Here is a 115,343-nt window from a genome sequence, read left to right as displayed (position 1 = left end):
AGATTACCAAAGCAAGAAATAGTTCAAGCTGAAATAGATAACATTAAAAAACTAGGGGTAAAAATAGAACTTAATGTTATAGTAGGTAGAACAATAACTATAGATGAATTATTAAATGATGAGAAATTTGAAGCAGTATTTATAGGTTCAGGTGCAGGACTTCCTAAGTTTATGGGAATAAAAGGAGAAAATGCAAATGGAGTATTTTCTGCTAATGAATTCTTAACAAGAGTAAACTTAATGAAAGCATATAAAGATGATTATGCTACACCTATAAGACTTGGAAAAGCGGTTGCAGTAGTAGGTGGAGGAAATGTTGCAATGGATGCAGCAAGAACCGCACTTAGACTTGGAGCAGAAACTCATATAGTATACAGAAGAAGTGATGAAGAATTACCAGCAAGAGCTGAAGAAGTACATCACGCTAGAGAAGAAGGCGTAATATTTGATACTCTAACAAATCCAACTGAAATATTAGTAGATGAAAATGGAGATGTTAAAGGGATGATCTGTGTCAGAATGGAACTTGGAGAGCCTGATTCTTCAGGAAGAAGAAGACCTGTTGTAGTTGAAGGATCAGAATTTACAATAGAAGTAGATACGGTAATAATGTCTCTTGGTACTAGTCCTAATCCATTAATAACATCAACAACTAAAGGCTTAGATACTAATAAGTGGGAGTGTATAGTTGCAGATGATAATGGAGTTACTTCAAAAGCAGGAGTATTCGCTGGTGGAGATGCTGTAACAGGTGCTGCTACAGTTATTTCTGCAATGGGTGCTGGTAAAAATGCAGCTTATGCTATAGATGAATATATTAAGCAAAAATCTTTATCTTCTGAAAGTCAGTATGCATAATATTAAATTGCAAATAAAAAAGAAGGATTCTATCCTTCTTTTTTATTTGCAAAGAAATTAGTAATTGTATATGAATATAGGCATAAGATATTATTAAGTAAACAATTAATATAAAATTTTAGCAAAATAGTTGCAAACACAACCAATGTAAAGGAGGCATGTTATGGGGGAACAAATATTAGGAAGTGAGTCCATTAATAAATTATTATTTAAGTATTCAGTGCCAGCTATTATAGGAATGATGGTAAATGCATTTTATAATGTGGTGGATAGAATTTTTATCGGTAACATACCAGAAGTTGGAACCTTAGCTATAACAGGGTTAGGGATAACCATGCCAATAACTACAATAATACTTGCTTTTGGAATGTTGGTGGGTATAGGAACGACTGCCAATATATCTATTAAATTAGGGCAAGATAAAAGAGAAGAGGCAGAAAAACATATAGGAAATGCAGTTAGTTTAGCTGTAGGTATAGGTTTTATCTTAATGACAATAGGTATATTATTTAGTAAAAATATATTAAACTTATTTGGAGCAAGCGAAAATACATTACAATATGCGAAAGATTATATAAATATAATTTTGCTTGGAACACCAGTTAATATGCTAGCATTTTCATTAAATCATTCTATTAGAGCTGATGGTAGCCCTAAAGTATCTGCGGCAATCATGGTTATAGGGTGTATAACAAATATTATATTAGATTCTATATTTATTTTTAATTTTAATATGGGTATAAAAGGTGCAGCACTAGCCACAATAACATCTCAATGCTTAACGGCAATATTAACAATAATTTATTATAATAGTTCAAAATCAAATCTTAAATTAAAGAAAAATAATCTTAAACTTGATATTAAATTAGTTTATGGAGTTTTTGGAATAGGTTTTTCTGCTTTTGCTATGCAATTAGCATCAAGTATGGTTCAAGTTATTGCAAATAATTCGCTAAAAATATATGGAGGAGACTTGGCTATAGGAGCAATGGCTACAGTAAGCTCAGTGTCAATGATGTGCTTAATGCCTATTTTTGGCTTAAACCAAGGTTCTCAACCCATTGTAGGATTTAACTATGGGGCTAAAAAATATATGAGAGTAAAAAAAGCATATTTATCTACATTGATTTATGCAACTGTTATACTTTGTATAGGTGCACTTTTAGTTCAAGTATTTCCAAATGTAATTGTTGGTTTCTTCAACAATGATGAAAATCTTACATCAATGTCTTCTCAGGGATTGCGAGTATATTTATTAATGCTACCAATAGTCGGATTAACTATTACAGGTACATCATTTATACAATCAATAGGTAAAGCAAAAACTGCTATGTTTTTAAGTTTATTAAGACAGGTGTTATTATTAATACCAGCTATGATAATTTTACCAAATTTCTTTGGTCTAAAAGGTATATGGATGTCTCAGCCTTTAGCAGATATAGTCTCTACTATAATTACTGGAATAATAGTATTTAAAGAGCTAAGAAGTTACAATAAGTATATTATCAGCTGTGAAGATAATAAATTTGATAATAGGGTAAAATATGTTCATATTAATAATAATATAGAAGCTAGTTTGGAAAAAAGTGAAAAAATGTACTAAGGCTTTATCAATGGAAAGAATAATTCAAGGAAAATGGATACTTGCTCTTAGATGTACCTGTGACTAAATAATCAATTTAATATGACTATTTAATAATAAAGGAGGAGCGAAATTCGCTCCTCTTATTTTAACTAAGTAATCATTTAAATTATAGATAACTCATATATTGTATAAGTATCGATTAGGAGGAATAAAAAGATGAATTGTGTAACTTATTCTTTAAAATTAGATCAGAATAATTCTAATAATTATTATTCTAATGTTAAAGAAATTAGTAATAAAATAAAAGAGAAAATTTTATTTGGAGGGAAAGATTACTTAAATGAATTTATGCAATTTATCCTAAGTGAAAACATAGAAGAATTAAGAAATAAAGAAGAATATGGGTTAGAGTTACTCTTAATTGGAATATTACTTGAAGAATATATTGATAACGCAAGAAAATTTAATGTTTTAACTAAAGGTATTTTTGTAAGATTAAATAGTCTTCGCGGAAAGAATGATAATTATAAAATTGAAATAGATAATATTAGAGGAAAGCTTGCTACAATGATATTAATGAGAAAAAAACATATTTTTAAAGACACAACCCTAGATGATTTCACATTATTGTTGAAATGGATAGAAGCATGTGGAGACTTTAATGAAGAATTGTTAAGATTAAAAAACTGGGAGAAGTTTTTAAAATATAAAGGAATATACTATAGTAATGATTTATTTATTTTTTGTAAGAATTTAATAGTAAAGTTTTATGAATTAAATAAAGAATCATTAGGGTGCTATACTAGATATGTAAATGAGTATTTAAACAATTATAAAAAAGATCATTACAATAAAGATGACATTGTTTATTGTGGAAAAGGAGAAATTCAGTATTTTTTTAATATGATTAGCTCAGAAATAATTAATGAAGTATATAGAAAAGAATTCAAGGTATGTGAAGAAAAAATAGTTTTTTTGCCGGAATGTATGAGAGCCAAAAGTAAACTATGTTTAAGTACAAAGACTTCAAAAGGATATTTGTGTAGTAATTGCTCTAAAGATTGTAATGTTGGCCAGTTATCTTTTCTAGGAGAAAAATACGGCTTCAGTGTGTTTATTATGCCTCATCAATGTGATGAATTTGATTATAAGAATACACTAAAGGATAATATTGGAATTATATACATTTCTTGTGTTTTAAACTTATATTCAGAGCATTTAAAGACAATTCGTTTTGGATATAAACCTCAATGCGCAGTCCTTGACTATTGTGGATGTAGAGAACATTGGTGTTCAACGGATATAATGACTAATATTAATGTTGATGAGTTAAAAAATATTCTTGGTTTTACATGTGGGAATTAGCATAATCTTATTATTAATTTGAGATACTAATAAATAAAGAAGGAGTATGCTTTATGAAAAAATTATTATATATTAGTGTTAACTCAAAGCCTGAAGAATTATCGGCAAGTAAGACTGTCGCTAGAAAATTTATAAGTAAATTTATTGAAGATAATAAAGATTTTATAGTTGAAGAATTAGATTTATATAAAGAACATATACCAAGACTTGAATACCAATATTTTGAAAAAAGAAATTGTATAATAGATGAAAATGATGCAAAAAAGTTAGATGATAAAGATCAAAAAGAAGTTCAAAGAATAAGAGAACTATGTGATCAGTTTGTTAGTGCAAACGTATATGTTATATCTGCACCAATGTGGAGTTTATCATTTCCAGCTCCGCTTAAAGAGTATATTGATTGTATAATACAAGACCAAAAGACTATTTCCTTTGATAGTGGAAAGCCGGAAGGGCTTTTAAATGATAAAGATAGAACGCTAGTTTACATACAATCATCAGGAGGGAACATTCCTTGGATATTAAAGCCAGTGATGAACAAAGGTATTAATTATATCGAAAACATCATAAAATTTATGGGAATCAAAAAATTTGAGGAGTTGCTTGTTGATGGGACCGGATATACAAAAGAGGATTTAGATGAGGCAATAGATAAAGGAATTGAAAAAATAGATGATGTAATAAAAACAATGAAGTACTAATTTTAAGAATTGATAACTTAAAAATAGGCATAAAGTCAAAAAAGTGTAAGAGTTTTTAGCTTGCACTTTTTTTATTTTAATGAATAAAAAAAACTTTTTATAAAATTAATTATTAGGTGATAAAAGAAGAAAATTGACTAATAATAAGGAGAAGGAAGAAGAATATATAATAACTTTTTGTCGAAAGTAAGCGCCTAATATTGATAATTGGAAAAATATATCTAATGAATCAAAATATGGCACAATATGTAATCTTGACAAAATATTGGAGGGCGAGCTATGAATAAAAAGTTAATAAAGCTTATCAAAGGCAAATTTATAATCGTAATAGCTAGTAGTATATTAACTATTACTTCATTATATAATACTAGTTTTGCATATGAAAAAGGATCTAAGGATAGTTTGTATGCTAATAATATTATTGGAAAGACAATAAGTGAGGTAATTTATGATACTTCATTAGAAATTAAAAAAGGGCCGATGGAGAGTTTTGGAAAAACTGCTTATATAACTATTGATGATGGACCATCTAAATATACTGGAGAAATTATAAATATACTAAATAAATATAACGCAAAAGCTACTTTCTTTATGATTGATTCTAATATGAAAATGTATCCAGAAGAAGTAAAAAAGATAATTGAAAATGGCAATACATCTGGATTTCATAGTGTTAGCCATGATATTCATAAGCTTTATAAAACAACAACATCAGCTAAAGAAGAATTTGATATAAATAATGAAACATTTTTTGAAATAACTGGTACACACTCAAAATTAATAAGACTTCCATATGGAAGTAAGCCTTACACTCCTAAAGAATCTTACGAGTCATTAGTAGAGGCAGGATATAAAATGTGGGACTGGGATATTGATACACAAGACTGGAGAGCGAACTCAATGCAGATAGTTGATAATGTTACTACTTATTCTAAAAATCAAGATGAAATAGTTATTTTAATGCATGAAAAAGCTCAAAGTGTAGCAGCTTTAGATTCCATATTAAAATATTTAAGTGAAGATGGATACGTTATATTGCCTATAAAAGAAGATCAAGAACCACAAAACTTTTGGCAAGGAAATTTAAAATAAAATATTAGATGAGGTGTTTTATGTGAAAAAATCATTTTATATATCAGCTTTAAGTATATTTTCACTTACCTTAATGGGTTGTAGCAATAATATAGCAAAAGTTAATGGAGTTGAAATAACGAAAGAGGATTATCAAAAAACTATAGAAATAATTGCAGCAACAAGTGGATATGTTCAAGGAAAGTCTGTTGAAGAAATAATAGAAACATATAGAAATGAAAGCAATGAAAATATGAAAAATGAAATAGTATCTTTTATGGTAGACAATGAACTACTATATCAAGTGGCAAAAGATAAAGCTAGTCCACCGACTAAGGAAGAAGTTAATGAAAAACTTCAAGTCGTAGAAAAGTCCATTGATGGTAACCCATCATATAAGAAAAAACTTGAGGTAATAGGAGTAGAAAAAGATTATTTAGAAAAAGAAATATATAAAGACCTTACTATACAAAAGTATAGAAATGATTATGAGAGCAAAGTACGTGTATCAGAGGAGGATATAAAAAAATATTACAATGATAATATTGATAAATTTAAAGTAGAAGAAATAGATGCTTCGCATATTTTAATTTCTACACTAGATGAAAATAAAAAAGAAATTAGTAGTGATGAAAAAAAACAAAAATATCAGTTAGCTGTTGAAATATTAAATAAAGTAAAAAATGGAGAAGATTTTTCAGAATTAGCAAAAAAATATTCAGATGATAAATTAAGTGGCAAGTATGGTGGTAGATTAGGATATTTTTCAAAAAATGATATGAATGTAGAATTTAGTAATGAAGTATTTAGATTGTCTAAAGGAGAGACATCATCAGTTATTGAAACATCATATGGTTACCACATTATAAGAAATAATGATAAAAAAATTGTTACAAAAGAATTAGATCAATGTAGAGAAAATATTAAAGAAAATATATTGAATGAGAAATTCATAAAGCATATAGAGGAACTAAAAGAAAATGCTCAGATAAAAAGATAGAAGTTATATTATAAAGATTTTATATATTTATAAACACCTTAGTGACAAAATATCATTTAAAATGATAAAGTATCACTAGGGTGTTTTTTATTAAAAAGGGAACTAATATGTAATAAGGGGGAATATAAATGAGTGTACATAAAATAGCAGTAGATTTATTATCAAAAAATGAAGAATTTGCTTTTGCAACAATTATTGAAGATTCAGGATCCACACCAAGATCTAAAGGTGCCAAGATGATTGTAAAAAATGATGGGAGAATCTATGGAACTGTAGGTGGGGGTAGTATGGAAGCTGACTGTATAAGTAAATCTATAGAATGTATAAATAATAAAGAATCAATAGTTTATGATTTCAATTTAAGTAATAATGATGCAGCAAAGTCAGATATGATATGTGGTGGAAAAGGTAAAATATCCATAGATTACATAGACTATAAAGATAGTATAAATATAAAGTTTTTTGAGAATGAGTTAGAAAAAGAAAGTAATGCTAATGGCAAGGCCTATATATTTGGGGCAGGTCATGTTTCTAAGTATGTAGCAGAGGTATTAGATATGCTTGAGTTTGAGACGATAGTTATTGATGATAGAGAAGAATTTGCTAATAAAGAAAGATTTACAAAAACAAAAGTTGTAGTTCTAGATTCGCTAGAGGATTTATCAAGTATTGAAGTTTGTGAGAATAGTTATATTTTAATAATAACTCGTGGACATATGCATGATTCAAACGTATTAGAGTGGGCATTGCAAACTAATGCTTATTATATTGGTATGATTGGAAGTAAAAGAAAAGCAAAGTTAACATATGATAAGTTATTAGAAAAAGGATTAAGAAGTGAAGCGTTGGATAAAGTACATTGCCCAATTGGCATAAAGTTAAAGGCACAGACTCCTGCTGAAATAGCAATAAGTATAGGTGCAGAACTTATTAATTGTAGGGCGGAGAAAATAAACGCATAAAAATGAAGAATTTAATTTAAATAAGGATTATAAGTAAAAAGATATGTTTTATACTTATAATCCTTTTTATTATAAAATCTATAAAAAATTAGATATTTGAAAATATTCTCAATTTTAAAATTAATAATTACGAAATGAGAATTTATATTGTAAAATGACAAATTTGTGGGAAAATGTTTTTTAAGGTTAATGGAAATGTTAAGTTTTTATTTATTTATGCCTAAATTATACTTGAAAAAGTTATATACAAATATAAAAAATAATGGCACGTATTTTGCTTAATAAAAAATAAGGAGGTGAAGGGGGATAAAAAGTATTTAATAATCTCTAGAAAACATAAATAGAGAGATTTAAGAAAATTATATAGAAACGTACCTATTAAATATTTTAAATCATTACTAAAGCATTAGAATTATAACATTAGCTAAATATGTAAGGTTGGAGTATGTATAGGACGCTATGGTACTAGGTAGACATGTGATTAACTAGTATGTAGTAAGTTAAATTCATGGTCATAAAAAATTTATGGGAGGATTTATATTATGAAAGAGCGTAATACATCAAAATTCCATGTGGATGGTAAACCACCACTTAGAGAAGCTTTACCTTTAGGTTTACAACACTTAATGGCAATGATAGTTGGTAATATGGTTCCAGCTATATTAATATCAAGTATTGTGGGTCTAGATCAATCTATGTCAACAATGTTAATTCAAGGAGCTATGCTGGTAGCTGGATTAGCAACTTATTTACAGCTATATCCAATCCCTTTTATGAAAGGCTTAAAATTTGGTTCAAGGTTACCAGTAATTATGGGAACAAGCTATGTATTCTTAGGTGCGTGTCTTTCTGTTGCTGGTCAATATGGATTACCAGCACTGTTTGGGGCACAAATTGGAGGAGCCATAATAGTGTTCTTTGTTGGATTTGCTGTTAAGAAAATAAGAAAAATATTTACTCCAGTTATATCAGGTACAATAGTTTCTTGTATGGGATTAGGGTTATTTCCTGTGGCTATAAAGAATTTAGCAGGAGGTGTAGGTTCACCTGGATTCGGAGATCCTATTAACTTTTTAGTAGGTGCCATTGTTGCAGCAATAATAATACTACTAATGAAATTTGGAAAAGGTTTAATTAAAGATGCAGCTATACTAATTGGTATAGTGTTTGGATATTTAATAAGTCTAGGATTTGGTTTGGTAGATTTTTCAGCAGTAGCTGGAACATCATTAGTATCTCTTCCTACACCATTAGCATTTGGTTTAGAATTTAGATTAGATCTAATTATAATGTTTGCTGTGATATATATTATTGCAATAGCTGATATAATGGGAGCTGCATGTGTTGCTACATTTGGAGCAATGGATAGAGACGTAACAGATGAAGAATTAGCATCTGCTGTTATAGGAAATGCAGTAACTTCTATAATTGCATCAGTTTTTGGTTCTATACCTACTGGAATATTTAGCCAAAATACAGCAATAGTTGCAATGAACAAGGTTACAAGTAGATTTGTAATTTCAATAGCAGCATTTGTTTTAGTTTTAGTGGGTGTTTCACCTATGTTGGGTGCATTAATTACAACAATACCAGCATGTGTAGTTGGAGGGGCAACATTAGTAGTATTTTCTTCTATTACGATGGCTGGATTTGACATTATCAATATAGAAGGATTTACGCCTGAAAATAATCTTATTGCAGGAGTTGCGATAGCAACAAGTATCGGATTAACAACTGTACCTGAAGTATTAGTTAAATTCCCTGAAATAATTGTAACTATAGTTGGAGATTCAAGTATTGTATCAGGAGCTGTTATTGCGTTATTATTAAAGTGTATATTTAGCTTTAAATCTAGCAAAAAATCAACAAATCAGTAGTAGCTAAAAAATAGTAAGCTTGGAAATTCTATAGTTAATTAAATAACTAACACTAGTTGGTTTTTATATACTAAACAAATTTTATGGGGGAATAATTATGATAGACTTATTAATTAAAAATTCTATAATTGTAACTGTAAATAAGAAAAGGGATGTCTTATTTGATGGAGCAATAGCTATTGAAAATGACAGAATAGTAGACATAGGTGATAGTAAAGTTTTAGAAGCTAAGTATAATGATGCAGAAAAAATTATTGATGGATATGGTAAGGTTTTATTTCCAGGGTTTATTAATACACACAATCATTTATTCCAAGTTTTACTAAAAGGTTTAGGAGATGATATGGCCTTAGGGGATTGGTTAAATAATATGATGTTCCCTGCAGCAAAATTTTTAAATGAAGAAGATACTTATCATGCAGCGATGCTTGGGTGTATGGAAGGGTTAAGAAGTGGTGTAACGACTATGGTAGATTATATGCATACACATAATAGACCTGGCCTTACTGATGGGATAATCAAAGCTTATAAAGAATTAGGTATAAGAGGTGTTATAGGAAGAGGATGTATCAATCTTGGTATACATAAAGAGTTAATAGAAAGTGTAGAAGATGTTGAAGCTGATCTTAGAAGGTTATTTAATGAACACCATAATTCTGAAAATGGAAGAATAAAAATCTGCGTTGCGCCATCTTCAATGTGGGCAATAAGTGAAGATATGGGGAAAATGCTTTGGAAAATTGTTAAAGAGTATGATTCATATTTTACCGTTCATATATCTGAAACAGAGTTTGCTAGAGAGATGACTAAGAAAGTACACGGAGAGATAGATATAAAGCTTTTAGAAAAATGGGGTATAATAGGACCTGAAGTAATTGCTGTTCATTGTGTTCATGTAAATGATGAAGATATGGATATGATAAAAAAAAATAACATTAAAGTATCTCATAATGTAGCTAGTAATATGTATCTTGCATCTGGAGTTGCACCAGTGCCTGAAATGCTAGAAAAAGGTATATCAGTAAGTCTAGGTGTTGATGGTGCTGCTAGCAATAATTCTCAAGATATGGTAGAGCTAATGAAAATTACTGCTCTTCAACACAAGGTGAAAAACTGTGATCCTTTAGCAATATCTGCTGAAAAGGTATTAGAAATGGCAACAATAGAAGGTGCAAAAAGTTTAAGATTAGAGGATGAAATAGGTTCACTTGAAGTTGGTAAAAAAGCCGATTTAGTTATATTTAATCCTATGCTTTCTCCAAAATCAATACCTCTACACAATCCAGTATCAACTTTAGTTTACTCATCAAGTATGCATAACATAGAAAGTGTAGTTGTTGATGGTCAAATAATTATGGAGAATTCAAAAATAATTACTATTGAGGATGATAAGTCAGTATTAATTAATGCACAAAAAGCGGCTGAAGAATTATGTAAAAGAGCAGATGTAAAGAATAGAATGGAAGGCCATAAATGGAATAGAACAGTTTTATCAGAAATTTAATTATTATGGATAGAAGCTATAGCATATAAAGTGAAAATATATATGCTATAGCTTTTGTTAATTTTATTTTATAAAAATATAATTGATAATTAGTTGAATTTTTAACTAAAGTAGAATTTAAAGATATATAATTATTAGATTATAAGTAAAAAATTCTCAATTTTAAAAAAAAGAATTATAGATATGATAAAATAAGATATATAATTAACAAATATATACAATAAATTCAATTATAATTATCTGGAATTATAATGACTAATTGAGATTATGAGAGTTAATATAGATATAAACTCATTTCTGCAAAATTATTATACATTATTAGAAAATGGTATAAAAGTTGCTTTATTAAAATTTAAAGTAATAGGCAGTGTCATAATTATAACAAACTGTTAAAAGCCTATAAATCTAATAATTATAAGGAGTGAGTTAGATTTGGTGGAAGGAAAGCGAAGTACATCAGTTTTTAATATTGATGGAAGGCCATCGATATTAAAAACAATACCACTATCCATGCAACATATATTAGCTATGATAGTTGGTACGGTAACAGTTCCGATAATAATATCAGGTGCAGTAGGGGCTACGCCTGAGCAAAGAACATTACTTGTTCAATATGCACTAATAGCAGCTGGTATTTCGACGCTTATCCAACTATATCCAATAGGGAGTATTGGATCAAGACTACCGATCATCTTTGGTGTTGGATTTACATATGTTCCTACCATGCTTGCAGTTGGAGGTAAATATGGCCTTGTAAGTTTATTTGGTGCTCAGTTAATAGCTGGTATAGTTACTGTATTTATTGGGATATTTATAAAGAAAATTAGACGATTCTTTCCTAATATAGTTGCAGGAACTGTTGTTTTAACAATAGGGCTGTCTCTATACCCAATTGCGATTAAATATATGGCAGGTGGTGTGAATAGTCCAAATTTTGGAGATTTAAAAAATTGGGCAGTTGCATTCATGACTCTTGTTGTAGTAATAGGATTTAGCCAATTTGGAAAAGGATACGTTAAACTTGCAGCAATTTTTTTAGGTATAGTTGTGGGATATACGGTATCTGTGTTTTTAGGAATGGTTGATTTTTCACCAATTAAAGAAGCTGCTTGGTTTGCTATACCAAAGCCGTTAGAGTTCGGAATGGAGTTTCATATACCAGCTATAATATCCATGGTTGTTATAAGTATAGTAAATGCAATCCAATCTATAGGAGATTTATCTGCTACCACTATGGGTGGTATGAATAGGAATATTACTGATAAAGAACTTTCAAATGGTGTTGTAGGAAGCGGATTATGTACTATTGTAGGCTCAATATTTGGAGGTTTACCTACTTCTTCATATAGTCAAAATGTTGGAATAGTTGCAATGACAAAGGTAGTAAGTAGATTTGTGCTTGGAGTGGCTGCGATATTTATGTTGTTATCTGGTTTTATACCAAAGTTTGGAGCTTTAATGACTACTATACCATATTGTGTTCTAGGAGGAGCTACAATAACAGTTTTTAGCATGATTACTATGACAGGTATAAAACTAATTATTACTGATGAATTGTCATCAAGAAATATTACAATAGTTGGATTAGCAGTAGCTTTAGGTATGGGTATTACTTCTGTTCCTGAAGCATTAAGTGCATTTCCAGAATTTGTAAAAATGGTATTTGGTGAAACACCAATAGTAATAGCAACAATAGTTGCATTTACATTAAATATAATAATACCTAATAAAAGTTTAGCAGAAGAAGCAAAAGAAAGAGAAGAGATGGAAGAAAGCATATAGTTATGAATAAATTAAGTTGCTATAGAGGACTGAAATGATAAATTTAAATAATAGTTTAAGTTATTCAGAAACTAAATAGTTGAAAAGTAGGGGGAAACTATGTTTAAAGTTAAATTAGACATTAATGATTTTGTATATGAACTAGAAATAGAAAAAAATGAAACGCTTTTAAATGTATTAAGAGATAAGCTAGACTTAACAGGTGCTAAGCAAGGTTGTAATAGTGGAAGCTGTGGAGCTTGTAAAGTATTAATAGATGGTGAGGATGTTAAATCATGTAATACATTAGCTAAAAATTGTGAAGGCAAGAAGATTTATACAATAGAAAGTTTTTCAAATGGAGAAACTCTTCATCCTATTCAACAAGCCTTTGTAGATGCAGGAGCTGTGCAATGTGGTTATTGTATTCCAGGAATGGTAATAACGGCTAAAGCCTTATTAAATAGGAACTCTAATCCAGATGAATGTGAAATAAGAGAAGCGTTTAAAGAAAATCTATGTAGATGTACAGGATATGTAAAGATAGTTGAGGCAGTAAAGTTAGCTTCTCAAAAATCAGGGGTGATAGATAATGAGTAATGAAAAAATAATAGGAAATTCATATCCAATAAAAGATGCAGCTCTTAAAGTTACAGGGCAACTTAAATATGTAGGAGATATGAAACTACCAAATATGTTACATGCCAAGCTTTTATTAAGTGAAGTAGCCCATGGAAGAATCAAGAGGATTGATATTAGTGAAGCTGAAAAAGTACCTGGAGTAAGGGCAATTGCAACTTGTTTTAATACTCCACAAAGAAAATATAATAGTGCACTAAGATTTTATGAGCACAATATACCAGAAACAGAGTTAGTATTTTCAGATGTTGTTAGATTTGTTGGCGATAGAGTGGCAGCAGTGGCAGCAGAAACTGAAAAAGCAGCCAAAGAAGCTATTAAATTAATAAAAGTAGAGTACGAAGAGCTTCCATCAGTACTAACTATTAAGGATGCTATTAAAGAAAATGCTTATCCAATACATGGAGAAACTAACAAAGTAATAGAGATGAACTTAAGTGGTGGAGATGCTGAAAAGGGATTTAAGGAAAGCGATTTTGTTTTTGAAGATAGTTATGAAGTTCCCCCAATACACCATAGCGCAATAGAAACTCATTGTGCAATTGCACATTTTGATTATAATAATAAGCTTACATTATATACACCATCACAAAATACATTTGGATATAGGATAATATTGTCTCAAATACTGGATATGCCATTAAATAAAATAAGGGTAATAAGACCAGCTATAGGTGGTGCATTTGGTGGAAAGCTTGAGATGTCAATAGAGCCTGTTGTTGCAATATTATCTAAGATGACAAGACGACCAGTAAAGCTAGTTTTAACTAGAAAAGAATCTATAATAGCCACAAGAACTCGTCATGGAGCACTTATTAATATTAAGACTGGTGTAAAAAAAGATGGAGAAATAGTTGCCCAAGATATTGAGATATATACAAACACAGGTGCATATGCATCAAGTGCACTAAATGTTATGGGAGCACTTAGTCATAAGGTATACAAAGTATATAAAATACCTAACATGAGATTTAGGGGAATACCAGTATACACAAATACGCCTATTGCTGGGGCGATGAGAGGGTATGGTTCTCCTCAAGTATTTATGGCGCAACAAGCTCAATTAGGGAAAATAGCAAAATCTTTAAAAATAGATTTAATAGATTTACAAAATAAAAATGCGGTAGAACCAAATGGAGTAGATATTAGATTTAATTCTCCACTGGGTAATCCTAGGTTATTAGATTGTATTGAAAAAGGTAAAGAGTTATTTAACTGGGATGAAAAGAAAGCCATGCCAAATGAAGATGAAAAATACTATAGAGGAATAGGTATGGCAATAGGAGCTCATGGAAATGGAGTATTTGGAGCACATAGAGATGTTATAACACTTACTTTAAAACTAAATGAAGATGGAAGTTTAACATTAATAACAGGTGTTCACGATATGGGGAATGGATCAACAACGATGCAAACTATGATGGTTGCAGAAGTATTAGGTATAACGCCAGACAAAGTAGAAACATTAGAAGCGGATACGGATGCTTGTCCATTTAACTTAGGAGATTATGCAAGTAGAGGCGTTTTTGTTGAAGGTGGAGCAGCCAAAAACATTGCTGAAAAATTAAAGGAGTTAATATTAGAGGAAGGTTCAAGTATATTAGAAATAGATAAGGAAGATCTTTATTTAGAAGATGGATATGTAATTAGCAATTGTAATAAAGAAAAAAAGGTATCCTTAAGTGATGTAGCTGTTAGTAGTCAAAGTAAGAGTTATAAAGAGTTAATAGTTGTTGAAGACTTTGCATCTAAAGCTTGTATAACTTCTTATGGAGCTCATTTTGCTGAAGTCTTAGTTGATAAAAATACTAAAGAGATAAAGGTTGTTGATTATGTAGCAGTACATGATGTAGGCAAGGCTATAAATCCTATAAGCTTAGAAGGTCAACTAGAAGGTGGAGTTCAGATGGGTCTTGGATATGCTCTTAGTGAAGGGATAGAATTTAATGAAAGTGGTAAACCAACTACTACAGACTTTAAAAACTATAAGGTATTTAGGAGTAATGATATGCCAAACTTAAAAATTCACTTTGTAGAAGGTTTTGAAGAAGCAGGACCTTTCGGAGGGAAAAGTATTGGTGAATGTGCAGTTGTACCAGCTGCACCAGCAGTAGCCAATGCTGTTTTAGATGCTACGGGAATAGAGATTAATTCATTACCAATAAGAATATAATAATTATTTAATATTAGGGGGAAATTTTTTATGGCAAAGATATTAGGAATATGTGGAAGTCCACGTAAAGGAGCTACTGAATATGCAATACAACAAGCTTTAGAAGAAGCCACAAAAATACCAGGAGTTGAAATTGATTACTGGTCAGTAAGAGGTAAAAAAATATACCCATGTGTGCACTGTGATGCATGTATAAGAAAAGAAACAATGTGTATAATACAAGACGATATACAAGAATTAGAACAAAAAATATTAGAAGCTGATGGTTTTATAATAGGATCACCAGTATATGATATGAATATTACAGCTCAACTAACTGCAGTATTTAATAGATTAAGACCAATGTACTTAGTTCATCCAGGAAAACTTCAAAACAAGGTAGGAGCATGTATAACTACCGGTGGTACAAGATATGGAGGTCAAGAATTAGCAAAACTTCCTATAATTAATTTCTACTTAATGCATGAAATGTTAGTTTCTGGAGGTCTTGGAGGATGTTATATTGGTGGTACAATTTGGAGTAAAGATCAAAAGGTACAAGGTGCTATGGATGATTCAACAGGTATGGATACTATAAAAAGATTAGGTCAAGGTTTAGCTGAATCAGTAATGGTATCTAAGTATGGACTTGAAATATGGAATAAGAGAAAAGATGAAATAAGTTTTGTTCAAGATGAAAAATCACCTATAAGAGACCACTAAAGTAAAGGTAAAATTAATATAAACATATTGTAATTAGGTAGTTTGATGATTTATAAATATGAAATCTTAAGCTACCTTTTAATTGTTAAAAAAAAGTTATTCTCCATAAATTATGATATAATTAATTTAACAAACGGGTATTATTAACATTAAATGGGGTTGAGGGAGTATGAACAAAAATGATACAGCAATATATGATGGAATTGAAGTATATAATATTTGGGGGACAACAACAGTAGATTCTATTATTGGTAAGTCTGAAGTAATGATGAAATTAAAAAATAAGATAAAGAGAATAGGAAATAGTGATTCTACTGTTTTAATTACTGGTGAAAGTGGAACTGGAAAAGAATTAATTGCAAGGTCTATACATTTAGCAGGTCATAGGGGGAATAAAACTTTTGTTGCTATAAACTGTGCAGCGATACCAGAACAATTACTTGAAAGTGAACTTTTTGGATATGCAAAAGGAGCATTTAGTGGAGCTGATGCAAAGGGAAAAGTAGGGAAATTTGAACTTGCTAATGGTGGTGTTGTTTTTTTAGATGAAATAGGGGACATGCCATTACAACTTCAAGCTAAAATACTTAGAGTCCTTCAAGAAAAGAAATTCACAAGAATAGGATCAAATGAACTTTTAGACATTGATGTAAGAATTTTGTGTGCAACTAATAAAGATTTGTATAAGTTAGTTGAGTCAGGCAAATTTAGAGAAGACTTATACTATAGATTAAATGTTATACCTTTAGAAGTTCCTCCTCTTAGGGATAGAGGGGAGGATATATACTCACTAATAGATAACTTTATCGATAAATATTCTAGAAAACTAAAGAAAAATGTTAACTATATAGAGCCTGAGGTAGAAGATATTTTGATAAAATATCCGTGGCCAGGCAATATAAGGGAGCTAGAAAATTGCATTGAGCTAGCAATAAATTTATTAGAAGAAGATGGTGTTATTCATAGAGAACTTATTCATAAAAGAATATTAGATTATTTCAAACTTAGAAAGAGTAATATAAATGCTTTAAAGTCAGGAGAATATGAGATAAATTCTGAGGAAGATATTTTAACATTAGAAGAATTTGAAAAAATATATATTAATAAAGTATTAAGTTTCTATGGAAGTGATACTAAGTCAAAAAAATTAGTAGCTAAAAAACTAGGAATATCTTTAGCAACATTGTATAGAAAATTAGAATAGTAATTTAGAACACTCACACTAATATGTGGGTGTTTTTTATATTTATAAATTTATGAAACTATATTGTATAGGTTGATTATAAAAAACTATAAACATTCTCAATTCTAGAATTGAGAATGTAATTGTGAGAAGAATAATGAGAAAATTTATATATATGAAGAATTCATATAAGATAATTAATTCGAAAAGCTTATAACTGGCATTATATCAACATTTTATAATAGTGTAAAAAAAAATATAAAACAATAAATTTGGCATATAACTTGCATATATAAATGATGTATAAAAAATTAACAAAGTCACAGGGGGATAAAGTTATGTTAAAAGAGATAAAGTGGAAAGTGAATAACCTTCCAAAGGGAGATAAAGAAAAGTGTATTAATTTCTTAAATGAAGATGAAATAAAGAAAGTTAGAAATTTCCATAAAAGCTTTCCTCAGTACAAGGAAACTCCATTAGTAAATCTTGAAAAACTAGCAGAAAAATTAGGGGTAGCAGGGGTTTATGTAAAGGATGAATCTTACAGATTTGGTCTTAATGCATTCAAAGTTTTAGGAGGGTCTTATTCTATGGGTAAACACTTAGCTCAAAGATTAGATATGGATATTGATGAGCTAGGATATGAAAAAATAACATCGCCAGAGATAAAGGAAAAACTAGGAGAGATAACATTCTTTACAGCAACTGATGGAAATCATGGTAGAGGTGTTGCTTGGACCGCTAATAAATTAGGTCAAAAGTCTGTTGTTTATATGCCTAAGGGATCTTCTGAATATAGATTAAATAAGATAAAAGATGAAGGATCTGACGCTTCAATTACGGATTTAAACTATGATGATGCAGTAAGACTTGCCACTAAACATGCTGATGAGTGTGGTGGATTAATAGTTCAAGATACAGCTTGGGATGGATATGAAGAAATACCAGCATGGATAATGCAAGGATATGGAACTATGGCACAAGAAGCAGTTGAACAATTAAAAGAATATGGTGTTGAAAGACCAACACATGTATTTGTTCAAGCTGGAGTTGGGTCACTTGCAGGAGCTGTTCAAGGTTATGTAGCATCAATTTATGATGAGTGCCCAATAACGGTAGTAGTGGAAGCTGATGAAGCAGACTGTTTTTATAAATCAGCAGAGGCTGGAGATGGTAAACCAAGATTTGTTGGTGGTGATATGCCAACGATAATGGCTGGTCTTGCTTGTGGTGAACCAAACACAATAGGATTTGAAATACTTAAAAATCATGCTCATGCCTTTGTTTCTACACCTGACTGGGTATCTTCAAAAGGAATGAGAATACTTGGAAATCCATTATCAGGAGATGAAAAAGTAGTATCTGGAGAATCAGGAGCTGTTACTACTGGATTATTAGCCGCACTAATGGAAAAAGAAGATTTAAAAGAATTAAGAGAAGCATTAAAGTTAGATGAAAATTCTAGAGTTTTACTAATAAGCACAGAAGGAGATACAGATCCAGATAAATATAGAAGTATAGTATGGGATGGAGAACACTCAAGTATATAAGTTCTAAGTAGTAAAGTAAAATCAGATATTAATAATTTATAAAAACTATTAGGGGGAAGAAATGATGTTAGATGCAGTAAGTTCAAAAGCATTATGTGAAGATAGAAAACTAGAAGTTACAGAAATATGCCAAAAGTTAATACAAAATCCGAGCGCATCAGGAGAAGAAGAAAATGTTGTTATAGCAATAGAAGAATCTTTTGAAAGATTAGGTTTTGATAGTTGGTCAAGAGATAAGTACGGTAACATTATAGGATGCATAAAAGGAAATAGACCAGGAAAGAAAATATTATTTGATGGCCATATAGACACAGTACCAGTACCAGATCCTAGTAAGTGGAGTGTGGATCCATTTGGCGGAATAATTAAAGATGGAAAAATATATGGAAGAGGAACTTCTGATATGAAGGGGCAATTTACAGCAATGATGTCTGCCGTATCTTATTTTGCTAAAGATACTAATAAAGATTTTGCTGGAGAATTGTACGTAGCAGGAGTTGTACATGAAGAAATATTTGAAGGTGTATCAGCTAGAGAAATAAGTAAAGCTATAAATCCTGATTATGTTGTTATAGGGGAATCTTCAGAACTTAATCTAAAAATAGGCCAAAGAGGTAGAGGAGAAATAGTGGTTGAGACTTTTGGTAAGCCAGCTCACTCTGCTAATCCAGAAAAAGGTATAAATGCTGTGTATAAAATGTCTAATTTAATAAGTAGAATACAAGAATTAGAGCCACCAACTCAAGAAGAGTTAGGAAAAGGAATACTAGTATTAACTGATATAAAATCTTCTCCATATCCAGGTGCATCTGTAGTACCAGATTATTGTAGAGCTACATTTGATAGAAGATTATTAGTAGGTGAAACTAAAGAAGGTGTCTTAGCACCAATCCAAGATTTATTAGAAAAAATGATGAGAGAAGATGGAGAATTAAATGCTAAGGTTTCTTATGCTGTAGGATCTGAAATGTGTTATACAGGAAATAAAATAGAGAGTGAAAGATTCTTCCCAGGATGGGTTTATGATGAAAGTGATGAATTTGTACAAGCTGCATATAGAGGATTAAAAGAAGCTGGAGTAGACTGTGAAATAACTCAATATTCATTCTGTACAAATGGAAGTCATTATGCTGGAGAAGCCGGAATAAAAACAATCGGGTTTGGACCGTCTAAAGAAAACTTAGCTCATACAATAGATGAATATATAGAACAAGAACAGTTATTCATAGGAACAGAAGGATACTATGGAATATTAAAGTCAGTATATAATGATAAGTAAAAAATTATATTAAAGATAAAAAAGTGTTGAGGTACAAATTTAACTACCTCTGCAAAAATAGGAGAATGGTATGGGAGTAATTTTAAAAGGTGGGAACATAGTTACTTCCACCAAAACTTTTGAAAGTGATATAAGAATAGATAATGATATTATCGTTGAGATAAAGGAAAATATAGAAAACACTAATGACGATATTATAGAAGTCAAGGGATGTTATGTTATTCCAGGAGGAATAGACACTCATACACATTTTGATATGAATGCAGGTACTACATTTACTGCAGATAATTTTTCAACAGGAACGAAGGCTGCAATAATGGGTGGAAATACAACTATTCTTGACTTTGCAGAATGTGATGAAGGTGAGAACTTAAAGGAAGGATTATACTCTTATCATAAGAAGGCAAATAACAACTGTTATTGTGATTACGGATTTCATATGACAATTACTAACTTAGAAGAAAAAACACTTGAGGAAATGGAAGAGTTAGTAAAATGTGGTGTGACATCATTTAAGTTATATATGGCATATAAAGATGTATTGCAAGTGGATGATGGAGTGATTTATAAAGTCTTAGATAAAGCAAAGAATCTAGGTTGTATTGTAGGGTTTCATTGTGAAAATGGGGATTTACTAGATGCAATGATTAAAGAGATGAAGGAAAAAGGGAATCTAAAACCTAAGTATCATCCACTTACAAGACCAAATTTATTAGAAAAGGAAGCTGTATCAAGACTTATAGATATTACAAATCTTACAAATTCAAAATCATATATTGTTCATCTAAGCTGTAAGGAAGCTTTAGAATGTGTAAAAGAGGGAAGAAGGAATAATGTGAATTTAGTAGTAGAAACTTGTCCTCAATACTTACTTTTAGATGATAGCTTATACAATAAAGATGGGTTTGAAAGTGCAAAATATGTTATGAGTCCACCACTTAGAAAAAAAGAAGATATAAATTATCTTTGGGATGGCTTAAATAATGGAGACATACAAACAGTAGGAACGGATCATTGTTCCTTCAATTACAAGCTACAAAAAGAGATAGGTATAGAGGATTTTAGTAAAATACCAAATGGGGCCCCTGGAGTAGAACATAGAATACCACTATTATATACTTATGGTGTATTAGAAAATAAAATTAGTATAAATAAGCTAGTAGAAGTAACTTCAACTAACCCTGCTAAAATATTTGGAATGTATCCACAAAAAGGTGAGATTGAAATAGGAAGCTTAGCTGACTTAGTTGTTATAAATCCAAATAAGGAAGAAACTATCACATATAAGACACAATATCAAAATGTAGACTATACGCCTTATGAAGGATTTAAGGTAAGTTGCAGTATAGATCATGTGTTCTTAAGAGGAGAGCATGTTGTTATAGATAAAAAATTAAATGTAAACAAGCCGATGGGCAAATTTATAATAAGAAAAACTTATTAAATATTAGGGGGAATAGAAATGATAGATATATTAATAAAAAATGCAATTATAGTAACTGTGAACGAAGAAAGAGAAGTTTTATTTGATGGAGCTTTAGCTATAGAAGGAAATAGAATAGTAGATATTGGAAATAGTAATGATTTAGTAGGTAAGTATGATGATGCTAAAAAAGTAATAGATGCAAAAGGCAAAGTATTATTCCCAGGTTTTATAAATACACATAACCATTTATTCCAAACTTTATTAAAAGGTTTAGGAGACGATATGGTACTGAAGGATTGGTTAGAAACTATGACATTCCCAGCTGCAAATTATTTAGAACCAAAAGATACTTATCATGCAGCTATGCTTGGATGCGTTGAAGGACTAAAAAGTGGTATAACTACAATGCTTGATTATATGTATCCACACAGTAAGGCAGGATTATGTGATGGAATAATAGATGCATATAAAGAACTAGGAATTAGAGGTATTCTTGGTAGAGGATGTATGAATACAGGGGCTCAATTTGGAGTGCATCCTGGAATAATGCAAGATGTAGAAGAAGTAGAGAAAGATGTAAGAAGATTATTTGAAGCTCACCATAATAGTGAAAATGGAAGAATAAAAATAGGGGTAGCACCAGCTGCTATTTGGTCTAATACTCAAGAAATGCTTGAAATGTTATGGAGAGTAGCAAAAGAATATGATGCTCTGTTTACAGTTCATATATCAGAAACACCATTTGATAGAGAAGCAGCAAAAGAGTTACATGGTCAATATGATATAGATGTATTAGAAAAACTAGGAATACTTGGACCTAATGTATTAATGGTTCACTGTGTATATTTAACAGAAGAAGATATGGAATTAACTAAAAAATATGATATGAAAGTATCTCATAATACTGCAAGTAACATGTACTTATCTTCAGGGGTTGCACCAGTACCAGAAATGTTAGAAAAAGGAATTACAGTATCTCTAGGAGTAGATGGAGCTGCAAGTAATAACTCTCAAGATATGATAGAACTTATGAAATTAACAGCGCTTCAACATAAAGTAAATAAATGTGACCCACTAGCAATTTCAGCTGAAAAGGTATTAGAACTTGCAACAATAGATGGAGCAAGAGCTGTTGGATTAGAAAATGAAATAGGATCTTTAGAAGTAGGAAAGAAAGCGGATATAGTAATATTTAACCCTATGTTATCACCAAAATCAATACCAATGCACAACCCAGTATCTACATTAGTTTACTCTTCTTCTATGCATAATATTGAATCAGCAATAGTAGATGGAAGAATAATAATGGAAAATTCTAAGATATTAACTTGTGATGAAGAAAAGGTTTTACGTGATGCTCAAGATGCTGCAGAAAGATTATGTGAAAGAGGAAGTATAACTAATAGAATGGAAGGTCACAAGTGGAACAACAAGTACCAAATTAGTGAAGTAGGGGTGAATTAGTTGTTTATACAAGTTAACATAAATGGAAAAGAAAAAAAAATTGATGTAAGGCCAGATGAGTTTTTAGCAGATACACTAAGGGAAAATGGATATGTAAGTGTAAAAAAAGGTTGTGACACAGGATCTTGTGGACTATGTACTGTAATAGTAGATGATAAAGCATGCTTATCTTGTAACTATCTTAGTGTAAGAGCTGATGGAAAAAGTATACTAACACTTGAAGGTGTTACCGAAGAAGCTAAAGAGTTTGGGGAATTTTTAGCTATCCAAGGAGCAGACCAATGTGGATTTTGTGCTCCTGGATTTATAATGATGGTTTTAGCAATGAAGAGAGAACTTAAAAATCCGTCAGAAGAAGAAATAATAGATTACCTAAATGGAAATCTTTGCAGATGCACAGGATATAAAGGTCAGCTAAGAGCAATTCATGAATATTTAAATGCACAAAAACAATTTGATATGGGGAGATAGTATGATAACTATAAAAGAATATGTAGTTGCAAATGATTTAGATCATGCTTATGAATTACTGAGGTCGAAGAAAAATAATATTATTTTAGGTGGATGCGGATTTATAAAACTAGGGTCTAAAAATATTAATATGGCTATAGACTTAAAAAATATTGGCTTAGATTATATAAAAGAAAATAATGAAGAAATTTTAATAGGAGCGGATGTTTCTTTAAGAGATTTAGAGATAAGTCCTGTAATAAAAAAATTTTGTAATGGATTTATATCAAATGCTCTTTCAAATATTGTAGGTGTACAGTTTAGGAATAATGCGAGAGTTGGGGCTAGTGTTTTTTCAAAATATGGTTTTTCAGATTTAATACCAACATTACTTGTATCTAATGCAAAAGTTAAGCTTCATAATAAAGGGATACTTAGCTTAGAAGAATTTTTAAATAATGATTTAGAAAAGGATGTATTAGTAGAGATTATATTACCTAAGGTTGATGGCTGTGGAGTATTTGATTCAATAAGAAAGTGTACGGGAGATTTCTCAGTAATAAACGGAGCTATGTTAAAGGTTAATGATGAATATAAAATTTCAATAGGTGCTAGACCTCAAAGAGCAGCTATTGCTTATAAGGGCAGTGAAATATTAACAAAAGAAAAAAATATTAAAAAAGCAGTTGAGATGATTAGTGATGAACTTACATTTGGAAGTAATATGAGAGCTAGTAAGGAATATAGAGCTGATATGGCAAAATCTTTAGTTTGTAGAATGTATGAAAATCTAGGAGGTGAGTGTGGTGATAAGTAAGGGAGTAAGAAAAATAGATAGTGAAAGTATAGTAACTGGAAAACCAATATATACAGAAGATCTTATTTATCATAAAGACGTGCTAACAATAAAACTTCTTAGAAGCCCACATGCATTTGCTAGAATAAAAAATATTGATACTTCTAAGGCTTTGAAAGTACCTGGAGTAGTAGCAATATACACTTATAAAGATGTACCTAAAAATAGATATTCAATGGTTGGTGAAGCTTATCCAGAGGCATCTCCTCATGACCAATATATATTAGAAGAAGTAGTTAGATATGTAGGTGATGAAGTAGCAATAATAGCAGCAGAAGATGAGCGTGCAGCGATTAAGGCTATGAAACTTATAAAAGTAGAATATGAAAGATTAGAGCCTATACTTAATGCAAAAAAAGCAATAGGTCATAAATCAATAATACATCCTGAAGAAGATCTATTCTGTCCTTTTGATTTTGGATTAGATGCATCTAAAAACATAGCATCTCAGTTTGAAATGAATAAAGGTAATGTAGATAAAGAATTTGAAAACTGTGATGTAATAGTAGAACAATCTTATTCTACTCAAGCTCAATCACATTGTATGATGGAAACTCACAGAGCTTATTCTTACATTGATGAGCATGGAAGAATGGTTATTATATCAGCTAATCAATCAGCTTATCATATGAGAAGACAGGTAGTAAGAGCATTAGGATTACCAGAATCAAAGGTTAGAGTAATAAAGCCAAGAATTGGAGGAGGTTTTGGTGGTAAAAACATAGCAGTATGTGAAATATATGCTGGATTTGTAACTTGGATGACTAAAAGACCGTCTAAGCTTATATACACAAGAGAAGAAACATTTGGAATGACCAATAGTAGACATGAGATGTTCTTTGATGTAAAAGTAGGAGCGGATAAAGATGGAAATATAAAAGCTATAGATATGAAGGCTTTAAATAACACCGGTGCTTATGGAGATAATGGTCCTGCAGTAACAATGGAAGCCGGTCAAAATGTACTTCCTACATACAATGATATACCTGCATTAAGATTTGATGGAAAAACAGTATATACAAATGTGGTACCAGGTGGAGCACTTCGTGGATATGGAGCAACACAAGGAACTTTTGCACTAGATAGTGCTATAAATGAACTTGCTAATAAATTAAATATGGACCCTGTTGAACTTAAGTTAAAAAATATAATTAAAGGTAAAACTGAAGGCGGAGTAACACATCATCCAGTAAGAACTTGTAATTTAGATAAGTGTATTGAAAAAGGTAAAAAACTTATAGGATGGGATGAAAAGTTCCCTAGGAAAGAAATAGGAAACAACAAAGTAAGATCTGTTGGTGTAGGTATAGCTACTCATGGTTCGGGAATAGCAGGAATAGATATGGCTATAGTAACTATAAGTATGGAAGAAGATGGAACTTACAAATTATTATCTGGATCATCAGACTTAGGAACTGGCTCAGATACAATAATAGCTCAAATTGCGGCACAATCTTTAAATACATCAATAGATAGAATATCTGTACATACAGGGGATACGGATATGTGCCCATATGACTCTGGAGCATTTGCATCATCTACTACTTACGTTACTGGAGGTGCAACACTTAAGGCAGCGAATAAGCTTAAGGAAAAAATATTAGGTGTAGCGCAAAAAAGACTTAATGTTGATATTGAAGACTTAACGTTATACGAAGATAGAGTAACTCATAAAAAAGATGATAGTATCTTTGTATTATTAAAAGAGTTAGGTCAAAGCGCGGTAGGTGGTGGAGACCAAGAAGTATTAACGGTAACTGAAAATAATGGTATAAAAGAAAGTGCAAAGCCATTTATAGCTGGATTTGCTGAAATAGAATTAGATAAAACTACTGGAGAATTTAGTGTTATAAACTATGCATGTGTAGTTGATTGTGGTACAGTAATAAACCCAACACTTGCTAAAATACAAGTAGAAGGTGGGGTTACTCAAGGGATAGGTATGGCAATGTATGAAGATCCTAGGTTTGGCAAAGACGGAAAGCTTTATACATCTAACTTCTTACAATATAAAGTTCCTACTAAAAAAGATATAGGAAATATAATGGTAGATTTTGCAGAGACTAATGATCCAACTGGACCATATGGTGCAAAATCACTAGGAGAGGTAGTAATTCACACTCCACTTCCAGCAATAGCAAATGCAGTTTATAATGCTGTTGGTGTTAATATAAGAAATCTTCCTATAACAAGTGAAAAAGTATATATGGAAATGAAAAGAAACAATGAGGGGAGAGAAGAAGATTGTTTATCATTAAATGCAAATATTTAATTTCCTCAGTTGATAATATATTAGTGAATCATTCATTAGTAGTTAAAGATGAATGTATATTAGATATAATGCCTAATAATGAAGTTTGTGAAAAATATAAAGATATAAAAGTAATAGATAAGTCTGATGCTATAGTAATGGCAGGATTTATAAATGGTCATATGCATCAATATGGTGTTTTATCAAGAGGAATACCTACAAATGTCCATTTCAGTGATTTTGAAGGTTTTTTAAATGACTATTGGTGGCCATTTATAGAAAATAGAATAGGACTAAGTGAAGTAAAAGCAACTACAAAAGCTTCAGCAATAGAACTTATTGAATCTGGTGTTATAGGATTTATTGATACTCTTGAAGCGCCAAATGTTGAAGATGGAGCATTAATAGAACAAGCAAAGATTCTTCAGGATATAGGAATAAAGGCAGTAGTTTCACTAGAAAGTTGTGAAAGAATAAGCCTTGAAAATGGTATAAAATGTTTAAAGGAAAATTCAGATGCTATTAAGTGGTGTAGAGAAAATAGTAACTTAGTTAGTGGAATTATGTGCACACATACAAGTTTTACTTGTAGTAAAAATTTCTTAGAAAAAGCTAAAGAAGAAGCTGATAAGCTTGATGCACCATGGCAGTTTCATTTGTCAGAAAGTATATATGAACCTAATTATATAAAGAAGCATTTTAATAATAAGCCAGTTAATTATTACAGTGAGTTAGGATTGTTAAATAATAAAGTATTAGCATCACAATGTGTTAAGGTTGATGAAAGTGAAATTGAAATATTAAAAGAAAAAGATGTAAAAATTGTTCATATGCCACTATCTAACTGCGAGGTAGGTGGAGGATTTTCACCAGTTCCTAAGATGTTAGAAATGGGAATAAGGGTTGCTCTTGGTACTGATGGTTATATAAATGACTTTTTTGAAGTTATGAGAGGCGCATTTTTAATGCATAAATCATGCTTAGAAGATGCATCAGTAATGCCAGCTAAGCTAGTACTAAAAATGGCAACCGAACATGGAGCACATGTATTAGGTTATGAAGATAGCGGTAAGTTAATAGCTGGCAATAAAGCTGATATTATTGTTATTGAAGATGAATTTAAGACACCTATAACACTAGATAACATATTTGATCAAATAGTAGTTCAAGGTAGAAAAGAATTTGTTTCAAATGTATTTATAAATGGAAGACATGTGTTGAATGAAGGAAATGTAGTTGGGATTAATAAAAAAGAAGTAGTTAGAGAAATGAAAGAAGTTGCTACAGAATTTTGGAAGATGAAAAAAGAATCGTTAGCATAAAAATATAGAGATAATAAAGGGGATAAACAAAATGTATAACTTTTTAGGGAGAGATTTAAAATCACCATTCATAATTGGTTCAGGGCCATTAACATATAGTGCAGCTGGATGTAAAATACTTAGTGATGCAGGTGCAGGAGCTGTAGTTACAAAGACAATAAGAAAAGAAAGAGCAATAAATCCATCTCCACACATGGTAAGAAATACTACTAATGCATTAATAAACAACGAAAAGTGGACTGATTTTGATCCGGAACAATGGATAAACTATGAAATACCACAAATGAAAAAAGATGGGGTAGTTTGTATTGCTTCAGTAGGTCATACACTTGAAGAAAGTAGTGTACTTGTAAAGCAAGTAGAAGATGCAGGAGCTGATTTTATAGAGTTAGTATCATATGACCATAATGACTTAATACCAATGTTAGAAGATGCGAAGTCAAAGGTAAATATACCTGTAATAGTAAAGCTACCAGCTATGATTGAAGATATAGCTGGATTATGCAAAAAGCTTGAAGAAGCTGGGGCTGATGCAATAACAGCTTGTGACTCTATAGGACCAGCATTTAGGATAGACATAGAAACAGGAAAACCTCTATTGGGAGGAGATGGATTTGGGTGGTTAAGTGGTGAAACTATAAAGCCAATAACTCTTCATAAAATCTATGAAATAAGAAAGGAAGTTAACATCCCAATAATAGGATTAGGTGGATGTGTAAATGGAGATGATGCACTTGAAATGATAATGGCTGGTGCTAATTTTGTTGGAATATGTTCAGTTGTAATATTAAAGGGTGCACCAGTTATAGGAAAAATTCATAATGACTTAAACAAAAATCTAGAAAGGTTAGGATACTCTTCAATTAGTGATGCATGTGGAGTGGTTTATAAATACATGGGCGAAGTAAATGAAGGAGAAAGCTTTGAGTTTGTATATGACAAAGAAAAATGTACAAAGTGTAAAATGTGCGAAAAAGTATGTGCATACCAAGCTAGAAAGTTAACTGATGAAATGGAATTAGACGAAAAAGAATGTAGATACTGTGGTTTATGTGTTTCAGTTTGTAGACCAAAAGCATTACAAAATAAAGAAAGAATGGCAGTAGTTAATTGCTAATAATAATATAAAAATAAAGATAAATAATAAAAGTCTAAAAGAAAATATTATTATTGGAAAGATGCACTAGTGTTAATATAGTGTATCTTTTTTTATAATAATAGTAAATTATTGATCATACACCAATAGATAATATATTCAATAAGAATAGTATTTAAAAAAGTTATCATTTAAAGGGTTTCAATATGAAACTTTTTTATTATAATTAAAGATAGGGATATATGACAAGGGGTGATGTTATTTTACAAAAAATGATAGATATAAGTAAGGGAGATATAATAACAGTTGTTGGAGCAGGTGGTAAAACTTCTTTTATTAACTATTTTGCAAAGTATTACAGAAATAAATTAAAAGTCTTATTAACTACAACAACAAAAATTTATATTCCTGATATTAATAGCTATGACAACATATTAATGCTAGAAGAAAATGTTAATATAGCTTTTAATAAGGAATTAGGCGTAACTGTATGTGGAAAATATATTAACAAAGATAAAAAGATAGTAGGTCTTGATTTTAAAGACTTAGATGAAATAAAAAATAATTTCGATTTAATCTTGATAGAAGGCGATGGGTCTAAGTGTAAGAAGCTAAAAGGATGGAATAAAACTGAGCCAGTAATTTATAAGGATAGCAACAAAACTATAGGGATATTAGATATAACAGCTTACAATATGAAAATCAATGAAGAAAACGTTCATCGATTAGATGAATTTTTAAAATTGACAGATACAAAAGAAGATAGAATAAATTTAATACATTTTAAGGATATAGTATTAAGTGAAAATGGATTATTTAAAAATGCCATTGGTGAAAAATTATTATTTATTAATAAAGTAGAAAATGAAGAATATGAAAATATAGCTTTTGATTTAATAAATACAATAAATAACGTGAAACATGACATTAAGATATATTATGGAAGTATTAATCAAAACTTTTATAGATATATAGAAAATTTCTAAAAGAGGTTTTATATGATAACAGGTATAATAATGGCTTCTGGGTTTTCTAAAAGAATGGGCAAAAATAAGCTTTTAATGGAATTTAAAGGTAAAACATTAATAGAAAATGTTTTTGAAGAGTTAAAGAAAGTTCCTCTTAAGGAAGTAGTTGTAGTAAGTCAATACAATGAAGTATTAGAAATAGGAAAAAAATATGGTTTTACCTGTGTACTAAATGAAAAATCTCATTTGGGACAAAGTGAGTCAATAAAATTAGGGATTATAAATTCACTTGATAGCGATGGGTATATGTTCTTTGTTGGAGATCAGCCTTTAATAGATGAGAAATATATAAATATTCTAATAGAAGCTTTTTATGAAGATAAAGAACATATTATTATTCCAAGGCATAAAGAGAAAAATGGAAATCCAGTAATTTTCCCAAGAGAGAAAAAAGAAGAACTTTTAAGTTTAAGAGATGATGAAAGAGGGAAAAAAGTTATTAAAAATAGTAACAAAGTTAAATTTGTTCAAGTAAGTGAAAATATGCTTTTAGATGTTGATACAATTTATGACTTTGAAAGGATAAAAAAATTAATATAAAAATAGAGGTGTTGAGTATGAGACAAATAAATACAGTAGATGCAGTTGGACATGTTTTATGTCATGATATTACTAGAATAGTTCCTGGTGAGTTTAAAGGAAGAGCATTTAAAAAGGGGCATATAGTAAGAGAAGAGGATATACCAGTACTTCTATCACTTGGTAAAGACCATTTATATGTATGGGAAAATACTGAAGGCTTAGTACATGAAAATGATGGAGCAATATTTTTAAAAGAATTAACAGCAGGCGACAACTTGGATTTTAGTGAAATCAAAGAAGGAAAGATAGATTTTATTGCTAAGGTGGATGGTTTATTAAAGATAGATGTAGATAAATTATTAGAGTTAAATTGTATTGATGATATTATGTTATCAACACTTCACAATAATTATGTAGTACATAAAGGATTAAAAGTTGCTGGTACAAGAGTAATACCACTATTAGTAGAAGAAGAAAAATTAAATGAAGCAAAAGAAGTCGTTGGGGATAAAAAAATTGTTAATATTGTTGAAATAAAACCTAAAAAGGTAGGTATTGTTACAACTGGAAATGAAGTATTCCATAAAAGAATAGTAGACAAATTTGGACCAGTTATAGTTTCTAAAGTAGAAAAATTTGGATGTGAAGTAATTGGTCAAATAATATGTTCAGATGATAAAGAAATGATAAAAAAAGCAATATCAGATTTTATAGAAGAAGGTGCAGAGCTAATTTGTTGTACTGGTGGAATGAGTGTAGACCCTGATGATGTCACACCTACAGCTATTAAAGAAAGTGGCTCTGATATAGTTACTTATGGTTCTCCAATATTACCTGGGGCAATGTTCTTACTAGCATATCATAATGAAGTACCTATAATGGGGATACCAGGATGTGCAATGTACAATAGTACAACGGTATTTGATGTAATATTACCAAGAGTATTAGTAAATGAAAAATTAACCAAGAGGGATATAGCTGAATATGGACATGGTGGCTTATGTATGAATTGTAAAGTATGTACATATCCAGCTTGTAACTTTGCAAAATAATATAATTAAAGGACAATGGATATAAATCTTACTATTATATTAACAATAGTAAATGTAATTGCTAGAATGAGGGGATAAAATGAATAATATTATAGTAGTTAGAGGTGCTGGAGATTTAGCTACAGCAGTAATTTGTAAATTGCATAAGAGTGGATATAAAATAGTAGCTTTAGAAGTTGAAAAACCTTTAGCTATTAGAAGACAGGTAGCTTTTAGCGAGGCAGTTTATGAAAATGAGTGGACTGTAGAAGATGTAACTTGTAAACTATGTAAAGATAAAAATGATATATACCAAGTATTAAATGATAACAAAGTGGCATTAATTGTTGATCCTAGTGGGATAATAATTAATGAAATAAAACCTAGTGCAGTTGTTGATGCAATTCTTGCTAAAAAAAATCTAGGTACAAATAAAGAAATGGCTAATCTTACTATTGGATTGGGTCCAGGTTTCTGTGCTGGAGAAGATATACATGTAGTTATTGAAACTATGAGAGGACATAATTTAGGAAGAGTAATCTCAAAAGGCAAGGCAAAAGAAAATACTGGTATTCCAGGTGTTATAAATGGAGTATCTAAAGAAAGAGTAATATACTCTCCTTGTAATGGTACTGTTAAAAACGTAAAGGATATAGGCGAAATAGTTAAAAAGGGAGAAATTATTACCTATATAATTGATGAAGAAGGTAATAGTCATGAAGTTAAGGCAACGATCGATGGATTACTTAGAGGTATAATAAGAGATGGTGCAGATGTTAAAGGTAATCTTAAGATACTTGATATTGACCCAAGGATAGGTGAAATAAAAAATTCTTATACAATATCAGACAAAGGAAGATGTATAGCAGGTGGAGTATTAGAAGCCATTTTATCTCATGGTGTTTTACCAATTTATTAATTATTTTATTTAAAGACTCAATTGAAGGGACTGTGTTTTACGGTCCCTCTCTAATTTATTTTCAAAACCTTGCTAAAAAAAGTAAAAAAAAGTATAATGAAAATAATTTTGATAAATAACTTTAGAGTGTTAAATAACTGAAAAGAAAGGAATAAAAATGCATAGAATTATACATAAATCAAAGGATTTTATATATCCTATTATAACCTTCTCTTTAATACTGATTCTATGGCAGCTTATAGTTACCATCTATGATATACCTCAGTATATAATGCCATCTCCTCTAGAGATATTAAAAGTGTTTTATACAGATTATCAAAATTTGTATGTAAACACATTAGTAACTCTTTATGAAGCTACTTTTGGGTTTGTAGTCGCAATAGTATTGGCATTAGCAATTGGGATTCTTATGGATTTTATTCCTATGTTCAAAAAGTGTTTCTATCCAATTATGTTAGTGTCTCAAACAATTCCAACTATAACAATAGCGCCACTTTTAATAATATGGTTTGGGTTTGATAGTTTACCTAAAATAATAATGGTATCAATAACTTGTTTTTTCCCTGTTTTAGTAAGTTTTGTAGATGGTATAGAAAATATAAATAAAGACTATATAAACTTGTTTAAAACTATGGAAGCTAGCAAGATAAGTACATTTATACATTTGAAATTTCCCATGGCTATAGAAAATTTATTCTCAGGGCTTAAAATATCAGCAACATATGCATTTGTGGCTGCAACAGTAGCACAATGGCTAGGCGGTAGTATAGGGCTAGGAGTGTATATGGTAAGAGCTAAAAGTGCATATGCACTAGATAAAGTTTTTGCTTCAACAATTATAGTAGTAATATTTAGCTTATTATTTGTACTAACAATACAGATAATAAAAAGATTAATAATAAAGCATAAGTAATAAGGAGGTATTTATATGAGAATCAAAAGTAAATTAGTAATACCAATTATATTATCATTATCACTTGGTATTCTAAGTGGGTGTACAAGGGAAGAATCAATTAAAAGAGAAAATGAAAAAGTAACGGTAGTGCTAGATTGGACTCCAAATACAAATCATACAGGGTTATATGTAGCTCTTGAAAATGGATATTACAAAGAACAAGGTTTAGATGTAGAAATAGTGCAACCTTCTGATGGTGCTGCGGCTACATTAGTTGCAACAGGTAAAGCAGACTTTGGTATAAGCTACCAAGAAGATGTAACTTTCGCAAAAACTAGTGAAGACCCATTACCAATTAAAGCAATAGCAGCAGTAATACAACATAATACTTCTGGTTTTGCTTCACCTAAAGATAAGAATATTAACACTGTCAAAGATTTTGAAGGAAAAACTTATGGAGGATGGGGATCTCCATCGGAAAAAGCAACTCTTGATGCTGTTATGAGCAAGCAAAATGCTGATTTTAACAAAGTAAAGATTATTGATGTTGGAGAAGATGATTTCTTCACAGCAACTAAAAAAGAAATTGATATATTTAATATATTTGAAGGATGGACAGGAGTAGAAGCTAAGGTAAGAGGAGAAGAAATAAACTATATAGCTACAAAAGACTTAGATGAAAGGTTAGATTATTACACTCCAGTTATAATATCAAATGATAAGTTACTTAATGAAAATAAAGAATTAGCTAAGAAGTTTCTAAAGGCAACAAGCAAAGGTTATGAATACTGTGTAGAAAAGCCTGAAGAAGCAGCAAATATTTTATTAAAATATGCACCTGAAATAGACAAAGAACTGGCTATAGAAAGTCAAAAATTCTTAGCTGATAAGTATATAGATGATGCATCTAGATGGGGTGAAATGAAGGATAGTGTTTGGAATAATTATACAAGCTTTTTAATGGAATATAATTTAATAAATAAGGATATGAAAGCAGAGGAAGCATACACAAATGAGTTCTTGCCAGAGTAAATTAAAAATATCATTAAAAAATGTATCTAAGTATTATGATAATGTAAAAATCTTAGATAATATAAATATTAAAGTCTATGAGGGTGAAATTGTAACTATTATAGGGCCTAGTGGTTGTGGAAAAAGTACGATATTTAATATAATCACAAAATTAATAAATGAAGATAATGGAGAAATAAGGGTGAATGGCAAATATAGCTATATGCATCAAAAAGATCTATTACTACCATACAAAACTATAATTGACAATGTTTCAATGCCATTAATATTAAAAAAAGAAAAAAAGAGTAAGGCTCATGAATATACAAAACAGTTTTTTATTGTATTTGGTTTAGAAGGATACGAAAATAAATATCCAAGTGAACTATCTGGTGGAATGAGGCAAAGGGCAAGCTTTATGAGAACATTTATTAATTCAAATGACATAATGCTATTAGATGAACCATTTGGAGCTTTAGATTCAATCACTAAATCATCAATGCAAAACTGGTTATTAGACATAACAAGAAAGATTAATCCTACGATTTTAATGATAACTCATGATATTGATGAAGCTATAATATTAGCAGATAGGATATATGTTATGTCAAATAAGCCAGCTAATATAAATAAAGAATTTATATTAGATAAAAAGATTTACAATAATCAAAATCTAGAAAATGTGGCAAAATTAAAAAAAGAGATATTGCTTTACTTAAAGTAGGTGAATGAATATGTATATTGATTTTCATAACCATATGGACTTTTATAAAGATGACAAATTAAATAAAGCCATAAAGGAAATAGAAGCAAATAATATTAAAATAATATCTTGTGCTATGGATGAGGAAAGTTACAAAGATAATTTAGAAATAAGTAAAATGTCAGAAAATATAATATCTACTTTTGGTATTCATCCATCAAAAGTTGGCAGAGACAATTATGATTTTGATAAATTAGACGAGTATATTAATAAGAGTAAGCTAATAGGAGAAGTTGGACTGGATTTTTACTGGGTAGAAGACAAATCATATTATAATAAACAAATAGACATATTTAAATATTTCATAAAAAAAGCAAAAGAATGTAATAAGTATATAAATGTGCACACAAAAGGTGCAGAAGAGCTTGTATATAATCTTATTAGAGATTATGATGTATCAACACAATCTATTATTCATTGGTACAGTGGAGATATCCAAACTTTGAATAAATTAATTGATGCAAAATGTTATTTTACAGCAAGTGTAGACTTAAAGTACAATGAAGTATCTAGAAGTATTTTAAATAATATACCTTTTGAAAAATTACTGGCGGAAACAGATGGTCCTACAGCTCTAGAATGGGTAAATGGAAAATATGGAATGCCAATAGAAATAATAAATGTATATGAAAATATATGTAAGCTAAAGAATGTAGATATAAATGAATTTATAGAAAATACAAACATCATATATAATAAAATTATAAATGCATAGAGAATATTAAAAATAGTCATCTAAAGTAGAGGTTTTTTTACCTCTACTTTTTTTGAAATATTTTTAACAAACATAAAATAACATGTGAAATTATATATTATAAAAAATAAACTTTTTAGAGTTGTGGTATTTTTATATAATAGTTGTATAATTATATAAAATAATATTAATTATAGAGGTTGATAATATGAAAAATAATACTCAAAAATACGATGATGAGTTAATTGTAAAATACAAAGATAAAGAAATTAAAGCAAATTTAATATATAGAGCTAGAAAAAGTATAAGTATTCAAATAAAGCCATTAGATAATATAGTTGTAATAAGCCCTAAAAAAGTATCTAAGAAATTTTTAAAAGAAGTGTTAATAGAAAAGGGAGATTGGATATTAGAAAAGATAGAACAATACAAAGGAATAGAAGAATTTTACAAAGAAAAAGAATATGTGAGTGGTGAAAAATTTTACTATTTAGGTAAAGAGCATGCTTTAGAAGTGATAGAAGATTTATCATTAAGAAACAATAAAGAAAAAACTTTTATAGAAGCTAAAGACAATAAGATTAAAATAGTAAGTAGTAACCTAGAAAAGGAATATTTAAAAGATAGTTTAAAGAAATGGTACAAGAAAGAAAGTGAAAAAATAGTAATAGATAGAATATTATATTGTAGAGAAAAATCACAAATAATGATGAAGTTAATACCAAGTTCCGTAAAAGTTAAAGAGCAGAAGAAAAGATGGGGAAGTTGTACTTCAAAGAGGGATATTTATATTAATTCAAAAATATCTATGGCAAGACCGGAAGTAATTGATTATATATTAGTTCATGAATTTAGCCATCTCGTTCATATGAACCATTCTAAAGATTTTTATAACTTAGTAGAAAGTATAATGCCAAATTATAAAATTCATGAGAAATGGTTAAAAGATAATAGTTATAAATTAACTCTGTAAAATTTGTTTTTCTAAAACGATATATTTTGAATATAATCTTATAAGGTAATGAAATATTTGATTTGATTGGAGGTTTGTATATATGGATAAAAGTGATAATACAAAATTTCAAAATGAGAATCAAATAGATAACTCTAGTAAAAGTACAAGCCAAAGTAATAATGTATGTGCTAAAAGTAGCAAATCAAATCAAAATAAAAATTATAATTTTAAATGTGTAAAAAAGAGTAATAAATGTTCCTCAAAAAAAAAAACAACAGATTATAATACTACAAACAACAATAAACTGAATTTAGAACTATATAAGTATAGCTATGCTGATTTTGTACTACTATCATCAACCTTAGCTTACGGCATTAGTGAGGATTTAATTGATGCTGATATAGATATACTAATTACATTTTTGGGAATGTTAACTGCGGACCTAGCTCTCTTAAGGACAAAAAAAGGAATAATTGATGGTCTTGCTAAAGCAAAGCAAGCAGCAGGAAGCGCAGAAGAAGAAAGCGCTATTATTGGGGCAACAGAGGCAACACAAGGTGCAGAATCAGTAGCATCTGATTTAAGCAGGAAATTGAATAATAGTAAATTGAAAAGGGTTAAAAAGAAAAAAATTAAGAAAAAAAATAAAAATAATAAGAAAGTTAATGATAATAATAGTAAATACCAAAAAAAGAATTAAACTAACAGTATTATTTGTTTAAGATTATATTTAATAGTTTAAAAAAGCTTAATAAATAAGTATATTACATATATGTCTAATTAGATTATTTTACCTTAATAATATTTTATAGATTCCACACAATAATTAATAAGGACTAATTATAAAATATTTTTATGGAGGTAAGTAGTGGGATTAATATTATTTAGATGCTTATATTTTTTCTTATTCTTTGGATTATCAACCATTGCGGGGATGTTAATTCCATTTTTAAATTACAAAGGCTATGACCCAGTTCAAACGGGTCTTTTAATAAGTTTATATACAGTAAGTGGAATGATAGGTCAATTTATTGTAGGATTTATCTGCGATAAACTAAACACAATAAAAAGAATTTTTTTGCCATCTATCATAGTAATAATGATTAGTGGTACTATATCAATAATTTTTAATTCACATTTTTTATTTATACTAGGCCTTGTTATTATGGGGTGTTTCAATTATATATTAAACACACTTTGTGATAGCTGGGTCATGGAAAGGGAGGATGGAATAAAAAATAAATTTGGTCCACTAAGATCATATGGTTCAATTGGATGGGCATTTGGAGTTTTAATTGCAGGTTTTGTAATATCAAAATTTGGATATATTGCAATAAATATATTATTTATTGCAACTCTTTCAATAGCATTAATAATTACATCAAAAGTTCACGACACAAAAAAAGAGTGTAGTAAATCAGTTAATGCAAAGGAATTACTATACAATAAAGAATATATATTAACAATTTCTGTACTATTAATAATAGGAGTATCATATAGAGGATATTGTCAAGTTCTACCTTATGTAATAGTTGCCATAGGAGGTAATACTGTAAATTTAGGTATATACAGTTTTATATCTGCTATAAGTGAAATAATAATGCTTATGTTTTGTGCTAAGTTAATGCATAAGTATAGCCCAGATAAAATACTAATACTTGCGCCTATTGCTATAATACTACAGCTTTTAGTATTATTTTTTACACGAAATGTATTCATAATATATATTAGTGGAGTGTTTCAAATATTTACGTATCCTTTAATACTTATGGTAGGGAGAATTATGATAGATAGAGTATCTCCTTTTAATTTAAAAACATCATCACAATTAATAGGGTTTGCAATATTTAATAGTTTTGGGATAATTATTGCTTCAATTTCTGTTGGAATATTAGTTGAACATTTAAAAATAGGAAATGTAATTTTGATTTTAATAGGTTTTACAATATTTGGAGTAATAGGAGCAATTATTTATGATAAAAAAATTAAAGATAAAACATTATAATTTCAAATATATTAAAAAGGCAACCTAATGTAAAAGGTTGCCTTAATTATTATCTATTTTCTTTCCATTTAGAAACATAATTATCAAGTATTTTCTTAAGGGCTACGCCAATTTCTGAGTATGCACTATCATATAAATTTGCTAGAGAAATTCTAATTGACCACTCTGGTCCTGCAAAGCCACCTCCGCTTAATAATACTATTGATGATTCTTCTGCTAAAGCAAATAAAACATCAACTGGTTTGTAATTACTTGCTAAATATTTTGCAAAATCACTTCCATGATTAAGTTCTGCCCATTCAAGTAAATCAAATTGAGTATAATAGGCTGCATCATTTGGATTTTTAGGTAATTCTAGCCCTAAGCTATCAAATAATAGTTTTTGTCTGTGATGACAAATATCTATTGTCATATTTTTATAATTGTCTTCTTTATCAATCAGTGCAAAAGCAGAGAAAAAAGCCATTTGAACCTGTTGTGGAGTAGAAAGACCGGCTGTATGATTTAGAGCCACCTGCCTACTATCTGCAACAATTCTATCTATAAAAGGAACTTTATCTGGGTTTGTATTCATATCGGCATATCTTTTATTAGTTCTTTTTCTTATAGCATAAGGAAGCTCAGAAATTAGTTTGTCAAATACATTTTTTTCATGTAGTGCTAAAGTTCCAAGTCTCCAACCTGTAACGCCAAAGTACTTAGAGTATGAATAAGAGCCAATAGTATTATAAGGAAGCTCAGCCATAAGAGATTTAAATTCATGTACAAAAGTACCATATACATCATCTGAAATTATCATTAAGTTTGGGTTGTGATTATTAACAATATCTACAATTTTACTACTACATTTTGGAGATATTGCTACTGATGGTGGATTGCTTGGATTTACAACAAATAATGCCTTTATATCTTTATCACATAATTTTTCAAGTTCTTTATCAGAGCACTGCCAAGAATGCTTCCCATCTTTAGTTTTTTCATCAGCACTAATATAAACAACCTCAAATTCGTACCTAGGAAGATGTGGAATTTCTAAGTAAGGAGTAAATATAGGGACCATAATTGCTATTTTATCACCTTTAAGCAGAAGGTTATTTGCTATTAGTGAGTCGAAAACATAACACATAGCAGCTGTAGCACCTTCTACAGCAAATACGTTAAAGTTTCCACCAATTTCAACGTTGTATTTCATTTCCTTTTTTAAATATTCTTTAACTATCTTCTCGCAATGAATAAGCATCCTATCTGGAAATGGATAGTTATCGCCAAGTATTGCATCTGTTAATTCATACACATAACTATCGCAATCAAATCCTAAATCATTGACCCCATAGTTAATGATTTCTTTTATTAGTTCAGTACCTTTTAAATGAGGGTTTTCTTTTATATAAGTATATAATCTTTCGCAGATACCAGTCTTAATAGGCATACCAGTTAAATGACCTTTATCCCAAGAGCGTCTACTTTCTGTAAGTGCAAAGTGACCGAAAGTAAAAAATGCCTCACGAGGCGTGGAAGCTAACCAGTTTGGATTTCCGCGACCCGCATCAAATAAAGTTCTAGTACTTTTTATATTTGGTTTTGTAGCGAGTTTAATAAGCATATTTTTAAACTCAAAAGGGCTTATTTTACCATATACATTCTCTAATTCTTGCCTTTTTATATTAATAGGATCCATAAGTTTAATCTCCTTATAAAATTTAGAAAAAACATCATAATAATATTTATTATTGACTGAATCAAAATATATTATTATACTTAAAAACGCTTAGAATTTTTAATATAAAAATTTCTAGCAAACAAACTAGCGACTTAAAAAGTTTAGTTGATAGTATTAATATCAATAGTGGTATATACTATAAATAATAATTTGATTAGGAGTGTTGGTATGAATATAAAAAAGTATGATCCAGAAAATCCATCTTTAATAAACTCTTTTGTTTGCGCGATAGATATTCTAGGATTTTCCCAAATGATTGAAAAATCATCAAATGAGGGAGTGGGAGACAAATTATTAAAAGAAACTAATTATTTAATAAATAAGAATAAACAGTGTATTATCCCAAATAAATATTCTCAAGGTAAAATTAAGATATTTACAGACAATATGGTGGTTGCATATCCAATAACTGGAGATGGAGAAGAAGAACTAGATGAAATTCTTCAAAATGTATCTGAATATCAATTTAATTTAGCTCTAGAAGGTTTATTTGTTAGAGGTGGAATAAGTATAGGTGACTTTTATATTAATGAAGATATTGTATTTGGAAAAGCATTATTAGATGCTCATCATGTGGAAAGTCAAATAGCTTGTTATCCTAGAATTATATTAGATGAATCTAGTGTAAAAAGACTAAAAAAGTATATGAAGCATTACGAGGTTGCTCCACAAACTACTAAAGTACTTATTGATACAGATGGTCAATGGTTTATTAATTATTTAGATACTATATTTAAATTTTATACAAAGTGCAATAATGAATATGAGTTTGAAAGAGTTAAATTTGAACTTATGCTTAGACATAAAAAGAAAATTGAAGAAATGTTAGATAAATATAAAGAAAATATAAGAGTTTGGGACAAGTATGTTTGGACTGCAAACTATCATAATTATTTCTGTAATTTACATTTTAAAGGAGATAAGGATTTAAAAATATCAAGAAAATCACTTCTTTTATGGCCAAGAGAAATAGACGATGAGGATGCTTAGATTTTTGAATATTAATTATATGAAAACAGTAAGGCTAATATAATTAAAAAATCTAAAGTAATTGAAAATCTGAAAATGTAGAAAAAATAAGGGATTTGGGATAAAAAGAGAGTTTTAGTTTTTTGATAAAGTAAATTGTTAACTTATTAGCGCTAAGGAAGGTTTAGGGGGAAACTATGGGAAAGTGTAAAGATGAAATGATAAAGTTAATTAATGGCAATGTAAGTGAGGTATATATATTATCCGAATTTGAAGGCATTGATAATATTTCTATGGCAATACAACTTTGGAAATATGATAAGGAAAAAGACATAATATCATATTGTACTATGACTAAGAATAATTTAGATAAACCTTACTTTATAAAAATCAAAAATGGGGTAAGTTTTGTTGATAAAAAATACATAGGAGAAAATCCAACTGATGATGCAAAATTAACCTTAATAAATAAAGATATAGCATTCGAGTTATTAAAGTAGAAAAAATTAAAGGAAATCTATTGCCTTGGCAATAATAAAATTAATTTTATACTTAATATTATTAATTAAATATTATATTTGAATAAATTTTGTAAAGTTTCTAAAAGTCACTTTTGTTAATTTAAAAATAGCGAAAGTGGTTTTTTACTATATTTAAATTGTATTTTTGTAGATAATTTCTTATAAAAGAAAATAGAAACAAAAAAATACTAAAAAAAATAAGAAAACGTATTGACAGTAATCTGTTAATAATATATCATAATGTTTGTAAATAATACAAAAACTGACAGGAAATAGTTTATTTGCTACAAATTATTGCAAGGCGCCGGAGTAATAAAAATTTAGAAGTGAAAACGTATTTTTAAATATGTTTAATCTAAAAAGTAGTTTAAAATAAAAATGTGTTTTACTAGGGTTTATATGTATTTAGTTTGTTGTTAAACCACAAACTAAACATATTAAAAGTAATATTTCAAGGGAAATGTTATTTAGGGTTATTATAAAAATTATATTATCAATCAAAGGAGAGACAAAATGGGAGAAAGTTCATTCTTATCACAATTCCTGAAGGTTACAGATATAAAGACAATACTTTTTATAGCTGTGCTAATAGGAACATTCTTTATCGTAAAAAAAATGGAAAAGAAAAAGGTTGCGTTCTCAACTAGAACAATAATAGCAACTGTAATAGGTCTTATACTAGGAGTAATAATTCAATTAGTAGCTGGTTTACCAGAAGATCCATCGCAAGTTACATGGTTACAAGAAGTAACTACGTGGTATGGACTATTTGGATATGGATTCATGGATTTATTAAAAATGTTAGTTGTACCAATGGTATTTGTATCAATAATTAGAGTTATCATCAATATGGGTGAAGGTGAAGATTTAGGAAAGATTACATTTAGATCATTAGGTATGTTATTAGTTACAACAGCTTTAGCTGCTGTAGTTGGTATAATAGTTGGTAATGTTATGAAATTAGGTGTTGGTGCTGAGGTAGCAGTTGCTGCTGATACAGAACTAAGAGAAATAACACCTTTAGTTGATACTTTAAGAGGATTATTACCGTCTAATGTTATTAGTTCGATGGCTAATGGTAATATAGTGGCAATAATAATATTTGCTGCATTCTTAGGTCTTGCTTGCAAGAGATTAACTAAGAAATATGCTGATGTTATAAAGCCATTTGTGGATTTAGTTGAAGCATTCTACAAGATAATTGTTTCTGTTGCTATGACAGTAATTAAGTTTATGCCATATGCAGTAGTTGCATTACTTGCTAACACAATAACTGCTAGAGGATTATCTTCAATATTATCAGTTATGCAATTTATAGCTGCATTATATATCTCTGTTGCTATAATGTTTGTAATACACTTAGTAATAATAACTTTAAATGGATTAAATCCAATGACATATATAAAGAATGCTTCTAAGCCTTTAATATTAGCATTCACTTCTCGTTCAAGTTTAGGTACTTTACCTGTAACTATAGAGGCTTTAACTGACAACCAAGGTGTTGATGAAGGTATAGCAAGTTTCACTGCTTCATTAGGTGCTAACATGGGTATGAACGGATGTGCTGGTATATATCCTGCATTAATGGCTGTAACAATAGCTAATATGGCTGGTGTTGAGATGAACGCAAGTTTCTACGCAATGTTATTAGTTGTTATAACTATAAGTTCATTAGGTATAGCTGGTCTTCCAGGTACTGCTACAATGGCTGTATCGGTAGTTTTATCAGGTGTTGGATTAGGTGCTTACTTCCCACTAGCTGGTGGAATACTTGCAATAGATCCAATATTAGATATGGGACGTACTATGCTAAACGTAAATGGTGCAACAACAACTGCAGTTACTGTTGGTAGTTCTTTAGGAAAAGTAGATAAAGAAATATTCAACGGAAACAATGTTGTTGGTGACGACAAGAAAAGTGCATAATAAAAGATATAATATATAAACATATAACCTCGACTTAATGTTAAGTCGAGGTTTTTTATATGGAACTTATATTTAAAGATTGGAGTGCTTATTTTTTATGTAGGTATACTACTTTAGAAAATTTTTATAGATACATTAACAACTTTAACCAAAATATAAGTTTGTACTATCAAAAAAAAAGAAACAAAAAAGTAACAAAGATAAGATTGTTATAAGTATTGAAATAACTTGGTTTATGGAATATAAAAAAAAGTTTTTTGAAATGTGCAAAAAAGAAAGTTACAAAAAAGTTACATATCCTTAATGAAAATTTAATATAAATAGATTAACAAATGAAAAAGTTAAGTTAAAGAGTCTAATCCGTAAAGATAATCAAGAAAAAATAAATATTAAATTGGTTATAAAAAATGAGAGGAGATTTATTATGAATAAAAAAGAATTAAGGATAATTATATCGTCTATAGTTGCTACTGTTTTACTGGTAGTGACACTAGGAGCATATTGGATATTGAATAAAGAACAAATAAACTTAGTAGTTAAAGGTGAAGAGACAAAAGTATCAACTTTTAAAAAGACTGTAAAAGACTTATTAGAAGAACAACAAATTGAATATGATGAAGATGATAAAATAATGCCATCATTAGACAGCGAAGTAGTTGATTATATGAATATAGAACTTATCGATGTAGAAAAGCATGAAAAAGTAGAAGTAGAAGAAATACCATTTAATGTTAAAACAGTAGATGATAAAAACTTATTAAAAGGTAAGACTGAAGTGGAAAAAGAAGGTACTCCAGGTAAAAAAGAGCTTACTTACTTGTTAACATATGAAAATGGTGTTTTAGTTGAGAAAGCACTAACAGAAGAAGTAGTAAGTGTAGAGCCACAAGAAAAGGTAGTTAAAAATGGTATTAAAGAAGAGATAATAGTTGCCTCAAGAGGAACGAATACAAGATTTCCGTCTCAGTCAAATAACAATAATACAGCAGCATCTAGTGGATCGCATATGGTAGTTGAAGCTACTGCATATTCTGGTCATGGTATAACTTCAACAGGAACAAAGCCTAAGTGGGGAACAATAGCTGTAGACCCTAGAGTTATTCCATATGGAACAAGAGTATATATTCCCCAGTTTAATATGACCTTTACTGCTGAAGACTGTGGAGGAGCTATAAAAGGAAACAAAATCGATATATTTATGAATAGTGGATCTGAATGTTATAGCTGGGGTAGACGTAAAATTGACATATATGTAATAAGATAAAATGTAGAAATATGGTGTATACTTTGTATACAGAATTAACCAATAAACCTTTACTTTAAGCTCGAAAAAGTATAAAATAATAAAATATCATAATATTAAATTTCATTATAAATATAAATTAATTATACTAGTGAGATGAAAGGGAGAAATCGGTTTTATGGATTATATGAATGAGTATCAAAACTGGATAAGCCATCCTTATTTTGATAAAGAAACAAAGGAAGAATTATTAAAAATTAAAGATGATATAAAGGAAATAGAAGATAGATTCTATAAAGATTTAGAATTTGGTACTGCAGGACTTAGAGGAATAATAGCTCCAGGAAAAAACAGAATAAATATATATACTGTAAGAAGAGCTACTTTTGGTCTAGCAAATTATATATTAAAAAATACTTCTGAGGAAGAAAGAAATAGAGGTGTAGTAATAGCACATGATAATAGACATATGTCTAGAGAGTTTTGTATAGAAACTGCAAATACATTAGCTGCTTGTGGTATAAAAGCTTATATATTTGATAGCTTAAGAACTACTCCAGAATTATCATTTGCATTAAGAAACCTTAATGCAATAGCAGGTGTTGTTATTACAGCAAGTCATAATCCACCTGAATACAACGGTTATAAAGTATACTGGGAAGATGGAGCTCAAGTAATGCCTCACATTGCTAATGCAATAACTGAAGAAATAAATAGTATACATGATTATAGTACTATACCTACTTTAGATGACTCTAAAAAAGATTTAGTAATTATGTTAGATGAAAATGCTGATACTGCATTTATTGAGGCTGTTAAAACTCAAGTAATAAGAAAAGAGTTAGTTAAAAAAGTTGGAAAAGATTTTAAAATAGTTTATACACCACTTTCTGGAACAGGAAATGTTCCTATAAGAAGAGCTTTAAAGGAAGTTGGATTTGAAAATATAATGGTAGTTAAAGAAGAAGAAATGCCAGATCCAAACTTTGCTGGACTTGATTATCCAAATCCAGAAGAACAAAAAGCTTTAAATAGAGGTATAGAACTAGCTAAGAGTGAAGGTGCTGACCTTGTTATAGCAACTGATCCAGACTGTGATAGAGTAGGAGTAGCTGTTAAGACTACTACTGGAGAGTATGAACTACTTACAGGAAATCAAATAGGTGGATTATTAACTAACTATATAATAGAAGGTAAGAAAGAAAATAATGAATTAAAAGATAACTCTGTTCTTATAAAGACAATAGTTACATCAGAATTTGGAGCAGACATAGCTAAGGCTAATGGTGTTTCAGTTATGAATGTTCTTACAGGATTCAAATTTATAGGAGAGAAGATAAAGTCATTTGAAGAAACTAATTCTAATACTTATGTTTTTGGATATGAGGAAAGTTATGGATACTTAGTGGGAACTCATGCTAGAGATAAAGACGGTGTTGTATCTGCAGTATTAATATCTGAAATGGCAGCGTTCTACTATTCTAAAGGAATGAGTTTATATGAAGGCCTAATGGAGTTATACAAAAAATATGGATTCTTTAAAGAAGAAACTATATCATTAACTTTAAAAGGAATAGAGGGTATAGCAAAAATAAAAGAAATAATATCATATTTTAGAGAAAATGATATAAATACTATAAATGACACTAAAGTAGTTGATATTAAAGACTACAAAAACGGAATAGATGATTTACCAAAAGCAGACGTGTTAAAGTACTTCTTAGAAGACGGTTCATGGGTAGCAGTAAGACCTTCTGGAACAGAGCCTAAGCTTAAGTTCTATGTTGCTGTAAAAGGTAATGATGAAGATGATGCTAACAACAAATTAAAAGGAATAAAAATTGATATTGAAAAGACTATAGAAAAATTAATGCAAGAGCAATGTCAATAAAATAATATTATAATTAAAAGTATGAAAGCATAAAGTTTTCATACTTTTTTTTAGAATTAATATACTTATGATGTAATATTGAATATTATAGATTAGAAAATTTACAGGAAAAGGAGGGATACATTTGATAACGGTTGAAAAAGATTCTATTATAAATTTAATAAAAGATTCAAACCTTGGTGAAATAAATTCTAAAGCAGCAGAAATGTCTTTTTATCTATTGCTATCTCTATTTCCATTTTTAATGTTTTCTATAAGTAGTATTGTTTATATACCCATAATACATTTAAATAAATATATTATGGTTTTGGAAAATATAATGCCAGAAAGTGCATATGATCTTGTATCATCCTTAATATATTCAGCTATAGATAATAGGAGTATGAGTTTATTGATAACTAGTTTCTTTCTTACAGTTTGGGCTTCTTCAAGAGCTGTAAGATCACTAATTAAAGCTATGAATAAGTCATATAGAATAAAAGAAACAAGATCATATTTTAAAATAATATTTATATCATTGATTTTTACAATTGGACTTTTATTAATGATATTTTCATCAATGATATTTTTAGTTTATGGTGAAAAAATAGGATTTTTTATATTTGGGCTAATTGGTTTAGATAGCTTCTTTATTGATGTTTGGAATATTTGTAGGTATTCAGTAGGTATATCAACTGTAATTGTTATTTTAGTATGTTTATATAGATTTACTCCAAATAAAAAAGTTAAAATCAAAGAGGCTATGCCCGGTGCAATAGTTTCTACTTTTGGATGGCTTATTGTTTCTTTTTCATATTCTTTTTATACAAATTCATATGCTAGATATGAAATGATATATGGAAGTATTGGGGGGATTATCGTTTTAATTACATGGCTTTATTTAAGTAGTTGGACAATTTTACTTGGAAGTGAAGTAAATGCGAAACTGTATTATAGAAGAAATTGTAGATAGACAATTTATTAATACAAAATATTAAACTTGGGAATATTAAGATAAATACAAAATTTAAGGGGTGGGAAATTTTGAAAGTTAAAAAAATATCTACCATTAACGTAATTATACTATTATTTATCTTGATATTCTCAAATATTAATACTGTTTTTAGTAATGAAAATGATAATTTAGATAGTGAAGGTAAAGATGTTTACACATTACAAATAGAAGAAAAGTCTAAACTTTTAAGGGAAGCTCTTGATGAATTTGGAGCCACATCAAAAGAAGAGGCAATAAATATTTATGCAAAAGGTGTAATGAATAGAAGTGGACCTATGCAATACTCAGTATTATGTGATAAACTTAAAAATGAATTTGCAAAAGCGATGGAAGAAGATAAAAATTACGCTTGGGTAACTGGTGTATCAAGTCCTTGGGTAAAAGACTATAAAATACTAAAAATTAAAAAAGAAAGTAGTAACGAATATAAAGCTACTGTAGTATTTTTTTTAGAAACATCCTCGGGTCCTTTTGCAAATGATAAGACTATCCTTACTGTTAAACATAAAAATAACAAGTGGTGTATTACAAATATTAAAGATGAACTACAGTAAATAACAAGGAGGAATGTTATGAGAGCACATGAAATTGAATACATACTTCATGGAGATGACATGCAGTTTGTAGAAATTATTCTTGATCCAGATGAAAGTTGTATAGCAGAAGCTGGAGCAATGATGATGATGGACCAATGCATCAAAATGGAAACATTATTTGGTGATGGAGGTAGAAAAGGTGGTTTATTAGGAGTACTGGGAGGGGCAGCTAAGAGAGTTATAACAGGAGAAAGTCTATTTATAACTTCATTTACAAATGAAGGAAGAGGAAAACAACAAGTTTCTTTCGCTTCACCGTATCCAGGGAAAATTATTCCTATAGATTTATCACATTACAATGGTAAGATAGTATGTCAAAAAGATGCTTTTTTATGTGCAGCTAAAGGAGTTAGTATAGGTATAGACTTCACTAAAAAAGTAGGAGCAGGATTCTTCGGCGGAGAAGGATTTATCCTACAAAAACTTGAGGGCGATGGCCTTGCGTTTGTTCATGCAGGTGGAACTATAGTAAGAAAAAGCTTGAGTGCAGGTGAGGCATTAAGAGTAGATACTGGATGTCTAGTAGCAATGACAAGAGACATTAAATACAATATTGAATTTGTTGGTGGAATAAGAAATACTTTATTTGGTGGAGAAGGCCTTTTCTTAGCGACACTTACAGGACCTGGAGATGTATGGGTACAAAGTTTACCATTTAGTAGATTAGCTTCTAAGGTGTTTGCCTTAGCACCTCCAAATATAAATGTAAATACTAAGTAGTTAGATAATCTTAAGGTATAATAGTAGCTTTCATGATGATAAAAGTATCTTAAGATTTTTTTAGTATAAGAAATGTGAATCTGCGGATCAGATGCTATAATATAAAGTAATTTCTCAATGTAGTTAATTAAGAAAAATAATTTTTGCTTTGAATAAATAAATTACTAAGAATAGATTAGTTATATAAGTATAATAATTATTAAGTGAAATGGAAAATATCCTAAGATAGAATGTAATTAATACAATAATCTTAGGATATTTTTATGATTATATTATCTTGTAAACACTAATTCATTTTCGCTAGATAGATTTTGATTATATGTGTAACCAAAATCATTAAATTCTTTAAGTTTTTCAATGTTGTTTATTTTATTTTTTATTACATATCGAACCATATAACCACGTGCTTTTTTAGAATATAATCCTAGTACCTTATAGCTTTGTGATTTTTCATTGTAATCTTTAAAAGTAATGTCTAAAAATTTGAAATCATTTTTTATGGCTTTTAAATTTATAGCTTTAATATACTCAGAAGAAGCTAGATTTATTAATACAGGATTTTCATCAATATCCAATGACTCAACTAAATTAGCTGTAATTTTTTCTTTCCAAAACTTATATAAGTCATTTCCGGCGTTGTTGCTTAATTTTGATTTCATTTCTAACCTATAAGGTTCTATAATATCAGTAGGACTTAGCACACCATATAGACCAGATAATATTTTAAGATGATTGTTGGCAAAGTCAAAGTCTTCTCTATTAAAATCAGAAACATCCATACAACTAAAAACTTCACCGTTAAAAGCTAATATGCTCTGAGCCTTAGGATTATTAACGGTACCATAGTTTTTGTATCTAACCATATTTAAAGATGTTAGATCACTACTTAAGTTCATTAACTTACTTACTGATTCTGCATCTAATGCTTTTAGAATATCCATTAGGTAGTTTGCTTCTTCTATAAAATGGGGAGTAGTTTGATTTTCTAATATTATATCTTTATTAAACTCCATTGTTGTTGTTGGAGAAATTAACATTATCATTTCTGTCACCTCTTATAATTTTTTGTAGATATTAGTATTATACTAAAAATATAATTTTTTTAAAAATAAATTTTAATTTCTCTTATTTATTTGAAGAAATGCTAATTCAAAGAGTTATTCAATGTATTTTTTCTTGGATGTTAGATATTACCAGGAGTATCTGAAAGCTTATTGTGGCATTATGAATGGAGAATTATCATAGCATGGTCTATGCTTGGTTTAGTTTTTTATGCTCATAAAAATTGGAATTCAAGAAAAAATATAAGTATAATGAATAGTGAGCTTATAAATTATTAATATAAAAAAAGGAATAAAAGTTATATAATAGAGAATATATTTTTCATAAATAAAAAGAAGATATCTTAGAAAATCTAAGTATATCTTCTTTTTTTAGGAGAAATTCAATGCTATTAACCTTGATGCTTTTTATGTGAACTTATAGGTCTAGCCGTATTTTGACTAACTGATCCTGTCTTAGAAGGTCTTAGTCTTGGAGGTAAATTTAATTCCTCACCAAGTTCTAATTTAAAATCAGGGTTACTTTTCTCATTTCTGTTGTATCTTGTTTTACAATCTTCTCTTTTATGCTTATCTTTAGACATAATGCCCTCCTAAAATGAAAACTAAGATACTAATAATTTATCCAAATATAAATATATTATCCTAGCTAAGAGAAAATTTAAATAGTATTTATGATTTTGATAAATATAATATTATTGAAATAATACAGTTATTTTAATTTTATTGTTTATAGAATGTTAATAATAAAACTTCTACAAAAAAACTAATCGAAATATTGTAACAATATAAATAAAGTGCTAATATTATATTATTAATACCTTATTATATAAGGTATATTAAATTATAAATACCTTATATAATAAGGTATTAGAATGAAGTAGGTGAAGTAGTGGAGTTAAACAAAGAGTTATTAAAAGGCCATATTGATACTTTAATACTATCGATACTAAATAGAGAAGATTCGTATGGATATGAAATAGCAAAAATAGTAAAAGAAAAGACTAGTTTTGAATTAAAAGATAGCACAATGTATGTATCTCTTAAACGGCTAGAATCTAAAAATTTAATTGAATCATACTGGGGAAACAATCAAGATGCAGGTGGAAGGAGAAAATACTACAACTTAACAGATGAGGGAAGAGATAATTATAAGATAAAAGTTCAAGAATGGAATTTTATACAAGAAGTTATGAACAAATTTTTAAAAGAGGAGTGATGATTATGAAAATGATAGAAGAGTATCTAAATACGTTATATGATGGAGATGAAAGTAAAGAAGCTAAAGAAATAAAAGAGGAATTAAAAATTCACTTAACAGCTTTGGTAAATGATTTATTAAACGAAGGATATAATTTAGAAGAAGCTCAAAGTAAAGCTATAGAGCAATTTGATGGAGATAGTGATTTGTCAACTGAGCTAAGATCTATTTACAAACCTAAGACAGATGCAAGGTTTGAAAGAGTTAGAAAACTTTCAAGCGTAAGATGGAAGCTTATTAATGCAATAGGAATTTTTTCTGGAGCAGCTTTTCTATCAGCGGCAAGAACAATAGATAGTACAGTTCCATCTTGGCTAATAATATTAATAATTATATTGATAACATTACTAATAATATTAAGTATTGTTATATCTTACTTTAGAAAAAACATCGAAAAGAGTTAGAGTATATAAAAAAATATATTAAAAGAGAGGGATAGTATGGCAGATCAAAATATAATAAAAAAACCTTTAAGTAATAATGATTATCTTGAAGTAAATAAAAGATTAAAACTATTAAAGAATACAAAATGGGTGTCTTATGGAACTTATATAATGAATATTGAAGGTTTTGGATATGAAGAAGGAATAAAAGACTATCAACCTTTAATGGGAACTTTCGAATATAAATCGGCAAGTTTTATAGTAAATGCTAAATATGATAACGAAAGCTATTATATTGATAGCAAAGAATTATATAACAATGTATGTAAGGGAGATAAGATTGTAGTTACAATTAAATATTATTACGATGAGGATGAGAAACTTATCCACTCATCAATTCATAAATTTCATCCTTTTCCAATATCAAATCAATAAACATCTATATTTAACATAATAAAATTGCTATTAAACTTGTCTAATTTCATAAATTAGAGTTCTAATTCATAGATTTAATAATAGTATTACTTTAGTTTATGGTCCATATAATGTGGGGGGATAAGATGAAGCAATTATTTCATATAGGTATAGATGTAGGTTCTACAACAGTCAAAGGTGTGGTTATAAATAATAATGAAATTATTTATAAAGAATATAAGAGACATTTTTCAGATGTAAAAAAATCAGTTAAAGAAGTTTTACAAAATATATATAAAGAAATTAAAAGTGAAGATATAACCATTGTAATTACAGGATCTGGAGGAATAGATATTTCTCGAAAATTAGGAGTTAAATTTGTTCAAGAAGTTATATCAAGTACAAAGGCAATAGAGTTTTACAATCCTAACACAGATGTTGTAATAGAGCTCGGAGGAGAAGATGCAAAGATTACCTATCTAAGTGGAGGAATAGACCAAAGAATGAATGGTATATGTGCAGGAGGAACTGGGGCATTTATTGACCAGATGGCATCGCTTTTGAAAACGGATGCAATGGGTCTTAATGAAATGGCTAAATCTTATAAAGTAACATATCCAATAGCATCTAGATGTGGAGTTTTTGCGAAAACTGATATACAACCTCTTTTAAATGACGGAGCAAGAAAAGAAGATGTAGCAATGAGTATTTTCAATGCAGTAGTTGTTCAAACTGTAAGTGTTTTAGCTTGTGGGAGAAAAATAGAGGGAAATGTTGCTTTCTTAGGGGGGCCACTTTACTTTTTATCACAGCTTAGAGAAGCTTTTATTAGAAATTTAAAACTAAAAGAAGAAAACATAATATTTCCCCCAAATGCCCAACTATATATTGCTATAGGAGCAAGTCTGTTATCAAAAGAAGAAGAGCCAGTTAGTATTAAAGAACTTGTCAGCAAGATAGAAAATATTGAAGATGTTGGTGATAATAGCAATGTATTAGAACCACTATTTAATAATGAGGAAGAATATAATACTTTTACTAAAAGACATGAGAAAAATAAAATAGTAATTAAGGATATAAAAACTCACAGTGGAAATTGTTACCTAGGTATAGATGCAGGGTCAACTACTACAAAGGCTGTTTTAATAGATGACTATGGTGAAATTTTATATGAATTTTATAATAGTAACGAGGGGAGTCCCCTTGATACTACCATTCGAGTAATGCATGATATATATAATCTTTTGCCAAGTGATTGTAAAATAGTATCTTCAACAGTTACAGGTTATGGAGAAGGTCTTATTAAAAAAGCATTAAAAGTTGATTATGGTGAGATAGAAACAATAGCCCACTATAAAGGGGCTAAGTTTTTTAATAAAGACGTTAATTTTATACTAGACATAGGTGGGCAAGATATGAAGTGTCTAAAAATTAAAGATGGTGTAATAGACAGCATTATATTAAATGAAGCTTGTTCGTCAGGTTGTGGTTCTTTTTTAGAGACCTTTGCCAATTCATTATCTATGAATATTAGTGATTTTGCAAAGAGTGGTACTTATGCTAAGAGGCCTGTGGATTTAGGTTCTAGATGTACTGTATTTATGAATTCTAGGGTAAAGCAAGCACAGAAGGAAGGTGCAACTGTAGCTGATATATCAGCAGGATTATCATACTCTGTAATAAAAAATGCATTATTTAAAGTTATAAAAGTAAGAGATATAAATGAACTAGGTGAAAATATAGTAGTTCAAGGTGGTACTTTTTATAATGACTTAGTACTTAGGAGTTTTGAAAAGCTAATAGAAAAAGAAGTTATTAGACCAAGCATTTCAGGACTTATGGGGGCGTTTGGTGCAGCTATTATTGCAAAAGAAAACTATAAAGAAGATTATGAAACATCATTATTAAATAATGATGAGCTAAACAATATAAAACTTGCTTCTGATGTTAAAAGATGTATAGGATGTTCTAATAGTTGTTTATTAACGATTAATGAATTTTCTGATGAAGAGTTGTATATATCAGGAAATAGATGTGAAAAAGGAGAAAATATATATGATAAACATCATAAGCATGAAATTAAACATCCAATAAATCTATTCAAATATAAATATAAGAAGCTATTTAGCTATAAGTCTTTAAGTTCAGAAAAAGCGACTAGAGGGTGTATAGGTATACCAAGAGTATTGAACATTTATGAGGATTATCCTTTCTGGCATACATTTTTTACTGAATTAGGTATAAGAGTAGTATTATCAGACAGGTCATCAAAAGAATTATTTGAAAATGGAATAAACAGTATATCATCTGAAACAGTCTGCTACCCAGGTAAAATAGTTCACGGACATATACAAAATTTAATTGATAAAGATATTAAGACTATTTTTTATCCAAGTGTTACCAACGAAAAAATGGAAGATAGAAGTGCTGATAATAATTATAATTGTCCTGTTGTAATTTCCTATTCAGAAGTAATTAAAAATAACGTAGAAGAAATTAGGAAAAATAAAACTAACTATATAAATCCTTTTATTAGTTTTAATAATAAGAAGACACTGTGTAATATTTTATTGAAAGAATTAAGTAATTACTATAATGGAATTACTAAAAAGGAAGTTGAAGATGCAATAAATAAAGCATTTGAGGCACAAGAGTCTTTTAAAGAAGATATAAAAAGAGTTGGAGAAGAAGCTTTAAAAAAGATGGAAAAAGATAACGTAAAAGGGATAGTATTATGTGGAAGACCTTATCATCTTGACCCTGAAATTAATCATGGTATTCCAGAGGCAATAAATCAGCTAGACATGGCAGTTCTAACAGAAGATTCTATTTGTCATTTAGGAAATTTGCAAAGACCATTAAGAGTAGTTGATCAATGGGTATATCATTCACGTTTATATAAAGCTGCAAGTTTTGTCAAAGAAAGAAATGATATAGAACTTGTTCAGTTAAACTCATTTGGATGTGGATTAGATGCTGTTACAGTTGACCAAGTGCAAGAAATTCTAAATAAAAAATCTAAAATATACACAGTTATAAAAATCGATGAAGGTAATAATCTAGGTGCAGCTAAGATAAGATTAAGATCACTAAAAGCAGCTATGAAAGAAAGATGTAATAAAAATATTGATGTAGCTAATATTGATGATAAAAAAATTGATTATGAAAAAAATATAAAAATATCAAAAAATCATACAATACTTGCTCCACAAATGTCACCGATACATTTTCAGTTTATAGAAAAAGCAGTAAACTTAAGTGGTATAGATATTGTAGTACTTAATGATAATGATAAAAGTATTATTGATGAAGGGTTAAGATATGTAAATAACGATGCATGTTATCCAGCTATAATTGTTATTGGTCAAATAATTAAAGCCTTAAAATCAGGAAAGTATGATTTAAATAACACATCAGTAACTATAACACAAACAGGAGGAGGATGTAGAGCAACGAACTATATTGGATTTTTAAGGAAAGCTCTATATGACGCTGGTTTTAAAGATATTCCTGTTATATCATTAAGTGTAAATGGAATAGAAAATAACGGATTAATGGATAATATATCATTAAAATTAATAAATAGACTATTTATAGGTGCTATTTATGGAGATTTACTAATGAAAGTTCTTTATAGGGTAAGACCTTATGAGAAAATTAAAGGAAGTGCAAATGAACTTTATAATAATTGGGTAAATAGATGTGTTGACTCTCTTGAAAAACCAAAAATCCATACCTTTATTAAAAATATTAAAAATATAATTAGAGATTTTGATGATTTTGAAATAAATGATGTAAAGAAACCTAAAGTAGGATTAGTAGGAGAAATATTAGTGAAATTCCATCCAGTTGCAAATAACAACTTAGTAGATATTATTGAAAATGAAGGCGCTGAAGCTGTAGTTCCTGATTTAGTAAACTTCTTTTTAAGTTGTTCTGTAAATAGTATTTATAAGTATAAGTACTTAGATGGTAAATTCACAAGTAAAATTATTAGTGATGTTTTTATATTTTTAACAAGAGTATATCAAAGAAGTTATAAAAAGGAGCTTAAAAAAAGTAAAAGATTTTTTGCTCCGAAGGATATAAAAGAATTAGCTAAAAATACAGCGCCAGTTGTTTCAATAGGGAATCAAACAGGGGAAGGTTGGCTATTAACAGGTGAAATGATTGAGTTAATAGAAGATGGAGTAGAAAATATTGTATGTATGCAACCTTTTGGATGTTTACCAAATCACATTATTGGTAAAGGATCTATTAAAGAACTTAAAAGACTTTATAGTAAGGCAAATATAATACCAATAGATTATGATCCTTCTGCTAGTGAAGTTAACCAACTAAATAGAATAAAATTAATGTTATCTAAGGCATTTAAAAATATGTAAGGTATATTTTTACCCTTGATAATGGTAAAATAAGAAGAGCTATTATAATGAATAAAAAGCATTTTAATAGCTCTTAATAGCTTGATTTTATATAAGTCTAGTTTACAAATGTTAATTAATATTTAATTATTATGCTTGAAAATAATAGTTTTTTACTTTTAATATAATAAGGAGATAAAAATGAATTTATATTATGATATATTAAAATCATCAATAGGGGATTTATATATTATTGTCAATAATAATAAAGTTGTTAGTATAGACATAGGAAAAGAAAACTTTGATGAAAATTGTAAAGTTTATATAAAGAAATATGGTAGGGAATTAATGCAAGATGAAAAAAAATTAGAATCTATTATTACTCAATTAAAGGACTATTTTGAAGGTAAAACAAAAAAATTTAGTATAGATTTTGAGCTAAGTGGAACCGAATTTCAAAAAGCTGTTTACAATGCTATGTTAGAAATTCCTTATGGAGAAGTAAGAACATATAGTGATATAGCAAAAGCTATTAATAATGAAAAAGCAGTAAGGGCTATAGGACAAGCTTGTAAAAGTAATTCTATTCCAGTTATTGTTCCATGCCATAGAGTAGTTAGTAAGAATAATAAATTAGGTGGATATATGGGAAGTCATACTAATTTGAAAGAGATACTTATAAGCTTAGAAAAATCTGTAACAAATTAAAATAATATTATCTAAATTTTCTCATATATACATGCGTGTTATGATATAATGATATAGTATTATATAGAAAAGGTGGGCTAGTTATGAAGGTAGTTGAAAATGCTATATTCTCAGAGTATGTAGACTATAAAATGGACGAGAATATAAGTATTTATGAAGGTAAATTTATAATTTATTTAGATAAAAAGTATAAATGTAGTGGTAAATTAATTTATAAAATGACACCTCCAACATCTATAAATTTTAAAGCGGAGATATTATCAGCTGAAGAAATGGATCTAGCCTTAGATTATGATGATGCAATTTTGGAGGTATATGGTTATAAGCCCATGTCGATAACTATACATACAATAGGTGATGATAAAATATTGGGTTATGTTAATGATAGTTTTATAAAATCCAAAAACGCCTATGTTGATTATGTTGACTTCCAAATAATAAATTTAGACAAGTTTCCTGGAAAATTAATAAAACACCAGGATAAGTTGTTTGCTGGAAGAATCCAATTTGATATTAATGAATTTACTGTTACTATAGATAAAAGGTATGATTATAGAAAAGAATTAAAAGATGATTTAAGAGCTAATGCAGGTACTATTATCACACATGTTGGTAGGATAACAAAAAGAGATAATAGTTTATTTAAGACCAGGAGTATTAATAACTTATTAGATAGAATAGCTGCGTCACTTAGCTTTATGTGCGGAAGATATGTTGATATTTGTGTGGCTAAAGGCTATAACAATAGTGTAAATGTTTTTAGGCTTTGGAGAGAAAATATTATAACTCCATTTAAGTTTGTGCCTACTTGGACAGATACATTGGCAAACTATCATAATATTGAAAAGTATATGTCATTAATGTGTAAAAAGTTAGAAGATGGTTATTACGGACCAGCGATAAAAAATATTATTGATTGGTATATCGAAAGTTTAGGTCATTTAACATTGGAAAACAATATCATTTCTATTCAAGTTGCGCTTGAGGCTCTATCATATGTGGTCTTAGTAGAGCAATCAAAACTTATTACTGATGAAGAGTTTGATAGGAATCTAGCATCTAAAAATATTAGACTGCTACTTTCAATTTGTAAAATTCCTTATGGTAAAGACGAGTTAAATATATTTGACAATAATATAAAAAATAAATTTGATGATGGTATAGACTTAGTAATCTATTATAGAAATAAAATAGTTCATCCAAGTAGAAAGGGACACAGAGCACATCTTGAGGTTGAGGATATGTGGAACATTATTCAAATAGGTACAAGATATATTGAACTTGTTTTACTATCATTAATAGGATACAAAGGAGAGTACTCTAACAGACTAAAGGAAAGATGGTTTGGTGAAGTCGATGTAGTTCCCTGGAGTGTGATTTAAATTTAAATATAATTACTATTATTAGTTAGATAGATTATTTGGAACATGGTTAAAATACATATTAATGGGTATATACATTATATAAAGGATTGATGGAAAGGACATTATATATATGATAAAACTATACGGATATAATAAGTGATCAAGCGTTAGAAAGGCCAAGGCTTGGCTTAAAGACAATAATTTAGATTTTGAAGATATAGAAATAGTGAAGAATCCTCCTAGCAAAGAGGAACTTGAAAATATGTATAAAGTAAGTGGATTAGAGTTAAAGAAGTTCTTTAATACTAGTGGAGTAAGATATAAAGAGCTTGGACTTAAAGATGTTGTAAAAAATGAATCTGATGAGAAGCTTCTTGAGTTACTTGCAAGTGATGGTATGTTAATAAAGAGACCTATTGCTTTTGATGGTAAAAATGTAGTAATTGGATTTAAAGAAGATCAGTGGAAAGAAAATTTATTATAATAACATAGAGAAAAAGATATTTAGTATAAACCTAGATATCTTTTTTTATTTATAAACATATTATAAACTATTAGATTTAATATTAAATCTAAATATTGATAATGAATATCAATTCTGATAGTATTAAAACATGATGATAATGAATATCATTTACTGAAAGATGTGAGTAGTTAATTTGATCATGTAGCGGATTGACTATTTGAAGCAAGATGAATATAGTTTTATGAAAGGGGCAAAGTTATGAGTATTTTAATACTTGGTGGTCATGAGGGAATGGAGAAAGCTTATAAATTGATGGTGAAAGAAAGGGGGTATAAACCTAAAATTTATACTACAATGCCATCAGGATTAAAAAAGCGTATTGGTAATCCAGATGCAATAGTGTTGTTTATGTCAACAATATCCCATAGTATGGCAGAGACTGCAGTTAAAGATGCTAGAAGAAAGAGAATACCTCTTATTAAGGTACATAATAGTAGTATAAGTGCTTTTGAAGACTGTCTAAATAAATTAGGGGAGTGCTGTGGAGACTGTAGAAAGTGTAAGTATATAAATAAAATCAGTTAATATTAATATAATTATAGTTAGATAAGTTTTTTAATGCTACCATATAAAATATAGTTATTTCTATGGGGGTAAATTATGATATTTGAAACTGATAGACTTATTATTAGGAAGTTTAGTAATGATGATATAGATCTAATATATGATATTAATAATAATCCAGAATGTATAAAGTTTAATGGATGGGACTCTATGTCTTACGATGAATGTATAGAAGTACTCAGTAAGTGGATTAATCAATATACTAGATTAATTGATAGCGGAGCATTTTGTGTTGAACGAAAAGTTTATAAGGAAAAAATCGGGATGGCATTTATAGTTGAAACTGACAAAAAAGGTGAGTTTGAAATAGGTTTTAGACTGAGAAGAAAACACTGGAGCTATGGCTATGCTAAAGAGATATGTAAAGGATTTATAGATTATTCTAGAAAAATATTGGATGCTAAATATATAATAGGAGAAGTACATAAAGAAAATTTAAAATCTAGGAATGTATTTGAAAAAATGGGATTTGAAAAATTTAATCATCCATCAGGTGAAGAAGGGGTAATTTATAGATACTTAATTAAATAGTTTATGGATATTAGATTTATAATTAGGGGAGGAATTAATATGAAGGAGATAAAGCTAAAAAATGGGGAAGTAATAATAATTAGAAGTGCAAATAAAGAAGATGCAAAAGCGATGATAGATTATTTGAATATAATTGGTGGAGAAAGTGATTTTTTGACCTTTGGAAAAGGTGAATTTAAAATAAGTGTTGAATCAGAGGAAGATTATATTGAAAAGTCAAATAGTATGGGCAATAGTAAAATTATAGTAGCCACAGTTAATAATGAAATAATAAGCATTGCATCAATAAATTCTCTTTCTAAGGAAAGAATGAAACATAATGGAACATTAGGAATAAGCATAAGAGAAAAATACTGGGGTATGGGACTTGGTACAGAGCTAATGGATTATTTAATAGTGTGGGCAAAGTCTAATAAAATAACTAAAAAGATAAACCTTCTGGTAAGAGAAGATAATGAAAGAGGAATTAATTTGTACGAAAAATGTGGATTTAAGAAGGAAGGCTTACTTATGAAAGATATTTGTGTAAATGGGACATATTACAATACAGTACCAATGGGCTTATATATAGATTAGTCTTCACTTTAGCACATAACATTAAGAGTTACTTAAAAATACCAACAAAGTGGATAAATAAATCTGCATGTTGGTATTTTTTATGTAATATACTTGTTGAGGGAACAGAAAAAGGTATTTTAACAAAACTAAATAGAATGATTTTATTTAGTTAATAAATAGGAGGTTTTAGTCAAAAATTATAGAAATATATATATAATAGTAAGTTTAAAGGGGGGATAACTTATGATAAAAAAACTTAAGGATATAGGAGTAGTAGCTGCTATTACAACTAAAGATTCTGAAAAAGCAATTGATTATGTAAGTGCATGTGTAAGAGGTGGCATACATGGCGTAGAAATAAATTATGCTACACCTAAGATTTCATACGTGGTTAAAAAAGTTAAGGAGCTGTATCCAAATATTTTGATAGGGGTAGCAGAGATACCAGATACATTTATAGCTCAAGAGTTAATAGAAATTGGTGTGAATTACATTACTACTCCATATAGTGATGATTATATTGATATGGTATGTGAAAATATAGATGATTTAATTTATATACCAGGTTGTATGACTTTATCAGAAGTAAACGCAGCTAGAAAAAAAGGTAACAACACAATAAAACTATATCCTGCTGAGATGCTAAACCCTAAGTACATTTCAATTATTAACTCTACCATAAAATTTGTCAATATAATTCCTTCAGGTGGAATAGATATTGACAATATCAAAGATTGGTATAATCAGGGTGCAGAATGTGTAGTAGTAGGTAGGTATTTACTAGAAGTAGACGATTTAAAAGAAATCGAAAATAGAGCCAAAAAGTTAATGGATGTATTTAATGGAGGAAGATAATATTGAAAGATATTGTTGTAATATATGAATCAAAATACGGCTGTACAAAAAAATATGCTACATGGATTAGTGAAGATTTAAATGCTGATTTGTATGAAAAGAAAGAATTTAATGTAAATGATTTATATAATTATAAAACAGTTGTATATGGTGGGGGATTGTACGCTGGAGGAGTAAGTGGGGTATCATTAATTTCTAAGAACTTTGATAAGTTAGAAAACAAGAATATCATATTATTTACTTGTGGTCTTGCAGATCCTAATGATGAATCAAATGTAGAAGGGATATGTAGTGGACTTAGTAAAATATTTACATTTGAAATGAGGAAAAGTATGGAAATTTTTCATTTGAGAGGTGGAATAGATTATAGTAAGCTTAATTTCGTTCATAAAACAATGATGGCAATGTTAAAGAATATGTTAAGTAAAAAAGATTATAATAGCCTAAGAAATGAAGATAAGGAAATGCTAGCTACTTATGGTGGTGTTGTAGATTTTACTGATAAATCAACAATTATACCTTTAGTAGACTATGTAAGAAATATATAGATACAAATCGAGTAAGACAAAGTGGAATGTTAGTAACGTTAATAAAGATGTAAGGAGTTTGACAAAGTAATTAAATTTATAAGTTTTAATTAGGGCTAGTTTATTAAAGCCCTTTTTTTACATATAAGAAAAACAGATTAGAATATATAATGAAGGACTGATGAAATGAAAATAGTGGAAAACTATGCTAAAAATAATAATATAAATATACACTATATGGATAATTGTATTATCGATTCAAAGAAAGACACATTAGTAATTTGCCCTGGATTATCAGAGTGTTGCGAGGATTATATTAAAATTTTAGAAACTATAAATGATAGAAGAGTAATTTCTCTTTCTTTTAGAGGAAGAGGCAAAAGTGACAAACCATATAATGGCTATAGCTTAGAAAATCATATTGAAGATATTAGTGCAGTAGTAGGAGAGTTAGGACTAGAAAAGTTTTCTATGATGGGATATTCAAGAGGCGTATCTTATGTATTAGGATATGTTATTTTATTTCCTGATAAGGTTAGTAGCTTAATAATAGGAGAGTATCCTGCAATTCATAAAAAAATGCCTAATGGATGGGCAAAAGAAAGTATGGATTTTTACAATAAATTTTGTAGTGATATCTCTATAAATTATGAAGTTTTGAAAAGGATAGAGTTAGAATCTAAGGATGTTGATTTTAAAGAAGATTTAAAGCAAATTAAATGTAAATCTCTAATTATAAGGGGGGAATTAGAAGGTGCATTATTGAGTAAAGAAGAATTAATTAATTATGTGAATTACTTAGGAAGTAAGAGTATTAGAGTTGAATCACTAGAAAATGCTAGTCATGATATTTTTACATGCGACTTTGATAATGTTGTAAAGATTATTAGTGAGTTTTTATGTGAATAGAAAATAGGGGGTTAAAATGAAAAAAAGTAGGTTTATTTGGGTATTCTTATGCTTAGTGATATTTATCACAACAGGTTGTACTACAAGTAGTAATGTAGAAAATGAAGAAATAAAAGAAAATGAACAAATTGTTAAAAAATTTAATGAAATAAACATGATAGTAGATCCAAGAATAGAGCTTTTGTCAGTTATAATATACTTATGTCCAGAATATAATGAAGCTACAACCAGTATAGTGCCAGGTGAACTAACTTATAAGAAAGATGTAGAAGAATATTTTGGTGAATATAAAAATCATAAAGCAGTAAAGTTTTTTAAATCAATGTACAATAGGGGATTTGGTTATGATGCTCCTCCTACAAGTATGTTGTTTTTAACTAATACACCAAATCTAGTATTAAGAGATGATGTAGATAAAAGTGATTTAGTATACACTGTATGTATGCAAAGAGCTGGTGGCGAAAAAAATTTCTTGAAATTTGTAGAGGCATTAAATGATTTTTGTAAAGATACTAATTTTTATGATTTCTACAATGACCACTTAGATTATTATAATAATGTTATTGATAATACAATTAGTGGATTAGAAGATATAGATTATGTAAATCAAGTACAAGATTATTACGGTAAAAAACAAAATGGATTTAATATAGTATTAAATGGTATGCTTTACGCTAATAATTATGGACCCAAAATACAAAACCTAGATGGAAGTTATGATTTGTTTGCAATACTAGGTTCTAGTGGAATAGAAGGTGATTCACCAATATTTAATGACGAAGCTTACTTTAAGTATATTGTTAGACATGAATTTGGTCACTCATTTGTAAATTATTTAACTGATGAAAATATTGATGAAGTTAATAAATATGAAAAACTATTCGAGCCTATAAAAGAAGTTATGGATAAGCAAGCGTACAACACATGGGATAATTCTTTAAATGAACACATAGTAAGGTCGGTAGTTGTTAGAATTACAGAAATTTATGGAAGTGAAAAAGAAGCTGATGAGTATCTAAAAAAGGACCAATCTAATAGTTTTATATATGAAGAGGATATTATAGAGCTTCTTAAAAATGAGTACGAGCCAAATAGAGATAAGTATAAAACTTTTGAAGAATTTTATCCAGAAATACTAAAAATATTAAAAGAAAAAATATAGAAATATTAGGTATATATATTAATTAAACACCCATATGGGTGTTTTTTTGCATAGTAATGATAATGTTTAGTTGCTAAAAAAAATAACTAAAATAAATTTTATAATTATTAAAAAATTATTGATAAGTAGTAACTAAAGTGTTACTATGTGTATATAGATAATATATACAGTGTATATACAAATATACACAGTGAAAATGAAAGAGGTGACAAATTGAACATAATAATCAGTAATTCATCACCTGTGGCACTGTATGAACAAATAGAGAATCAAATTAAATCACAAATATTAAATGGTGATTTAAGCCCAGGAAGTCCATTGCCATCAATAAGAGCCTTAGCTAAAGAACTTAAGGTTAGTATAATAACAACAAAAAGAGCATATGAAGATCTTGAAAAAGAAGGTTATCTTCAAACAGTACCAGGAAGAGGAACTTTTGTAGGTCAGCACAATACAGAAAGATTAAAAGAAGCTGCGATGTATGAAATTGAAAGTAAATTAGAAGAAATTATAAAGCAAGCAAAATCAGTAGGGATAACTTTAGATGAGGGGCTAGAGATATTTAAAAGTATATATGAGGAGGTTTAATTATGAACGCGGTTGAAATTAAAAAGCTTAGTAAAACTATTGATAGTTTTAAATTAGATATAGATGAATTAAATATAAAAAAAGGCTATGTTACAGGGTTTATAGGACCGAATGGTTCAGGTAAAACTACGACTATAAGAATAATTATGGATATGTTGTCTAAAGATAGTGGGGCTATTAAGATATTTGGAAAGGACTATCATAGAGATGACTTATCGATAAAAGAGGTTATTGGATATGTTGGAGATGTGCCAGGATATTTACATGAGGCTAAATTAAAAGATATAAAAAATCAATATCGAGATTTTATAAAAATTGGGATGAAAAATTGTATATAAAATATATGAATCAATTTGGATTAAATGAAAGCAAAATATATAAAGAAATTTCTAAAGGACAGCAAAAGAAATTTGAACTTATAATGGCACTCTCTCATCATCCAAAACTAATAATTATGGATGAACCAACAGCAAACCTAGATCCATTAGTTAGGAATGAGTTTTTAGAAATAATTCAAGAAACTATTGAAAAAGATGAAGCAACAGTTTTTTATTCTACTCATATTACAACTGACTTGGAAAAAGTAGGAGATTATCTAGTATTTATATACAAAGGTAAAATTGTCTTGTCTGGAGAAAAAGACAGTATAATAGAAAAACACTGTATTGTTAAAGGTAAAAATGAATTACTAAGCAAGGACACTAAAAGTGTATTTATAAGCGTTTCAAAAAATTCATTTGGTTTCGAAGGATTAGTAGATAGTAAAAAGAAGGCTTATGACTTATTTGGAGAAGAAGTTATTTATGATAAGCCTAATTTAGAGGAAATATTAACTTTCTATACTAGGGGGAAAAGAAATGAGTAATATAATTAATTTAGTTAAAATGAGTTATAGTAATTTGAATTCAGTAAAAAAAATACTGTTATTAACAATATTAATTTTTACAGCAATATCAATGTATGATACAACATTTTTAAATATGTTAATAGGTATAGTTGTGTATTCTACAGTATATCAAGTTATGGCATATGAAGATATGTATGAGATAAATAAATTAATTGGTTATCTACCTGTTACGAGAAAAGAGTATGTAATATCAAGATATTTTTTAGGCATTTTAAACATATTGTTAGGTATTGTTGTATTTGCAATAACATTTAAACTTTCATCAGCATTAGGTATAACAAATACTGAAAATCTAAACTTTAAACTCATGTTATTAGTAGGTATAACATCTTCTGTATTATTGCTAAGCGTTTCAATACCAATGATATTAAAACTAGGAATAGTTAAAGGAAGATTTATTTCAACTTTTGTAATGTTTGGAATAATAATGATACCTGGATTTATAGTTAATGATATAGTTGAAGTAGAAGGTATGGCAAATATATTAAGATATATTAATAATTTAGGAATACCACTAATACTATCAGTATTAAATATAATAGTACTTTTAATCTCATACAATGTAGCTAAGAGCATTTATTTTAAAAAGAGCATATAAATAAAAAACACCTAATAAGGTGTTTTTTTAGTATAAAGTAAATTTAGTAATATATTATTCTATTACTAATAAGAAAGAAAAGAAATATTATGCTAAGCACGGTTGACCATTTTCAATATTTTCTTCTAGTTCTATACAATAATTAGTAAATACAATTTCTAAGTAAGGCATTACATAAGCAAATCCTATACCAAGGGTAATCACACCTAATAGAATCCAAGGAACAAATGTTATTACTAATAAAGCAGTTTTTATGAAATTTCCTTTTAAATATTTAAATACTAGTTTTAGAGATTCAAGAATTTTATAGTCTTTGCTATATATAAGATATGTAGCAAAAGAAACATAAGAAATAGCAAGAATATCAACAAATAATAAAGCTATCATCATTAATATAGCTACAATAGTAGAAACTACCATGATAATACCGCTTGATATAGTAGTTGATAGTAAATAGCCTAATCCTAATAAAGAAAGTATATTTATTATAAAGTAAAGAATAGCATATATTAATCCTAAACCAATAGTTCTAAGCATATGTCTTGCAGGAACTTTGATGCTACCATCTTTATTATCCATTGCAATGTTTATTGTTATTTTAGTAATATAGAAAGAAAGAACTAATGTACTTAAAGTTATTACTAAGCTACCGTTTGATAGTGAGTTATCAATTTTTGTCAGTAGCAGAAATATCAAACTAAATAGTACAGGCATTTTCCAACTATTTTTTAACTGATCTCTAGATGTTTTTCTTTATTTCCTTAAAACTTTTCATAATACCTCCTAATAAAAATATTACAAGTATTATATCATAAAATTATTTTACATACTAATTATTATAAAATATGTATTAAAGAGTAGTAAGTATTAGAAAGATCATGTTAAAAGGAAACATTTTTTTCTTAGTATAATTTATATATTTAGTACAATTATATAAATTATAAAGAAAATAAAGTATACTTTTTATTAGAATAAAGTAATAACTTGGATTTGAGGTGAATTATATTTATGGAGAATTTAAAAAAGATTTTGAAATCTTTAATAACCAATCCCTTATTAATGTTTGGATACTGGTTATTTTGCTATGAATTAGCTTCATTATGTAGGTATGGTAGGATTAATAATAATATTTATATTTTATTATTATCTTTTATATTTATTGTGTTTATTATTATTTATACTTATATTAAAAAATCAAGAAATAAAGAATTGGATTTTGAAAAAGCAAAAGACTCAAAGGTAAGGGTATTAATTTCTATAGTAATTATTATTACGATAACATCCATATATGGTATAAGTATATATAAGAGTGGAACAAACTATGGTGGAAAACTTGCTTGGGTGATTCAACGGTTGAAGAATGAGAGAAAAGTAGAGTTTATAAATAATAATATATATGAGAATGGGGTAGAAGGCATCTTTAATGATATAAATAAAAAATATACATTACCAGAAAACTTATATATGTCAGATAATTTTGAACTTGAATTTAATTCTGATGGCACCATTACATCTTTTGAAACATTTGTTTATGGAAAAGATAAAGATGGAAAAGATGAAAGTTGTTTAATTGTTTATGGTAAAAATAAGTCGAAAGACATAAGGTTGATATTTAACGGTTATATAAATGCTGATTATGATGAAAATAAGCTAGTAGAGCCATTAGTTCAGACAGTTGATGCGATTAAATTTAAGGACTTGGTTAATAAGTTGGGCCAAAGTAAATATGGATTAGCTTATTTTGGAAAGAGAAGCTTTGGATACAATTCTGATGGTATTGTTTATATTGATAGCTCTGGAGAAGAATATCCATTAGATGAAGTAATAAAAAATAACCCTACATTGACAATTAGTCATGAAATAATCGGATATACAGTATCTATATTTGCTCCAGGAAAAGAAGAAATAATACCAGCTAGATATAACTTAATGACTTATGGAATTTTTAATGATTCAGAAATCATTGAAGAGGAGGATGGCTTCCATAATAAAAAGGAAGATGGTACAAGGAAGAAAGAGTATTATTTATCTAAAGAGATTGGCTATAGATTAGATGACGTAGATTATGCATTAGGAAGTAGATTTTACTCTATGAGCAAGACGTTTGATGGTGGAAAAACGTGGGAAGTAATAAATGAAGATCCATTTGGGGGTGCAATAGGTGAGGCGTGTGGCATTACTTTCATAAATGAAAAGCTTGGATTTTTGGTAGCTTCTAGAAATGGTGGAGCTAATGGAGAACTATACCGAACAAACGATGGTGGTAAGACTTTTTATTATATAAATTATGCACCTTATGAAGTTAAACTAGATAATGGAGCATCATTTACACCTTTTGATTTTCCAGACTTACCATATGAAGAAAGTGGATTTCTCAATATGTTAGTTGGTCAAGGTAATGATGGGGATTACAATGGTGATAGTAAGGCACTTTATCAGTCTAATGACAAAGGGAAAACGTGGAAATATATAAAAGAAGTTAAAAATCCTAATTTAAATTAAATAAGTATACCAATGTCATAAAATATAAAAAATGAGTAATACTAAAAGAGGAAGTAAATTAGAATCTTGGAGGTATTACTTATGGGTATAGTAGGAAATGTAGGGAATGAAAATATGCAAAATTGTATTGATATTTGTGTGAAATGTACACAAGCTTGCGAAGAATGTCTTTCTTTATGTTTAAAAGAAGAAGATGTAGCATCAAGAATAAAGTGTATTCAAATTCTTCAAGACTGTATAGATATTTGCTGCTTAGCTACTAAATATATGGTTAGAAATAGTGAACACGCAAAGCATGTTTGTCAAGAGTGTGCAGAAATATGTGAAGCTTGTGCCCAAGAATGTGGAATGTTCAAAGATGAGCATTGTCAAAAATGTGCAGATATATGCCGTCAATGTGCACAAGAATGTAAAAATATGAGTAAGTAGCTATAATTAAGCATACGTTCTAAATAAGCAGAAAATATTAAAAGGTAGATAGTTAATTGACTATCTACCTTTTAATGTGTAAAAGATATTGTTTATTATTATGAATATGCTTATATAATTCATGTTAAAACATTATAATAACTTGAATAAATAAAGTATGATTTTATATTATTATCATTTATTTCTTAGTATATATCTTTGGTATGTACATTGTGATATTATCTAAGTTAATAATAGCATTATAGATAAGTTCGCTATTTTCTTCTATTATATTACTACTTAATTCAATAGTACTAATCACTTGACTGTTAATAATAATTTTCAAAGTATTTGTGCCTTCAGTAAATTTTAGCTTGATATTTTTATTACAGTCTAAGAACTTTTTTAATATTGAATAATCCATCATCATTGTCATCTCCCCACTTTTGATAGTAATATTTTATAACAAAAAATGGAAATTATCTATATTAATAAAAGTTGGCATAAATATAAGCATAAACCATTGTATTATCGCATATTGTAACTATTGTCATAAAAAGTAAAATAAGTTAAAATATAATAATGCATATTATTGAGAAATAACGTGATTAAACAAAATATTAATTATTAAAATAAAAATAATACATACTAAAATGTGGGGGAAAGCTATGAATATTAATGATAAGTTAGAAGCATTAAAAAGTAGACTTAGAGAACTTGAAAGTGTTGCTATTGCATATTCTGGAGGAGTTGATAGTAACTTTTTACTTAAAGTTGCAAGTGAAACCCTACAAGATAAAGCAATAGCTGTTACAATTCATGCTATGATGCATAGTAGTAGAGAGATAGAAGAAGCTCGTACATATGCTAATGAATTTTCAGTAAGACATATAGTATTAAATGTAGATAATTTTGAGGTTGATGAATTTACAAAAAATACACCACAGAGATGTTATCACTGTAAAAGGGAAGTATTTACAAAAATAAAAGAGATAGCAAAAGAAAATAATATAAAGTATGTAGTAGATGGTACTAATTTAGATGATTTAGGTGACTATAGACCTGGACTAAAGGCTCTTAGTGAATTAGAAATAGTAAGTCCTCTAAAAGATGCTGGGCTTACAAAAGCTGATATAAGAGCTTTATCAAAAGAAATGAACTTAGAAACTTTTAAAAAGCCTGCTTTTGCTTGTTTGGCAACAAGGATTCCTTACGGAACAGTAATAACAAATGATAGGCTTAGAATGATCGAAAAAAGTGAAGAATATTTAGTAGAGCTAGGATTTAATCAATTTAGAGTTAGAGCTCACGATAATATAGCAAGAATAGAAGTTGAAAAAGAAGAAATATATAAGTTCTTCGAAGAAAACTTATTAGAAAAAACAAATAATAAACTAAAGGAAATAGGCTTTAAGTTTGTAACCCTAGATATGGAAGGATACAAAATGGGAAGTATGAACGAAGGCTTAAAATAGTAGGAGGCAATTTATGAAGACATATACATTAATATCACCATGTTTCTTTGGCGTTGAAAAAATGTTAGCAAGAGAAATAAAGGATTTAGGATTCGAAATAATAAAAACAGAAGACGGTAGAGTTACATATAAAACAGATGAATACGGTATAGCTAAGGCTAATATGTGGCTAAGAACAGCAGAGAGAGTTCACTTAAAGGTTGCAGAATTTGAGGCAAGAAGCTTTGATGAGTTATTTGAAAACACTAAGAGAATCAATTGGGCAAAATACATTCCTTATGGTGCTCAATTTCCAATATCTAAAGCATCATCAATTAAATCTAAGTTATACTCAACTCCAGATATACAATCAATTGTAAAGAAAGCTGTAGTTGAAAGTTTAAAGAAAAGTTACTTAGAAGATGGATTATTAAAAGAAGATAAAGAAAAATACCCAATATATGTATTTATACACAAAGATAAGGTTACATTGTCAATAGATACAACAGGAGACGCTCTTCATAAAAGAGGATATAGAGAAAAAGCTAATAAAGCTCCAATAAGAGAAACACTAGCAGCTGCAATTTTATCTTTAACACCGTGGAGGCCAGGTAGACCTCTTGTTGATCCAATGTGTGGTTCGGGTACTATTCTTATAGAAGCAGCTATGAAAGGTATAAATATGGCACCGGGTCTTAATAGAGAGTTTATATCTGAAAAGTGGAGAACTATGGACAAGAAAATTTGGTGGGATGTAAGAAAAGATGCATTTGATAAAATAGATAATGATGCTGATTTTAAAATCTATGGGTTTGATATAGACGATGAAGCTTTAGAAATAGCTCGTGAAAATGCAGAAATTGCAGGAGTAGACGAATATATAGAATTTAGCTACGGAAATGCTGAGTTCTTCTCAAGCAAAGAAGAGTATGGATTTATAGTAACTAACCCGCCATATGGGGAAAGACTAGAAGACGTTGATACGGTAAAACAACTATACAAAGATTTAGGTTATACATTTAGAAAGTTAAAAACTTGGTCTTACTACTTAATAACTTCATATGAAGATTTTGAAGCAGAGTTTGGTAAAGATGCTGATAAGAGAAGAAAATTATATAACGGTATGCTAAAGACAAACTTATATCAATATATAGGACCAAGACCTCCAAGAAAAAATGATTAAAATATTAAGATTTTAAGATATTTTCCCTCTTAGATTAATATATATATTATAAAGATTATTTTAAGGGGGTGGCATGCTTGTTAAGAATGTCAAATAGAAATCGTAAGAAAAGCAGCAAGACTAACTCAAGTCATGTTGGTAAAAGCGTAGAGAAAAAATCTGAGTACGTAGAAGAAGTAAATGAAGTTATCTTAAATGATTTAGTACCAGAAGAAAGAAGAAATGAGTTTGGTATGGAAGAAGTACAGCAAAAAACTCCTAAGAAAAAAGGTGGTTTAAAGTTTAATCTTGGATTAAATAGTAAAAAGAAACCATCTAGTAATAGCTCCACTGAAAACAAAGGAAAAAGTAAAGGCGTTAAAAGTGAAGCTAGTAAAAATAAAAGTAATGACAGCCATGTAGATAAACACAAAGCAAGTGAATCTTCAAGTAATAGTGGCCATAGCAGTAAAGGAAAACATACAGAACAAGAATCAACTTCTTCTACTAAGGGAAAATCAAAAGGTAAATCTTCTAAGAAGGAAAGTACATCTTCTAAAAAGGAAAAAACTTCTAATAAAAAAGGAAAGAACTCTAGCAGTACTGAAAGTAACAAGAAAAGTCCAAAGAAAAAAGGAAGTAGCAAAAGTCAATCTGTATCTAAAGAGGATTATGTAGACGTCAATAAAGATGTTACTGAAAAAACTAATCATAAGGCATCAACTAAAAAAAGCACAGGTATTAAGAAGAAAAGAGTACATGAGCACGATGATGACTTAAATAATAATCAAATTCCAATTAGAGAAATAGAAGATTACGTGCCAATAGACTTTGATATAGAAGAAGAGGAAACAGGCAAAAGCTTCAGAAGTGAAGAACATGTTTATGAGGAACCTACTATATTAGAAGAACAAGATCCTGCAAATAAGTTTGAAGACTTAATTTGGTCTGAAGATAAGTTTCCTAAAAAATAAATATAGTTTATAACAGCATTTTCTTAGTAAAAACTTTATGTATGAATTTATTAAGAATATTAAATAAAAAAATAAATAAATGACATATATAGTGATAAAATATAAATAAGAGCTTAGTGTTAAAAACTAAGCTTTTATTTTACATAGTTATCTGAAAATTATAATGGTTTTAGTATAATTATGTAGAAAATACTTTAGAGAGAGTGAGAAACTATGACTTATAAAAATACTTTTGAAGAACTTAACGACATACTTTTAAATAGTGATAAACCATCACAAGATATAAGAAAATTAATTGAAGAAGGTAAATTTGATGAAGAACCTTTTGCAAAAATAAAGAAACTTGCTAATATTGATCAAAATGAAAAATATCATCCAGAAGGACATGTACTTAATCATGTATTTTTGGTAGTAGATGAAGCAAGTGTTAGAAAATCTGAATCTAAAGATAAAAGAGTTTTTATGTGGGCAGCTCTTCTTCATGATATAGGAAAATTAACAACTACAAGAATCAGAAAAAATAGAATTACTTCATATAATCATGATATAGAAGGGGAAAAGATTGCACTTGAATTTTTGGACAAGCTTACAGATGATATAGATTTCAAATTGAAGGTTACAAAGCTTGTAAAATATCATATGCAACCATTATTTTATGATAAAAATCTTCCGTTCTTTAATCCAAAAGAGATGTTTAGTGAAACGGATTGTGAGGAAGTTGCACTGCTTTCTGCATGCGATAGAATGGGAAGAGGAAATATTAGTGAAGAAACTATAAAAATAGAAAAAGAGAGAATAAGTAATTTTTATAATTACTGTAAAGATCAAAAAAGCTAAGGGGGAGTTGGATGAAATTATTTAGGTTATCAACATTAGCTTTATTATTGCTAATGCTTACAACAGGGTGTACTGAAAATACAGAATCTCCTGAAGAGCTTACTCAAATGCCAAATTATGACCAAGCAAAAAGTGAACTATATGAATATATAGACAAAAAACTAATGCTTAACACTTCGTTAGTATTACCTTCGAACTCAAAAGAAGTTGGTAAAATTAATGAAGTAGATTTAAATGGAGATTCAGTAAATGAAATAGTATTATTTGAAAAAAAAGATACTGTAAGTGAAGAAGAACAAAATGAAGTGGGATTCTTAGTATTAGAAGAAGAAAAAGACAGTAAGGGAAAGACGGTATTTAAAGATAAGGCTGATATACTACTAAGTGGAGAAACTATCGAGTATGCAAACTTTTACGATTTAAATGATGACGGTATAAAGGAAATAATACTTTGCATTAAAAATGGAGAGAAAACTAATTTACATGTTTTTAAATATGAAAATAATGAAATAGAAGAACTATATACCTTAGATCCATCATGGTTACCTGATAAAGAGAATCTTAATAATTTAAAAATAAAGATAGGGTATATAGATGAGGATCCAAAGCTAGATATTCTTATGATACATCAGGATTCTAAGACAAATACTGCTTATGTAAGTATAGCTAATTTTAATACGTATATAGTTTTAAAAGATTATGTTAAAATAGAAAATGTAAAAGATTTAAGTGGTTTATATATTACTTTGGGAAATATTGCAACTGCAAAGCGAGGAGTAATATTAGATATACCTATAGCGAGAGAGAGTAGTTATATGACTCAAATATTGTATATGAGTGATGGAAAATTAAAAAAGGCATTTAGAGATGATGACAAAAGTATAATTAAGTCTTATTATATACCTGTTGAAGATTTAAATAATGATAAGGTTATTGATATTCCAATAGTAAATGGAGTTAGAAATGCGTATTTATCAAAGTCATCTGCCAATGTAACTTGGTATAAGTGGAATGGTAAAGAGGATGAGTATTCAGGTTTAATATTTACTAGCCAAATTTACTATAACTATACATACAACTTTAAATTACAATTGCCTAATAATTTAGCTAATAAAGTAACTATAAAAAAAGAAGCTATAACAGAAAATGCATCATATAACTTTGAATATTTTGATGATAAAACTGTAAAACAAAAGACTTTATTTACTATATCAGTGATGGCAAAAGTAGTTGGGGACGACAGTAAAAATATGGGAAATAAAACTGGCATAGTATTATCAGAGACAGAAGAATACACTTATATGTTACACATTAAAGATGCAGAACAACTTAAAAAACTAGATATAACAACAGAATCACTAGTAGAGTATTTCTCATTTATTTACTAGTTAATATTGGGAGGTTTTTATGAAGGAAAAAATACTAATAATGGAAGATGAAATTGGAATAAGAAGTTTTGTAAGCATTAACTTAAAAAGAGAAGGTTATGAAATAATAGAAGCTGGAACTGGTCAAGAAGCAATAGAAAAGATGACTACTGAAAAAGATATATCTCTAGCTTTGCTTGATGTTATGCTACCAGACATGAATGGAACTGATGTATGTAAGTTTATTAGACAAAACTTTGATCATGTAGGAATAATAATGCTTACAGCTAAAGCTCAAGAAGAAGATAAAATAGAAGGTTTTATATCTGGAGCAGATGATTATATGATTAAGCCTTTTAGTATAAAAGAGTTATTAGTTAGAGTTTCAGCGCTTCTTAGAAGAATTAAGAAGGACGAAAATGTATCGAAGAGCAGTGAAATAATTTCACCTCCTTTTATTTTAGATTTAGATAAGAGGAAACTATTAAAAAATAATGTGGAAATAGAACTTACTCCGACTGAGTTTTCAATAGTCAAGTATTTAATGACGAATGCACAACAATCATTAAGTAGAGATCAAATATTAGATGAGGTTTGGGGAACAAACTATTTATATGATTTTAAAATAGTTGACGTTAATATAAGAAGGATTAGAAATAAAATAGAAGATGACCCATCTAAGCCGAAGTACATACAAACAATATGGGGTTATGGATACTGCTTTAGAAAGGAAGACTAATGAAGCTACATTTTGAAGGGTTAAGAAAGAAAATAATTAAAAACTATTTTACCATAATCATTATAACTGTAACTTTATTTGAAGGATTATTCTTATTTAACATACAAAACTACTATTATAACTACGTAAGACAACTACTAAAAGAACGTGTTATTAGTACACTAGATCAGTATCAATCTACTACAACTCAAACTCAAAGCTTTGAGAAAAGAGTAAATGAAATAATTGAAAAGCAGGATGGAACAGATAAGAAAAACTTTGGAATACAGGTTATAGACAAAGAAAAAAATGTAATAATTGATCAATATGGATTTAAGTCAAATAATAAAGTAAATTATGAAGATGTAGATAAAGCTCTAAAAGACAGTAAAAATATAGTACCTTACACTTATAGGATAAGTGGTACGAATGAACATGTAATGAGTATTTCGTTCCCCCTTAAGGTTAATAATGTTATAGAAGGTGTTATAAGATATACAGCATCTCTAGAGCAAATAGATAATGCAATCTTTAAAATGGCTTTAGGATTAATTTTGGCAGGCTTATTGATATTACTTATTGCAATATCAATAAGTTTAAAATTTGCAGAAACATTAATTCAACCACTTAGGGAGTTAAAGCAATTTGCTAATGAACTAGCACACGGTAATTTTAATATTAAACTTAAAAATACCAATATTGCAGATGATGAAATAGGTGAACTTGCTGAGACTTTTGTTCATATGGCATCTGAAATAGATAAAAGTGAGAAGCTTAAAGAAGAATTTATATCATCGATCTCACATGAACTGAGGACACCATTAACATCTATCAAAGGATGGAGCGAGACTTTAGGTTATGAAGGTATCACTCAAAATGAACTAGACTTAGGTCTTGGTATTATTCAAGATGAAACAGAGCGACTTATAAAATTGGTTGAAGAACTATTAGATTTCTCAAGATTGTCTTCTGATAGAATAAAACTTCAAATAGAGTTGGTTGATATAGAAGGTTTAGTTAGAGGTGTAGTTAACCAACTAAAGGTTAAGTCGATTGAAAAAAATATAAGTTTAATATCTGCTATAGGTAACGATATGACGGAACCCATACATGGTGATAAAAATAGGCTAAGACAGGTTTTAATAAATCTTGTTCAAAACTCAATAAAGTTTACGCCAGAAGGTGGAGACATAATAGTTAAAATGACACAAGATGAAGAATATACAACAATTAAAGTAGAAGATACAGGTGCTGGTATTAAAAAACAAAATTTAGATAAGGTCCTAGATAAATTCTTCCAGGAAGATTATAATAAAGCAGGAAGTGGATTAGGATTAGCTATAAGTAATGAAATAGTTAAGTTACATGGTGGTAACATGACTATTGAAAGTGAAAAAGGAATTGGAACAACTATTACTTTCACTCTTAAAAATAAACTTATAGAGTCAATGTAGAAAGGCGATAAGAATGAGAAATATTAAAATGACAATACAATATGATGGATCTAGATACAAAGGATTCCAAAGGCTACAAGATAATGATATGACTATACAAGGTAAGATTGAAAGTGTATTATGTAAAATGGCTAATGAGGATGTAGAAATTATAGGTTCTGGAAGAACTGATATGGGTGTTCATGCATATGGGCAAGTTGCTAACTTTAAGACTAATAGTGATTTAAGTTTAAAGAAGATGCAAAAGTATTTAACAGAATATCTACCAGAAGATATAGTTATTAAAGATGTTGAGGAAGTGGAAGATAGATTCCATTCAAGATACAATGCAAAAACTAAGACTTATTTATATAAGATAGATAATAATTCTTATCAAAGTCCTTTTTTAAGAAAATATGCTAATCATGTTGATAAGAAACTTAATTTAGATGCAATGAGGGATGCTAGTAAAGTACTTATTGGTGAACATGATTTTACAAGTTTCTGTTCATCTAAATCTAAGAAAAAGTCTAATGTGAGAAGAATAGATTCTATTAGTATTCAAGAAAAGGATGGAATTATATCTATATATGTAGAAGGTAATGGATTCTTATATAATATGGTTAGAATAATAGTAGGAGCTCTTATGGATGTTGGCCTTGGAAAGAAAACAACAGATGATATAAGAGTTATGCTTAATGAGAAAAATAGAGCTAAGGCATCAGATACAGCTCCATCAAAAGGATTATATTTATATAAAGTTATTTATTAATAATAATGCGGCTTTCAGCTATTTCGCTGGTCAAGCCGCGTTATTATTTTTAATTTAAGCAATTTATAATGACTCATAATACATATAATAAATAATTTATCTAGGTAATATATAATAAGGCTATAAGATTAAAGAGGAATTTGTAAATTTAAAGATAATAATATATATCAGATAATTAACATTAAATGCTTTATATTAAGATAATAAAGGGGGATTTTTATGTTAAATCATAAGGGTACTGATGTTATAAACACTGATAGACTAATATTAAGAAAATTTAAGTTAGATGATGCAAAAGATATGTATAAAAATTGGTCAAGTGATAGTGAAGTTACTAAGTTTTTATCTTGGTGTTGTCATCCAGATGTAGATTTTACTAAAGCACTAATTACAATATGGGTTAGTGAATATTTACATGAAGAAAAGTATCACTGGGCTATAGAGTTAAAAGAATGTGGTGAAGTGATAGGAGATATTGCAATTTTTAATTTAAAAAGAAACATGAATCTTGTGAAGTAGGATACTGTTTATCAAAAAACTATTGGAATAAAGGGATTATGGGCGAGGCTTTATCTTCAGTAATTGATTACTTATTTAGAAATATAGGATTTAATAGAATAGTTGCTATGCATAATGCTGATAATGTTGCTTCAGGAAAAGTAATGATAAAAAATAATATGAAGTATGAAGGTACTTTAAGAGAAGCAAATAAGTTGAAAGACAGTAATAGATTTTACGACTTAAATATTTATTCTATTTTAAAATCGGAATATATTAAATTGTAAATTCGAGGAATGTTATTGGTAGTAAAAAAGTAAGCTAACAAATGACGTATATATGGAGGAAATCTTATGGGGAAGATTAAAAAAAGTAAAAAGCTACTAAAAGGTATAGAAATATTTTTAGCAGTATTTTTAATAGTTTGCGTTAGTGGATATAAGCTTATGAACTCAAGAACTTATCAGATAGCGGGAGAATTAATATCTAAGGTTGAGAATGATGAGAAAGCGGTTTATCTTACATTTGATGATGGACCAACAGAAGAGACTAATAATATATTGAAGGTTTTAAATGAACTTGATGTTAAAGCTACCTTCTTTTTAATTGGTTCAAATATTGAAAACAATAAGGAGTACGCAAAGGCTATAGTAGATGCAGGCCATGGTATAGGCAATCACACATATTCTCATGAAAGGATGATTTTTAAGAGTCCATCTTTTGTTAAAGACGAAATCGACAAAACTAATGAGTTGATTAAGTCTTTAGGTTATGATAAAGAGATTTTATTTAGACCACCTTTTGGAAAGAAGATTATTACGCTTCCAATGTATTTAAATAAGATAAATCAAAGTACTATAATGTGGAATATTGAGCCTGAATCTTATCCTGAGGTAAGTAAAAGCTCAGAAAGTATAGCTAAACATGTTTTAGATAATATTGACAATGGCTCAATAATTTTACTACATCCTATGAATGATAAAAGTGGTGAAATTTTGGATTCAATAAAATTAATAGTGAAGGAACTAAAAGAAGAAGGTTATACATTTAAGGTATTTAATTAGTTAATGATGGTAGTTATAGTATAAATCAAAAGACTATTTATTGAGAGGAGATAATTATGTTTAAAGTTAATTATGCAAAACCTATTGATGCAATAATACTTGGAGACATACATTCTAAATCTTGGAAATATGCTTATAAAAATATAATACCAGATGAAACATTAAATAATATAACCAAAGAAAAAAGAGCTGAGCATTTTGAAAAAGCTATAAAATTAGGTTGGGAAGAAGATGCTATTCTGTATATCGATGACAATCCTGTAGGACTAATTGGTATGGGTCAAAGTAGAGATTGCGATTTAGATAGAACCTATGGAGAAATTAAAGGTATTTATATTTTGCCTGAATATTGGGAAATGGGAGTAGGGTCTGAGTTATTAAATTGGGCGATTAAGGAGTTAAAGTATAAAGGTTATTCTAATATTTCTTTATGGGTATTAGAAGATAATTTAAGGGCAATAAATTTTTATGAAAAATATGGATTTAATTGTGATAAATCGAGAAAGGAAATATTTATAGGTAAGAAGTTAATTGAGCGTAGATATATAAAAAAATTATAATAACTTAAAAAGAAGTAATAGGTTATAAAACTATTACTTCTTTTTATTAGAAGATGTGATTTGAATCACATTTCTCACCTTCTATTATGTTATCTAAATTAGACTTTATCATTTCTATTTTTTCTAAAGCTTTAGCTTTGTCTTCAAGCAAAATATTTTTGTCTAACATTTCTATTTGAAGACATATGCAATCAAAATAATCATGGTTAAGAAGTTTGTACCAACCAATTCTTTCTTCATGCCATACCTTATGATATTCATCAAGGCTACTTTTAGCACTTTTCCAATCATCATCTTCAATATAAGTACTAATTATCTCTATTTTATCTGTGTACTTATCTGTAAACTTTTCTATTTCAATATTTGAATATATACCGAAGGCTACAAATAGTACTGTCCATATCATTACATATATAAAAGTCCTCAAATGTTATCACCTCTGTAATATTAGTTAATCTTAGGCTGAATATATAATTTATCGTTTTCATCTAATATACAAATTAATACATCCTTTATATCCTCAATATCATTAGATTTTAGCATGCTATTTAGCCAGTTTATATCTTTGTTTGCCATTTGTAAGCCTTCCTTTAGTAATTTGCCATCAAGAACGAGAGAAATAGGAAGATGTTTATATGGTCTTGGTGGAGTGCTATTATATGTTGACGCTGGAACAACGCTTAAATTGCCATCTGTCTCAAGTATTGCATATTGTACATCTCTAAGATTAAAATATCCCTGTATTCTTAATTGTTCTAATATTTCATCAAGAGTTATTCTTTCTATTTTTAATTGTTTATAGTCTATTTCACCTTTTTTTATAAGTACCGTTGGCTTACCAGATAAAAAAGCACTAATTTTTCTACTTTTTAGAGCTAAAAAAGATACAATAGTTTGAACTAATACAAGTCCTGTAAGTGCTGCTATACCATAAATTATAGGTATATTATTATTTTCCATAGGAACTGCTGCAACTTCAGCAATTAATAAGGTAATAACTAAGTCAAAAGAGTTCATTTCTGCAATTTCTGCTTTACCCATGACTCTTATGGCGATTAATACTACTATGTAAAGTATTATACTTCTTATCAATACTACTAACATGATATTTCTCCTTAAAAACAATATATAAAAATATTATTTCCAATATATAAAAAAAAACACTTGGAATACCATGGAATAACAAAAGTTCTATGTAATATCTTTTAAAATCAAAATAAATTTGATATAATTATTTAATATTGGGTATTTTTAAAATGCGCATATAAACTATAAACTAATAAATATTTTATAATATTGAATATATATAGAACTGTTGAAAGTTTAATATGAAACAAATAAGGAGGAAATTACTGTGGGGAAAAGAAAACAAGTACATGTACCTATGGAAAAGATACAAGAACAAGATAGATTTATAGAAGCTGTTTATGAACAAAATCAAAGATATTACGCTATACACCAAGCTAAGCCTAGATACTTAATACAAACATTTGGATGTCAAATGAATGAGCATGACTCAGAAAAATTATGTGCAATGTTAGACCAAATGGGATATGAAAGAGGTCTTACAGCTAGTGAGTGTGATTTAATAATATACAATACTTGCGCAGTTAGAGAAAATGCTGAGCTTAAAGTTTACGGAAACTTAGGTCAGCTTAAGTTCCAAAAAAGAAAAAATCCAGATTTAAAGATTGCTGTTTGTGGATGTATGATGCAACAACCACATGTAGTTAAAGAATTAAAATCTAAATACAATCATGTAGATTTAGTATTTGGAACACATAACTTATACAAATTCCCTGAGCTATTAGTTAGCTCTATGGATTCTAGAAAAATGCTAGTAGACGTATGGGATGTTGACGGAGAAGTAGTTGAAGGCTTAAGAAGCACTAGAAAGTTTGAATTAAAAGCTTTTGTAAATATAATGTATGGATGCAATAACTTCTGTACTTATTGTATAGTTCCGTATACAAGAGGTAGAGAAAGAAGTAGAACACCAGAAGACATAATAGATGAAATAAAAGAGTTAGCATCTAATGGAACTAAAGAAGTTACATTACTTGGACAAAATGTTGACTCATACGGAAAAACTTTAGAAGAAGAGATAACTTTTGCAGAACTTCTTAGAATGGTAAATGATATAGAAGGAATAGAGAGAGTAAGATTTATGACTTCTCACCCAAAAGATATATCTGATGAAGTAATTTATGCTATGAGAGATTGTGATAAGGTATGTGAATTCTTACATTTACCAGTTCAATGCGGAAGTAGTAGACTTCTTAAAAAAATGAATAGGCACTACACTAAAGAATATTATTTAGAAATAATAGAAAAAGCTAAAAAGGAAGTACCAAATATAGCTTTCTCTACAGATTTAATGATAGGATTCCCTGGTGAAACTGAAGAAGATTTATTAGATACTATTGATGTAGTTGATAAAGTAAGATATGATAGTGCATTTACATTTATATATTCAAAAAGAAAAGGAACACCAGCTGCAGAAATGGAAGATCAAATACCTGAAGATGTTAAACATGAAAGATTTAACAGAGTATTAGATAGAGTTAATGCCATTGCTGTTGAATTAAACAAATCTTATGTTGGTAAAACTGTTGAGGTTTTAGTCGAAGGAACAAGTAAAACGGATGATGATAAATTTACAGGAAGAACTAGACAAAATAAACTTGTTAACTTCTCAAGTGAAGAAAAGGACTTAGTAGGAACGTTAGTTAATGTTCATATAACTAGTGCAAATACATTCTCTTTAGTTGGAGAAGTAGTAAAATAATAAATATGTAAGTTATAAAATCTCTTGAATAATATATTCAAGAGATTTTTTGCGTATTAATGAAACTAGAATATATTATAATTTAAATAAAACTTATGCAACTGAATTATTAGATTATTTAGTTAATTAATAAAATGAAATTTTTGTAAGGGACGAATATATAAATTTAATCTGAATTATGTAGAAATTATGTAGAATATATTGCGAAAAAAAATAAAAAGCGCTAAAATTTACATAAGTGTACACTTATGTATGAAATTATTTATTAGATATTAAATTAAATGTTATAATTCAAAATACTTTATTTATAAAAGATAGTATATTAAGTAAGTTCATAAATTAAAAAAATATAATACTATACAAGGAAATCGATTACAACTATTATAATCTTAGATTTATTTGGGGGGAATTATGGAAACACAAGTACTAAAAGCAATTATTGAAGATAGCCCTGTAGCATATATTAAGTTTAAGGGTATAAGTAGTAGCAATATATATAATAATATAGAAATTATTAATATGAATAAATCATGTAAAGAGTTAGTAAGATTTAATAATGGTGATACCAGTGAGGACATAATTAAATCAGTGTTAATAAGTAATAATGTTAATCTTAATAAAATACTAGTCAGTGCAAAAAAAAATAAAAGATATACTACTATAGAATTCATTAAAGAGCTAAATAAAAACTACAAAATTACTATTTTTTCTGGAGAAAATGACGAGTTTCATTGTAGGATAAATGAACTAAATCTAGACACATTCCATTTAAGTAATGCATTAAAAAATTCACCTTTTATAGCATGGATAAAAGATAGGCAAGGCAGATACTTAGATGTTAATAATAAGTATAAAGAATTTATTGATAAAGAATATAATGAAATAATAGGTAAGACTGATTATGATTTATGGTTAGAAGAAGCTGCAGATAAATTTAAAGAGCAAGATCAATCTATATTAAATAATAAAAAATTAGAGGAATATTATGAATATTATAAGGTCAATGAAAATTGTAAAAAATATTTTCATACCTCAAAATGGCCGTATGTAGACGAAGATAATCTTATTATTGGAACAATAGGTATAGCTACTGAGATTACAGATAAGGTCCAAATAGAGGAAAGTATTAGGAAAAACGAGGAAATATTTTCTGAATTGGCAGATAATATTGATGATATTATATTTACACGAGATGAAAATAAAATATTGTATATAAGTCCATCTTATGAAAAAATATATGGATTTAGTCCGGAACCATTATTAAGAGATATTAAAGAGTGGATTAACTTATGGGATAAGTTTGAATTTTTAGAAGGACCATCAGATTATTCTTATAAAGGAATAACTCATGATACATTTAAAGTAGTAAAAGGAAATGAAGAAAAATGGTTAACTACTAAAAGTATACCAATATATGATGCACACGGTAATATATCAAAAAGAATAGGTATAACAACAGATATAACAAAAGAAAAGAAAGTAAAGGACGAGTTAGCTCAACTTAGATTAGACTTTTTTGCAAACTTATCTCATGAATTAAGAACACCAATAAATTTAGTCTTGAGTAGCTTAGAAGTATTAAAACTCAAAATGGATAAACTAGGAAAAGAAGAGTATGAATACTTTGATAAATATTTAGGAATTATAAATCAAAATGGACTTAGATTATTAAAGTTGGTTAATAACTTAATTGATACTACAAAGATTGATTCGGGGCATTTCTCATATGATCCTAAACGCTATGATATCATAAATTTCGTAGAAAATATTTGCATGTCAGTAAGCGATTTCGTAGAGCAAAATAACATGAGCATAATATTTGATACCAATGTAGAAGAAAAGGTTTTAACTTTTGATTTGGACAATATGGAAAGAATAATTCTAAATCTACTATCTAATGCTATTAAATTTAATAAACCAGGTGGAAAAATAGAAGTTACTATAAATTGTCAGCAAAATATTACTATTAGCGTTAAAGATGAAGGTATTGGTATACCTAAAAATAAAATAGCAGATATTTTTGGTAGATTTGAGCAAGTTAAAAATAGAACTAAAAAAAGTGCTGAAGGTAGCGGTATCGGTTTATCTTTAGTTAAATCTTTAGTTGAAATGCATAGTGGAAGTATTGCTGTGAAAAGTGAGTTAGGTAAAGGGAGTAAATTTATAATAACCCTACCGGATGTTTTAAGAACATGTGAAAATAATGAAGAAATTATTCCTACTTATGATAACGTTAAGATGATGAAGGTAGAGTTTTCTGATATATATTAATGCATTAATAATAAGCTTGTATTAAGTGATTATAATTACGTGATACAAGCTTTTATAATACCATAAAATATAAGTTTAGATAAGGAATGTTTAGGTTGTTAGGTAATATTTTTCTTAAGGAGAATGATATTTTATTTTATTGATAATTGGATTACATATGTAATACTTATCTTAAGATTACAAATATGATTTAAGGAGGGGGATACTTGAATAAACTTTGGGAATTAGTTTTAATTACCTCCATTTAAGCTAGTATTGTTAGTCTTATTAAGATAAAAATACTAATTCCAGAAAATATGATAAATTTATCTAATAAGGAACTAGAGCATATACTTCTACACGAGTTATGTCATTTAAAGAGAAAAGATACTTTAGTAAATTGTTTACTATTAATATTTCAAAGTATCCACTTTTTTAATCCAATAATTTGGTATTTATTCAAAAAGCTTAGGGAAGATATGTAGCTTTCAACTGATGAAATGGTTTTAAATTTATTAAGTTCTGAAGAGCATAAAAGCTATGGTAAGACAATTCTTACTGTATTAGAAGGAATGCAGTACAAAAAATCTACACTTACATTAATAGGTATAATCGATGATAAAGATGGATTAAAATAGAGAATTAGTAATATAAAAAATATGCGATTTATAAAACTGAAAAAATTCCTTCAAAATATTTTAACATTGGTGTATACCCACAAAATTTATCACAACAAAAAGAGTTATTTTTGAGCATTGAAAATAATAGTGAATTATATGAAAAATATTTTGATATAGCTAAGCTAATAGAAGATGATACGAAGGTAAATATAAATGAGTTAAATAACTTAATGAATATAAACTTAAATAAAATGGACTATTCATATGAAGTTAATAGTGATACAAAAACTTACTTATATGAAAATAATAAATACAATATTTATGTAGGATATAATGAAAAAGAAAGTAAGCTAGTTAGCATTTATTTAGAGAATGAAGAAAAAGGCAGTTTAAGCTTAGGGTACGATAAAGAACCCGAATCTGGAATTCAAATAAAGTAATATATTAGATTGTGCTGAAAAGCTTTCAACGGTTAGGGGGTATTCTATAATATCTGAAACTCAAGAGGAAATAATGAATGGGGACTCAGTGTCATTTGATATTATGGTAGAGGCATGTGTTAAAGGTGGATATAAAAGAGAAGAACTAACTAAGGAAGATAGTTACATAAGAACTATTTCATTTGAACTAGTGGAAAAGTCAAAAAACAATAATAAAATATATTTATGTTTATTAGTAAATGAAAATAATGAAATGTTAGGTGCATTTTTGGATTACATTGGAGAAACTTCTAGCTTTAAATCAGTAGATGATATTGAAAATATGAGAATAGAATGAAGTAATTAGATTATTAAAATTAAGGAGTAATAATATCATGGACAATATTATTACTCCTTTTTATTATTCAGATATTAAGTTTAAGAAATTATAAAGTATCTTTGCAGTAATACCCCAGATTATATAATCATGATACTCATAAAATAGTACAGGATAATTTCCGCTTTCAAATTTATAATTATCTTTGTTGGGAATTTTATCATAAGGAAATTCTTTATTAGGTATAATTTGTACAGAATTATCATAATCCGAAGGCGAATTTTTAAGTAAATAACTTATAGGAACGTAAAAAATATGATCAACTTCGTCTTTGTTAATATTAAAGTTGTCAGTATTTTTAATATATCCTAAATAAGGATGTATAATCATATTCATAGGAGTAACAAGCAGATCTAGTTGGGAAATAATTTCTATATTTGGTGAAGTTGTTCCTATTTCTTCGCATGTTTCTCTTATAGCTGCATCATAAGGGCTTTCATCATTTTCTATTTTACCACCTGGAAAGGATATTTCACTTGGTTGAGTTCTAAGATTTTTAGATCTTACTTCAAATAATATATTATAAATACCATCTATTTTAACTATAGGTATAAGTACTGATGCTCTTCTCATATTTTCATAGCCATTTATATAAGGTTTAAAATCTTTAAATTTATCTTTTATATCATCTAGCATAATAACCTCCTAAGTCTAGTCTGTCAAAATATAACAAATCTATACTTATAATATAACATATTCAAAAAAAAAATAACTTGTTAATAATATTTGAATATGAGAGAATTTTATTATTTCATAAGTAAATTTGCAAGAAAAAAATTATTATAATCTAGTAAGTGCTGAAAAAATGGGAAGTTAAGCTGAAATTGAATAATAGAGCTAAATTTTATGAAAATAAATAAAAATTTATACTTAAAGAAGAATTATGAGAACTTAGGTTAGACTTTTTTAATAACTTATTATATGAGTTTAGAGCCCATATTTAGTAGGCTTTTACCTGTTTAGATATAATTAAAATAAGAGTCAATAAACTTAGTAATGATGATAAAGAATATCATAATATTATAATCATTAAAAAATTTTTATTTAGTTGTAGTTATTTTAATGCATTTATTTAAAAATAAGAAATATAAAAAGTTCGTTAAGTATGTTAAATGAAAGTAAAGCAAAACACTTTTTTTATAATCATTAGTATATTATATTAGGAATAATCTTTATCATATATTATAGAATAGTAGATTCCTAATAAAATATTTAAGGAGATGCTTATATGACTACAGCAGCATGGATCTTTATGAGTGTTGTTTGGACTATAGTTATAGTTGGATGTATTGTAACAATGAAGAAAATATTGAAAATAAAATAGCTTAAGTCAAATTATAAACATAAAAAGCAAATCAATAAAAAACTGAAGATAAATAATCTAAATTTAATTATAAATAAGTATCTATAATAAATTTAAACCCCATATTAAATTTTATACCAATGAAAAAATGAGCAATTAGCCGTATGGCAAATTGCCCATTTTTTTTACATATATAGCAGTGGTATGGTATAATATATGTTTAGAAACAAAGGAGGAATACATAATATGCAAATAGATAGAAATAGACTAACTCCAATGATGAAACAATACTTCGAAGTTAAAGATAGATACCCAGACTGTGTTTTATTCTTTAGATTAGGAGACTTCTATGAAATGTTCTTTGAAGATGCAATAATAGCTTCTAAGACTTTAGAAATAGCACTTACGGGTAAATCATGCGGACTTGAAGAAAGAGCACCGATGTGTGGTGTACCTTTCCATTCAGCTAATTCATATATATCAAAGCTAGTAGAAAATGGATATAAAGTAGCAATTGGAGAACAATTAGAAGATCCTGCTACAGTAAAAGGAATAGTAAAAAGAGATGTGATAAGAGTAGTAACTCCAGGTACGGTACTTGAAGGAAGTTTACTTGAAAATAAGAAAAATAACTACCTAATGTCGTTATTTAAAAATGAGCAAGATATAGGATTAACATATGTAGATATAAGTACAGGAGAAGTTAATGCAACATTTTTAAAAGCTGATAAGGTTGTAGAAGAAATAGCTAAAGTTCATCCAACAGAAATAATACTAAACGACTTAGATTTTATAAACGAATTAAATAACATAGCAACAGTATCAAACATTTATATAAACAAAAACTTTAATGAAAGTTATTTGAATACGGAAATATTAAGAGAATATTTTACAAAGGATTATTTAAATAACCAAAGATTTGATGAAAATGGACTTATAAAAAATAGTTTATCTATACTCTTAAACTATATATATAATACTCAAAAAACTGTAACTTCAAATATTAACTCGATAAATATATATAACTCAACAGAGTATATGGTACTTGATATGTTTACGAGAGTAAATTTAGAGCTTACACAAACGATAAGAGGAAATAAAAAGAAAGGTTCTCTGCTTCATGTATTAGATAAAACATCTACTGCAATGGGGGGAAGAATGCTTCGTAAATATGTAGAAGAGCCTCTTGTTAATAAAGCTAAAATAGAAGAAAGACTTAATGTTATAGAAGAAATAAAAGATGATTTTATGCTTCGTGAAGACTTAAGTGAAACTCTTAAAAATGTATATGACATAGAAAGAATTTGTGGAAAAATAGCATTTGAAAAAGTAACACCCAAGGAAATGATTCACTTAAAGAACTCTATAGAAAAATTACCTGATTTAAGAGAGACTATAAACTCATCTGGTGCAACAATACTTAAAAAATATATAGAGGAAATGGATGACTTAAATGATATATATGCTTTAATAGAAGAAGCTATTAAAGAAGAACCAGCAATAACTATTAAAGATGGTAACATAATAAAGTCAGACTTTAATGATGAACTAAAAGAACTTAGAAACATTTCAAAAAATGGTGCATTCATGATTAAAGAAATAGAGGCACGAGAAAAAGAAAAAACTGGAGTAACATCTCTTAAAATAAGCTTTAACAAAGTCTTTGGATATTATATAGAAATTACTAAAGCAAATCTTTCTAAAGCTAATATAGATGAAACTTATATTAGAAAACAGACTTTATCTAATGCAGAAAGATTTATAACACCAGAGTTAAAAGAAATAGAAGATAAAATACTTAATGCTGAAGAAAAAATAAAAAGCTTAGAGTATGAAATCTTTGTAACTATTAGAGATACTATATATAAAAATATAGATAGAATACAAAAAGTTGCAAAAGTTATTGCAAACATAGATGTATTTGTATCACTTGCAACTGTAGCTTACCTAAATAACTATGTAAAGCCAGTGATTAATGAAGATAATAAATTAGATATAAAAAATGGCCGTCATCCTGTTGTAGAAAATATAGTAGGTGAAGAAAACTTTGTTCCTAATGACACTTACTTAAATAATGGAGAAAACATAATAAATATAATTACGGGACCAAACATGGCAGGTAAGTCTACTTACATGAGACAAACTGCAGTTATAGCCCTTATGGCTCATATTGGTTCATTTGTTCCAGCCGATTATGCAAACATATCTGTAATGGATAGAATATTTACAAGAGTTGGAGCAAGTGATGATTTATCTCAAGGTCAATCTACATTTATGGTTGAGATGACTGAGGTTTCTCAAATACTAAAAAATGCAACAGATAAAAGTTTAGTTATACTTGATGAAATAGGACGTGGGACAAGCACATATGATGGTATAAGTTTAGCTTGGTCTATAGTTGAATATATACAAAAGAATTTAAAGTGCAAAACATTATTTGCAACACATTATCATGAACTAACAGATTTGGAAAATGAGTTTGAAGATGTTAAAAACTATTCTATAGCAGTTAAGGAAGATAATGATGGAATAATATTCTTAAGAAAGATAATTCCACAAGGAGCAGATAAAAGTTATGGAATATATGTTGCTCAGCTTGCAAAACTTCCAGATGAGGTAATAGGTAGAGCTAAGGATATATTAAAAGATTTAGAAAAGAATCATGTATATAATAGTGTAGCGATAAATGAAAATACAAATACTGATTCTTATAATTATACATTATTTGATACAAACCTATCTAATGGGGTAAATAAAGAAGAAATAAATGAAAAAAATAAGGTTATAGAAAAGTTACAAGCTGAACTTAATAATACTAAGAGAGAATTAAATAAAGCTAGCCAACAATTAGATAAAACAAATTATGAGCTTACTAAAGCTAATGAGCAATTAAGTGAATATACTAAGATTAATGAAGAATCTAGCGAATATATAGATTTAAGAATTAATAATGAAAAAGATGAGTTAAACAATAATAAGTTAGAGCTAGAGGCTTTAAAATTAGAAAATGATAAGTTAACTAAAAACTACAACATCATAAAGAAAAACTATGACAAATTAAATAAGCAATTAGAAGATGCTCAAAGCGAAGTAGCTCTTACACAAATATCTTTTGCAAATATTGAGGACAATAGTTTAATAGATGAAATATCTAACTTAGATATATTAAATATGACTCCACTTGATGCAATGAATGCTTTATATTCTCTACAAAAGAAGGCTAAAAATAAATAACCTCTTGGAGGTAGAAGATGAAAAACTTTATTAATATATTAGATGATTTAACAATAAATAAAATAGCTGCAGGAGAGGTGGTCGAAAGACCATCTTCTGTGGTTAAAGAACTAGTTGAAAACTGTGTAGATGCAGAGTCTACAAAGGTAATAGTAGATATACAAGATGGTGGTAAAAAACTAATTCGTATTACAGATAATGGAATAGGGATACCATCAAGTGAAGTAGAAAAATCTTTTTTAAGACATGCCACAAGTAAAATCAAGAGTATAGATGATTTATTCGATTTATATTCTTTGGGTTTTAGAGGTGAGGCACTTGCCTCAATCTCCTCTGTTTCAAAATTAGAGATGGTAACAAAAACTAATGATGAAGTAGTAGGAACTAAGGTTATAGTAGAAGGTGGAAAAATAATATCAAAAGAACCAGTAGGATGTACAAATGGGACTACTATAATAATTAAAGATATGTTTTTTAATACGCCAGCAAGACAGAAATTCTTAAAGTCAACTCATGCTGAAACAATAAACATAAGTGACTTAATAAATAAGCTTGCAATAGGTAATCCTGGGATTCAATTTAAGTATATTAACAACAATAAAGGGATGTTAAACACTCCTGGAGATGGAAAACTTCTTAGCGTTATAAGAAGTATATATGGTAAAGATATTACTGAAAACTTAATTGAAATAGAATATGAAGGCAAATACTTTAAGCTATATGGTTATATAGGGAATAACAACGTTTATAGATCTAATAAAAACCTACAACATATATATATAAACAATAGATTTGTAAAAAGTAAGGTAATATTAGATGCTATAAACGAAAGTTATAAAGGGTTAATCCCAATTAACAAGCATGCAGTATGCTTCTTAGATTTAGAGATAAATCCAGCTACTATTGATGTAAATATACATCCTACAAAGCTTGAAGTTAAGTTTGAAAATGAACAGCAAATATATATAGAATTAAGAGATTTTATAAGAAAGAAATTAATAGGCTCACAGTTAATAGGAAAATATGAGACTTATGATGATAATAAAAATAATAAGAACTCATTTATAAGTATACAAAACAATAAAATAACAGATAGACTATCACAGAATTATGTAAAAAACAACTTTGATAAAAAAGAAGAAGTGAATAATGATGAACCTATAAAAGTAGTAGAGTTAAAGGATGAAAAGCCAAGTGATAGCTTTATGACTATGGGTGAAGCACTCAATTTTGAAAATAGCAAAAAGCTTAAGGAAGAAAAAGATTTAGTAATTGATTATAAGATTAAAGATATCGATAACTATACAATAGATACTTATGAGCACAAAAGAGATAACAGTGATTTAGATTATATTAGTGACTTAGGGGAAAATATTGACTTTGCAGGTTCTATATCTTTTGAAGAACTTGAAACTTTAGACAATAAAAATAATAATTTGAATCTTGATACAAAAGCAAAAGTTTTAGATATGGTTGAAGAAAGTGAACAAGAAGCCTTTTTTAATGAAGATAAAAATAATGAAAATAAATTTAGTTTAAGTACTTATAGAGTAATTGGTACAATTTTTAATACTTATATAGTTCTTGAAAAAGGGAATTCAATGTATTTACTAGATCAACATGCAGCTCATGAGAGAGTTTTATACGAAAGATATATGGAGAAATTCTATAATCATAGTATTAATATGCAAATGCTGTTAGATCCAATAGTATTAGAACTTTCAAATGTAGACATGCTGCAAGTAGAAAACAATCTAGATTTATTTATGAAGTTTGGTTTTGAATTAGAGATATTTGGTAATAATCATATAATGATAAGATGTGTACCAACTACGTTCGGAGTCCCTGAATCAGAGAAATTTATACTACAAATAATAGATAACATTGAAGAAATAAAAAATAACTATGAACTAAAGGGAGAAAAGTTTGCATCTATGGCATGTAGAGCAGCTATTAAAGCAAATGATAAAATAGCAAATATTGAAATAAATAGTTTGCTTTTACAGATAGAAGAATGCAAAAATCCTTTTACATGTCCTCATGGTAGACCTATATTAGTAGAAATTTCTAAGAAAGAAATAGAAAAAATGTTTAAAAGAATCATGTAGCAAGGAAGGAAAGTTATGAAGAAAATACCACTGATAATACTTACAGGACCTACTGCTGTTGGGAAAACAGATTTATCAATAAAATTAGCAAAGGAGTTAAATGCTGAAATAATTTCGGCAGACTCAATGCAAATCTACAATTATATGGATGTAGGGAGTGCGAAAGTTACTAAGGAAGAAATGGATGGAGTAGTTCACTATATGATTGATGAAGTTGACCCTGACTTTTCTTTTTCAGTTTCAGAGTTTCAAGAAAGAGCAAATAAATATATTAAAAAAATAGATGACGAAGGTAAAAAAGCACTAGTAACAGGTGGTACTGGACTTTATCTGAATTCATTAATTTATAATATGGACTTTGCTAAATCTGATGCTAATAATGAAATTAGAGAAGCTTTAAGATTAGAGTTAGAAGAAAAAGGAATAGACTATATGCATGAAAAACTTAGAAGTCTAGATCATGATGCTGCAAATAGAATCCATAAAAATAATACTAAAAGAGTTATAAGAGCTATTGAGGTTTGTTTAAGTGGAGAAAAAATGAATGATTTCTCAAATGATTTAAGATATAACGATAAATATGATCCTATTATAATAGTTTTAAATAGAGAAAGGGAGCATCTATATAATAGAATTGACAAACGTGTTGATATAATGATAGAAAATGGTTTACTTGAAGAAGTAAAAAATCTTCTTAATATGGGGTATAGTAAAGACTTAATATCAATGCAAGGTATAGGGTACAAAGAAGTTATAAAATACCTAGATGGTGAGTATACTTACGAAGAAGCAATAGAAATAATAAAAAGAGACTCTAGAAGATATGCTAAGCGTCAGTTAACTTGGTTTAGAAGATATGAAGATTCAAAATGGTACAATTTGGACGAATATACTGACATAGACATATTAAAATGTGATATACTAGAACATATAAATAAAAAGCTAGAAGGAAAATAAGAAATCACTAAAGTTGTAATGTTGGAAATTTTAAATTTCCCCATAATATATATACAAATATAAACCTAATTAATTTTATTTCGGGAGGGTATTAATCAAATGAAAAATACAGTTTTAAACTTACAGGATTTATTCTTAAACAACGCTAGAAAGGAAAGAATACCTGTAACTATTTACTTAATGAATGGAGTTCAAGTTAAGGGACATGTTAAGGGGTTTGATAGCTACATAATATTAATAGAAGGTGAAAATAAACAACAAAATATGATTTATAAGCATGCTGTATCTACTATGATACCTGCTAAATATATAAACCTACAAAATAACAACCAACAAGATAGACAAGAAAGAAGTGAGTATCAACCAAGAAATCACTTCAACAAGTAATATTTAATTTAGAGATATAAGCCTATAGGAAACTATGGGCTTTTTTTAGTATAGGCAGAAAAGTTAATTAAACAGATTTCAGATAATGAATTTACTATATGTTGAATATACAAAATATTTTAATATTAAAATAAACGATAATAATTTATTGAAAAACAATAAAAATTTATTGTTTATTTGCTACTAATGTGATATTATAAATACAAGAATAAAACAAATGGAGGTCAATATGAAAAAAAACATTTTAAACATAATACCATTTTTACTTGCTGCTGCATGTATTATATCTTACAACATTATAGGTTCTGAGGTCTTAAGTGACGGAACACTAGTAGAACCATTTTATTTAATACCAATTGCTTGTTTATTTTTTGTTATTGGTTTAGGTGGATTATTAGGAAGACTTTTGCTAAAACTATTAAAATCAATGGATGCAAAAAGATAAAAGGAAGTATTACTTATGAAGAATAATTTAAGTTCAAAAATACTAAATAACATAGTATTATTTGGTATTATATTAAAAGATTATTCGATATGGCTACAGAAATAAAAGAAGAAAACAAAAAGAACTTAGATTTTTAAGATAAAATAAAGCATATAATAATCTGTGGAAGTAAAAGTACTACTATAACTAAATATTTAGTTTAGTAGTACTTTTGTTTATGATGGTATAATAAGGAAAAGATGGGATAGAAGTAGTAGGTGTTTGTGTTATCTATGAAATTTGATTGAGAAGTTTAAAAACAGAACTGTATAGTACTGTAAGAATAAAAAATGAAATGGTTACTAAAAAATAGTTAATATTATATTGGATTACTATATTAAAAAATTTATGCCTCAAAATAATGGATTTAAACTACAATAATCTATTACTTTGAGGCTTTTATTTAATCTAAAATATCTGCTACTTGTCTCATGGTTTCCTTAAGATTTAACATACCATAACCTTGAACTATATTTGGAAAATCATATAATAGTGGTTTGGTTGCACCTAACATAAGATAGGTTTTCATTACTTGTGTGTATAAAGACCTTCTACTATTAGGAGTTTGTTTTGTTATATATTCCATTAATAATGCTACTACACCACTTGTTATTGATGAAGCTATACCAGTGCCAACTCCTTTATTATAGCTTTGGTTATTATAAGGACCAATAATATCAACTGCAGGGGCTACAATATCAGGCTTTATTCTCCAACCACCTATAGGACCTTTAGAAGAACCAATCCACATACTATCAGTTTTATGATTATATCCCCCAACTGTTATTACATTTTCAATAACTGCATAAGAGGTAATAGTTTGAGTGGACCATGGATCTATAAAACGAGTTACGTCAGATATTATATTTTTATTAGGAAGATATACATCATATATTCCATTTACAATAAATTCTGGACTTACCCTTAATGTCCAAACACCAGGTTTTATATCATAAAGAAATATATATAATTTTTGTGATCCAGTCTCTATCCAAGGATATACAAATTGTATTTCATACGAAGTATTTTCCAAATTAAATTTACTTCTATATACATAAATATCTGGAGAATAAACTGCTGTAAAACTCATTTCACCTGATGGAGATATTAACTGAACTCTAATCTTATCTGGGCCATCCACATATGTATATATTTCTAAGTTACGTTGAATTCCTACTTGTATATTTATATCTTGGTACCTTTCTGTCGAAGAAATAGAACCATGGTAATGTATGTCGGTATTGCCTTCATTTCCGCCTCCTGAAACTATTATTACACCTGAGTCACGTAAAAAAGTAAATGTACTTAAAAAAGAAGCTTCTATGGCAGAAACAGAGCCTTTACCAACCGTTACATTTATTACAAGTTTTTTTAATCTGTTTTCTCTAAGATAAATGTCTTCAACATATTTTATAGCTGCTAGAAAGTCTGCTGATTCATAGTTGATTTTACCTTGGTAAAATCTATCTTTATATTCCTTTAACTTAACAACTACTAATTCGCTATCTATAGCGACTCCACTAAAACTAGGAATTAGATTTCCTCTACCAGCTGCTATACCAGCAGCCAGAGTACCTGTTCCTATTTCATCGACAGTTAGTGAGGAGTCATTATTTTTAATAGCATTATTTATTTCTTCTCTACTTATTTCTGTGCCAAATAAATAGCCTTCTGGATGTTTTCCACTATCATTATTTTGATCCCATATAGATAAAATCTTAGTAGTACCATCTGGGTTGATAAAGTCTGGATGTAAATAGTCTATACCAGAATCTATTATGGCGATTATTACATTTTTACCAGTAACATTTATATATGGATTCGTGTCAAGATAGTCCGAACCAGAAGCTGATTTAGCAGTGTCTCCACCTATAGTATCTTCATCTAGTTGAATTAGTGAACTCATAGCGTCAGACCTTTGCCACCATGAAACTTGTGGTATTGAAAATAATATTTCTTCTTTTATTATTAGTGGAAGATAAACACTTGCAATTTGCTGATTTAAAATAATAAATCTATTTATACCGGCAGCTTTTAAAGAATTTGCCAATTCTTCTTCAGTACTTTTATATACTATTAAATAAGCTCTCTCCACATCAAATCACCTCGCTATTTTAAATGGTCAAACATACCTCTAATATTTAATAAACCATAGCCTAAGTCATTATTAGGATAAATAATGTTTGAGTATCTTGTAGCACCTGCTTGTAGGTAAGTTCTGATCTGTTGAATAAACCCTCTATCAGGATATCTGTTCTCTGCTATAGTGTATTGTAAATATAGAGCTACGGCACCTGAAGTAAATGCTGCTGCTGGTGAGGTACCTGTAATAGTAGCATATTTATTGCCTGGGTAAGGAGCGATAATATCAACACCAGGAGATATAATAGATATTCCAGTGCCACCATTAATATTTGGGCCTCTAGAAGATCGGGGCCATAAATTATTATTTTTGCTATCAAAAGCGCCTACTGTGATTACATCTTCATATACTGCTGGATAATTAATTGTACTATTTGGATTTGGCTGTCTGAACTTTGTTCCTGGTTTTAAAAAAACTCTATTTGGCAAATAGATATCATAATTACCGCTTGTAATATATTGACCTATTAATTTGATTTTCCAAATTCCCTTCTTCACATTAAGTAAGGTTATTATAGTTAATTGTTGACCAGTATATAATGTAGGATAAATATATTGTATGAAATATTCGGTTCCTTCCATATCAAACATGCCAGAAACTTCAATATAATTTGAAACATCAAGTATTCTACTATCTTCATTTGAAGGAGTACTCACACCAACTCTAACTTTATCAGGTCTATTAATTACTACTCGTATTTGTAGCTCTTTTTCATCTTCAGCAACTTCGATTTCTACTTCATGTATATCTTCTTTGAATTTTATTACCCCAGAATTATGAGTTTGTGTATTACCTTCGTTGCCTACAGATGCAACTATACAAACACCACTTGTAAAGAAAGTTCGCTCTTCAAATATTCTTGAATTAAGCTGAGGTAAACTATTTGTTCCTGATGATAAATTTACAACAATAGGAGTATTAGTCTCAGAAGCTCTGTTGATAGCATATTCAATAGCTGTATATAAGGTAGCATTATTGTAATATCCATTTATTTTCTTTAATTTTACGACAATAAGTTCTGCATCTTCTGCAACACCAGCGTATTCTTTATTTATATTTCCAAGACCTGCACTGATACCACTTAACATTGTTCCGCTTCCTTCTTCATCGACAGATAAACTTGAATCGTTATTTTGTATAGCTTTGTTAATATCTTCTTTTGTGTATTCTGTGCCAAAGAGATATCCATCTGGAGGATTTCCATCTTTTGTTTGATCCCATAGATATGCAATCTTACTAGTTCTATCAGGATATATAAAATCTTCATGTAAATAGTCAATTCCTGAATCTAAAATAGCTATATAAACACCTTTACCAGTTATAGAAATATTTGGATTATTTTTAAAGTAATTTGCTCCAATTAGCTCAAGAGCAGTAGTTCCTTGAGAAATACCTTGATTTATTTCACCAAGCAGTGTCATTCTTGCAAAATATTCTGATCGTAAAACACTTGGAAGCGATAAAGCCTCATCAATAGTCCAAAAAAGAGAAGGGTGTGTAAAAACAACACCAAATCTATCGGATAGCTTAACATATTTATATCTATCACCAAAGCGATTTAACTCTTCCTCGAAATTAGGACCATTTACTATGGCATATCCTAAATCATATTTGCTTAGCTCCTTTAACAATTGTCTACTACACTTACCTCTATTGAAGTTTTTATCATATGTAAAATCATCTTTGTAAAAATCAATTATATCATTAGGATTTAAATTATTTAAGTCTAATAAACCGTAACCCATGGAATTATTGGGATAGGTAATATTTGAATCCCTTCTAGCATGCTTACAAAGAACAGCTTTAATTTTTTGTCCATATAAAGTTGAATCATTTTTTCGTGTTATCCCCCACTCTAGAAGTAGTGCTATGACACCTGTAGCATGTGCTGATGCAACACTTGTTCCGTGTAAAGTAGTACTTTTCTCTCCAGGTATAAATGATATTACATTTTCACCAGGACATAAAAAGTCCGGCTTATAAATATGATTAATTACATCACCATGACCAGAAAAAGGTGATACTAAATCAGTTTTCGGGTCAAAGCTACCAACAGTGACAGGATACATAGCAGTAGACGGTATAGTTAATGTTAGATTCTCGCTAGGAATTTGAAATTTTGTTTTATTAGAAAGATTATCTAACCCCCATAAGTATATTTCTATATCCCCATTTACAATAGCTTTCGGAACAAAAACTAATTTCCAAGTACCATCAATTATTTTAGATTCTGAACTTAAATGAATTTTAAGTACTTTTAAAAATTGACTTGAGCTTTTAGGATAATAAAATCCTTTGATTTTTGTATTTCCCATAATATTTTTAACAACACCAGATGATAAAGATATTTCTTGACTTTTGTGATTACTTGGGCTTATTAAGTAAACAGAAAAATCATCTCCCAAGCTTGAAGAAATACTTAGATTTACAAAATGCTCATTTTCATCAACATTAAATTCAATATCAATGTTTTTATTGTCCGAAGATAGGGAAATACTTTTATGCCTTCCTTTATCACCATTATTTCCAGCAGCAATTACAATATTATTTATAGAATAGTTACACATTATATCAATATATTGCTCAAATAAAGATAAACCCTTATATGTTCCGTCACTACTTCCATAGCTAATATTAATAACTACTGGCATTTTTAATTCCTTTGATTTATCTAAGATAAATTTAATAGCTCTCATGAAATCGCTACTTTTAGCCATATGAGTTTCTTTATCAATTCCAACGCGAACTGCTATAATATTTGCATTGTTGGCTATCTCTGCAGAAATACATGATACGTGAGTACCATGAAGGCAATTATGAACAGTAGGAATTATATTTATGCCCTGGATTGCATTATTAATATCATTATTAGTATATAAACTACCGTGAATAAATCCTCTAGGAGGGTCTCCTTCTAGGGATTGATCCCAATAATAAAGGATTTTTGATTTACCGTTATCATATCTAAATTGTGGCAATGTATAGTCGATTCCAGAGTCGATCATTCCAAGTATAACACCATTTCCAGAGAGAGAATTATTATGCTTAAACTTAAATATTCCTGAAGAAGTGAAGTTTTCAGCATCTTGAGGAGTCATAAGAAATGGCTCTTCTACATGTTCTATTTGAGGGTATTTTAGCAGCTTATCTATAACATCAGAAGAATCTGCTGTTATAATTGCGTAATTAAATCCCAAAAAATCTATGGATAGGCCTAGTTCTTTTTCTAAAATTTTTATATCTCCATTATATTTTACGATTAACTCTTGTTTTATCTCCATCATCCTCCTTAAATTAAAAATAATATGATTATATTTTAGTTTTATGATATTAAAATTAATTATATTAACGTTTTTTTAAATTTAGCTTGGACTTTAGGTTTTTTACAAAAGTTTTATTACATATATATGTAATAAAGGATAATTTGTTATTATTCATATGTTATGGGGTGGTAAGATGATATGTTCTAAATGTGAAAATATAAATGATAACCCAAGCAGTAATTTTTGTTCGAAATGTGGTGGATTATTAATTAGAGAAGATAAAAATATTGAAATTTATAAGAAATATTACGCTAACGAAAAAGCTATTGAAAATAAATCTAAGTTATTAAAGAGAATTGCAAGTTTTGTAGCTATTATATCTCTACTCGTGTGCATGAATGGATATAAGGTACAAAGGGATGTAGAAAAGTTTGTAACAATGGTTAAAGAAGGTACATTTGAAAGTCATCCTAATGTTACAATTGAAGAGGGTTTTGAGAAATTTTTTGATAATGCAAATTGGAAGTATGTAAACTCTGATATTGGTTATGACATTGTTGAATTTAGAGGTAGTTTTAATTATGAAAATCAAGATGTTTTAACTGTTATGCAGTTTTATATTTATGAAGATAATACATTTGAGCCTAATTACTTGGCTTTTGTAGATGTTAGTAAAGAAAAGAATATTTTAGATGATTTAATTAACATTGTAATGAGTAGTTATTAAATTTTATTTTCTATTGACAATCATGTTTTTTAGGGTTAAATTTTAGAGAAATACTAATAAATGGAAAATATTAATTAAGCATTATATAATAAGGAGAGTAAGTATGAAAAGTAATTTTAATAAATCAATAAATGAAATAATAAAAACCCGACATTCAGTAAGAACTTATGAGAATAAAGAATTAACAAGTGATGCAATAGAAAAAATAGAATATTATTTAAATGAAATAAATAATAAGCAAGGGATATTTGGTGAAAAGATAAGAGTTAATTTAGTTAAAAAAAGTGATGGAGATAAAGAAATAAAACTAGGAACTTACGGAGTTATAAAAGGGGCTAATTATTATTTAACAGCAGCTTACAGTAAAAGTGAAAATGGACTTTACGATTTAGGTTATTTATTTGAAAAAGTAGTTTTATATTGTACTTCTATAAATTTAGGAACAGTATGGCTGGGAGGAACATTTAACAAAGGCAGATTTGCAAAGGCTATAGATTTAAAGGAAGAAGAAGTATTACCAATAGTTTCTCCAGTTGGTACAGAAGCTGAAAAAAAATCTTTAATATCAAAGGTATTTGGAGGCAATACAAATAAGAGAAAAGAATTTAGTAGTATTTTCTATAAGAATAACTTTGATACACCGTTATATTTTGAAGATGCAGGAGAATATGGTCAGGTTTTAGAAAATGTAAGACTTGCACCTTCAGCTATGAATAAACAACCTTGGAGAATAGTTAAGGAAGAGAATAGTCTTCATATTTACAATGGAGGAAAAATTGAAATGAGCCAAATTGATATGGGAATAGCTTTATGTCATTTTGAGTTAAGCGCTAAAGAAAAAGGGTTAAGTGGTGAATTTAAGGTATTAAACAATAAAGAAAGCGATAAATATAAGTACATTATTTCTTGGATAGGATAATTTGTGACTTTTTATATAAATAGAAGGAAATAAACACTTATATAAAGAAATTTATATTACTAACATATTTAAATAAGGCAGGGGATAATATATGGGAATTGGAAAAGAGTATGATATTAATATAGGTAACATGAAAAAAGGAAAAAGGAATTTAATAACGGATGTTATTGGTGTAAGAGTAGGACATGCAACTTTAGATTCAAATAATATTAAAACTGGCGTTACAGCAATATTGCCTCATGAAGGAAATATATTTAAAGAAAAGTTACTAGCAGGAGCTTCAGTAATAAATGGCTTTGGGAAAAGCATAGGACTTGTGCAAGTAGAAGAGTTGGGGACATTAGAGACTCCAATTATCCTTACTAATACATTAAGTGTAGGAACTTGTGCTACAGGTCTAATTAAATATATGTTAGAAAATAATGATGACATTGGAGTTACTACAGGAACGATAAATCCTGTGGTTATGGAGTGTAATGATGGATACTTAAATGATATTAGAGGACTTCATGTTAAGGAGAGCCATGTTATTGATGCTATAAATAATGCTTCGAAAGATTTCAAAGAAGGTGCACTTGGAGCTGGAACAGGAATGAGTTGTTTTCAGTTTAAGGGTGGAATAGGGTCATCATCAAGGGTATTAGAACTTGATAATAAAGAGTACGTAGTTGGTAGTTTGGTACTTTCAAACTTTGGACTTAAGAAAAATTTTGTATTAGATGGAGAAAAGATTGGTGCTAAGGTTTGTGATTTAGAAAGTAATGATACTGAAAAAGGATCAATAATAATTGTTATTGCTACTGATATTCCTCTTAGCGAAAGACAGCTAAAAAGAATATCGAAAAGAGCCAGTGTTGCTTTAGCTAGAACCGGTTCTTACTTAGGAAATGGTAGTGGAGATATTGCTATTGCATTTACTACTGCCAATAAGATGCCTCACTATAACTGTGAGGATATAATGAATTTTAAGGCTATTCACGAAGATAAGATAGATTTAGTATTTAGATCTGTAGCTGATAGTATTGAAGAGTCTATATTAAGTTCTATGTTACATGCAGATACAACTTTTGGAAGAGATGAAAATAGTAGAAAAAGTCTAAAAGAATATTTATAAAGTTTTGAATAAAGCAGACGAGTGTCTGCTTTATTTTTATGATAGAGAAACATTGACAACTATAGTACCTTGCATTACAATATACACTATGAACTATATTGTAATGCAAGATAGAAAGAGGGTGGCAAAATGATTCCATCACAAATGTTAAAGGGGATGTTAGAAGGGTGTATTTTAGAGATTATTAACAAACAAGAAACCTATGCATATGAAATATCAGAAAAGCTTAGTAAATATGGATTTGGTGAAATATCAGAAGGCACAGTATATCCTATAATATTGAGGCTACAGAAAAATGATATGATAAGCGCTACATTAAGAGACTCTAATAGTGGACCAAAAAGAAAATATTATAAACTTACTTCAAATGGTATAGATGCATTAGTACAATTTAAAAGCAATTGGAAAGAACTGAATAATGCTGTAAATAAATTATTGGAAGGGGATAATGACAATGACTAAACAGTGTAAGGAATTACTTAGGTATAATAATAAAAGGGAAAAAAAAATTAACAAGATTAATGAAAGAATATATACAGATATGATAGTATATCTTCGAGGTTCAGATATGACAGAATATAATCAGGAATTGATTCGTGAGGACTTAATTGTAATGATTCTTGAAGGGCAAGAGCGTGGAGATGATATAGAAAAGGTTATAGGTAATAATTATAAGGAAGTATGTGATGAAATAATAGAAACAATGCCAAAGAAAACAAAACTTCAAAAATTAGGTAGCGTTTTAGAAACATCACTTGCGTCTATATGGATACTAGGAGCAATATCTATTATTAAAATACTAATAGGAAACTTTGTATTTAGTGAGGAAAGTTGGAGTTTTATTTTATCTATTGGCGATATGATAAATACGTTAATAATAATACTTTTGGCTAATTTTATCGTTAACTATGTTTGTAAAACAGCTTTTCAGTATAATGACAAGAATAAAGTACTTACTTTTATAAAAGTATGGATTGTATGTATAGCGATATCAGGAACTATGATTATGTGTTCATATTATTTGGATTATACAGTAGTGCATATTTCTTTAATTCTAGCAACTGCTATTGTAGGAATTATATTTGTTATAGACAAGATATTATGTAGATACACTGTATAAAAATTAGCAGCTACTTTAGATGAAATATCTAATATAGCTGCTATCTTATTTGTAAACCTATCCTAAAACTAGCTCTCTAACATAATCAGTTGTAGGATTTTCTATAATTTGTTTAGGTGAAGCATATTGATGGATTTTTCCATTATTCATAACTACAACCTTTGTTCCAAGCTTAAGGGCTTCTTTAATGTCATGAGTAATAAAAACTATAGTAACATTCATTGTTTTGTGAATTTCTAATATAGCTTCTTGTAGCAATTTTCTTGTGATTTCATCAACAGCACCAAAGGGTTCATCCATTAAAATAATCTCAGGCTTAGCAGCTAAAGCTCTAGCAATACCAACTCTTTGTTTTTGACCTCCAGATAATTCACTAGGATATCTTTTTAGTATATTTTCATCAAGACCTACCATATTTATAAGATTTATTACGTTTCCTTCTATTTTATTTTTATCTTTATTTCTATTTAAGTTTGGGACATATCCAATATTCTTTTCAACATTCATATTTGGAAATAGTCCTATTTCTTGTATTACATATCCTATTTTTCTTCTAAGTTTTATAATATCAATTTTTGATATATCACGTCCATTTACATATACATTACCAGAATCTGGTGATAATAGACCGTTAATAAGTTTGAGAACAGTAGTTTTTCCACAACCGGAACTTCCTATTATTGTTAAAAATTCACCCTTATCTACTTTAAGATTAAAATTATCTAAGACTATATTGTCTTTATATGATTTATATACATTTTCAAAAGATATAGCTATGTTATCAGCCATAGTTTTCACCATAATTTAATAATCCTTTCATTATTTTAAAACAATATTTTCTAGAAGTATTTACTATTTAATTAATCCTTTTTCTTCTAAAAATTCTTTTGCTATAACTTCTTCAGTTTGATTTTCATTTTCTAATTTATAGTTTAATTTTGCCATTTCACGGGAGCTAATTAAATTATCCATTTTCATTAATACATCTTTAAGTTCTGGGGATCTTTCAAGTACATCATTTCTAACTACAGTACCACAATAATATGTTTCGTATAGTTTTTTATCATCTTCAAGTAATACAACATCAGATGCGAATAATTGACCATCTGTAGTAAACACATTCATTACATCTATATTTTTAGAGTTTATTGATTGATACTTAAGTCCTATATCTATGTCAGCGGTCTTTTTAAAATTTAGATTGTAGGTTTCACATAAAGCATTATAACCATCATCTCTTTCAAAAAAATCATACTCAGCACCAAATACAAGTTCTTTAGAATACTTAGCTAAGTCTGAATAAGTTTTAATGTTGTATTTATCTGCGATATCTTTTCTTACTACTAATCCGAATGTATTGTTAAATCCGTACAGCCCACACCAAGTAAGGTTATATTGTTCACCATATTTATTTTGGAGCTCTTTGTATAAAATATCATCATTAGGTATTTCTGTTTCTTTAAGAACAAAAAGCCAACCTGTACCTGTATATTCAGGGTACATATCAAACTCGCCATTTATTAATGCTGGGTGGATGTTGCTAGTACCTCCACCAACTCCTTTAGTAATATCTACGTTTAATTCTGTATTTTCTTCTATTAATAACTTTAAAATTTCAGCTAATATGAATTGCTCTGACATTGGTTTAGTAGCAATTCTTATTGTATCTGAATTGTTTACTTCTTCTTTACTACATCCTGTTATTAGACTAAATGTTAAAATAATTGCGGAAGATAAAGATACAATCTTTTTAAAACATCTTTTTATTTTCATATAATCACCCCTATTATATTAATCTCCATTTCTTTTTAACAAGTTTTTCTATTTTACCAATTATCAAGTCTAAACTAGATGCTAACACTGCAATTAATAAGCTTCCAGCCACAGTTAAAACCGTATTGTTGGTAGTAATACCTCTATATATAGCTACACCAAGCCCACCAGCTCCGATAAAAGAAGCTATACCAGCTAGGGCGATAGTCATAACCACCATATTTCTAAGGCCTGACAATATTACAGTTGTAGCAAGAGGAATCTTAACTTTTAGCAATATCTGCATGGTACTACTCCCCATACCTTTTGCAGCTTCAATAATAGATGGGTCTATTGTTTCTATTCCAGTATATGTACTTCTAACCATTGGAAGCAGCCCATAAATACTTAATGCTATTATGGCACTAGTATTTCCTATGCCTGAAATCGGAATTAAAAAACCTAATAGTGATATTGATGGAATTGTGTAAATAAAATTTACTATAGACATTACTATTGGAGTTGATTTTTTATAATGACTTATAGAAATACCAATAAGGATTCCAAAAAATGAAGCAATTAATATTGAAATAGTAGAAATTTTTAAGTGCTCAAATGTTAAATTTATAAAAAAGTCACTTCTATCAAAATATATATTAATAATATCTTTAAACATAGTTACCTCCTTGTTTAACCTTATAAAATATTATGTCAAGTTAGGTTAGATTATAAGTTGTACCAAGAAATTTAAAGAATTTTAGCACGTATAAGCTAGGCTTTGTGTAATATACTAAAATTAAGAGCAGATTTATTATATATAGGAGAGAAATATAATGATTAGAAACAGTGCGTTATTTAGTAAGAAAGAATTAAGAAACTTTTGTATATATAGATTGGCATTTGGAGTTAGCTATAGTATATTAATTCCAATTATTCCTTTATATTTAAAAGATTTAGGACTAACTACTGTTATAATAGGAACAGTTTTGTCCTTTTATGGAATTAGTAAAACTCTAGCTCAGATACCATTTGGAGTTATTAGTGATAAAATAGGCGATAAATTAAATTTGAATTTGGCACTTATACTTATGAGCATTGTTATATTTTTATATACTTTGACCAAGAATCCTAATTATGCAAGCATACTGTATATAATTCAAGGTGGAGTACTCGGAATGGCTGCTCCAGCCACTTATTCAATACTTTCAAGATCTGTAGATGAAAAAAGAAGAGGCGAAAGTACGGGACTTGCATCGGCAGTATTTACTTTAGGTGGTGGGATAGGTTCTTTTATAGGTGGGTACTTGGTGGCAATTTTAGGAAATTACAGACTAGCATTTTATATATCATCTCTTGGAACATTATTAACTCTTATATATGTTATGTTAAAGTTAAAAAGTGCTCATAGTAATAAACTTGGAAAAGCTAAAGAAAAAAATTCTTTAAAAGATGTTTTTATAGAAATTAAAAAATATAAGCTGGCTTATAAAATAATAGTATTAGGTAGTATTGCTTTTTTAGGTGATTACATTTATGGATGTGTAGTAGCATTAATTCATTTTTATTCCACTGATGTTTTAAATTCAACTATTGCTTATTCTTCAGCTATTATATCGATTTATTTGGTTGTATTTGGAGTAGGAGCACCTATTGCAGGTTGGATAAGTGATAAAATAGGAAATAGAAAGCAGTTATTTTTATCTTTTGTTGTCATGAATCTTATTTTATTAGCACTAAGCTTTATAAGAGATGTTCCTTTATTTACAGCTGTTATTATAATATACTTCTTAGGTGCAACTTTCCTTAATGCATCACTACAAAGTGTTTTATCAGAGTTTGGAAGTAATAAAAAAGTTAAGGGAATTATATTTGGGTTTGTTGGAGCTAGTGAATCTTTGGGATTTGCTGTTGGGCCATTTGTTTCAGCTTATATTTATAATATAAATAAATCGTGGTTATTTTTAGGGCTTTTGGGAGTATCACTAATTGTATCAGCTATTTACTTGTCATTATATAAAAGAGCTAGAATATAGTTATATACTAATTTTTAATAGATTTGTAAATGGAAATGTATAGACAAATAATAATAATGTATAAAAAAATATAAAAATGTATAAACATTTGGAGGGAAAGTACGTATAATTATCCTAAGAATAAAATTCAATAGGCAAAATTAGAGAAATCTAATGACGCAAAGCTATAGGGGCTAAGGTTATAAACTATGCCAGCCAGTTGCCAAAGGGTAAATATACTTTTTGTTATCCATCTAACATATTTTATTACTAATATGTCTACTTGATGTTTAGAAAAGCTACTTCTTTGGAGTAGCTTTTTATTTTAAACAAAAGTGGTTTACCTAAATGGTATAAAAACATTTAGGAGGAAAAATATGCACATCAAAAAAACTAAGAAAGACAAAAAAGGCTGTTGCAATAGCAATAGTAGGTAGTATGCTAATAAGTGCAGGAGCGCCATTTATTGGGGTAGTAAGCGCAAATGCAATGGAGGTAAATGCCAAAAATGCACAAAGTCAAAAGCGTAATGTAATGTATTACGGTGATTGGTCTATTTGGGGAGGTCAAGGAAACTTCTATCCAAAAGATATACCAGCAGATCAATTAACGCATTTAAATTTTGCATTTATGGACTTTGATTCTAATGGAAATTTAGTATTTACTGACAAGGATGCAGCAGTAGGAGCGCCAGTTGGACAAGATGGAGTACAATGGGGAGCGCCAAATGCAGGTATTTTAATAGCACTTCAACAATTAAGATCAGAAAATCCAAACTTAAAATTAGGAATATCCCTAGGTGGATGGTCAAAATCTGCTGATTTCCCAACTATTGCAAAGGACCCTGTTAAGAGAGCAAACTTCATTCAAAATGTTGTACAGTTTGTAGAATACACTAATATGGATTTTGTAGATATAGACTGGGAATTTGCTGGTGAAGTAAGGCAACCAGATAAGGTAGATAATAAAAATGATGAAGGTAACCCTTATGCAAGTAAAGAGGATAAAGAAAATTATATTAAATTACTAGAAGAATTCAGAGTAGCTTTAGATAAAAAAGGTGCAGAATTAGGGAAGAAATATGAGTTAACTGTTGCACTTCCAGCACCTAAGAAGAAAGTAGATACAGGAATAGATGTAGATAGATTATTTAATATTGTAGATTTTGCAAACATAATGACTTATGACATGAGAGGTGCTTGGGATGAGTACAGTGGACATCAGACAGGATTATACCCAAATCCAAATGAACCATTAAAAGGAAATAATCTATCAATTGATGAAAGTGTTGATTATTTAATAGAAAATGGTGCAGAATCTGAAAAAATAGTAATGGGAGCAGCTTATTACACTAGAGGTTGGGACAAAGTTTCTAAAGGAACTGATTCTACTTTACCAGGATTATTTGGAGAAGCTTCTGTAACAACAAAAGATGCAGATCAAACACCATCAAGAGGTGCAATAAATGAAGCACCGTTAACATCAGGAGATGGAGGACGTATGTCAGGGGTATGGTCATATAGAAGTATAGATAAGTTAAAAGCAAGTTATCCAGGACTAAAAGAATACTGGGATGACACAGCAAAAGCACCATATCTTTACGATGAAAGTACTGGGAAGTTCTTTACATATGATAATGTAAGGTCTATAGAAGAAAAGGCTAATTATGTGCATGAAAATAATTTAGGTGGGATGATTGGATGGATGCAATCACAAGATGCACCAACTACATCAACTAAAAGAGATGAACTAACAAAAGCGACTAAGGAAGGACTATTTGGAGCTTCTGATTTACCAATTCATAACATTGTTTATTCAGAATTAGAAGTAGATGCAACTATAAATACATATGAAGTAGAGTGGGGAGTAGAAAGAAAAGGCTATGAAATAACTATAAAAAACAATGAAAACCCTCAAGAAACTAATACAGTATTAAAAGAAGTAGAAAGAGGTGCTGAAACAATAAAGTCACCTAAATTATACATAAAAACAGATAAGCCTCTAAACAGAGGAGATCATATGGCGGGTACTGTAACATATGAAGATGGATATACTGTTGTAGATTTAAAGTCTGTGTGGGAAGGTAAAAATATAGAGCAGGGACAGTCATATACTTTTAAATTATCAGGAGACTCAAAGATAGAAGGTATAGAATTAGTTCAGCGTATGTCAGAGAACTCTCCAGAAATGTATAAGCAAACTATATACGGTGAGTCAACAAGACCTGAAGTAAATAATGCTCCAACAATTTTAGGAGTAGAGGATAAGAGTATTAAAGTTGGAGATACATTTGATAAATTATTAGGAGTTAGTGCAACAGATAAGGAAGATGGTAATTTAACTTCTAGAATAAAAGTAGAAGGAAGTGTTGATACATCAAAAGAAGGAAGATATGAGTTAAAATATTCAGTATCTGATAGTAAAGGATTAGAAAGTGTAGCCAATAGAGTTATAACTGTTGAAGCAAAAGAGGTAACACCGCCACAAGAAGATTATAACTTTGGTGTAGGAGAAGGGACAGAGTGGCCATCGCAAGTAAATTCGCCATTTGCTGATATGACAGCATGGAATGATGGAGACTTTTCTAATAATGGAGCATTAAACTTAAAGAAAATATCTGAAGATACTGGTGTAAAATTCTTTAACTTAGGATTTATACAAGCAACAGGTGGAATATCTAATGGTAAAGTAAACTGGGGATGGGGAGGTTTTGATGTTTTAAATGAAAAAAATAATGACAACTCTCAATACCAAGGGTTAAAAAAATCTATAAAAGATATAAGAGAAATAGGTGGAGACGTAGCAATATCATTAGGTGGATTAAATGGAGTAGCGATATGGGAAGCAACTCAAGATGTGGATGTACTTTATAATACATATAAAGAAATAGTACAAGGCTATGGATTAACTAGACTTGACTTAGATATAGAAGGACCTTCAACAAATAAATCACATAACGTTGCAAATGCTAAAGCTATAAAAAAATTAAAAGATGAAACAGGTGTAGATATTGTATTGACGTTAGCAGTATTACCAAGTGGATTAACTTCAGTACAGTTAGATGTTTTAGAAGCTTATTTATCACAAGGTGTTGATATTGAAGTAGTAAATATAATGACTATGTGTTATGGACCTGCAACAATACTACCTGGAGAAAACTATGGAACAGCATCGTTAAGAGCTGTTGATAATACAAAAGATCAAGTAAAAGAATACTTTAAAAAGTTTGCAAATATCGAATTAAGTGATAGTGAATCTTATAGAAAAATAGGAACAACTCCATCAGTAGGCTTTGAAGGTGAAGCTCATCCAACCTTTACAAAAGATTGGACAAAGCTAGTTGTAGATCATGCTATTGAAAAAGGATTAGGTATGACTTCAATGTGGTCTATAAATAGGGACTCTATGGCCCAACCTAATAAAGGTATATATGCACCATATGAACATACTAATTTATTTAATAAGTTTATGGAAGAATCACCTGAAGTAGGAAACCAAGCTCCTGTTATAAATGGTGTAGAAGATAAAACTATATACTTAGGGGATAGCTTTGAGGCATTAGCTGGAGTAAGTGCTAATGATAAAGAAGATGGAGATTTAACAAATAATATAAAGGTAACAGGAGAAGTTAATATAAATAAAGTAGGTAAGTACCAATTAACTTACTCAGTAACTGATAGTAATGGTAAAACAACTACTAAATATAGAACAATAACAGTAAAAGATCCATCAGTAGTTGAAGATACTTATGATCCTAATATAATATACTATGGTGGAGAAATAGTAATATTTAAAGGTAATGAGTATAAAGCTAAATGGTGGGTAAAAGGAGAGGATCCAGACAAGTCACAAGCTTGGGAGAAAATAGTTAAGCCAAATGAAGATGGAAGTATAAATTACGAACCAGGAATGATATTTACAGGTGGTGAGATTGTCAAATATCAAGGTAAAATGTACAAAGCTAAATGGTGGACAAATACGGTGCCAGGTAGTGATTCTTCTTGGGAGTTAATAATATAAAATATTAGTACATAATTATAAAAATGATTTCTGTTGTTATTCAGAAATCATTTTTTACGTATAAGGCAATTATGATGACTCACAATCTGTGTATAACTCATGTAACAAGGTGATACCCCTGCACAAATAGTAAGTAAAATATAATCGCAGACGTAGTCGCTCAAGCGAAGCAAATTTTTTAATTTAGAAAAATAAGTTAAGGTAAAAATTTCTATTTTTAATGGTATAAAGTTGTCGTATTATGTAATCTGTTTTATAATTGATAGTAAGATTAACATGGGAGGGATTTTATGAATATATACAATGACCATAAAGTTTGCAACAAATGTAAACATATAAATCCTGTAGAAAGTAACTTTTGTATTCAATGTGGAGAAGATATTGAGCTGGCACCTATAAAAGTGGATACATATACAAGGGAGTTAGAATCTTTTATAGGAAGAAATAGCGAATTTTACCTAGAAAAGAAAATAATAATGGAAGAAAATAATGGAACCTTTAGTTGGAACTGGGCAGCATTTTTAATAACACCTTTTTGGTTTTTATATAGAAAATTGTACGGGTTAGGTTTAGGAATAATTGTGCTTAACATAATGTTTTCTAACCATCAGTTTTCTTCAAGTTTTATTAGTTTATTAATTAGCATAGGAGCAGGGATTTATTCAAATGCACTGTATTTAAATCATGTTAAGAGACAAGTAGAAAAACTAGAAGAGCTAGATGATAGTTTAAAAGCTGACTTTACTAGAAAAAAAGGTGGAGTAAGTTATATTGTTCCTGTAGTTTTTGCTATAGTTACATACATAATTAAATTTGTATTGTTATAATGGTATGTAAGATAAGAAATTAACAATAGTTGAGTGTAACTAGTAAGGATAGTAAAAATTATGTCAATTTAAGCTCGTTTCTAATATTCTAGAGGCGAGTTTTTTATTTTAAATTATTAATAATAAAAAAGTTTTTAATCATAAATGTTGAAAATACTAAAGTTTGATTAGAAAGATGTTTGAAGTTCAAAATAAATTCTTGAAATGCAGTTTAGGGTATGTTAAATTATTACAAAAGAGGGGGAAAGGTAATATTAGGAAAAATGTGAGGAGATAGGAAGATGAAATCAAAGAATAAAATAAGTTATATATTGCTAGCTTTAGCAATAGCTATATCATCAGTAATTGGATTTAATTCATTATATCCATCAAAGGTAAACTATGATGATAACTCTAAAGTAAATGTTAAAAACCAAATGAATCATATCAAAGAAATTGCAAAGGAGCCGCATTCAATATTTGATGATGAAGCTCATAATAATGTAAGAGATTATTTAATACAAGAATTAGTTGAGCTTGGTTTAGAGCCAAAAACATATAAATATGAAGATGTATATGTAGAAAGAACAGAGTCAAAAGAAGACCTAGAGAACATATATGCAGAAATAAAAGGAAAAAATGATTCTTATATAATGCTTGTTACTCATTATGATAGTTCACGTGCAAAGAAAGAGCGTTATGCAGAAGTTGATGGTTCTTTAGGAGCTGCTGATGCAGGGTATGGATTATCAACTATTTTAGAAACAATAAGAGCTATAAAAGAAAATAATGTTGAAATGAAAAATGGTATAAAGATTTTAATAACAGACGGTGAAGAATATGGATTATTAGGAGCTAAGGAAGCTGTTAAGGAGAAAGAGATATTTGAAAATGTAAACTATTTAATAAACTTAGAAGCTAGAGGAACTAAAGGACCTGCTATTATGTTTGAGACTAGTCCTAATAATTCTAATATAGTAGATTTATATTCTAATAGTGATAAGCCATTTTCTTATTCTATAACTCCTGAGATATATAGATTACTTCCAAATGGAACTGATTTTACTGTGTTTTTAGAAAATAATATACCTGGAATAAATATAAGTGTATTAGATGGGCTAGAGAATTATCATACTCCTAATGATAAGTTTGAGTCTTTAAATGAAGAATCAATGCAACACTATGGGGATCAGGTGTTACCTATTGTTACTGAGTTTGTTAGTAATGAGAATTATGCTAATAAAGAGGCTTTGGACAGTGGAGAGGATGCTATATTCTTTACTATAGGAGGTGTTTTTGTTAAGTATTCTAAGATGGTTAATTATGGATTGTTAGCTGCTATTTTAGTTTGTATAGTAATTTTATTTAACAAATTTAGGGTGAAGAGTGTGTTATCGCCTTTGAAATATACTTTTATTAATTTAGGGTATACGTTATTAGTTGCTGGTGTTTCTTATGGAGTATCTAGATTGGCGGCTATTGTTAATGGAAGACCTTATAAGATTACTTATCTTCCACTTATTAAATATGAGTACGCCATAATAATTGGCGTGATTGTTTTAGCTATTGTTGGTTATGTGCTGCTTATTAGGAAAGTTAGTAGGAAGTTTAAGGAAAAGGATGAGTATGTACTTGGAAGTATTATATTACTGTTTATATTAGGGATAGTGCTAACTGTTGTTTTACCAGGAGGAAGTTACTTGTTTGTGTTCCCTGCACTTTTAATAGGGATATTTACTTTATTGGTGAGCATCTTTAGGGATAGAGTAGGAAAGATTGGTTATGTTTTATTATTACCTATTGCTTTAATAATGATACTTTATGTACCTACTGTTTATTTATTTAATTGTGCTTTAACTTTTGGAGCATTATGTGCCACAATGATATTTGCTATGATGGCAATTATATCTGTAAGTTCTTGTTTTGTGCAGATAGATTAAGCTAAATAGATTTATTTAAAAATAGGAGTCAGTTATGGCTCCTATTTTTTCGTTCATATGATGATAGAAATTA

The 115,343-nt window shown here is 28.7% G+C and carries 103 protein-coding genes, 3 pseudogenes and 1 riboswitch (1 of these 107 cut by a window edge); of the genes and pseudogenes, 93 read left to right on the top strand and 13 right to left on the bottom strand.

Annotated features, from left to right (window positions below; translation table 11 throughout):
• From gltA to ACI48P_RS10585, 34 genes are all read left to right on the top strand, one after another.
• Positions 1-858, top strand: the 3' portion of a protein-coding gene (gene gltA / locus ACI48P_RS10750) for an NADPH-dependent glutamate synthase (protein ID WP_475215531.1). The gene continues 552 nt to the left of window position 1, outside the view; 858 of the gene's 1,410 nt are visible here — the last part of the coding sequence; its start codon lies off the left edge, out of view; the stop codon is at positions 856-858.
• A 163-nt stretch (positions 859-1,021) separates the two neighbouring features.
• Positions 1,022-2,461: an MATE family efflux transporter gene (locus ACI48P_RS10745; protein WP_475215529.1), complete on the top strand. Its 1,440-nt coding sequence runs from the start codon at positions 1,022-1,024 to the stop codon at positions 2,459-2,461.
• Between the two features lie 198 nt (positions 2,462-2,659).
• Positions 2,660-3,808, top strand: coding sequence for a DUF116 domain-containing protein (locus ACI48P_RS10740; RefSeq protein WP_475215527.1), 1,149 nt, complete (start codon positions 2,660-2,662; stop codon positions 3,806-3,808).
• Between the two features lie 53 nt (positions 3,809-3,861).
• Positions 3,862-4,509, top strand: a complete 648-nt coding sequence (locus ACI48P_RS10735; RefSeq protein WP_475215525.1) for an FMN-dependent NADH-azoreductase — start codon at positions 3,862-3,864, stop codon at positions 4,507-4,509.
• Positions 4,510-4,788: 279 nt separating this feature from the next.
• Positions 4,789-5,601 (top strand): polysaccharide deacetylase family protein, encoded by an 813-nt coding sequence (locus ACI48P_RS10730; RefSeq protein WP_475215523.1) that lies wholly within the window; start codon positions 4,789-4,791, stop codon positions 5,599-5,601.
• Positions 5,602-5,623: 22 nt separating this feature from the next.
• Complete coding sequence (locus ACI48P_RS10725) at positions 5,624-6,580, top strand: peptidylprolyl isomerase (RefSeq protein WP_475215521.1); 957 nt, start codon at positions 5,624-5,626, stop codon at positions 6,578-6,580.
• A gap of 128 nt (positions 6,581-6,708) precedes the next feature.
• On the top strand, positions 6,709-7,542 hold the full coding sequence (locus ACI48P_RS10720; RefSeq protein WP_475215519.1) for an XdhC family protein: 834 nt from the start codon (positions 6,709-6,711) through the stop codon (positions 7,540-7,542).
• Between the two features lie 542 nt (positions 7,543-8,084).
• Complete coding sequence (locus ACI48P_RS10715; protein ID WP_475215517.1) at positions 8,085-9,419, top strand: uracil-xanthine permease family protein; 1,335 nt, start codon at positions 8,085-8,087, stop codon at positions 9,417-9,419.
• A 97-nt stretch (positions 9,420-9,516) separates the two neighbouring features.
• Positions 9,517-10,923, top strand: coding sequence for an amidohydrolase family protein (locus ACI48P_RS10710; RefSeq protein WP_475215515.1), 1,407 nt, complete (start codon positions 9,517-9,519; stop codon positions 10,921-10,923).
• 432 nt (positions 10,924-11,355) lie between these two features.
• Entirely contained in the window at positions 11,356-12,705 is a 1,350-nt protein-coding gene (locus ACI48P_RS10705; protein WP_475215513.1) for a uracil-xanthine permease family protein, read from the top strand.
• 99 nt (positions 12,706-12,804) lie between these two features.
• Complete coding sequence (locus ACI48P_RS10700; RefSeq protein ID WP_475215511.1) at positions 12,805-13,284, top strand: (2Fe-2S)-binding protein; 480 nt, start codon at positions 12,805-12,807, stop codon at positions 13,282-13,284.
• The gene (locus ACI48P_RS10695; protein WP_475215509.1) at positions 13,277-15,496 is read left to right on the top strand and encodes a xanthine dehydrogenase family protein molybdopterin-binding subunit; all 2,220 of its coding nucleotides are present in this window, start codon (positions 13,277-13,279) and stop codon (positions 15,494-15,496) included. The genes ACI48P_RS10700 and ACI48P_RS10695 overlap by 8 nt, the downstream gene beginning before the upstream one ends.
• A gap of 30 nt (positions 15,497-15,526) precedes the next feature.
• On the top strand, positions 15,527-16,198 hold the full coding sequence (locus ACI48P_RS10690) for a flavodoxin family protein (RefSeq protein ID WP_475215508.1): 672 nt from the start codon (positions 15,527-15,529) through the stop codon (positions 16,196-16,198).
• A 169-nt stretch (positions 16,199-16,367) separates the two neighbouring features.
• The gene (locus tag ACI48P_RS10685; RefSeq protein ID WP_475215506.1) at positions 16,368-17,402 is read left to right on the top strand and encodes a sigma-54 interaction domain-containing protein; all 1,035 of its coding nucleotides are present in this window, start codon (positions 16,368-16,370) and stop codon (positions 17,400-17,402) included.
• A gap of 317 nt (positions 17,403-17,719) precedes the next feature.
• Complete coding sequence (dpaL, locus tag ACI48P_RS10680; RefSeq protein ID WP_475215505.1) at positions 17,720-18,931, top strand: diaminopropionate ammonia-lyase; 1,212 nt, start codon at positions 17,720-17,722, stop codon at positions 18,929-18,931.
• A gap of 61 nt (positions 18,932-18,992) precedes the next feature.
• The gene (locus ACI48P_RS10675; RefSeq protein WP_475215504.1) at positions 18,993-20,210 is read left to right on the top strand and encodes a YgeY family selenium metabolism-linked hydrolase; all 1,218 of its coding nucleotides are present in this window, start codon (positions 18,993-18,995) and stop codon (positions 20,208-20,210) included.
• A gap of 70 nt (positions 20,211-20,280) precedes the next feature.
• Positions 20,281-21,654, top strand: a complete 1,374-nt coding sequence (gene hydA / locus ACI48P_RS10670) for a dihydropyrimidinase (protein ID WP_475215502.1) — start codon at positions 20,281-20,283, stop codon at positions 21,652-21,654.
• Positions 21,655-21,672: 18 nt separating this feature from the next.
• Positions 21,673-23,100, top strand: coding sequence for an amidohydrolase family protein (locus ACI48P_RS10665; RefSeq protein ID WP_475215501.1), 1,428 nt, complete (start codon positions 21,673-21,675; stop codon positions 23,098-23,100).
• Positions 23,101-23,571 (top strand): (2Fe-2S)-binding protein, encoded by a 471-nt coding sequence (locus ACI48P_RS10660; protein ID WP_475215499.1) that lies wholly within the window; start codon positions 23,101-23,103, stop codon positions 23,569-23,571.
• 1 nt (position 23,572) lies between these two features.
• Positions 23,573-24,367: an FAD binding domain-containing protein gene (locus tag ACI48P_RS10655; RefSeq protein ID WP_475215498.1), complete on the top strand. Its 795-nt coding sequence runs from the start codon at positions 23,573-23,575 to the stop codon at positions 24,365-24,367.
• Entirely contained in the window at positions 24,357-26,678 is a 2,322-nt protein-coding gene (locus tag ACI48P_RS10650) for a xanthine dehydrogenase family protein molybdopterin-binding subunit (RefSeq protein ID WP_475215672.1), read from the top strand. The genes ACI48P_RS10655 and ACI48P_RS10650 overlap by 11 nt, the downstream gene beginning before the upstream one ends.
• A complete protein-coding gene (locus ACI48P_RS10645) occupies positions 26,651-27,979 on the top strand; it encodes an amidohydrolase family protein (RefSeq protein ID WP_475215497.1) in 1,329 nt (442 codons plus the stop codon). The genes ACI48P_RS10650 and ACI48P_RS10645 overlap by 28 nt, the downstream gene beginning before the upstream one ends.
• Positions 27,980-28,010: 31 nt before the next feature.
• Positions 28,011-29,096, top strand: coding sequence for a dihydroorotate dehydrogenase (locus ACI48P_RS10640; protein WP_475215496.1), 1,086 nt, complete (start codon positions 28,011-28,013; stop codon positions 29,094-29,096).
• 221 nt (positions 29,097-29,317) lie between these two features.
• A complete protein-coding gene (yqeC, locus tag ACI48P_RS10635; protein WP_475215494.1) occupies positions 29,318-30,061 on the top strand; it encodes a selenium cofactor biosynthesis protein YqeC in 744 nt (247 codons plus the stop codon).
• Between the two features lie 12 nt (positions 30,062-30,073).
• Positions 30,074-30,643: a molybdenum cofactor cytidylyltransferase gene (mocA, locus tag ACI48P_RS10630; RefSeq protein ID WP_475215492.1), complete on the top strand. Its 570-nt coding sequence runs from the start codon at positions 30,074-30,076 to the stop codon at positions 30,641-30,643.
• 17 nt (positions 30,644-30,660) lie between these two features.
• Positions 30,661-31,677, top strand: coding sequence for a molybdopterin-binding protein (locus ACI48P_RS10625; RefSeq protein ID WP_475215491.1), 1,017 nt, complete (start codon positions 30,661-30,663; stop codon positions 31,675-31,677).
• Positions 31,678-31,756: 79 nt separating this feature from the next.
• Complete coding sequence (yqeB, locus tag ACI48P_RS10620) at positions 31,757-32,575, top strand: selenium-dependent molybdenum cofactor biosynthesis protein YqeB (RefSeq protein ID WP_475215489.1); 819 nt, start codon at positions 31,757-31,759, stop codon at positions 32,573-32,575.
• Between the two features lie 151 nt (positions 32,576-32,726).
• Positions 32,727-33,488 carry an ABC transporter permease gene (locus tag ACI48P_RS10615; RefSeq protein ID WP_475215670.1) on the top strand — a complete coding sequence of 254 codons (762 nt, stop codon included), beginning with the start codon at positions 32,727-32,729 and terminating at the stop codon, positions 33,486-33,488.
• A 15-nt stretch (positions 33,489-33,503) separates the two neighbouring features.
• Positions 33,504-34,502: an ABC transporter substrate-binding protein gene (locus ACI48P_RS10610; protein WP_475215488.1), complete on the top strand. Its 999-nt coding sequence runs from the start codon at positions 33,504-33,506 to the stop codon at positions 34,500-34,502.
• Positions 34,483-35,205 carry an ABC transporter ATP-binding protein gene (locus ACI48P_RS10605; protein ID WP_475215484.1) on the top strand — a complete coding sequence of 241 codons (723 nt, stop codon included), beginning with the start codon at positions 34,483-34,485 and terminating at the stop codon, positions 35,203-35,205. The genes ACI48P_RS10610 and ACI48P_RS10605 overlap by 20 nt, the downstream gene beginning before the upstream one ends.
• 10 nt (positions 35,206-35,215) lie before the next feature.
• On the top strand, positions 35,216-35,959 hold the full coding sequence (locus tag ACI48P_RS10600; protein ID WP_475215482.1) for a TatD family hydrolase: 744 nt from the start codon (positions 35,216-35,218) through the stop codon (positions 35,957-35,959).
• A 187-nt stretch (positions 35,960-36,146) separates the two neighbouring features.
• Positions 36,147-36,911: a M48 family metallopeptidase gene (locus ACI48P_RS10595; protein WP_475215479.1), complete on the top strand. Its 765-nt coding sequence runs from the start codon at positions 36,147-36,149 to the stop codon at positions 36,909-36,911.
• An 82-nt stretch (positions 36,912-36,993) separates the two neighbouring features.
• Positions 36,994-37,593: a hypothetical protein gene (locus tag ACI48P_RS10590; protein ID WP_475215475.1), complete on the top strand. Its 600-nt coding sequence runs from the start codon at positions 36,994-36,996 to the stop codon at positions 37,591-37,593.
• Between the two features lie 168 nt (positions 37,594-37,761).
• Positions 37,762-38,898: an MFS transporter gene (locus tag ACI48P_RS10585; RefSeq protein ID WP_475215472.1), complete on the top strand. Its 1,137-nt coding sequence runs from the start codon at positions 37,762-37,764 to the stop codon at positions 38,896-38,898.
• A gap of 49 nt (positions 38,899-38,947) precedes the next feature.
• Here the strand turns inward: ACI48P_RS10585 and aspD are convergent, their stop codons facing one another.
• Positions 38,948-40,576, bottom strand: a complete 1,629-nt coding sequence (gene aspD, locus ACI48P_RS10580) for an aspartate 4-decarboxylase (protein WP_475215468.1) — start codon at positions 40,574-40,576, stop codon at positions 38,948-38,950.
• A gap of 210 nt (positions 40,577-40,786) precedes the next feature.
• On the opposite strand from aspD, the gene ACI48P_RS10575 reads away from it, so the two are divergent.
• The 8 genes from ACI48P_RS10575 (at position 40,787) to ACI48P_RS10540 (ending at position 49,478) form a co-directional block, all read left to right on the top strand.
• A complete protein-coding gene (locus ACI48P_RS10575; RefSeq protein WP_475215466.1) occupies positions 40,787-41,608 on the top strand; it encodes a hypothetical protein in 822 nt (273 codons plus the stop codon).
• 176 nt (positions 41,609-41,784) lie between these two features.
• Positions 41,785-42,087 (top strand): hypothetical protein, encoded by a 303-nt coding sequence (locus ACI48P_RS10570; protein ID WP_475215464.1) that lies wholly within the window; start codon positions 41,785-41,787, stop codon positions 42,085-42,087.
• A 534-nt stretch (positions 42,088-42,621) separates the two neighbouring features.
• Positions 42,622-44,034 (top strand): cation:dicarboxylate symporter family transporter, encoded by a 1,413-nt coding sequence (locus ACI48P_RS10565; RefSeq protein ID WP_475215462.1) that lies wholly within the window; start codon positions 42,622-42,624, stop codon positions 44,032-44,034.
• Between the two features lie 424 nt (positions 44,035-44,458).
• Complete coding sequence (locus ACI48P_RS10560; protein WP_475215460.1) at positions 44,459-45,298, top strand: 3D domain-containing protein; 840 nt, start codon at positions 44,459-44,461, stop codon at positions 45,296-45,298.
• Between the two features lie 157 nt (positions 45,299-45,455).
• Complete coding sequence (locus tag ACI48P_RS10555) at positions 45,456-47,168, top strand: phospho-sugar mutase (protein ID WP_475215459.1); 1,713 nt, start codon at positions 45,456-45,458, stop codon at positions 47,166-47,168.
• A gap of 124 nt (positions 47,169-47,292) precedes the next feature.
• Entirely contained in the window at positions 47,293-48,120 is an 828-nt protein-coding gene (locus tag ACI48P_RS10550; RefSeq protein ID WP_475215458.1) for a YihY/virulence factor BrkB family protein, read from the top strand.
• Between the two features lie 71 nt (positions 48,121-48,191).
• Positions 48,192-48,716, top strand: coding sequence for a hypothetical protein (locus ACI48P_RS10545; protein WP_475215456.1), 525 nt, complete (start codon positions 48,192-48,194; stop codon positions 48,714-48,716).
• An 18-nt stretch (positions 48,717-48,734) separates the two neighbouring features.
• Complete coding sequence (locus tag ACI48P_RS10540) at positions 48,735-49,478, top strand: TIGR00266 family protein (RefSeq protein ID WP_475215454.1); 744 nt, start codon at positions 48,735-48,737, stop codon at positions 49,476-49,478.
• 272 nt (positions 49,479-49,750) lie between these two features.
• On the opposite strand, the gene yaaA is transcribed toward ACI48P_RS10540, so the two are convergent.
• The gene (yaaA, locus tag ACI48P_RS10535) at positions 49,751-50,521 is read right to left on the bottom strand and encodes a peroxide stress protein YaaA (RefSeq protein ID WP_475215453.1); all 771 of its coding nucleotides are present in this window, start codon (positions 50,519-50,521) and stop codon (positions 49,751-49,753) included.
• Positions 50,522-50,931: 410 nt separating this feature from the next.
• Positions 50,932-51,123 carry a hypothetical protein gene (locus tag ACI48P_RS10530; protein ID WP_475215450.1) on the bottom strand — a complete coding sequence of 64 codons (192 nt, stop codon included), beginning with the start codon at positions 51,121-51,123 and terminating at the stop codon, positions 50,932-50,934.
• 308 nt (positions 51,124-51,431) lie between these two features.
• Here ACI48P_RS10530 and ACI48P_RS10525 point away from each other — a divergent pair, with 308 nt between their 5' ends.
• From ACI48P_RS10525 to ACI48P_RS10440, 18 genes and pseudogenes are all read left to right on the top strand, one after another.
• On the top strand, positions 51,432-51,758 hold the full coding sequence (locus tag ACI48P_RS10525) for a PadR family transcriptional regulator (protein ID WP_475215446.1): 327 nt from the start codon (positions 51,432-51,434) through the stop codon (positions 51,756-51,758).
• Between the two features lie 5 nt (positions 51,759-51,763).
• Positions 51,764-52,204: a permease prefix domain 1-containing protein gene (locus tag ACI48P_RS10520; protein ID WP_475215445.1), complete on the top strand. Its 441-nt coding sequence runs from the start codon at positions 51,764-51,766 to the stop codon at positions 52,202-52,204.
• Between the two features lie 36 nt (positions 52,205-52,240).
• The gene (locus tag ACI48P_RS10515; RefSeq protein ID WP_475215443.1) at positions 52,241-52,618 is read left to right on the top strand and encodes a DNA polymerase III subunit delta; all 378 of its coding nucleotides are present in this window, start codon (positions 52,241-52,243) and stop codon (positions 52,616-52,618) included.
• A gap of 125 nt (positions 52,619-52,743) precedes the next feature.
• On the top strand, positions 52,744-56,982 hold the full coding sequence (locus tag ACI48P_RS10510; protein WP_475215441.1) for an acyl-CoA dehydratase activase-related protein: 4,239 nt from the start codon (positions 52,744-52,746) through the stop codon (positions 56,980-56,982).
• Positions 56,983-57,162: 180 nt separating this feature from the next.
• Positions 57,163-57,669: a methylated-DNA--[protein]-cysteine S-methyltransferase gene (locus ACI48P_RS10505; RefSeq protein ID WP_475215440.1), complete on the top strand. Its 507-nt coding sequence runs from the start codon at positions 57,163-57,165 to the stop codon at positions 57,667-57,669.
• 83 nt (positions 57,670-57,752) lie between these two features.
• Positions 57,753-59,051 (top strand): YopA family protein, encoded by a 1,299-nt coding sequence (locus ACI48P_RS10500; RefSeq protein WP_475215437.1) that lies wholly within the window; start codon positions 57,753-57,755, stop codon positions 59,049-59,051.
• A 154-nt stretch (positions 59,052-59,205) separates the two neighbouring features.
• Positions 59,206-59,517: pseudogene (locus ACI48P_RS10495) on the top strand (Spx/MgsR family RNA polymerase-binding regulatory protein); the annotation flags it as partial.
• Positions 59,518-59,757: 240 nt separating this feature from the next.
• Positions 59,758-60,084, top strand: coding sequence for a DUF2325 domain-containing protein (locus ACI48P_RS10490; RefSeq protein ID WP_475215433.1), 327 nt, complete (start codon positions 59,758-59,760; stop codon positions 60,082-60,084).
• Positions 60,085-60,159: 75 nt separating this feature from the next.
• Positions 60,160-60,654, top strand: coding sequence for a GNAT family N-acetyltransferase (locus ACI48P_RS10485; RefSeq protein ID WP_475215430.1), 495 nt, complete (start codon positions 60,160-60,162; stop codon positions 60,652-60,654).
• 39 nt (positions 60,655-60,693) lie between these two features.
• Positions 60,694-61,230, top strand: coding sequence for a GNAT family N-acetyltransferase (locus ACI48P_RS10480; RefSeq protein WP_475215427.1), 537 nt, complete (start codon positions 60,694-60,696; stop codon positions 61,228-61,230).
• A 225-nt stretch (positions 61,231-61,455) separates the two neighbouring features.
• Positions 61,456-62,067, top strand: coding sequence for a beta/alpha barrel domain-containing protein (locus ACI48P_RS10475; RefSeq protein WP_475215425.1), 612 nt, complete (start codon positions 61,456-61,458; stop codon positions 62,065-62,067).
• A gap of 2 nt (positions 62,068-62,069) precedes the next feature.
• Positions 62,070-62,615 carry a flavodoxin domain-containing protein gene (locus tag ACI48P_RS10470; protein ID WP_475215423.1) on the top strand — a complete coding sequence of 182 codons (546 nt, stop codon included), beginning with the start codon at positions 62,070-62,072 and terminating at the stop codon, positions 62,613-62,615.
• Between the two features lie 165 nt (positions 62,616-62,780).
• Positions 62,781-63,503, top strand: a complete 723-nt coding sequence (locus ACI48P_RS10465) for an alpha/beta fold hydrolase (protein ID WP_475215420.1) — start codon at positions 62,781-62,783, stop codon at positions 63,501-63,503.
• 16 nt (positions 63,504-63,519) lie between these two features.
• The gene (locus ACI48P_RS10460) at positions 63,520-64,665 is read left to right on the top strand and encodes a DUF4932 domain-containing protein (RefSeq protein WP_475215417.1); all 1,146 of its coding nucleotides are present in this window, start codon (positions 63,520-63,522) and stop codon (positions 64,663-64,665) included.
• 213 nt (positions 64,666-64,878) lie between these two features.
• Complete coding sequence (locus ACI48P_RS10455; RefSeq protein WP_475215414.1) at positions 64,879-65,253, top strand: GntR family transcriptional regulator; 375 nt, start codon at positions 64,879-64,881, stop codon at positions 65,251-65,253.
• A 2-nt stretch (positions 65,254-65,255) separates the two neighbouring features.
• On the top strand, positions 65,256-65,591 hold the full coding sequence (locus ACI48P_RS10450; RefSeq protein ID WP_475215413.1) for an ATP-binding cassette domain-containing protein: 336 nt from the start codon (positions 65,256-65,258) through the stop codon (positions 65,589-65,591).
• Positions 65,582-66,118: an AAA family ATPase gene (locus ACI48P_RS10445; protein ID WP_475215412.1), complete on the top strand. Its 537-nt coding sequence runs from the start codon at positions 65,582-65,584 to the stop codon at positions 66,116-66,118. Before ACI48P_RS10450 ends, ACI48P_RS10445 begins: the two co-directional genes overlap by 10 nt.
• Complete coding sequence (locus ACI48P_RS10440) at positions 66,111-66,758, top strand: ABC-2 transporter permease (protein WP_475215410.1); 648 nt, start codon at positions 66,111-66,113, stop codon at positions 66,756-66,758. The genes ACI48P_RS10445 and ACI48P_RS10440 overlap by 8 nt, the downstream gene beginning before the upstream one ends.
• An 87-nt stretch (positions 66,759-66,845) precedes the next feature.
• On the opposite strand, the pseudogene ACI48P_RS10435 reads toward ACI48P_RS10440, so the two are convergent.
• A pseudogene (locus ACI48P_RS10435) lies at positions 66,846-67,499 on the bottom strand (DUF975 family protein); the annotation flags it as partial.
• A 267-nt stretch (positions 67,500-67,766) separates the two neighbouring features.
• Here ACI48P_RS10435 and ACI48P_RS10430 point away from each other — a divergent pair.
• Complete coding sequence (locus ACI48P_RS10430) at positions 67,767-69,260, top strand: WD40/YVTN/BNR-like repeat-containing protein (RefSeq protein ID WP_475215408.1); 1,494 nt, start codon at positions 67,767-67,769, stop codon at positions 69,258-69,260.
• 81 nt (positions 69,261-69,341) lie between these two features.
• Positions 69,342-69,689 (top strand): four-helix bundle copper-binding protein, encoded by a 348-nt coding sequence (locus tag ACI48P_RS10425; RefSeq protein WP_475215406.1) that lies wholly within the window; start codon positions 69,342-69,344, stop codon positions 69,687-69,689.
• Positions 69,690-69,867: 178 nt separating this feature from the next.
• On the opposite strand, the gene ACI48P_RS10420 is transcribed toward ACI48P_RS10425, so the two are convergent.
• Complete coding sequence (locus ACI48P_RS10420) at positions 69,868-70,098, bottom strand: hypothetical protein (protein ID WP_475215403.1); 231 nt, start codon at positions 70,096-70,098, stop codon at positions 69,868-69,870.
• 238 nt (positions 70,099-70,336) lie between these two features.
• Here ACI48P_RS10420 and larE point away from each other — a divergent pair, with 238 nt between their 5' ends.
• From larE to ACI48P_RS10365, 11 genes and pseudogenes are all read left to right on the top strand, one after another.
• On the top strand, positions 70,337-71,143 hold the full coding sequence (gene larE / locus ACI48P_RS10415) for an ATP-dependent sacrificial sulfur transferase LarE (RefSeq protein WP_475215400.1): 807 nt from the start codon (positions 70,337-70,339) through the stop codon (positions 71,141-71,143).
• Between the two features lie 13 nt (positions 71,144-71,156).
• Positions 71,157-72,305 carry a THUMP domain-containing class I SAM-dependent RNA methyltransferase gene (locus ACI48P_RS10410; protein ID WP_475215396.1) on the top strand — a complete coding sequence of 383 codons (1,149 nt, stop codon included), beginning with the start codon at positions 71,157-71,159 and terminating at the stop codon, positions 72,303-72,305.
• 77 nt (positions 72,306-72,382) lie between these two features.
• Positions 72,383-73,258 (top strand): hypothetical protein, encoded by an 876-nt coding sequence (locus ACI48P_RS10405; RefSeq protein WP_475215392.1) that lies wholly within the window; start codon positions 72,383-72,385, stop codon positions 73,256-73,258.
• Between the two features lie 213 nt (positions 73,259-73,471).
• Positions 73,472-74,095 (top strand): HDIG domain-containing metalloprotein, encoded by a 624-nt coding sequence (locus tag ACI48P_RS10400; protein WP_475215390.1) that lies wholly within the window; start codon positions 73,472-73,474, stop codon positions 74,093-74,095.
• An 11-nt stretch (positions 74,096-74,106) separates the two neighbouring features.
• Positions 74,107-75,483 carry a hypothetical protein gene (locus ACI48P_RS10395; RefSeq protein WP_475215388.1) on the top strand — a complete coding sequence of 459 codons (1,377 nt, stop codon included), beginning with the start codon at positions 74,107-74,109 and terminating at the stop codon, positions 75,481-75,483.
• A 19-nt stretch (positions 75,484-75,502) separates the two neighbouring features.
• Positions 75,503-76,201 carry a cell wall metabolism DNA-binding response regulator WalR gene (walR, locus tag ACI48P_RS10390; RefSeq protein ID WP_475215387.1) on the top strand — a complete coding sequence of 233 codons (699 nt, stop codon included), beginning with the start codon at positions 75,503-75,505 and terminating at the stop codon, positions 76,199-76,201.
• On the top strand, positions 76,201-77,634 hold the full coding sequence (locus ACI48P_RS10385) for a HAMP domain-containing sensor histidine kinase (RefSeq protein ID WP_475215385.1): 1,434 nt from the start codon (positions 76,201-76,203) through the stop codon (positions 77,632-77,634). Before walR ends, ACI48P_RS10385 begins: the two co-directional genes overlap by 1 nt.
• Before the next feature lie 13 nt (positions 77,635-77,647).
• A complete protein-coding gene (gene truA / locus ACI48P_RS10380) occupies positions 77,648-78,385 on the top strand; it encodes a tRNA pseudouridine(38-40) synthase TruA (RefSeq protein WP_475215383.1) in 738 nt (245 codons plus the stop codon).
• A 219-nt stretch (positions 78,386-78,604) separates the two neighbouring features.
• A pseudogene (locus ACI48P_RS10375) lies at positions 78,605-79,170 on the top strand (GNAT family N-acetyltransferase).
• Positions 79,171-79,236: 66 nt separating this feature from the next.
• Positions 79,237-79,947, top strand: a complete 711-nt coding sequence (locus ACI48P_RS10370; protein WP_475215381.1) for a polysaccharide deacetylase family protein — start codon at positions 79,237-79,239, stop codon at positions 79,945-79,947.
• 56 nt (positions 79,948-80,003) lie between these two features.
• Positions 80,004-80,507, top strand: coding sequence for a GNAT family N-acetyltransferase (locus tag ACI48P_RS10365; protein WP_475215378.1), 504 nt, complete (start codon positions 80,004-80,006; stop codon positions 80,505-80,507).
• Positions 80,508-80,553: 46 nt separating this feature from the next.
• Here ACI48P_RS10365 and ACI48P_RS10360 read toward each other — a convergent pair whose 3' ends face one another.
• Both ACI48P_RS10360 and ACI48P_RS10355 read right to left on the bottom strand, forming a co-directional pair.
• Positions 80,554-80,934 (bottom strand): DUF4363 family protein, encoded by a 381-nt coding sequence (locus ACI48P_RS10360; protein ID WP_475215374.1) that lies wholly within the window; start codon positions 80,932-80,934, stop codon positions 80,554-80,556.
• A gap of 20 nt (positions 80,935-80,954) precedes the next feature.
• Positions 80,955-81,611, bottom strand: a complete 657-nt coding sequence (locus ACI48P_RS10355; RefSeq protein WP_475215372.1) for a DUF421 domain-containing protein — start codon at positions 81,609-81,611, stop codon at positions 80,955-80,957.
• Positions 81,612-81,861: 250 nt separating this feature from the next.
• Here ACI48P_RS10355 and miaB point away from each other — a divergent pair, with 250 nt between their 5' ends.
• The 6 genes from miaB to ACI48P_RS10325 all read left to right on the top strand — a co-directional run bounded on the left by miaB (position 81,862) and on the right by ACI48P_RS10325 (position 86,942).
• Positions 81,862-83,295 (top strand): tRNA (N6-isopentenyl adenosine(37)-C2)-methylthiotransferase MiaB, encoded by a 1,434-nt coding sequence (gene miaB, locus ACI48P_RS10350; protein WP_475215370.1) that lies wholly within the window; start codon positions 81,862-81,864, stop codon positions 83,293-83,295.
• Between the two features lie 411 nt (positions 83,296-83,706).
• On the top strand, positions 83,707-85,566 hold the full coding sequence (locus ACI48P_RS10345; protein WP_475215366.1) for a sensor histidine kinase: 1,860 nt from the start codon (positions 83,707-83,709) through the stop codon (positions 85,564-85,566).
• Between the two features lie 254 nt (positions 85,567-85,820).
• Positions 85,821-86,030, top strand: a complete 210-nt coding sequence (locus tag ACI48P_RS10340; RefSeq protein WP_475215668.1) for a M56 family metallopeptidase — start codon at positions 85,821-85,823, stop codon at positions 86,028-86,030.
• Between the two features lie 15 nt (positions 86,031-86,045).
• Complete coding sequence (locus tag ACI48P_RS10335) at positions 86,046-86,183, top strand: hypothetical protein (protein ID WP_475215364.1); 138 nt, start codon at positions 86,046-86,048, stop codon at positions 86,181-86,183.
• A 110-nt stretch (positions 86,184-86,293) separates the two neighbouring features.
• Entirely contained in the window at positions 86,294-86,605 is a 312-nt protein-coding gene (locus ACI48P_RS10330) for a hypothetical protein (protein WP_475215363.1), read from the top strand.
• Between the two features lie 73 nt (positions 86,606-86,678).
• Entirely contained in the window at positions 86,679-86,942 is a 264-nt protein-coding gene (locus tag ACI48P_RS10325) for a hypothetical protein (protein WP_475215360.1), read from the top strand.
• Positions 86,943-87,005: 63 nt separating this feature from the next.
• Here the strand turns inward: ACI48P_RS10325 and ACI48P_RS10320 are convergent, their stop codons facing one another.
• Positions 87,006-87,617, bottom strand: coding sequence for an NUDIX hydrolase (locus ACI48P_RS10320; protein ID WP_475215358.1), 612 nt, complete (start codon positions 87,615-87,617; stop codon positions 87,006-87,008).
• A 913-nt stretch (positions 87,618-88,530) separates the two neighbouring features.
• On the opposite strand from ACI48P_RS10320, the gene mutS reads away from it, so the two are divergent.
• The 5 genes from mutS to ACI48P_RS10295 all read left to right on the top strand — a co-directional run bounded on the left by mutS (position 88,531) and on the right by ACI48P_RS10295 (position 95,415).
• Positions 88,531-91,518, top strand: coding sequence for a DNA mismatch repair protein MutS (mutS, locus tag ACI48P_RS10315; protein ID WP_475215357.1), 2,988 nt, complete (start codon positions 88,531-88,533; stop codon positions 91,516-91,518).
• A gap of 17 nt (positions 91,519-91,535) precedes the next feature.
• A complete protein-coding gene (gene mutL / locus ACI48P_RS10310; protein ID WP_475215355.1) occupies positions 91,536-93,626 on the top strand; it encodes a DNA mismatch repair endonuclease MutL in 2,091 nt (696 codons plus the stop codon).
• Between the two features lie 15 nt (positions 93,627-93,641).
• Positions 93,642-94,583, top strand: a complete 942-nt coding sequence (gene miaA, locus ACI48P_RS10305) for a tRNA (adenosine(37)-N6)-dimethylallyltransferase MiaA (protein ID WP_475215353.1) — start codon at positions 93,642-93,644, stop codon at positions 94,581-94,583.
• Positions 94,584-94,682: 99 nt separating this feature from the next.
• Entirely contained in the window at positions 94,683-94,970 is a 288-nt protein-coding gene (gene hfq, locus ACI48P_RS10300; protein ID WP_475215351.1) for an RNA chaperone Hfq, read from the top strand.
• Between the two features lie 229 nt (positions 94,971-95,199).
• Positions 95,200-95,415 (top strand): DUF3955 domain-containing protein, encoded by a 216-nt coding sequence (locus ACI48P_RS10295; RefSeq protein ID WP_475215347.1) that lies wholly within the window; start codon positions 95,200-95,202, stop codon positions 95,413-95,415.
• 442 nt (positions 95,416-95,857) lie between these two features.
• On the opposite strand, the gene cspC is transcribed toward ACI48P_RS10295, so the two are convergent.
• Together cspC and cspBA are read right to left on the bottom strand one after the other, a co-directional pair.
• Positions 95,858-97,549, bottom strand: coding sequence for a bile acid germinant receptor pseudoprotease CspC (cspC, locus tag ACI48P_RS10290; RefSeq protein ID WP_475215346.1), 1,692 nt, complete (start codon positions 97,547-97,549; stop codon positions 95,858-95,860).
• A gap of 14 nt (positions 97,550-97,563) precedes the next feature.
• Positions 97,564-100,881 carry a bifunctional germination protease/germinant receptor pseudoprotease CspBA gene (gene cspBA, locus ACI48P_RS10285; protein WP_475215344.1) on the bottom strand — a complete coding sequence of 1,106 codons (3,318 nt, stop codon included), beginning with the start codon at positions 100,879-100,881 and terminating at the stop codon, positions 97,564-97,566.
• Positions 100,882-101,053: 172 nt separating this feature from the next.
• On the opposite strand from cspBA, the gene ACI48P_RS10280 reads away from it, so the two are divergent.
• From ACI48P_RS10280 to ACI48P_RS10260, 5 genes are all read left to right on the top strand, one after another.
• Positions 101,054-101,587, top strand: coding sequence for a hypothetical protein (locus ACI48P_RS10280; protein WP_475215342.1), 534 nt, complete (start codon positions 101,054-101,056; stop codon positions 101,585-101,587).
• Between the two features lie 103 nt (positions 101,588-101,690).
• Positions 101,691-102,506, top strand: a complete 816-nt coding sequence (locus ACI48P_RS10275) for a nitroreductase family protein (RefSeq protein ID WP_475215340.1) — start codon at positions 101,691-101,693, stop codon at positions 102,504-102,506.
• Between the two features lie 91 nt (positions 102,507-102,597).
• Positions 102,598-103,620, top strand: coding sequence for a DmpA family aminopeptidase (locus ACI48P_RS10270; RefSeq protein WP_475215339.1), 1,023 nt, complete (start codon positions 102,598-102,600; stop codon positions 103,618-103,620).
• A 129-nt stretch (positions 103,621-103,749) separates the two neighbouring features.
• Positions 103,750-104,082, top strand: coding sequence for a PadR family transcriptional regulator (locus tag ACI48P_RS10265; RefSeq protein WP_475215337.1), 333 nt, complete (start codon positions 103,750-103,752; stop codon positions 104,080-104,082).
• Positions 104,075-104,740: a DUF1129 domain-containing protein gene (locus tag ACI48P_RS10260; RefSeq protein ID WP_475215335.1), complete on the top strand. Its 666-nt coding sequence runs from the start codon at positions 104,075-104,077 to the stop codon at positions 104,738-104,740. Before ACI48P_RS10265 ends, ACI48P_RS10260 begins: the two co-directional genes overlap by 8 nt.
• 57 nt (positions 104,741-104,797) lie before the next feature.
• Here ACI48P_RS10260 and ACI48P_RS10255 read toward each other — a convergent pair whose 3' ends face one another.
• From ACI48P_RS10255 to ACI48P_RS10245, 3 genes are all read right to left on the bottom strand, one after another.
• Complete coding sequence (locus ACI48P_RS10255) at positions 104,798-105,529, bottom strand: ATP-binding cassette domain-containing protein (RefSeq protein ID WP_475215334.1); 732 nt, start codon at positions 105,527-105,529, stop codon at positions 104,798-104,800.
• A gap of 63 nt (positions 105,530-105,592) precedes the next feature.
• Positions 105,593-106,513, bottom strand: coding sequence for a glycine betaine ABC transporter substrate-binding protein (locus ACI48P_RS10250; protein ID WP_475215333.1), 921 nt, complete (start codon positions 106,511-106,513; stop codon positions 105,593-105,595).
• A gap of 13 nt (positions 106,514-106,526) precedes the next feature.
• Positions 106,527-107,168 (bottom strand): ABC transporter permease, encoded by a 642-nt coding sequence (locus ACI48P_RS10245; protein ID WP_475215332.1) that lies wholly within the window; start codon positions 107,166-107,168, stop codon positions 106,527-106,529.
• Between the two features lie 157 nt (positions 107,169-107,325).
• On the opposite strand from ACI48P_RS10245, the gene ACI48P_RS10240 reads away from it, so the two are divergent.
• From ACI48P_RS10240 to ACI48P_RS10225, 4 genes are all read left to right on the top strand, one after another.
• Positions 107,326-108,525, top strand: a complete 1,200-nt coding sequence (locus ACI48P_RS10240) for an MFS transporter (protein WP_475215330.1) — start codon at positions 107,326-107,328, stop codon at positions 108,523-108,525.
• Positions 108,526-108,648: 123 nt separating this feature from the next.
• A riboswitch (cyclic di-GMP riboswitch) is annotated at positions 108,649-108,732 on the top strand.
• A 210-nt stretch (positions 108,733-108,942) separates the two neighbouring features.
• A complete protein-coding gene (locus tag ACI48P_RS10235; RefSeq protein WP_475215328.1) occupies positions 108,943-112,524 on the top strand; it encodes a glycosyl hydrolase family 18 protein in 3,582 nt (1,193 codons plus the stop codon).
• 290 nt (positions 112,525-112,814) lie between these two features.
• Positions 112,815-113,351, top strand: coding sequence for a DUF2628 domain-containing protein (locus ACI48P_RS10230; RefSeq protein ID WP_475215326.1), 537 nt, complete (start codon positions 112,815-112,817; stop codon positions 113,349-113,351).
• Between the two features lie 281 nt (positions 113,352-113,632).
• On the top strand, positions 113,633-115,270 hold the full coding sequence (locus tag ACI48P_RS10225) for a M20/M25/M40 family metallo-hydrolase (protein ID WP_475215325.1): 1,638 nt from the start codon (positions 113,633-113,635) through the stop codon (positions 115,268-115,270).
• Positions 115,271-115,343 lie beyond the last annotated feature (73 nt).

The organism is Romboutsia sp. LXY-2, from assembly GCF_056171995.1.
This window is presented reverse-complemented; position numbering and strand designations above follow the sequence as displayed.

Bases quoted from the DNA above. Each gene is read 5' to 3' on its own strand.
- ACI48P_RS10745 (WP_475215529.1), top strand. From the start codon at position 1,022: ATGGGGGAACAAATATTAGGAAGTGAGTCCATTAATAAATTATTATTT.
- ACI48P_RS10740 (WP_475215527.1), top strand. From the start codon at position 2,660: ATGAATTGTGTAACTTATTCTTTAAAATTAGATCAGAATAATTCTAAT.
- ACI48P_RS10735 (WP_475215525.1), top strand. From the start codon at position 3,862: ATGAAAAAATTATTATATATTAGTGTTAACTCAAAGCCTGAAGAATTA.
- ACI48P_RS10730 (WP_475215523.1), top strand. From the start codon at position 4,789: ATGAATAAAAAGTTAATAAAGCTTATCAAAGGCAAATTTATAATCGTA.
- ACI48P_RS10720 (WP_475215519.1), top strand. From the start codon at position 6,709: ATGAGTGTACATAAAATAGCAGTAGATTTATTATCAAAAAATGAAGAA.
- ACI48P_RS10715 (WP_475215517.1), top strand. From the start codon at position 8,085: ATGAAAGAGCGTAATACATCAAAATTCCATGTGGATGGTAAACCACCA.
- ACI48P_RS10710 (WP_475215515.1), top strand. From the start codon at position 9,517: ATGATAGACTTATTAATTAAAAATTCTATAATTGTAACTGTAAATAAG.
- ACI48P_RS10700 (WP_475215511.1), top strand. From the start codon at position 12,805: ATGTTTAAAGTTAAATTAGACATTAATGATTTTGTATATGAACTAGAA.
- ACI48P_RS10695 (WP_475215509.1), top strand. From the start codon at position 13,277: ATGAGTAATGAAAAAATAATAGGAAATTCATATCCAATAAAAGATGCA.
- ACI48P_RS10690 (WP_475215508.1), top strand. From the start codon at position 15,527: ATGGCAAAGATATTAGGAATATGTGGAAGTCCACGTAAAGGAGCTACT.
- ACI48P_RS10685 (WP_475215506.1), top strand. From the start codon at position 16,368: ATGAACAAAAATGATACAGCAATATATGATGGAATTGAAGTATATAAT.
- dpaL (WP_475215505.1), top strand. From the start codon at position 17,720: ATGTTAAAAGAGATAAAGTGGAAAGTGAATAACCTTCCAAAGGGAGAT.
- ACI48P_RS10675 (WP_475215504.1), top strand. From the start codon at position 18,993: ATGATGTTAGATGCAGTAAGTTCAAAAGCATTATGTGAAGATAGAAAA.
- hydA (WP_475215502.1), top strand. From the start codon at position 20,281: ATGGGAGTAATTTTAAAAGGTGGGAACATAGTTACTTCCACCAAAACT.
- ACI48P_RS10665 (WP_475215501.1), top strand. From the start codon at position 21,673: ATGATAGATATATTAATAAAAAATGCAATTATAGTAACTGTGAACGAA.
- ACI48P_RS10655 (WP_475215498.1), top strand. From the start codon at position 23,573: ATGATAACTATAAAAGAATATGTAGTTGCAAATGATTTAGATCATGCT.
- ACI48P_RS10640 (WP_475215496.1), top strand. From the start codon at position 28,011: ATGTATAACTTTTTAGGGAGAGATTTAAAATCACCATTCATAATTGGT.
- yqeC (WP_475215494.1), top strand. From the start codon at position 29,318: ATGACAAGGGGTGATGTTATTTTACAAAAAATGATAGATATAAGTAAG.
- mocA (WP_475215492.1), top strand. From the start codon at position 30,074: ATGATAACAGGTATAATAATGGCTTCTGGGTTTTCTAAAAGAATGGGC.
- ACI48P_RS10625 (WP_475215491.1), top strand. From the start codon at position 30,661: ATGAGACAAATAAATACAGTAGATGCAGTTGGACATGTTTTATGTCAT.
- yqeB (WP_475215489.1), top strand. From the start codon at position 31,757: ATGAATAATATTATAGTAGTTAGAGGTGCTGGAGATTTAGCTACAGCA.
- ACI48P_RS10610 (WP_475215488.1), top strand. From the start codon at position 33,504: ATGAGAATCAAAAGTAAATTAGTAATACCAATTATATTATCATTATCA.
- ACI48P_RS10605 (WP_475215484.1), top strand. From the start codon at position 34,483: ATGAGTTCTTGCCAGAGTAAATTAAAAATATCATTAAAAAATGTATCT.
- ACI48P_RS10600 (WP_475215482.1), top strand. From the start codon at position 35,216: ATGTATATTGATTTTCATAACCATATGGACTTTTATAAAGATGACAAA.
- ACI48P_RS10595 (WP_475215479.1), top strand. From the start codon at position 36,147: ATGAAAAATAATACTCAAAAATACGATGATGAGTTAATTGTAAAATAC.
- ACI48P_RS10590 (WP_475215475.1), top strand. From the start codon at position 36,994: ATGGATAAAAGTGATAATACAAAATTTCAAAATGAGAATCAAATAGAT.
- aspD (WP_475215468.1), bottom strand. From the start codon at position 40,576: ATGGATCCTATTAATATAAAAAGGCAAGAATTAGAGAATGTATATGGT.
- ACI48P_RS10575 (WP_475215466.1), top strand. From the start codon at position 40,787: ATGAATATAAAAAAGTATGATCCAGAAAATCCATCTTTAATAAACTCT.
- ACI48P_RS10570 (WP_475215464.1), top strand. From the start codon at position 41,785: ATGGGAAAGTGTAAAGATGAAATGATAAAGTTAATTAATGGCAATGTA.
- ACI48P_RS10565 (WP_475215462.1), top strand. From the start codon at position 42,622: ATGGGAGAAAGTTCATTCTTATCACAATTCCTGAAGGTTACAGATATA.
- ACI48P_RS10560 (WP_475215460.1), top strand. From the start codon at position 44,459: ATGAATAAAAAAGAATTAAGGATAATTATATCGTCTATAGTTGCTACT.
- ACI48P_RS10555 (WP_475215459.1), top strand. From the start codon at position 45,456: ATGGATTATATGAATGAGTATCAAAACTGGATAAGCCATCCTTATTTT.
- ACI48P_RS10540 (WP_475215454.1), top strand. From the start codon at position 48,735: ATGAGAGCACATGAAATTGAATACATACTTCATGGAGATGACATGCAG.
- yaaA (WP_475215453.1), bottom strand. From the start codon at position 50,521: ATGATAATGTTAATTTCTCCAACAACAACAATGGAGTTTAATAAAGAT.
- ACI48P_RS10530 (WP_475215450.1), bottom strand. From the start codon at position 51,123: ATGTCTAAAGATAAGCATAAAAGAGAAGATTGTAAAACAAGATACAAC.
- ACI48P_RS10520 (WP_475215445.1), top strand. From the start codon at position 51,764: ATGAAAATGATAGAAGAGTATCTAAATACGTTATATGATGGAGATGAA.
- ACI48P_RS10515 (WP_475215443.1), top strand. From the start codon at position 52,241: ATGGCAGATCAAAATATAATAAAAAAACCTTTAAGTAATAATGATTAT.
- ACI48P_RS10510 (WP_475215441.1), top strand. From the start codon at position 52,744: ATGAAGCAATTATTTCATATAGGTATAGATGTAGGTTCTACAACAGTC.
- ACI48P_RS10505 (WP_475215440.1), top strand. From the start codon at position 57,163: ATGAATTTATATTATGATATATTAAAATCATCAATAGGGGATTTATAT.
- ACI48P_RS10500 (WP_475215437.1), top strand. From the start codon at position 57,753: ATGAAGGTAGTTGAAAATGCTATATTCTCAGAGTATGTAGACTATAAA.
- ACI48P_RS10490 (WP_475215433.1), top strand. From the start codon at position 59,758: ATGAGTATTTTAATACTTGGTGGTCATGAGGGAATGGAGAAAGCTTAT.
- ACI48P_RS10485 (WP_475215430.1), top strand. From the start codon at position 60,160: ATGATATTTGAAACTGATAGACTTATTATTAGGAAGTTTAGTAATGAT.
- ACI48P_RS10480 (WP_475215427.1), top strand. From the start codon at position 60,694: ATGAAGGAGATAAAGCTAAAAAATGGGGAAGTAATAATAATTAGAAGT.
- ACI48P_RS10475 (WP_475215425.1), top strand. From the start codon at position 61,456: ATGATAAAAAAACTTAAGGATATAGGAGTAGTAGCTGCTATTACAACT.
- ACI48P_RS10465 (WP_475215420.1), top strand. From the start codon at position 62,781: ATGAAAATAGTGGAAAACTATGCTAAAAATAATAATATAAATATACAC.
- ACI48P_RS10460 (WP_475215417.1), top strand. From the start codon at position 63,520: ATGAAAAAAAGTAGGTTTATTTGGGTATTCTTATGCTTAGTGATATTT.
- ACI48P_RS10450 (WP_475215413.1), top strand. From the start codon at position 65,256: ATGAACGCGGTTGAAATTAAAAAGCTTAGTAAAACTATTGATAGTTTT.
- ACI48P_RS10440 (WP_475215410.1), top strand. From the start codon at position 66,111: ATGAGTAATATAATTAATTTAGTTAAAATGAGTTATAGTAATTTGAAT.
- ACI48P_RS10430 (WP_475215408.1), top strand. From the start codon at position 67,767: ATGGAGAATTTAAAAAAGATTTTGAAATCTTTAATAACCAATCCCTTA.
- ACI48P_RS10425 (WP_475215406.1), top strand. From the start codon at position 69,342: ATGGGTATAGTAGGAAATGTAGGGAATGAAAATATGCAAAATTGTATT.
- ACI48P_RS10420 (WP_475215403.1), bottom strand. From the start codon at position 70,098: ATGATGATGGATTATTCAATATTAAAAAAGTTCTTAGACTGTAATAAA.
- larE (WP_475215400.1), top strand. From the start codon at position 70,337: ATGAATATTAATGATAAGTTAGAAGCATTAAAAAGTAGACTTAGAGAA.
- ACI48P_RS10410 (WP_475215396.1), top strand. From the start codon at position 71,157: ATGAAGACATATACATTAATATCACCATGTTTCTTTGGCGTTGAAAAA.
- ACI48P_RS10400 (WP_475215390.1), top strand. From the start codon at position 73,472: ATGACTTATAAAAATACTTTTGAAGAACTTAACGACATACTTTTAAAT.
- ACI48P_RS10395 (WP_475215388.1), top strand. From the start codon at position 74,107: ATGAAATTATTTAGGTTATCAACATTAGCTTTATTATTGCTAATGCTT.
- walR (WP_475215387.1), top strand. From the start codon at position 75,503: ATGAAGGAAAAAATACTAATAATGGAAGATGAAATTGGAATAAGAAGT.
- ACI48P_RS10385 (WP_475215385.1), top strand. From the start codon at position 76,201: ATGAAGCTACATTTTGAAGGGTTAAGAAAGAAAATAATTAAAAACTAT.
- truA (WP_475215383.1), top strand. From the start codon at position 77,648: ATGAGAAATATTAAAATGACAATACAATATGATGGATCTAGATACAAA.
- ACI48P_RS10370 (WP_475215381.1), top strand. From the start codon at position 79,237: ATGGGGAAGATTAAAAAAAGTAAAAAGCTACTAAAAGGTATAGAAATA.
- ACI48P_RS10365 (WP_475215378.1), top strand. From the start codon at position 80,004: ATGTTTAAAGTTAATTATGCAAAACCTATTGATGCAATAATACTTGGA.
- ACI48P_RS10355 (WP_475215372.1), bottom strand. From the start codon at position 81,611: ATGTTAGTAGTATTGATAAGAAGTATAATACTTTACATAGTAGTATTA.
- ACI48P_RS10345 (WP_475215366.1), top strand. From the start codon at position 83,707: ATGGAAACACAAGTACTAAAAGCAATTATTGAAGATAGCCCTGTAGCA.
- ACI48P_RS10335 (WP_475215364.1), top strand. From the start codon at position 86,046: ATGGTTTTAAATTTATTAAGTTCTGAAGAGCATAAAAGCTATGGTAAG.
- ACI48P_RS10325 (WP_475215360.1), top strand. From the start codon at position 86,679: ATGAATGGGGACTCAGTGTCATTTGATATTATGGTAGAGGCATGTGTT.
- ACI48P_RS10320 (WP_475215358.1), bottom strand. From the start codon at position 87,617: ATGCTAGATGATATAAAAGATAAATTTAAAGATTTTAAACCTTATATA.
- mutS (WP_475215357.1), top strand. From the start codon at position 88,531: ATGCAAATAGATAGAAATAGACTAACTCCAATGATGAAACAATACTTC.
- mutL (WP_475215355.1), top strand. From the start codon at position 91,536: ATGAAAAACTTTATTAATATATTAGATGATTTAACAATAAATAAAATA.
- miaA (WP_475215353.1), top strand. From the start codon at position 93,642: ATGAAGAAAATACCACTGATAATACTTACAGGACCTACTGCTGTTGGG.
- hfq (WP_475215351.1), top strand. From the start codon at position 94,683: ATGAAAAATACAGTTTTAAACTTACAGGATTTATTCTTAAACAACGCT.
- ACI48P_RS10295 (WP_475215347.1), top strand. From the start codon at position 95,200: ATGAAAAAAAACATTTTAAACATAATACCATTTTTACTTGCTGCTGCA.
- cspBA (WP_475215344.1), bottom strand. From the start codon at position 100,881: ATGATGGAGATAAAACAAGAGTTAATCGTAAAATATAATGGAGATATA.
- ACI48P_RS10280 (WP_475215342.1), top strand. From the start codon at position 101,054: ATGATATGTTCTAAATGTGAAAATATAAATGATAACCCAAGCAGTAAT.
- ACI48P_RS10275 (WP_475215340.1), top strand. From the start codon at position 101,691: ATGAAAAGTAATTTTAATAAATCAATAAATGAAATAATAAAAACCCGA.
- ACI48P_RS10270 (WP_475215339.1), top strand. From the start codon at position 102,598: ATGGGAATTGGAAAAGAGTATGATATTAATATAGGTAACATGAAAAAA.
- ACI48P_RS10265 (WP_475215337.1), top strand. From the start codon at position 103,750: ATGATTCCATCACAAATGTTAAAGGGGATGTTAGAAGGGTGTATTTTA.
- ACI48P_RS10260 (WP_475215335.1), top strand. From the start codon at position 104,075: ATGACTAAACAGTGTAAGGAATTACTTAGGTATAATAATAAAAGGGAA.
- ACI48P_RS10255 (WP_475215334.1), bottom strand. From the start codon at position 105,529: ATGGCTGATAACATAGCTATATCTTTTGAAAATGTATATAAATCATAT.
- ACI48P_RS10250 (WP_475215333.1), bottom strand. From the start codon at position 106,513: ATGAAAATAAAAAGATGTTTTAAAAAGATTGTATCTTTATCTTCCGCA.
- ACI48P_RS10245 (WP_475215332.1), bottom strand. From the start codon at position 107,168: ATGTTTAAAGATATTATTAATATATATTTTGATAGAAGTGACTTTTTT.
- ACI48P_RS10240 (WP_475215330.1), top strand. From the start codon at position 107,326: ATGATTAGAAACAGTGCGTTATTTAGTAAGAAAGAATTAAGAAACTTT.
- ACI48P_RS10235 (WP_475215328.1), top strand. From the start codon at position 108,943: ATGCTAATAAGTGCAGGAGCGCCATTTATTGGGGTAGTAAGCGCAAAT.
- ACI48P_RS10230 (WP_475215326.1), top strand. From the start codon at position 112,815: ATGAATATATACAATGACCATAAAGTTTGCAACAAATGTAAACATATA.
- ACI48P_RS10225 (WP_475215325.1), top strand. From the start codon at position 113,633: ATGAAATCAAAGAATAAAATAAGTTATATATTGCTAGCTTTAGCAATA.